We start from the raw sequence: 112,044 nt of genomic DNA, 5'->3' as shown, positions 1-112,044 counted from the left end.
ACGAGTCGGTCGAAGCACTCGTGGCGGCCCGCGCGCACATCGGCGACGGTGGCGGTGGAGTAGTTCGGCGACGTCTTGTCCTGTGAACCCCAGGTGAGTCCGCAGTCGGACGGAGCAGCGGCCGCGGGCAGCGTCGAGAGGCCGACGCAGGCGGTGAGTGTGGCGAACAGGACGAGGAAGCGACGCATGTCGCACCGCCTTTGATCTGGGGCCTTCGGGCTAGCGGAGCAGTACCGATTTATCGAACGGATCAGGCATCGCGTTAGCGTCGGTCCGGTGTCGAGTGCGCGGCGAAACGTAGGATCGCAGGTCACGAGTCAACCGGAGGTGGATGTGTTCCTGTGGGAGCAGCACTGCTGTCTGCCGTTGCGGCACACGGCGCGGGTCGCCGAGCTGGCTCGGTATCCGTTGGGGTCGTATCTTTCGGTGAACGTGGGGTATTCGGCGCAGACCAAGGACGATTCGCTGGCGCTGCTGCACCGGTTCCGCGACGACGCGGCGGCGGATCCGCGGTTGCGGCTGGTGGATCGGGTCGGCGATATCGGCGCGCCGGAGGTGATCTCGCTGGCGTTCGATCTGGAGGATTCCGGGCCGCTCGACGGCGATCTCGACAATGTGGAGCTGTTCTACGACCTCGGCGTGCGTTCGCTGCTGCCCACCTACAACCATGCGAACGCGGCGGGTTGCGGTTGTCTCGACACCGAGGACACCGGGCTCACCGGGTACGGAAAAGACTTGGTGCGCAAGCTCAACGAGGTAGGGATGTTCGCCGACGGCTCGCACTGCTCGCGCCGCACCGGGCTCGACATCGCCACGCACACCAGCGTCCCGATGATCTACAGTCACTCCAATTTCGCCGCGCTGTGGGAGCATCCGCGCAACATCAGCGATGAGCAGGCGCGAGCGTGTGCCGCCACGGGCGGGGTGATCGGCGTGAACGGCGTCGGCATCTTCCTCGGCCGCAACGAGCCTGCCGCCCGTGCCGAGCGGGTCACGGCGGTCGCCGATCACATCAGGTACGGCGTCGATCTGGTCGGGATCGACCACATCGGGATCGGGTCGGACTATTCGTTCGACGGCCAGGAGTTCAACGACGAGATCCGCGACAACCCCGGTGCGTTCTCCGAGTCCTACACGAAATGGGGCCCACTCCAGTGGACTCCGCCCGAGGACCTGTTCGGCGAATCCGAGGTGCCGGGCCTGGACGAGCTCCTCGCCGCGCGCGGGTTCACGCCCACCGAGCGTGCGGCGATCTTCGGCGGCAACTTCGCCCGGGCAGCGAGCCACGTCTGGCGGGCGTGACCTGTGCCGAAGCCGGTTGATCGACCCCGCCGGACCGTGTTCGGTGCGCGGCGGGGCGTTCCGGGTCTCGCTCAGGCGAGGCGGACGAGCATCTTGCCGGTGTTGGCGCCGGTGAGGACGCCGAGGAACGCGGCGGGGGCCTGGTCGAGGTCCTCGTAGACGGTTTCGGTGGTGGTGAGGGTGCCGTCGGCGAGCCAGCCCGCGGCCTTGGCGATGTACTCGCCGAAGATCGGGAAGTAGCTGGTCACCAGCATGCCGCGCAGTGTGGCCTCCTTCGTCGCCGCGAGGTAGAGGTCCGGGGTCTGCTGGGCGGTGGCGCCGTTGTAGCCGCTGATCGCGCCGACCAGGGCGACCCGGCCGTGCTGGTTGAGCGCCTCGATGGCGACCTTCAGGTGTTCGCCGCCGACGCTGTCGAGGTAGACGTCGACGCCATCAGGTGCGGCGGCGGTGAGCTGACCGCCGAGATCACCGGCGCGGTAGTCGATCGCCGCGTCGAAACCGAACTCCTCGAGCAGCTTTCGGGCCTTGACGGGACCACCGGCCGAACCGATCACCCGCTTCGCGCCGAGCGCCTTGGCGATCTGGCCCGCGACGCTGCCCACCGCGCCCGCCGCGGCCGAGATGAACACGGTGTCGCCGGGCTTCACCTGGGCGACATCAGTGAGTGCGGCGTAGGCGGTCAGCCCCGTGGTGCCGAGCACGCTCAGGAAGTGCTGCGGCGCGGCGAGTTCCGGGTCGATCGGGGTGACGGTCGCGGCGTCGACGACGGCGTGTTCGCGCCAGCCCGCGAAGTGCGAGACCGTCGCGCCGACCGCGATATCGGCCGAGCGGGAGGCGATCACCTCGCCGACGGCTGAACCGTCGAGGGCCGCACCGAGTTCGAACGGCGGGATGTAGGAAGCCTTGTCGTCCATCCGGCCGCGCATGTACGGGTCGACCGACATCCAGGTGTTGCGGACCAGGATCTGGCCTTCGCCCAGCTCCGGCAGTTCCCGTTCGACGAGGGCGAAGTCGCCGGCGACCGGTGCGCCGTTCGGGCGGGCGGCGAGGTGGATCTCGCGGGTGCGGGTGGGCAGTGCGCGGGTGGCCGTATTCGACATGATCGAGCCTTCTTTCGAGGTCAGCCGGTGTTTCTTGCCGGTGATGACTACGTTATGGCGGCCGAGTTCACCTTCCCAGGTCCGCGCACGCCACCGCCCGGTCCGTTCACGACAGACCGGGCGGTGGTGGTTACTCCTAGTCGACGACGGGCGTCGGCACCAGCGTGGCCGAGCGCTTGCGCGCCACGAACTTCTCGTAGAGGAAGAAGTACCCCTTCACGTACTGCCCCACGAGGATCGCGTTGACGATCGTGCCCTCGCGAATGAAATGCGGTGCGCCGAGGAACAGCAGGCCGATGCCCGCCGACAGCGCCAGCAGCGTGCAGTCGAACACCGTCTTGATGTTGCCCCACTTCCGTCCGGTCTTCTGCTGGATCGTGTTCACGAACAGATCGATCGGCATCAGGATCAGGTTCGCCCGGATCATCATGAACAGGCCCAAGGCCAGCATCGCGTCGGCGAAGACCAGCAGTACGACGTCGGCCGCGTACGGCTCGAGCTGGATCCACTCGGTGAGCCACAGGTTCACGTCGAGCAGCACCGCCAGGACCAGCGCCGGAATCATCGAGAGCAGGTAGCCGGCCTTGAATGCCTTCGGTCTGACCAGGAAGGTCAGGCCCAGCATGATGACCTCGAGGATGAGGTTGTAGTTGCCCTGGCTCAGCGGCGTGAACACCAGCGTCATCGTGCGGGTGAGGCTGCTCTGCGGGGAGATGCCGATCCCGGCCCTGATGGCGAGGCTGAGGCCGAGCGTGAGGATATAGATTCCGGCGACGTAGGTGATCCAGCGGCGGGCCTTGTTTCCGTTGTCGATGACTGCCGCGTCGTTGTCGTGTTGCATAGCGGTGGATCCCTTGCTCTGGTAGCCGAGGCTATTTCATGAAGCCGAAGCGGTCGAGCGAGATGAACAGGGTGAGTAGCTTGTTGACGACCGGCTCACCTTCGTTGTGGTTGCCCAGCTTCGCCAGTGCGTCGTCGATCGAGCGGGTCGCTTCGACGAGCTCGGCGAGGTCCATATCGGCCATCACTCCGTAGAAGTCGAGCGGCAGAACGGCTTTCACCTGCGCATCCTCGGTCACGACGCAGCCGCCGACCAGACCGTCCAGGTGCCGGAGGTTCTCGCGCATCTCGGTACTGTCGCTGCCGACGACCACGAAGTAGGCCGCCGGAGCCGGCCAGAAGGTCGAGACCGCGCCGCGGTCGAGCGAAACGCCGGTGAACAGCGCGTTGACTATGTGGCGCTGCCCGTCGGCATAGCGCTGCACGACCGAGATCCGGTTGAGGCGAACGCCTTCGAGCTCGGGGACGACGACACCGTCGCGCACCGGGACCCAGACCTCCTGCGCGAACTTGAGATGCCCGCGTCCGTACACGTCGAAAAGCAGTACTTTCGCCCGCGTGCCGTCCTCGGAGATCTCGATCGGGGTGAGCTCGAGCTGCTCGGCGCGCAGGTCGGCGAGGCCGGGCCGGGGCTGCTTGGTCAGGACCGAGTAGTCGATGCCGACCGGTTCGAGCAGGCGACGGTCCTTGGCGACGAGCTTGCCGCCCTTGAACACATAGCGGGGGTTGATCGTGGAGAGGCTGTCGGTGAGCACGATGTCGGCGAATCGTCCCGGGCTCAGCGAACCGAGGTCGCGGTCCTTGTGGAACGAGCGCGCGGTGTACAGCGTGCCCATCTTGATCGCCTGGATCGGCGGCATGCCCATCTCGACGGCCAGCGAGATGACCCAGTCGATATGGCCTTGCCGCAGCACCCGATCCACCGAGATATTGTCGGCGCACAGCTGGAAGTTCTCGGCGGGCCAACGGCGTTTCACGATGGCGCGCAGCATCGTTCGAATGACCTCGGGACTGCCGACACCGAATTTGATCTGGGTATTGAGCCCGTAGCGGATGCTCTTCTCGATATCGTCTTCGTTCCAGACGTCGTGGTTGTTGTCGACGCCGATGGCGGGCATGTAATTCAGCAGCATGTCCGACAGTGAGGTGACGCCCCAGTGGCAGTTCACGAATCCCGCGTTCGCGCGTCCGAGCGCGGACTTGCGGAAATCGTCGGCGTTGCCGGTCATATAGGACAGGTGGGCCAGTTCGCCGAGGCCGATCACCGGATCCATCGCCAGCATCGCCTCGGTGACCTCGGGTGAGGTCTTCTTTCCCGGTGCGAAGGCATAGAGCCGGTACGGCAGCTTCTCGTGGTCGGCGAACAGCGCGCGGGCGGCATCGATCGCATTGTCGCCTGCGGCACTGGCGAAATCGAGCGTTTCCCCGAAAACGGTGGTCGTTCCGCTCGGCACGATCGCCTCACCGAATGCCGCCGGATGCGCGAGCTGGGATTCGAAGTGCAGGTGCGCGTCGATCAGGCCGGGAATCGCGTAAAGGCCCTCGCCGTCGAAGGATTCGCGGTATCGCACGATCGATTCGTCGGGATTCAGCGCGATGATGCGCTCACCGTGGATCAAGAGCGAACCGGGGTAAACGGATTCGGTGTGCACATCGAGGATATGCAGATTGCGCAGCAGCAGGTCGGCTTCTTGCTCCCCCTCCAAGATGCCGAAGATTGTCCGTACGTGGTCGTCTTGGGTGGCGACCTCGGTGGTCGAATTCTGCTGGGCCATGGTGGTCCTCACTTCGAAATTCACTGTTGCTTGCCTGTATTGATTGGACGCGACAAACACCGTTGCCCACAAGCATGCGTTTTCGCACGAGGTGTACTAAATTTTCGTACAGTTCCGAGGAGGAGGTGCGCAATGCTCCATTCGCGTTTGCTGCAGTACATCGACGAGGTGGCGCGTCTGGGGTCCATCCGCGCGGCCGGTGCCCGCCTGCACGTGGCGCCCTCGGCGATCAACCGCCAGATCCTGCTGTTCGAGGCCGAACTCGACCAGCCGCTGTTCGAGCGCCTGCCCCGCGGCATGCGCCTGACCCCGGCGGGTGAGGCGCTGCTCGCGCACATCCGGCAGACGCTGCGGCAATACCGGGAAACCGTGGCCGATATCCGCGATCTGCGTGCCCTCGGCAGCGGTGAGGTCGTGATCGCCACGATGACCGGCCTGGCCAGCAGCGTCGTCGCCACCGCCGCGGCGACGTTTCGTACCCGTCATCCGCAGGTCAGGATATCGATCCGCACCATGTCGACCCTCGATATCGTGCAGGCGGTCGAGAACAGCGAGGCCGACCTCGGTCTCGGTTTCAATATTCCGTCTTCCACGCGGCTCGAGACCTACTGGCGGATCAACACCCGGCTCGGAGTCGTTGTCTCCCCGCGTCATCCGCTGGCGGCCATGGACACGGTCCCGCTCGCGCAGTGCACGCCGTTTCCGCTGATCTTCGCCGATCGCTCGATGGTGATCCACGGCATCGTCGCCGAGGCTTTCGCGAAAGCCGATCTCGATATCCAGCCCGCGTTTCACACCAACTCGATCGAGACCATGAAACGGCTCGCGACGTCCGGTGAGGCCATCGCCTTCCTCAGCGAATTCGACATCGCCGAGGAAATGCGCGACGGTCGTCTGGCCTTCCGGTCGGTCCGCGACGCCTTCAGCGACAACGTCATCTCCCTCGTGCGACGGGAGAAACACGGTCACGGCCTGGCCAGTCTGCTGCTCGCCGACGAGATCGTGGGAGCGCTACGGCCCGGTGAGCGCGACTAGCGGGTCGCGGTGGGCGAGGTGCCGGTCCAGCGGTGGAAGGCCTTGCGCAGTGCCCGGTCGTCGGTGAACGCGAGGCGGCCCGCGACGGTGGCGGTGCTGTGTCCCTGGTCCAGCAGGGTTTTCGCCCGTTCGTGACGGAGCAGGTCGAGTTCGTCGCGCCAGGACGTGCCGTGTTCGGCGAGGTGACGTTGCAGGGTGCGCTGGCTCATGGCGAGGCTTTTCGCGACCCGGGGCAGGGCTGGATCGCCCGCGTCCAGAGCCGCGCCGAGGGCGCTGCGAAAGGCGTCGAGGGGATCGGCGATCGGGCGGGCGGAGGCCAGGACCAGGTCGGCGTGGCTGCGCATCAAGTCGGCCAGCATCGGGTCCGCGCGGGTGTACGGTGCGTTGGCGTCGTCGGCGTGGAAGGTGATCGCGTCCGATTCGGCGTCGAATTCGATATCGGCGGTACCGAATACGGCGACCAGTCCGGAGTGTTCGGCCGGGGCGGCGTGACCGAAGCTCACCCGGGTGGGCACGAGCGGTCGGCCGGTCGCTTCGCGCGCCCGGCGCAAGTAGTAGGCGAGCACGTACTCGTTGACCACCGAGGCCACCGCCGGATCGCTGGCCGACGTCCGGTAGCCGATGGTGAGATCCCCGTCGCCGGACAGGTCGAAACCCTCGGTGGCAGCGGTGACCAGGCGGTGGTACGGCTGGGCCGCGCGCAGCGAATCCACGAGTGTCGCACCGGTTGTCACCAGATAGTCCCAGGTGTTCAGTGCGCCGAGTGGTGCGGCGGCGGCGATCGCGGCCCCTGATCCGGCGCCGGGCCGGGCGTGGGCGATCAATTCCCACAATCGCAGCAGTGAACCCATCGGGATTCGATTGAGCTCGCCGCGCAGAGTCGCCTCGTCGATGCCGGCCACGCGGGCCAGCTGCTCCTCGGCGACCGCCGCCTCCCTGGCCGCCTGAACGAGCAGCCGGACGAGGTGGGTGGACGCGGTGCCATCGAGCCGGCTACCGATGCCTTCCGCCGACGCACCACCGCTCACCGGACCGACAGTACTGGGCGCGGTAGTGAGCGGTGGCGGGCCGACGTTGTGCTCAGGCCGAGGTTTCGATGGTCAGGCCCGCGTCGGACCAGTCCTGGATCCCCTCGCGGTACTTGCGAATGTTGGTGTAGCCCAGTGCTTCCAGCTTCATCGCGACGGCCTCGCTGTTGCCGCACGCCGCGTTCGAGCAGTAGGTCACGATGGCGGCGTCCCGGTCGGGGAGCAGCCCGGCGGCGCGGTTGGCGACCTCGTCGGCGGTCAGGTTCAGCGCACCTGGCAGGTGGGCTTTCGCGTAGTACTCGGGGCCTAGGGCATCGAGCACGATCACGCTGTTCGCCGCTATTTCCGCGGCCAGTTCGTCGCGGGTGATGAGTGCGGTCATGGCGTTCACCTCATGTCGTTCGAAAGAATTTATGTGCGTGCACACGCTACTAGTTGTGTGCGCACGCACGCAAGTGGTTAAGGTGAGGTGGTGCCGAACGAACAGTCGTCCCGTCGTCCCGCGGTAGCCGCGTGGGCCGCGCTGCTGCAAGTGCACGCCGCCCTCGTTCCCGAGCTCGACGCCGAACTGCGCAAAGCCGCCGGACTCCCGCTGACCTGGTACGACGTCCTGCTCGAACTGGACGCCGCCGGACCGATGCGGATGAGCGACCTGGGTGAGAAGGTCGTCCTCAGTCGCACCAGGGTGAGTCGCCTTGTCGCGGAACTGGAGTCGAACGGCCTCCTGCGCCGCGAGCACAACCCCGACGACGGCCGATCCGCGATCGTCGCGATCACCGAGCTCGGCAGGCAGCGGTTCCGCGAGGCCGCACCGCACTACCTCGACGGCATCGAACGCCGGCTCGGCGCCCACGCGGACCCCGGCGAACTCGAGGCCCTCGCCGCCACCTTGCGCAAAGTGCTCGGCGCCACCGATCTGGCCGCGCCGCGTCCGCGTCGACGGTGACCGGCGGCCGGTCGGGGCACATCTCACCTATGTGGGGGACGGGTGGGTGAACTCCTCGAAACAGAGTTAGGCTCGGTGACGTGACTTCCCACTACGATGTCGTCGTTCTCGGCGCTGGTCCCGGCGGATATGTCGCCGCGATCCGTGCCGCTCAACTCGGCCTGCGAACAGCGATTGTCGAGCAGAAATACTGGGGTGGCGTGTGCCTGAACGTGGGCTGCATCCCGTCCAAGGCACTGCTGCGCAACGCCGAGCTGGCCCATATCTTCCAGAAGGAAGCCAAGACCTTCGGTATCTCCGGTGAGGTCAGCTTCGACTTCGGTGCCGCCTTCGATCGCAGCCGCAAGGTGGCCGACGGCCGGGTCAAGGGCGTGCACTTCCTGATGAAGAAGAACAAGATCGACGAGTTCGACGGCCTCGGTACCTTCACCGGCCCGAACTCGATCGACGTGGCCCTCACCAAGGGCGGCGCCGAGACGCTCACGTTCGACAACGTCATCATCGCCACCGGCACCACCACCAAGCTGCTGCCGGGCACCCAGCTCTCCGAGAACGTGGTCACCTACGAGGAGCAGATCCTCACCCGTGATCTACCCGGCTCGATCCTGATCGTCGGGGCGGGCGCGATCGGCATGGAGTTCGCCTACGTCCTCAAGAACTACGGCGTCGACGTGCGGATCGTGGAGTTCCTCGACCGCGCGCTGCCCAACGAGGACGCCGACGTCTCCAAAGAGATCACCAAGCAGTACAAGAAGCTCGGCATCACCATCAGCACCGGTGCGGCAGTGCAGTCGATCGACGACGACGGCTCCAAGGTCACCGTCCAGATCAAGGACAACAAGTCCGGCGCGATCGAGACCGTCACGGTCGACAAGGTGCTGCAGGCCGTCGGCTTCGCGCCGCGGGTGGAGGGCTACGGCCTGGAGACCACCGGCGTCGCGCTCACCGACCGTGGCGCCATCGAGATCGACGACTACATGCGCACCAATGTGGGGCACATCTACGCGATCGGCGACGTCACCGCCAAGCTGCAGCTGGCCCACGTGGCGGAGGCGCAGGGCGTGGTCGCGGCCGAGACCATCGGCGGCGCCGAGACGATGACCCTGGGCGACTACCGGATGATGCCGCGCGCCACCTTCTGCCAGCCGCAGGTCGCCAGCTTCGGTCTCACCGAGCAGCAGGCCCGCGACGAGGGCTACGACGTGAAGGTCGCGAACTTCCCGTTCCAGGCCAACGGCAAGGCCCACGGCCTCGGCGACCCGACCGGCTTCGTGAAGCTGATCGCCGACAGCGCGCACGGCGAGCTCCTCGGCGGCCACCTGATCGGGCCCGACGTGTCCGAGCTGCTGCCGGAACTCACCCTCGCCCAGAAATGGGATCTCACCGTCAACGAGGTGGCCCGCAATGTGCACACCCACCCGACGCTGAGCGAAGCGGTGCAGGAAGCGATCCACGGCCTCGCGGGGCACATGATCAACTTCTGAGATAACAGCTGAAACGGCCGGGTGCGCGATCGCGTGCCCGGCCTTTTGGTTTCTATTCGGTCTTTTTCCGGGCGTTGATTTGGTGAATCGGGGTCTTTACCACGATGATCGACAACACCTCCAGGTATCTGTTCCACGCTCGTGTTCGACATGTTTGCGTTCCATGAGATGGTCCCCTCACCCGGGTTGACTCGCGGTGGCGGGCACGGTTGAGAGGTTACGACTCGATGAGCAAGCGCATTCTCGGTTGGACAGCACGATTCGCGGCGGTCGTCGCGGTCGCTGTGGCCGGACTCGGCACGGTGACACCGGCCGTCGCTGAACCTCTTTTCCCCGGTGGCCCGGACGTTCCCGGTGTTCCCGCCATCGTTCCCACCGCATCGCCGTGCCCGGTCGTCGAAGCCAGGGCATGCATGCGGTTGTCGACGAACGAGGCGTGGCTGGTCGACAACGGCCGGGTGATCTTCGGACCCACGCCGATCTCGCACGGCATGGCCGGGTTCGAAACGCCGCCCGCGGTGACCAAGATTTCCTTCAAGCGGGAATTCCACTGGAGCACGATGCACAATGCGCCGATGCGCTGGGCCACGTTCTTCAACGGCGACATGGCATTCCACGTGGGTCCGGTCGATTCGAAATCACACGGTTGTGTGCGCATGACCGAAGACGGCGCCCACCGTTTCTTCGACTACCTGAACCCCGGCGACATCACCCAGGTCATCGCGTAGGTACCCGGACAACTCACCGGGCTGATCCGGCCCGGTGAGTTACCGTCGGTCCATGCGTCGGTGGTTGGTGGGCGGGGTTGTCGGCATCGTCGTGGTTTCGGCGGTGCCGGCCGGTCTGTATGTGTTGGCGAATTCGCGGACCTATCAGGTGGCGGGGCGGCTGGTCGATCGGGTGGAGACCGACGAGAAGGTCGTCGCGTTGACCTTCGACGACGGACCCACCGCGCGGACGCCGGACGTGTTGCGGACGCTGGGGGAATTACAGGTTCCCGCGACCTTCTACCTGGTCGGCGAGGACCTGGCCGCGCATCCCGAATACGGTGCGGCGATCGTGGGCGCGGGTCACGAGATCGGGAATCACTCCTATTCGCACCGGCGCATGGTGCTGGTTTCCGGCGACACCGTGCGCGAGGAGATCGAGCGGACCGACGCCGAGATCCGTCGTGCCGGGTATCCGGGGCCGATCAGCTTCCGCCCGCCGTACGGCAAGAAACTGTGGACGCTGCCGCACTACCTCGCCGACCACGATCGCACCTCGGTGACCTGGGATGTGGAGCCCGATTCCGCGGGGGGCGCGTCACGGGAGGCCATCGTGGGCGACACCCTCGCCGAGACGCGACCGGGATCGATCATCCTGCTGCATGTCATGTACGGGCCCGAATCTCTTGCCGCGGTGCCGGAGATCGTGCACGGATTGCGCGCGCAGGGCTACCGATTCGTCACGGTCTCGGAGCTGCTCGCGCGCTGAGCCGATCCTTGGTCGATGCCGTCTGCGCGGTGGTAGGTGTCCTGCGCCGCGCGGACGGTGTCCATGTTCGATTCCACGACGACGATCAGCGACTTCAGCTGGTTCGCGACCGCCGTGCCCAGTTCCGTGAGCCTGTATTCGACGCGGGGTGGGATCGCTTCGAGCACCTCGCGATGGACCATGCCGTCGCGTTCCAGCGCCTGCAGGGTTTGCGAGAGCATGCGCTCGCTCACGCCGTCGACCCGGCGGCGCAGGGCGCTGAACCGGACCGGACCGTCGAGCAGCGCGACCAGGGCGAGCACCCCCCACCGTCCGGTGATGTTCTGCAGGACGGGGCGGGAATGGCAATTGCGCGCGAAGACGTCGGCTTCCAGCGTGGGGTCGTGGTCCTCGTGGGTCGTCTCGGGCATGCCTCCATCGTACCCACTTGACGCAAGTGCCCACTGAAGGCATAGTGCTTACTAATAGTTAGTACTTGTACCGATGGAGGCAGCAATGACCGTGGCAGTGACAGCAGCAGGCGGAAAGCTCGGCCGGTTGGTCATGGAGGCTCTGCTCGCCGCAGGGGAGCGACCGGTCGCGATCGTGCGCGATCCGAGCAAGGTGGCCGACCTCGCCGCGCGCGGCGCGCAAGTGCGGCAGGCGTCCTACGACGATCCGGCGGCACTCGACGCCGCCCTGGCCGGTGTGGACCGGGTGCTGCTGATCTCGGGCAACGAGTTCGGCAAGCGAGTAGCCCAGCACACCACTGTGCTTCGCGCCGCCGAGCGCGCCGGGGTCGAACTGCTGGCCTACACCAGCATTCCGCGCGCCGACCGCAATCCGATGCTGCTGGCCGCCGAGCATCGCGGCACCGAAGAGGTGCTGGCGAGCGCCGCCGTGCCGACGGTGCTGCTGCGCAACAGCTGGTACTGGGAGAACTACGCCGGAGCCGTCGCGAACGCGGCCCAGTCCGGTGTCCTGCACGGCGCGATGGCCCAGGGTCGTGTCTCCGGCGCCGCACGCGCCGACTACGCCGAGGCGGCCGCGCGCGTGCTGACCGGCGAGGGCCACGAGGGCCGCGTCTACGAACTGGGCGGTGACGAGGCGCTGACCGGCGCCGACCTGGCGGCCGCGGCCACCGAGGCGAAGGGCTCCCCGATCCGTTACGCGGACCTCGCCAAGGACGACTACGCGGCAGCCCTGCGCGCGGCGGGTCTCGAGGAGCAGTACGCCGCCGTCCTCGCCGACGCCGACGCCGGCATCGGCGAGGGCCTGCTGGAGGTGACCACCGGCGATCTGACCAAGCTCCTCGGCCGCCCGGCGACCTCGGCGTCCACGGTCTTCGCGCAGTAGTCGCCGCCCCGATGGCGACGGCACAGGGGTAGCTCACCGGGCGCGGGCCCGGTGGGCGACCACCGCCCTGGTTCGGCCGGAGTACCCGGCGAAGCGGTACCGTCGGGGTTGTGGCTGATCAAAATCCCCGTCGACGTTCGCACTCCTGGCTGAGTGGATTGCTGTTCGTCATGGGCACCCTGCACTTCGTAGCGCCCAAGCCGTTCGACAAGATCGTGCCGCCGCAGCTGCCCGGCAACCCGCGGACCTATACGTACGGGTCCGGGGTTGCCGAGCTGGGTGTGGCGACCGCGCTTGCGGTGCCGCGCACCCGGCGGCTCGGCGGGTGGCTGGCCGCGGCGCTGTTCATCGGCGTCTTCCCGGCCAATATCCAGATGACGGTGGATGTGGTCGGTAATCCGAAGGCGCCCAAGGCTTTCAAGGCAGGCGTGCTGGCGCGGCTGCCGTTGCAGATCCCGATGATCGTGGCCGCGCTGCGCGTCGCTCGCCGCTGATCACACCCATTGCACGAGCTGGATGACGATCCCGTTGGGGTCGGTCATCTGGAAGTACCGCTCGCCCCACTCCTCGGTTTCGATGGGCGTCTCGATCGGGACGCCCTCGGCCCGCAGGCGGTCGTATTCGCGGTCGATGTCGTCGACGACGAACACGACGAGCAGTCCCTCGCCCGCGCTGCCGGCGATACGGGCGGGCTTGAACGAGCCGAGGCCGGTGCGCAGGTAGATCACGTCCATGCCCGCATCGGCCCGCGTCACATTGACGAACCCGTCGGCGGCCATCTTCTCGGTGAAGCCGAGGTGCTCGATCAGGAACTGGGCAGAGGTCTGGGGGTCGGCGACATTGAGCGAGAGAGCGGAAGCGCTGATCTGCATGGGGTCTCCTCGGTAGCGGTGAACTCCGTACGTTGTACGCCTTTACTGTGGGAGACTCCGCGCCGTCTCGCTATATGACCTGGGTCACACGGTCAGAACGTGTCACGCTCGATCCGCAAGGTCGTGATGGTCGACGCCAGACCCTCGTACTGATTGACCAGCAGCACGATCTCGATCAGCGTCCGCTCGTCGTAGTGCTCGGCCAGCGCGTTCCACGCCGCATCGTCCACGTTCCGGGTGTTCACCAGCTGATCGGCGACATTCAGCAGCGCCCGCTGCCGCGGAGTCCAGCCCTGGGCCTCGGGACCTGCGGCAACCCGCTCGATCTCGACTGGCGACAGCCCCGCCTTGCGGCCCAATCGACGATGATGGTCGGCCTCGTAGTCGCATTCGCGCAGCTGAGCGACGCGCAGGATCACCAGCTCGGCCTCGGCGCGCGCCAACCTGCCACCCGGCATGAGCTTGCCGGAGAAATGCAGCCAGCCGCGAAAGAGCCCGCCGGTGCGCCCGAGGGTGCTGAACAGATGCGCGTCCTCGGTGCCCGACGCGCGGGAAAGTACTTGCCAGACAACCCAGTTGATCGGCCCGAGTTCACCGAACCGTCCCGGCGAAACGCGTGGTAGGGGCGCTGAATCCATCTCTGATCCACCTGTCTTCTCGAACATCGTCGGCCAGGATCGGAGCGTACTCGCCGGTATCCGCTCGAGGGGCCACTCCTGTATTCGTGCCGGTTTTCTTTGGTTTCCAGTGGTTTTCGGAACAGTTGCGCGTCATGATCGGTGGGTACCGCAGCGCGCAGCGGCGGTGTGAGGTCGCAGCACTGGTAGGGGAACATCGCACATGCTGGTTCGGATCAGACCGGGTGCCGAGCTCACCGGCGCCGAGCGTGAGCTCGTGGACTGCCTGCGCGCCTATCCGAGTACGGGGCTCGCACTGGTCGACTGCCGGGTGGGTGACCGGCGGCTCGGCGCGGTGATCGTGACGCCGCGCGGGATCACGGTGCTCGAAGTGAAGGGTTTCCGGCGACGGCAGAGCGGGCTGCTCACCGCCGCCGCCGACGGCACCTGGATGATCAGCGACAGTCCGCTGGATTTAGAAGCCGACACGTCGAACGGTCTCACCGACCGGGTCGAACACGGGGTGCACGCGGTGCGGGTCGCGCTGGAGCAGGCGTTGCAGGACAGCAGACACGTCTCCGGCGCGGTGGTGCTCGTGCCGTATCGGGGCGTGGTGGTGCGGCCGGCGCGCACCGCGCTGCGGCCGGGTCTGGACGTACTGGTCGCGAACAGCGTCGATGCGCACGAGCTGCGGGTGTACCTGGAAGGGTTCTCGGCGGGGCCGCGCGAATGGACGGTCGAGCGCGTGCTCACCACCTGTACGGCGCTCGGTGTGGTCGAGGCGCCATCGCGTGCCGAACTGGTCGAGGAGGGCTTCGACACCCATCGACCCGCGCCGACTCCGGTGGCGCGGCAGGTGCGCGTATTCAGCGAGCCCGCCCCGCCGCCGGATCCGTCGCGGCGGGGAAAGCTCGTCGGCATCGGACTGTTCGCCGCCGCGGTGCTCGGCATCTTCGTGGTCTTCGTGGTCGTCGGCGTGGCGCTGATCCAGGATTCGCCGCATCCGCGCCCGATGTCGGATACGTCGCAGACCTCGACTACCCGTGCGCCCACGTCGGCGACTCCGCGCAAGACCGAGTGCTGGCCGTTCCAGACGGACTGCTGATCAATCCCGCACGGCGCGACCGAGTTTGGTGAAGGCGATCGCCTGCTCGGCGCGCACCCGGACGTGCGCGCGGGAGGAGTCGATGTGGGCGGTGAGGGTGTGCAGGGCCTGTTCGCCGTCCCCGGCGAGCACCTGCTCGGCGATGGTGATGTGATCGGCTGTCATGGCCGCCACCCGCTCGGCGGTCGGCACATCCATCGTGCGCACCGGGCGAACCCGCAGGTAGACGGCGGCCAGTGCCTCGGCGAGGGCGGAATTGCCCGCCGCTCTGAGCAGCTCGGTGTGGAACCGCTCGTCGGCGGCGACCAGGTCGGGCCCGGGTTCCGGTGGGGTGTCGCGGTATTCGAGCCAACGGGCCAGCTCGGCGCGCACGGTGGGTAGGTCGTGCTCGGACGGGATGTGCACCTGGACGGAGCCACCCGCGGCGATACGCTGAAAACCACGGGATTCCAGCACGATTCGCAGTTCGTAGAGCTCGTCGAGTTCGTTCAGGCGTGGCCGGTACAGGTAGAGACCGTCGGGATGTCGCTGCACGAGCCCGTCGGCCTGGAGCCGGGCCAGCGCCTCGCGCACCGGGGTGCGCGAGACGCCGTAGCGCTGGGCCAGCCGTTCGGCGCGCAGCCGTTCGGTCGGCGCCAGTTCCCCGGTGGCGAGGTCGTGGCGGAGTTCGTCGTAGACGCGCGCGGCCAGCGGCACCCGCCGCCCGCCGCCGGCGGGACGCGCGTCCTCGCCCGATCCCCTCCCGGCCATGTGCGCCGCTGCGATCAGATCGCCATCGCCGCGCGGACCGCGGATTCCGCACCTGCCCCGCCTGCCCCGGTCGAACCGAGATGCCCCGAGTGCAGCACGTAGTACTGTTGCGCGGCTTGCAGTGCGAAGCCGATGTGCTGCTCCACCAGCAGCACGCTCAAACCGCCGCGCTGCGTCAATTCGATGATGGTGCGCTCGATTTCGGCGACCACCGACGGCTGGATGCCCTCGGTGGGTTCGTCGAGGATGAGCAGCTTCGGCTCGGTGATCAGTGCCCGGGCGATGGCCAGCTGCTGACGTTGCCCGCCCGAGAGCAGGCCCGCCTTGCGGGTGAGCAGGTCCTTCAACGCGGGGAAAAGATCGAGGGATTCGTCGATCAGCGCCTTGCCGCGTTTGCGCCCGTCCGCGACCACCTGCAGGTTCTCGGCGGTGGTCAGCTGCCCGAAGCTCTGCTGGCCCTGCGGCACATAACCGATGCCGCGCTTGACCCGTTGCGAGGGCGAGAGTTTCGTGATCTTCTCGCCGTCGAAGGTGATGGTGCCCGATTTGGTGGGCAGCAGCCCCACCGCCGCGCGCAGCAGCGTGGTCTTGCCCGCGCCGTTGTGGCCCATGATCGCGACGACGCTGTCGTCGGGCACGGTCATGCTGACACCGTGGATGACCTCGGTGCGCCCGTATCCGGAACGGATGTCGTGTAGTTCAAGCATCGGCCGACTCCTTGTCTGTCGCAACCAGAGTCGCGGTGCCCAGATAGACCTCTTGCACTTTCGGATCGGCCTGCACCTGTTCGACGCTGCCCTCGCTGAGGACCTTGCCGCCCGCGAGCACGGTGACCGAGGTGGCGAAGGACCGCATGAAGTCCATGTCGTGCTCGACGACGATCACCACGCGATCACTGCCGATGCGGCGCAACAGGTTTCCGGTCTCCTCGCGCTCCTCGGCGCTCATGCCCGCGACCGGCTCGTCGAGCAGCAGCACCGAGGCGTTCTGCACCAGCAGCATGCCGATCTCGAGCCACTGCTTCTGTCCGTGCGCGAGCACCCCGGCGGGCTTGTCCCGCAGCGCGGTGAGACCCGTTGTCTCCAGGGCCTGTTCGATGCTCGGCAGCACCGACTTGCGCATGCGCAGCAGCGACAGTGCCGAACGCCCGGCACCCGCCGCGATATCCAGGTTCTGCAACACGGTGAGTTGCTCGAACACACTGGCCGTCTGGAAGGTGCGCCCGATGCCGAGGCGCGCGATCTGGTGCACCTTCTTGCCGAGGAGTTCGGTGCCCGACTTCTGCGCCGAACCGGTCGCCGGGACGAGGCCGGTGATGGCATCGATCAGCGTGGTCTTGCCCGCGCCGTTCGGTCCGATCAGGAATCGCAGGTCGCCTTGCAACACCGTGAGGTCGACATCGGTGACGGCTTTGAAGCCGTCGAAACTGACAGTGAGACCACGGATTTCGAGGTAGTCGCTGTCCATGCCCGCGTTGCCGCCGGCTTTGGGTTCGAGTGTCATCGCGCTTGCACCTTCTCCTCGGTGACGACGGCGGCGGGTTCTTCCGGTGCGGGCGGCAGCTTCTTGCGGCTGTCGAGCCAGCCCTTGAACATCGGCCACAGCCCGGCCAGACCGGCGGGGATGAACCCGACGACCACGATGAACAGCACGCCCTGCATGTAGGTCCAGCCCGACGGGAACGACTCCGACAGCGAGGTCTGCGCCCAGGCGACGCCGATCGCACCGAGGATCGGTCCGAGCAGGGTGGTGCGGCCACCGATGGCGACACCGATGAGGAAGGCGATCGACGGGATGACGCCGATGTCGGCGGGCGAGATGATGCCGACGATCGGAGTGAACAGCGCACCGGCGATACCGGCGAGGAACGCCGCCACCACATAGGCGACGATTTTGATATTGGCCGGGTCGTAGCCGAGGAAACGCACGCGCTCCTCGGCATCGCGCACCGCCACCAGCAGTTCGCCGTAGCGGCTGCGGTTGAGCTGGCGGATCAGCGCCACCACCACCAGCAGCGTGCCCGACGCGATGAAGAACAGCATCTGCCGGTTGGCCGGGTCCGACAGCCGGAACCCGAAGAAGGAGCGGAAGTCCGACAGTCCGGTGAAGCCGCCGATGGCCTGCTGACCGGTGAGCAGGATCGCCAGCGCCGCGGCCAGTGCCTGGCTCAGGATGGCGAAGTAGGCGCCGCGCACCCGGCGCTTGAACACGCCGTACCCGAGCACCGCCGCGACCAGCGCGGGCAGCACCAGGATGCCGAGAATCGCCACCGGCGCGGAACTGAACGGCTGCCAGAATCCCGGCAGTTCGCTGATGCCGGAGATCTCCATGAATTCCGGGACGTCGTTGCCGAGGCGGGCGGCGTCGGCGAGCTGCATGTGCATGGCCATGATGTAGGCGCCGATGCCGAAGAACACGCCCTGGCCCAGGGTGAGCATTCCGCCTCGGCCCCACGCCAATCCGATACCGGCCGCCACGATGGCGAAGCAGAGGAACTTGGCCAGAAGGTTCAGGCGGAAATCGCTCAGAACCGCAGGGGCGACGGCGAACAGCAGGATCGCCGCGACGCCGAAGCCGAGTAGTGGTGTGAGCCGCGGGTATTCGCGGAGACGTTCGGTGAGTGCGGTCATGCCAGGCTCCTCGTCCGCACGGTGAACAGGCCCTGCGGGCGGACCTGCAGGAAGATGACGATCAGCACGAACACGATCACCTTCGCGATGGACGCGGTGGTGGAGTATTCGATGAACGAGTTGAGCAGCCCGAGCGCGAACGCCGCGATCACCGTGCCCTTGATCTGGCCGAGGCCGCCGATCACGACCACCAGGAACGCGTCGATCAGATAGCTCTGGCCGATGGTGGGGCTCGTCGAACCGATCAGGGTGAGCGCCACACCGGCGACGCCGGCCAGTCCGGAACCGATGAAGAACGTGCTGATATCGGTGAATCTGCTGGAGATGCCGCTGGTTTCGGCCAGTCCACGGTTCTGCACGACGGCGCGAATCCGTCGACCCATCGGGGTGGTCTTGAGCACGGCGGCCAGGGTGGTCACCGCGACGATCGCCAGCACCAGGATGAAGATGCGGGTCTTCGGCACGACCGCGCCCGCGATAGTGATGCCGCCACTGAGCCATTCGGGCACCAGCACGTTCTTGGCGGGGGCGCCGAAGATGTCACGCGCGGCCTGCTGGAGCACGAGTCCGACACCGAAGGTGACGAGCAGGGTGTCCAGCGGTCGGTCGTACATGTAGCGGATCAGGCCCATCTCCAGGGCGGCACCGAGCAGGCCGCCGATGAGGAAGCCCATCAGCAGGGACACGACCAGCGACACTCCGGCCGACGAGAAGACTTGCTGCACTACATAAGTGGTGTAGCAACCGGCCATGATGAATTCGCCGTGCGCCATATTGATGACGCCCATCTGACCGAACGTCAGGGAAAGGCCGAGCGCGGCGAGCAGAAGAATGGATCCCAGACTCAGCCCGGTGAAGAGCTGACTGATCAGCACGTCCATTGCAGTGGACTCCTTGGAGATGGGGCGATGTGGGACGCGCGCACTGCGCGTCCCACATCTGTCGGGCTGTTTACTTGAGGCCCTTGGCCCATTCGTAGGACTTCAGGTACGGGTCCGGGGTGATGGCCTTGCCGGAATCCCAGACGGTGTAGATCAGGCCGTCGGGGCGGATCTCGCCGATCCGGGCGGTCTTGGTGATGTGGTGGTTGGAGCCGTCGATGGTGACGGTGCCCTCGGGGGCGTCGAAGCTCACGCCGTCGGCCGCGGCCTGAATGTCGGCCACGGCGAACGACTTCGCCTTCTCGACGGTGTTCTTCCACAGGTACACCGAGGCGTAGGCGGCTTCCATCGGGTCCGAGGTGGGCTTGTCGGCGCCGAAGGCCGCCTTGTAGTCGGCGACGAACTTCTTGTTCGCCGGGGAGTCGACGGTCTGGTAGTAGTTCCAGGCGGTGAGCTGGCCCGCGATGTTCTGCGCGCCGATGCCCGCGACCTCTTCCTCGGCGATCGATACCGAAACCACCGGCATCTCAGCGGCTTTCAGGCCCGCGTTGGTGTACTCGCGGAAGAAGGCGACGTTGGAGTCGCCGTTGAGGGTGTTGAACACCGCGCCCGCCTTGGCGGCGCGCACCTTGTTGACGATGGTGGAGAAGTCGGTGGAGCCCAGCGGGGTGTAGTCCTCGCCCTTGATCTCGATGCCGTTGGCCGCGGCGTAGGCCTTGATCTCGCGGTTGGCGGTCTGCGGGAAGACGTAGTCGGAGCCGACCAGGTAGAGGGACTTGATGCCCTTCTGCTTCAGGTAGTCCAGCGCGGGAATGATCTGCTGGTTGGTGGTGGCGCCGGTGTAGAAGATGTTCTTGGAATCTTCCAGACCCTCGTACTGCACGGGGTAGTAGAGCAGCGAGTTCAGGCTCTCGAACTTGGGCTTCATGGCCTTGCGGCTCGACGAGGTCCAGCCGCCGAACACCGAAGCGACACAGTCGGAGCTGATCAGCTTCTCCGCCTTCTCGGCGAAGGTCTTGGGGTCCGAGGCGCCGTCTTCGAGGACGATCTCGATCTTCTTGCCGAGGACGCCGCCCGCCGCGTTGATCTGGTCGATCGCCAGCTTGGTCGAATTGGCCACGGTGACTTCGGAAATGGCCATCGTGCCCGACAGCGAGTGCAGCGAGCCCACCTTGATGGTGTCCTTGCTGGTGTCGACGCAGGAGGCTGCGGTCGAGCCGGTCGACGCGTCGTCGCGCGCACCACAGCCGGTGAGCAGCAGGCCGGCGACGGCCACCGCGGCAGGCACGACAAGTGCCTTGACCAAACGGGATTCAGACATGGGGCGGTTCTCCTCATCAGGTGTAACGGCGGCGCCACACGCGCCACAACGAATACCGCCGCTGTCTGCCCCGGAGACTGGATGTACACCGAGTTGTATACAGAAGCTGTATTCGTGATTCGAGACAGTAGATGGAACTTGTTGCACCCGAATGTCTCTCGGTCACGTGCCCGTTTCGTCTGTTTCGTCCGTGTGAATTGTTCGTCGGCGACAGCTGGAGAAGGGTCGCCTTGCCTACGGTTGCGTAGGGGCGCGCAGGTGCGGCACGCTTCGATTTGTACAACGTCGAGCCGTCGAGCCACACGGCAATCGGCCGTGTGCGGTCAGTCGAGGAGGGCCCAATGGGGCACTACAAGGCGAACGTGCGTGACATCGAGTTCAATCTGTTCGAGGTCCTGAACCTGGACAAGGTTCTGGACACGGGCGCCTACGGCGACCTGGACTCCGATACGGTGCGCCAGCTCCTCGACGAGGTGAAACACCTGGCCGAAGGTCCGATCGCGGACTCGTTCGCCGAGGCCGACCGGCACCCGGTGGTCTTCCACCCCGATACCCACGACATCACCGTGCCCGATCCGCTGCGCAAGACGGTGGACGTGGTGCACGAAGCGGGCTGGTACCGCCTGGCCATGCCGGCGGGTATGGACGGCACCGCCGCCCCGAACGCGCTGATGTGGGCGATCAACGAGCTCATCATCTGTGCCAATCCGGCGGCCAGCTTCTTCAACATGGGCCCGATGATGGGCTCGGTGCTCTACGAGATCGGCAACGACGAACAGAAGCGCTGGGCACAGGGCGGGTTCGAGCGCGGGTGGCAGGCGACCATGGTGCTCACCGAGCCGGATGCCGGATCCGATGTCGGCGCCGGTCGCACCAGGGCCGTGCCGCAGCCCGACGGGTCATGGCACATCGACGGGGTGAAACGGTTCATTTCCGGCGGTGACGTGGGTGATACGGCCGAGAACATCTTCCACCTGGTGCTCGCCCGGCCGGAGGGCGCAGGCCCCGGCACCAAGGGGCTTTCGCTGTTCTACGTGCCGAAGTTCCTCTTCGATCCGCAGACGCTGGAACCGGGCGACCGCAACGGTGTGTACGTGACCGGGGTCGAGCACAAGATGGGGATCAAGTCCTCGCCGACCTGCGAGGTGACCTTCGGCGGCACCGCGGTGCCCGCCAAGGGCTGGCTGGTCGGCGATGTGCACAACGGCATCGCCCAGATGTTCAAGGTGATCGAGAACGCGCGGATGACGGTCGGTGTGAAGTCGTCCGGGACGTTGTCGACCGGGTATCTGAACGCGCTCGAGTACGCCAAGACGCGGGTGCAGGGCGCGGATCTGACGCAGGTCGCCGACAAGGCGGCGCCGCGCGTCACCATCACCCATCACCCCGATGTGCGCCGGTCGCTGGCCATGCAGAAGGCCTACGCGGAGGGGTTGCGAGCGGTGTATCTGTATACCGCCGCGCATCAGAACGCGGATGTGGCGCAGCTGGTGTCCGGTGCCGATCCGGAGACCGCGCACCGCGTGAACGATCTGCTGCTGCCGATCGTCAAGGGCGTGGGATCCGAGCGCGCGTACCAGCTGCTCGCCGAGTCGCTGCAGACTTTCGGCGGCTCCGGCTATCTGCAGGACTATCCGATCGAGCAGTACATCCGTGACGCCAAGATCGACTCGCTCTACGAGGGCACCACGGCGATCCAGGCCCAGGACTTCTTCTTCCGCAAGATCATTCGCGATCGTGGCGTCGCCCTATCCCACGTGAACGCTCAGATCGGCGGCTACCTGGACAATGACACCGGCCGTTTCGCCACCGAGCGCGCCCTGCTGCGCACCGCCCAGGCCGACGTCGGCGCGATGGCCGCCACCCTCACCGGCTACGCCATGGCGGGCCGGAGCGAGCCCACCGAGCTCTACAAGGTGGGCCTCGGCTCGGTTCGCTTCCTGATGGCGGTCGGCGATCTCCTCATCGCCTGGCGCCTGCTGGTCCAGGCCGACATCGCCGCCGCCGCCCTGGCCTCCGACGCCGCACCGCGGGACCGCCCCTACTACCAGGGCAAAGTCGCCGCGGCGAGTTTCTTCGCCAAAAATGTCCTCCCCGAACTCACCGCTACCAAGAACATCCTGGCCGCCATCGACAACGACATCATGGCGGTCTCGGAGGAAGCCTTCTGAGTAGCTATTTGATGAGGTAGGGCGAGACCGAGCTGCGGTGTTCGCTGATGTCGAGGGCCTTGCCCAGCGGCGGGAAGGCGCGCTGGGGGCAGTTGGAGCGCACGCACACTCGGCAGCCCGCGCCGATGGGGGTGGCGTTGGCTTCGCCCAGGTCGATGCCGTCGGCGTAGACGACGCGGCCCGCGTGGCGCAGCTCGCAGCCGAGGCCGATCGCGAAGGTCTTGCCGGGTTGGCCGTAGCGGGTGGCGCGGCGTTCCACGGTGCGCGCGATCCAGAGGTATTTGCGGCCGTCGGGCATCTGGGCGATCTGGGTCATGATCTTGCCGGGGTAGGCGAAGGTCTCGTAGACGTTCCAGAGCGGGCAGGTACCGCCGCTGGCCGAGAAGTGGAAACCCGTGGCGGACTGGCGCTTCGACATATTGCCCGCGCGGTCGACGCGGACGAAGGAGAACGGGACGCCGCGCAGGGTCGGCCGTTGCAGGGTCGACAGGCGGTGGCAGATGGTTTCGAAACTCTGCGAGAAATGCGCCGACAGGCGTTCGATGTCGTAGCGGAAATTCTCGGCTACTTCGTGAAAGTGCGTGTAGGGCAAGACCATCGCGGCCGCGAAGTAGTTCGCCAGGCCGAGCATCGCGAGTTTGTGCGAGGCATCGGAGGCGAAATTGCCCTCGTCGACCAGTTTTTCGAGGAGCGGGCCGCATTCCAGGTAGGCGAGTTCGGCGGCGAGTTTGAAGGTGCGCTGTCCACCGGACAGGTGTGGGGAGATCTCGAGCTGTTTGGTCTCGGGGTCGAAATGGTGCAGCACGCCCTCGCCGAGGTCGATGCGCTCGCTGATCCGCACGCCGTGCGCACGCAGCAGGCGCACGATCTCGGTGCTCACCTCGCCACCGTGGAACCGGATGCGCGCGGTGAGATCCTCTGCGGCGGTATCCAATTCGTGGATGTAGTTCTGGCGCTGATAGAAGTAGTCGCGCACTTCCTCGTGCGGCTTGCTGATCGCGGCGCTGCCGGAACCGTCGGCGAATCGGTCCTCGGTGGCGGCGGCCAGCTGGGCGCTGGTGTTGCGGTAGCGGTTGTGCAGGGCCACCAGGGCGCGCGCCATCGACGGATGGGCGGAGACCATGTCGGCGATCTGCTGGGTGTCGGCCTCGATGCCGAGCTCGGCGTCCATCACCACTTCGGACAGCTCGGCGATGAGCCGGGTGTCGTCCTGGGCGGAGAAGAAGGTGGGGTCGACGCCGAAGACCTCGTTGATGCGCGTGAGCACCGGCACGGTGAGCGGTCGCACGTCGTGTTCGATCTGGTTCAGATAGCTGGCCGAGATCTCCAGTTTCTGCGCGAGCGAGACCTGGCTCAGCCCACGTTCGGTCCGCAGCTGGCGCAGCCGCGCTCCGACATAGGTCTTGGCCATATGTCCAGTTTAGGGGCGGTTTCGCAGGCTTGCCAATGGATTCTTAACAACGGGGCTCGAGCTCTGTGTCACACCCTCGCGATACTGTCGTTGGGTGCTGTTCAGCGATGTCGTCACGGCCTCCGCGGCCGTGCGGGCGACCCGGTCGCGCAAGGCGAAAACCGCCGCGCTGGCCGAGCTCTTCGGCGCCGCGGACCCGTCCGAGATCGGGACCGTGGTGGCATGGTTGTCCGGCGAGCTGGTGCAGGGCCGGATCGGGGCCGGGTGGCGCACGGTGGCCGGGCTCGAGACCCCGCCGAGTGGCGACGCGAGCCTCACCGTCGGTGCGGTGGACGACATCTTCTCCCAGCTCACCGGCCTGAACGGCAAGGGCTCGACCAACCGGCGCCGCGAATTGCTGACCGCGCTCTTCACCGCCGCGACCGAGGAAGAGCAGTCCTTCCTGGTCCGCCTGCTCACCGGCGAACTCCGGCAGGGCGCGCTCACCGCGATCGTGGTCGAGGCGCTCGCACAGTCCACCGGCATCCCCGTCGACGTGGTGCGCCGAGCCCATATGCTCTCGGGCCGGCTGCCCGTCACCGCGATCGCCGCGCTCGCCGGGGGCGAGCAAGCCCTGGCCGCGTTCCGCCTCGAAGTAGGGCGCCCGGTAGCGCCGATGCTCGCCGCACCCGGCGGTTCGCTGGACGAGGCCCTCGCCGAGCTGGGCTCCGGCATCAGTGTCGAACACAAGCTCGACGGCGCCCGCATCCAGGTGCACCGCGACGGCGACCAGGTCTGGGTCTTCACCAGAACCCTGCGCGACATCACCGCGGGCGTCCCCGAACTCGTCGAGCTGGTCAAGACCCTCGACTGCGCCACCGTGGTCCTGGACGGCGAAACCCTCGCCCTGACCGACGCGGGCCGCCCGCGCCCGTTCCAGGAGACGATGAGCAGGTTCGCGACCATCGGCGATCCACGCCGGTTGCACCCCTATTTCTTCGACTGCCTGCACCTGGACGGCATCGATCTGATCGACGAACCACTGCGCATCCGGCGCACCGCGCTGGAGCGGGTCGCGGGCGATCACAGCATTCCCGCGCTCATCGCGCCGACCCCAGAGGCCGCCGCCGACTACTACGACGACGCACTGGCGGTCGGCAACGAGGGCGTGATGGTCAAGGCGCTGGATGCCCCGTACGCCGCGGGCAGGCGCGGCAAAGCCTGGCAGAAGATCAAACCCGCGCACACCCTCGACCTACTGGTGATCGGCGCCGAATGGGGTTACGGCCGCCGCACCGGGTTCCTGTCCAACCTGCATCTGGCGGCCCGCGATCCGGAGACCGGTGAGCCGGTGATGGTCGGCAAGACGTTCAAGGGCCTCACCGACGAACTGCTGCGCTGGCAGACCGAGGAATTCCCGCGCCACGAAACCCACCGCGACGGTCAGGCCGTGTACCTGCGTTCCGAACTCGTCGTCGAGATCGCGCTCGACGGCGTCCAGACCAGTACCCGATATCCGGGCGGAGTCGCGCTGCGCTTCGCCAGGGTGGTGCGGTACCGGCCGGACAAGGAACCGGCGGAGGCCGACACCATCGAGGCGGTGCGCGCGCTCGGCATGGCCGCCGGCTGAGCTCAGCCGCTGGTCGTGCGACTTACCCGCAACAGTTTGGCAATCCGGCGGCAGCATACGACACACTGTTCCGGTGAGCGCCGAACTAATGGTCCTGTTGATCGTCATCGTCACAGCTCTCGCGTTCGACTTCACCAACGGATTCCACGACACGGCCAACGCCATGGCGACCTCGATCGCCACCGGTGCGCTGAAGCCGAAGACGGCAGTCGCGCTCTCGGGCGTGCTGAACCTGATCGGTGCGTTTCTGTCGGTATCGGTCGCGGCGACGGTGGCGAAGGGGATCGTCCAATTGGACGATGTGGGCGGGCAGGACCTGCTGGTCATCGTCTTCGCCGGCCTGGTCGGCGGCATTCTGTGGAACCTGTTGACCTGGCTGCTCGGCCTGCCGTCGAGTTCCTCGCACGCCCTGTTCGGCGGCCTGATCGGGTCGACGATCGCCGCGCTGGGCTGGAACGGGGTGATCTGGGCATCGGGGTCGGACGGGGTGCTGATCAAGATCGTGCTGCCCGCGCTGCTCGCGCCGGTGATCGCGGCCATCGTGGCGGCCATCGGCACGTTCCTGGTGTACCGGATCACCCACGGCGTCGACCGGGAGAAAACCGAAGAGGGCTTCCGCTGGGGCCAGATCGGTTCGGCCTCCCTGGTCTCGCTGGCGCACGGCACCAACGACGCGCAGAAGACGATGGGCATCATCTTCCTCGCGCTGGTCGCCTACGGCTCGCTGGGCAAAGACGACCACATGCCGCTGTGGGTGATGGCCGCCTGCGCCGTCGCGATCGCCCTCGGCACCTATCTCGGCGGCTGGCGGATCATCAGGACCCTCGGCAAGGGCCTGGTCGAGATCGAGTCGCCGCAGGGCTTGGCCGCCGAGTCGACCTCGGCGGCGATCATTCTCACCTCGGCGCACTTCGGTCTGCCGCTGTCGACCACGCAGACCGCGACCGGTGCGATCCTCGGTACCGGCATCGGCAAGGGCGCCGAGGTGCGCTGGCGGGTGATGGGCCGGATGGCTGTGGCCTGGCTGCTGACCCTGCCGATGGCGGGCATCGTCGGCGCGATCTGCTGGGCGATCGCCAACGTCATCGGTGGACTCCCCGGCGTGCTCGTGGTGTTCGGCCTCCTGATCGCCGGGGCGCTCGGAATCTATCTCCGGTCGCGCCGTGACCCGGTCGGCACTCACAATGTGAACGAATGGCCCGATGGCCATCAGCCACCCACCTCGGCACAGGCGCCGATCGACCAGAACCATGCCGGGTAGAGGGGAGCGATCGTGCACACCGTGATCACCAATCTGAGTTCACTGTGGGAAGTGGTGCTCGCCGCGCTGATCTTCGGCGCGGGTGTGCCCGCGGTCTTCGCCTTCGCGGTGCGGTGGTGGGGCAATGCCGAGACCGTCGACGCCGAGGGCCGAGTCCGGCGCAACTATCCGGCGCTGGCGGGCGCGGTGACCTGTCTGGTCCTCATCGTCGTCGTGGTGATCACCGGAATCCTGTTCACCGCCAAGGCGTTCATCGCCCACCAGTTCGGCATCCACCTGTTCGGCCAATCATGAGTGAGGAAGCCATGACCGATCCGAACCCCACCCCCGCGACCCCGCCGGTCCGTGGCAACCTGCTCTCGCGGGTGCTCGGGTGGCTGCGCGCGGGCTATCCACAGGGCATTCCCCAGTCCGACTATGTCGCCTTGTTCGCCGTGCTGCACCGCCACCTCACCGACTACGAGGTGACGGTGATCGGGGAGAAACTGGTGGAGGCGAATCCGAATCGGGAATCGATCAGCGAGGCCGAAATCGCGGCCGCCATCGCCGATTTCGCGAAGCAGCAGCCCGCGCCCGACGACGTCTCGCGGGTGGCTTCGCATCTGGCCGCCGGTGGCTGGCCGTTGGCCGAACCGCTCGACGACGGCGAACCCACTACCGAACAGAATTGATCATCGCCAGTTCGACAATTCCGATACGCCAGCGGAATTCGCTCGCGGCGACAATGGCGAATCGCCCGGCTGCCCGGCCATCGCGCGCTAGCATGCATCCGTGGTTCGGCGTGCGGATGTAACCGATAGTGGTCGTAGTTACGGTGGATTGTCGCGCCAGCAGCGAGTCGCGCTACGCCGCAACAGGTTGACCGACGCGGCGCTGGAACTATTCGGTACCCAGGGATATTCGTCGACCTCGATCGAGCGGCTGTGTTCGACCGCGAATGTGTCGACCCGCAGTTTCTACGAAGACATCGGTAGCCGTGAGGCATTACTGATCGCACTCGTCGACCGGTTGAACGCGGCCGCGTTACGGCGCCTCGACGAGGCATTGGAGCACACCAGCGAACAGCCGCTGGTGGTCCGCGTGGTGGAGAGTTTCCGTGCGTTCCTCGCGGTGACCTGCCGTGATCGCCGGGCGGCGCGGGTGTTCTATGTCGAGGTCGTCGGGGTGAGTCCGGTGGTGGAGGAATGGCGGCGCGCGCAGCGGCGGTCGATTTCGGCACTGCTCACCCGGGAAGCGCAGCGCGCCGCCGAACGGGGCGAAGCGGAATCGCGCAGCCTGCACCTGTTCGGCCTCGCGGTAATCGGCGCCGTGAATTCCCTCGCCCAGGAGATGGTGCACGCCACCGTTCCCGGCGACGCGATCTCGGTCGACGAGATCTGCGAGGAGATCGCCTATTTCATCCGCTCCGGGCTCACGGTGCGCACCGCGGTCGCGCCCACCACGTAGCTGCCGGCAACGCAGAAACGGGAGGCATCCGAATCCGGATGCCTCCCGTTTTCAGTGGGAAATCAGATACCCATGCCCTGTGCGAGCAGCGGCCACGACTCGTGCAGCGCCTGCTCCCAGTACGGCCAGTAGTGGGTGCCCATCGGGGTGAACTGGTAGGTCGCCGGGATACCCAGCGAGTCCAGCTTGGTCTTCAGGTTCTGGCTGCAAGCGTTGGTCGCCGCTTCGATGCCGATACCGAGACCGAGGTTGATCACGCCCATCGGGCCGGGCGAACCGTTGAGGTAGTAGGCCACGTCGGCGTTGGTCGGCATGCCGCTACCGCTGGAGATGTAGAGGTTGGTGCCGCGCAGCTTCTCCGCGTTGATGACCGGGTCGTTCTCGACCCACGCGGGATCGTTGTCCGGGCCGTACATGTTCGCGGTCTTGCCACCGGCCCAGGTCTCCACGGAGAACTTGACGGCCTGCTTGCCCATCGGGTCGGCGATCTGCGCGCAGCCACTGTAGGCGGCGACGGACTTGAACAGACCCGGGTTGGCCTCGGCCAGCTGCAGCACCGAGGTGCCGGAGGTGGACAGGCCGGCCAGCGAGTTCAGGCCGGTGGAGTTCAGTGCGCCGTCGAGCAGCGGCGGGAGCTCCTGGGTGAAGAAGGTGCTCCACTTGTTCAGGCCCAGCTTCGGGTCTTCGGCTTTCCAGTCGGTGTAGTAGCTGCCGCGGCCACCGATCGGCTGGATCACATTGACCTGCTTGTCGGCCAGGAAGCTGAGCGCCTGGGTCTGCGCAGCCCAGCTGGCGGTGCCCTCACCGCCGTCGAGGCCGTTGAGCATGTAGAAGTTGGGGGCCGGCTTGGACTCGTCGACGGGACGCTGCACGTCGATCGTGATGTCCTTCTTCATCGCCGCCGAGTACACCTTCAGATGCCACACGCGTCCGTCTTTGACGATGGACGACACGGCTGAGGGCTTCTCGGGTTCGGCGGTCGCGGCGCCACCGGCGACAACGGCCACCGACAATGCGGCGGTCAGAGCCACGGCGGTGGTGCGCAGCGCGGCCACGGTACGTAGTGCAGAGAGCTTCATCGAACAGTCGGTTCCAGTCCACGGGCCCTGTCGGGCACGTCATCGCAGTGCTTCCCCCGGTCGCCGAGAGCATATGCGCTCGACGCCTGCAGGGCTGTCAGATCCTCCGACACTCTATGTCCTCTCACAGGACCGAATCGTTACCGGTTCACTTTTATGGTGACCTCGAGCACGGTTTACGGGGGCGCAATCTGGGCTGTGATTCGGAAATGCCGCCGCAACCAGGCGCTCTTATGGTGACGAGCATGGGTAAGGAAATCCCCGGTAGCGCGACCACCGGGATCGAGATCAGTGGGTTGAGCAAGACCTTCACAGTGGGCCGCAACACTGTCGACGCGCTGGACTCGGTCGATTTGCGGACTTCTCACGGCGCATTCCTGTCATTGCTCGGGCCCTCGGGCTGCGGCAAATCGACGGTGTTGCGGATTCTGGCCGGCCTGGACGAGCCGAGTGCGGGTACCGCGCGGATCAACGGTATGTCCCCGGAACAATTGCGCGGTGGCGCCGAGCTCGGTATCGCGTTCCAGGATTCGGCGTTGCTGCCGTGGCGCAGTGTGGAATCGAACATCCGGCTGCCGTTGCAGGTGGCCGGGCTGCCCGCCGAACCGGACCGGATCGCCGAACTGATCGCGCTGGTCGGGCTGGAGGGGTTCGAGAAGGCCAAGCCCGCGCAGTTGTCCGGCGGTATGCGCCAACGGGTTTCGATCGCGCGAGCGCTGGTCGTGCAGCCGTCGGTGCTGTTGCTCGACGAACCGTTCGGCGCGCTCGACGACATGACCCGCCAGCGCTTGAACCTGGAACTGCTGCGCATCTGGACCGAGAAGCCCGCGACCACACTGATGGTCACCCACGGCATCGGCGAGGCGGTGTTCCTGTCCGACGTGGTGGCGGTGATGAGTCCGCGACCGGGCCGGGTGCTGGAACTGGTCGAGATCGACCTGCCGCGTCCGCGCACACCCGAGATGATGCGCACACCCGAATTCCACAAGCTCTGTGACTACCTGTCGGAGCTACTCTTCGGGCGGGGTGGGGTGGCATGAGTGTGGTGACAGCCCGGCGGATCCCGGCCGACCTGGGCCGGGTGGCCGGGGCACTGGGTGTGGTGGTGCTGATCGCCCTGTGGTGGGCGCTGGCCGCCGCCGGAACCGCGGGCGGGACGATTCCCTCACCGGGGCGGGTCCTTTCGACCATGTGGTCGGACGGGTGGGGCCTCTACGGGCCCAACTTCCAGGTCACCGCGATCGGGGCGTTGCAGGGCTTCCTCTGGGGCAACGTGCTCGCGATCGGGGTCGCGGCGCTGATCATGCTGGCGCCGCGGATCGAACCCCTCGCGACCCAGCTGGCCATCCTGAGCTACTGCACGCCGCTGGTGGCGCTGGGCCCGATCATCCTGGTGGTGTTCGGCGGGCGCACGCCCACGGTGTTCCTGGCCGCGATGTACTGCTTCTTCACCACCATGGTCGGCGCGGTGAGTGGATTGCGCTCGGCCGATCCAGCGAGCCTGGATCTGGTGCGCGCCTACGGCGGTGGCCGCTGGCAGCAGCTGTATCGGGTGCAGGCCATCGCCGCGCTGCCGAATACGTTCGCCGCCTTGAAGATCGCCGCGCCGTCGGCGGTGCTCGGGGCGATCATCGGTGAGTATCTGGGTGGCGTCGACAGCGGCATCGGAGTCGCGCTCACCGCGGCCCAGACGGCCTACAACGTGCCACGCACCTGGGGCATGGCGATCGCCGCGGCCGCGCTGGCCGGGCTCGGGTACCTGCTGGTGGCGGGCGCGGCCCGCCTGATCACGCCGTGGACGACGGTGGAGGAGGGGCGATGACCACCACCGTCGCGCGCCGGATCGGCCGCTTCCTGCTGCCGCTGGCGACGTCGCTGATTCTGTTGCTCGTCATCTGGACGCTGTTTCTTCGCCTGTTCCCGCAGATCGGGCCGCGAGTGGGCAAGACGCCGTCGGATGTGTGGGCCTATCTGGTCACTTCGGCGGGTGCGCCTGCGGCGCGGCAGGCGATCTTCGACGACCTCGCGATCACTCTCGGTGACGCGGCTTCGGGGTTCGTCGTCGGGATGCTCGGCGCGATCGGCGTGGCCGCGCTGTTCGTGCTGTATTCGGCTGTGCGGCAGACGTTCATGCCGGTCGCGATGCTGTTGCGGTCGGTGCCGCTGGTCGCCCTGAGTCCGATCGTGGTGCTGATCTTCGGCCGAGGCACGGCGGGGGTGACGGTGCTGACGGCGATCGTCGTGTTCTTCCCCGCCCTGGTGATGATCATGACGGGCCTGCGCGAAGCGCCCAGGCAGGCAATGGAATTGGTGACGGCCTACGGCGGCACACGGTGGACGCGACTACGGATGGTCGCGGTGCCCGCCGCGCTGCCGTCGGTGTTCGCCGCGGCCAGGGTCTCGGTGCCCGGCGCGTTGATCGGCGCCCTGCTGGGTGAATGGCTGGGCAGTGGAACAGGATTGGGCGCGAGCCTGGTACGGGCCATCCCGATGTTCCAGTACAACCGGCTGTGGGCGTCGATCGTGGTGGTCACGGTGGTATCGGTGTTGCTGTACGCGATCGTCGGCGTGATCGAGAACGTGGTGCTCGCGCGCTTCGGCCCGAGCGCCGGAAAGTAAGGAATAGCGGCGGAACGTGGCGGCAAAGAGAACGAAACGCATCGAACCTACATTTTGCGTATGAACAGTATCGACCGTCGTTCCTTTCTCCGCTTTTCCGCATTGACCGGCGCGGCGCTCGGCGGCGCCGGGCTGCTCGCCGCCTGCGGCGGTAGTTCGGCCACTTCCTCGAACGGCTCGACCGACGACGGCTCGAAATTCGGCAAGGTCGCTGTCCAGTTGTCCTGGATCAAGAACATCGAATTCGCGGGTGAGTATTTCGCCGATTCGAAGGGCTATTTCAAGGATGCGGGATTCGGTGCGGTAGATCTCGTCGCGGGTGGCGCGGCGTCGACTTCGGTGGAAGCCGGTCTCGATACCGGCAAGATCTGGCTCGGCCTCTCCGCGCCGCAGACCACCGCGCCCGCCGTGCTGGAAGGACTACCCGCCAAGATCGTCGGCGCGACCTATCAGAAGAACCCGTTCGCGATCGTGAGTTCGGCGGGCAAGCCGATCACATCACCCATGGAGATGAAGGGCCGCAAGATCGGTGTGCAGGACACCAATCAGCTCATCTTCAGCGCCCTGCTGGCGGCCAACGGCATCAGTCCCGGCGATGTCACCGTGGTGCCCGCACAGTTCGATCCGACCCCGCTGGCCAACGGCGAGGTCGACGGCTGGGTGAGTTATGTGACCAACGAGCCGATCACCCTGGCTGCCAAGGGCTTCGCCAACGACCACTTCCTGTTCGCCGACTTCGGTCTGCCGCTGGTCGCGGAGACATTGACGGTGAGCCAGCACACCATCGACAACGAGCGCGACAAGCTCAAGGCCTTCCTGACCGCCCAGATCAAGGGCTGGAAGGACGCTGTCGCCAACCCCGCCGAGTCTGCGCGGTTGGCCGTCGAGGTCTACGGCAAGGACCTGAAACTCGACCTCGCCGAGCAGAGCAAGGAGGCCATCGCGCAGAACGACCTGGTCGTCTCGGCGTCGACCAGGGCCGACGGCCTGTTGACGATGTCGGACGCGCTGATCGAGCAGAACATCGCCGCGCTGCGTACCGCCAAGATCGACATCAAGGCCGGCCAGCTCTTCGACCTGTCCGTCCTGCGTGAGGTGTACGCCGAGAACCCGGGCCTGAAATAAGAACCCGGTCGGCGCCGCGAAGCCGTGGCGCCGACCGGTACATCAAATGGCCATACCCACAGCGGCTGTCGACCCGTAGTCGCGCTGAGCCGCGAGGCGAAGGCCCGCGCGGGAGGCGAGGAAGTCGGCGGTGATGAAGACGGCGGTCTCGGCGGGAGTGCGCGGGCCCGCTTCCAGGCCCGCGGGTACGTGCACGCGCGACAGGGTCGGCTCGTCGAAGCCGCCCGCGCGCAGGTCGTCGAGGCGACGAGCCTGGTCGGCAGGGGTGCCGAGGGCGGCTAGGTAGCCGAGCTCGGGTAGTCGTAACGCGACGGTGAGCAGCGGGATCTCGAAGCGCGGCTCGTTGGCCAGCACGACGATGGCGGTGCTGTTGTCGACCTCGCCCGCGGCCGAGAGGGTGTTGAGGTAGCGATGCGGCCAGTCGACGACCACTTCGGCGCCCGGGAACGAGGCCGGGTCGGCGAACTCGGGACGCGAGTCGCAGATGGTCACCCGGTAGCCGATCATCCGCGCCTGCGCGACGAGCGTGGCCGCGTAGGCGTTGGCGCCGAAGATGATCAGGCGCGGCGGCGGGCAGTACGAGGCGACGAACAGATCCGACTCGGGCAGCGCTACGAGTTCGGTTGCGTGCTTGCGATCGGTGACCAGATGCTGGCCGATGACATCGGGATCCTGATTCCACACCACGGTGAACACGGTGACCCGGCGATGGGCTTGGATATCGGCGGCGATAGTGGGGAATTCGGGAAAATCGCGGCAGGAGAACGGTTCTACGAAGATATCGACGAGCGTTCCGTCGTCGGCGCTCGATTCCAGACCGGTGAGCATGCTGTAGCGACGCAGTTGCCGGACGCCGGTGCGACCCGCTTCCAATGCCGCGTCGTAGACGGTCTCTTCCAGCCGTCCGGAGGCGATCGATCCGAAGACGCCACCGTTGGGGGTGACGAGCATCGAAGAGCCGATGGGCAGGGAATTGGTGCCGATGGTACGGACCACGGTGGCGAGGCCGCCCGTACGGCCCGAATGCCACACTCGCAGAAGGTCATCGACGATATCGCGCATATCTCACAACTCCGATCACCGTGCGCCGACTTCCGGGAAATCGCGATCGGTCCCTGTCGCCAAGTCGTCGCACGTGACGCACACCATATCCTGTCGACCGCCCAAATAGGAACCGGCCCCGATATCGCCTGCGGCTACTTCGGAAATGGCTTCCCAGTGCTTGTTCTCGATCACAACGGGGTGTCCAGGTGTGTTGTGAAACACAGCACGGGCAAGTCCGCTCTTGCTCGCGCGCGCCGCGGCGAGCACTCTGGCGACCACATCGCCCCCGATATCGGGGATGTCGACGGGCAGAAACGCCACGTAACGGGTGTCGGTTTCTGTGGCGGCGCGCAGGCCCTCGCGCACCGTCGCGGAGAGTCCGGTCGCCCAGTCGGCGACCCACCGGCATCGGGTGCCGTCGGGCAGTCCGAGGGCGGCCGGATGGGGTCCGGTCGCGCCGAGCATGACGACCACCGGATCGCAGCCGCCGTCGCGCAGGGCGGTGATCGCCGAACGCAACCAGGCGCCGTCCTCGGCGAGTGCCTTGGGTTTGCCGTATCGCGTGCCCGCACCCGCCGCGAGGACGATGCCCGTGCACGAGGCGTGCGCGGAACGGTCGAGTGGAGGCATGTGAGCGAAGGTAATGACGCAATGTTGCCGGTCGATTACAGCAGGGGAGCGCACCGGCGACGACACGCCGACGTGATGGACTGCACATCGGTGGCGGCGGGCCGGGGATCGCGCGATGCTGGATCGATGACGAGCGAAGGGCTGAGCCTCGCGGGTTTCAACGATCTACCTGCGAAGACTGCCGAAGATGCGCTGCTTGCCTGTTGCTCGGCGCCACGCTGGGCGCGGGCGATCGCGGCCGCGCGTCCCTATGCCACCACCGACGCGCTGTTGGCGGCGGCCGAGGCGGGAACGGCCGCACTCGACGACGCCGAGATCGACGAGGCGCTGGCCGGTCACCCGCGGATCGGTGACCGCCCGACCTCGGCGGCCTCCGCGCGCGAGCAGTCCGGGGTGGCGGGCGAGGACGTGCGCGTGGCGCTGGCCGAGGGCAATCGCGCTTACGAGGCGAAGTTCGGCCATATCTACCTGGTCTGCGCGGCAGGTCGCAGCGGCGAGGAGTTGCTGGCGATCTTGCGCGCGCGGTTGGACAACGATCCGTCTACTGAAAGGCAGGTCATGCGAACAGAACTGACGAAGATCAACCGGCTGCGCCTGGCGGGGCTGGTGACGCCATGACGAGCGTGAGTACCCACGTGCTCGACGCCGTGCGCGGGGTCCCCGCCGCAGGTGTCGCGGTGTTGCTGATGCGCGGGGAGCAGCGGCTCACCGAGGCGCTCACCGACGCCGACGGCCGGGTGAAAGAGCTGGCGGCCGGACTCAATCCGGGCGACTACCGGCTGTTCTTCGATACCGGCAGCTACTTCGCGGCGCAGGGCACCGAGACCTTCTATCCGGAAGTCTGCGTCGCGTTCACGGTGGGTGAGCAGTCGCATCTGCATGTGCCGCTGCTGCTGTCGCCGTTCGCCTTTTCCACCTACCGAGGGAGCTGAGATGGCACTGACCGGTCCGATCGTGTTGACCGACAATCGATATGGCAAAGCCGAGAATCGGGTTGTGCGTTTCTACAAAGAGAACGCGCGCCACGAGATTCGCGACGTGAACGTCTCGACCACCCTGCGCGGTGATTTCGAGGCGGCATACACCGATGGTGACCAGCGTCACGTTCTGCCCACCGACACCCAGAAGCACATGGCCTTCGTGTATTCGAAGAAGCCCGGTCTCGACACCATCGAGGACTACGCGATCGCGCTGGGCAAGCATTTCGTGGACTCGGTCGATCCGGTGTCGAGTGCGCGTATCGACGTGGACTCCTATGGCTGGCAGCGGGTTTCGGTCGACGGTGCCGAACACGATCACACCTGGGTGCGTCAGGGCCCCGAGGTGCGCACGGCCGCGGTGACCGTGGCGGGCAAGGGCGCGCAGCAGCAGCGGTGGGTGATCGGCGGGATCAAGGACCTGGTGTTGCTCAAGTCGACCGGATCGGAGTTCGCCGACTTCCTCACCGACGAGTACACGACGCTCGCGCCGACCCACGATCGCGTGCTGGCCAGTTCGCTGGTGGTCCAGTGGCGGTTCGCCGAGACCAGCGGATTCGACTGGGACGAGGTGTACGCCGGGATCCGCGCCACGCTGCTCGAGCTCTTCGCCACCACGTACTCCAAGGCGTTGCAGCAGACGCTGTACGCGATGGGAACGGCCGCGCTGGAACGCTTTCCGGTGCTGGCCGAGATCCGGTTGTCGGCGCCGAACAAACACCACTTCGACTACGACCTCGCGCGGTTCGAGATCGAGAACAAGGGTGAGGTCTTCTGGGCGGCTGACCGGCCCTACGGCTCGATCCACGCCACCCTGGCGCGAGCGGACGCGCCCGATGCGGGGATCGCGTGGCAGCCGTGAGCGCGCCCGATCTGCTGATTCACGGCTGTGCGGTGATCGCCGTCGACGCGACGGGCACCGAATACCGCGACGGCTGGGTCACGGTGCGCGGCAACAAGATCGACGCTGTGGGCGCGGGTGCACCGCCCGAGTTCGGGCCGGAGGTCGCGCGGATCGACGGGCGCGGCTGCGTGCTCACGCCCGGTCTGGTCAACACCCACCACCACCTGTACCAATGGATCACCCGTGGGCTGGCCGCCGACAACACGCTGTTCGAGTGGCTGACCACGCTGTATCCGGTGTGGGCGCGGATCGATGAGAAGTCGGTGCGGACGGCGGCCACCGGCGCGCTGGTCTCGCTGGCGCGCAGTGGGTGCACGACGTCGTCGGATCACCACTACGTGTTCCCGCGCGGCGGCGGTGACCTACTCGCCGCCGAGATCGGCGCGGCGGTCGAGGTGGGGCTGCGCTTCCACCCGGCGCGTGGGTCGATGGATCTCGGGCAGAGCAAGGGCGGGCTGCCGCCGGACTCCGTGGTGGAGTCGATCGACGACATCCTCGCCGCGAGTGCGGCGGCCATCGAAGACTGGCACGACCCGTCGTTCGACGCGATGGTGCGGATAGCGCTGGCACCCTGCTCGCCGTTCTCGGTGACCGCCGATCTCCTGCGCGAGTCCGCGGCGCTGGCCCGTTCCGCGGGCGTCCGGCTGCACACGCACCTCGCCGAAACCCTCGACGAGCAGGACTTCTGCCAGGAGAAGTTCGGGTGCACGCCCGCCGAGTACATGGAGCAGCTGGGCTGGCTCGGCGACGATGTCTGGTACGCGCACGCCGTGCACCTCGACGATCCGGCGATCGCGGCGATGGCGCGCACCGGGACCGGGATCGCGCACTGCCCGACCTCCAACGGCCGGTTGGGCGCGGGGATCGCACGGACCGCCGACCTGGTGGCGGCCGGTGTGCCCGTCGGCCTCGGAGTCGACGGTGCGGCCAGCAACGAGTCCAGTTCGATGATCGAGGAACCGCGCAACGCGCTGCTGTACGCGCGGGCGGTCGGCGGTCCGCGGGCGATGACGGTGCGCACGGCGCTGGAGCTGGCGACGATGGGTGGTGCGCGGGTACTCGGGCGGGCCGACGAGATCGGATCCATCGAGCCGGGCAAGCTGGCGGATCTGGCGCTGTGGCGGCTGGATACGCCCGCTCACGCCGGTATCGAGGACCCGGTCGTCGCGCTGATCCTCGGCTCGGCGCCGCCGCTGGCCGCACTGCTGGTGAACGGGCGCGAGGTCGTTCGCGACGATGTCGTGCTGACGGTGGACGAGGCGTCGGTGGGTGCCGAGGTGGCCCAGGCCCAGGCCACGCTGCTGGCCGGTGCGTGATCACGCTCGGACCCCGGCGTGTGATCACGCGCGGCGGGGGCGGGCCGTGACGTCATCCGCGCGCCGGTCGGCACGTGAGCTCGGATGTCGGGCCGACAGCCATGCTCGTCGTCGGCGTGCTGATCTGCGGTTTTGCCTGGATCGGCGCACACTGGATGGCGTACACCGGGTTAACCGCGGCGCAATCTGGCGCGGGTTTCGTGCAACATCGTGGCAACTCCCGGCCCCTACTGTGGCCGGTGAGGTTAGCGAGGTGAACGTGGATCTGGACACTGTTTCCGAGATTGTTCTCGCCCGCGAACGCGCCGATCTGGCGCAGGTCGGAGCGGGCAGCGCGGTGCTGGCGGGCGGTACTTTCCTGTTCTCCGAACCGCACGATCATCTCGATACGCTCGTCGACATCACCACCCTGGGCTGGGCGCCGCTGACCGAGTCCGCACCGGGGCTGGAGATCGCCGCGACGTGCACGCTGGCGGAGTTCGCCGGTGCCCGTCCCGGCCGGGAACTCGGCACCTCGACCATGCGACCGGAGTGGCCGGGTACGGCGCTGTTCGCGCAGTCCTGCCGGGCGCTGCTGGCCTCGCACAAGATCTGGCGTACGGCGACGGTCGGCGGGAACGTGTGTCTGTCACTGCCCGCAGGCGCGGTGCTCGGCGCGCTCGTCGCCTTGGACGCGACTGCGGTGATCTGGCCGCGCGGCGGTGGCGAGCGACGAATCTCCCTGCGCGACTTCGTCACCGGACCGGGAGAGAACCTGCTGGGCTCGGGCGCGGTCGTGCGCTCGTTCGTCGTTCCCACCTCGAGCCTGGTGGCGCGCACCAGCTTTCGCAAGGTGGCCTTGGCTCCGCTCGGGCGTTCCGGGTCGGTGGTGATGGGCAGGTGTGCGGCCGACGGCCGGTGCGCGATCACCGTCACCGCGGCGACCGTTCGCCCGATCGTTCTCGACTTCGATTCCGTCCCTTCGCCATCCGAGCTGAACAACGCGCTGGCCGAGATCGATCCCGACGTGTGGTTCGACGATCCACACGGTGCGCCCGACTGGCGCGAGCACGTGACCGGGCTGCTGGCCGCAGAGGTGGCCGCCGAACTGCGGGAGGCGTCGTGAGTTCAGCGCGTGGCGTCGTAGGCGGCGCGGGCGGCGAGCACCCGATCCATGTGCTGCTCGGCCCAGCCCTTGATGGTGCGCATCACCGGCAGCAAGTCCTCGCCGAGCGGAGTGAGCCGGTATTCGACGCGAACCGGCACCTCGGGCAGCACGGTGCGGGTGACCAGGCCGTCGCGTTCGAGATTGCGCAGGGTCTGGGTGAGCATCTTCTGGCTCACCCCCGCCAGCCGCTGGTTCAGTTCGCTGTAGCGCAGCGAACCGTCGGCCAGCGCGTTGATCGCCAGACTCACCCACTTGTCGCCGATCCGGTCCAGCAGCTGCCGCGCCGGGCATTCGGCCACGTAGGCGTTGTAGGCCGCGCCCGCCTCGGCGCGGCGCTCGGCGGCGGTCCGCGTACTCATCGCTCTCCCTCGCGTGCGGTAGGCACTTCGCAGTGCGTACTTCCCGATAGAGAGTAGCTCTCCCTAGGTTCGGTCAGTACCTACGGAAGAGAGAGATCATCATGCGCGCAGTTGTCGTCCATACCTTCGGCGGACCGGAAGCACTCGAACTCGTCGAGGTGCCGGTGCCCGCGCCGGGGCCAGGTCAGGTGCGGATCCGGGTGTCGGCGGCCGCGGTGAACCCGGTCGACGCGGTGACCAGGGCGGGTGCGCTGGTCGAAGCCGGTCTGATGGCGCCGCGACCGGTGACCGGGATCGGCTGGGACGTGGCGGGCGAGATCGACGAGGTCGGCGCCGGGGTGCCCGGTTTCGCGGTGGGACAGCCCGTGATCGGGCTTCGTGATCTGCTCGACCGGTCGCTGGGCAGTTACGCGGACTACCTCGTGCTCGACGCGTCGGCGGTGGCAGCGGCTCCCGTCGGCCGCTCGGCGGCGGAGGCCGCGACGCTCCCGCTGAACGGGCTCACCGCTTTTCAGGCGCTCGATCTGCTCGATCTCGCCGAAGGCGACAATGTGCTGGTGACCGGCGCGGCCGGTGCGGTGGGCGGTTTCGCGGTCGAGATCGCCGCGCGGTGGCGTGGACTCAGGGTGATCGCGCAGGTCGGCGCCGAGGACGCCGGCTTCGTGCGCGGGCTCGGTGCGGAGTGGGTAGTGCCGCGGGAGACGCCGGACCTGGCCGAGGCGGTCCGCGCGCTGGTGCCCGGTGGTGTCGATGCCGTCCTGGACACGGCGGGCCTGAGCGCCGGAGCGCTTGCCGCAGTGCGCAACCGGGGGTCGTTCGTCACCGTCGTCGGTGGCGCCGACCCGGTTCCGTTGCGCGGCATTCGCGTTCACCACGCCTGGATCAGCGCCGACGGCGCAGCCCTGGCCACGCTCGCCGGCTACGACCTCGCCCTGCGCGTGGCCGGCACCCTGCCGCTCGAGCAAGCCGCCGATGCGCACACCCGACTGGCCCGAGGCGGCCTGCGCGGCCGCATCGTGCTGACCACGGAACACGGAGGTGGTTCATGAGGCTCGATATCGACGGCCGCGCGGTCGAAGTGACCGCGCGGCCCGGCCAGTGCCTGCGCACGCTGCTCCGCGAGCACGGCGAGCTCGCGGTCAAGAAGGGCTGTGACTCCGGAGACTGCGGAGCCTGCTCGGTGCTGCTCGACGGCGAACCCGTCCACTCCTGCCTGATCCCGGCCCACCGCGCCGCCGACCGCGCGGTGACGACCGCCGCGGGCCTCGGCGATGTGGATACCCCGAACCCGGTGCAGCGCGGCTTCGTCGAGAACGCCGCTTTCCAATGTGGTTTCTGCACTGCGGGAATGGTGGTGACAGCATCGGGTCTGGCCGCCGCCCGCCCCGACACAGCTGTGGACAACTTGCCTGCTCAGGCAGTCACCGACGCCGAACGCGCCGAGCTGCTGAAGGGAAACCTGTGCCGCTGCACGGGCTATCGCGCCATCGCCGACGCCTTGGCCGCACCCTGTGCATCACTGTGTACAACTGGCGAGGCCGACTCGTCGCCGCACCGCGCGGAGGAATCCGGCCCACTGTGCACGGGGAAGGGGCATCGTGCGGCGAACGCCTCGACGCGGACCCATGTCGCGGAAGAGACGTCCGGGCTCGGTGAGGCGACTGCTGACCGATTCGACGATAGTTCGTCAGGCACGCGCAGCGTTGCCGAAGAAGTCGCGAAGCAGGCGGGCGCGGAATCATCCCCCGCTGAAGCTTCGCCCGACGCGTACCCGGCCCCCGCGGTGCGTAGCGATGACGGTCGGTCCGCTCATTCGATCGGTGGAGGAGATGTTCGGCCGGGAAGCGACGAGGTGGCGCGATCCGGTGAGTCGTTCGATGCGGCGGGCCCTGCTGTCGAGTCGTATGTGACACACGGTCACCCGGGCCGGTTGGCCGGTGAGGTCACCACGGTGTCGGCGGCGGAGGGGCCGCGGGTCGGGGTGTCTGCCGTGGTGGGGGCGCAGGCGCGGGTCGGTGGGGTGATGCGGCGGAAGTATCGGGCGGGGCAGATCGGAGACGGTGTGGGGGCGCCCGCTGGGGCGCGGATCGTGCGGGGTGCGGAGGCGTTCACGATGGATGTGGTGCCGGGGGCGGGGGAGCGGATGCCGCCGGTGGCCCCGTGGCATCTGGCCGTGCTGGCCAGTCCGCACGCGCATGCGCGGATCGTGTCCATCGACGTGGCCGCGGCGCGGGCTGTTGCGGGTGTGCGTGTGGTGTTGACACATGTGGATGGACCGCGAACCGCGTTCTCCACGGCTCGCCACGAACTGCGCGAGGACGATCCGGACGACACCTTCGTGCTCGACAGCACGGTCCGGTTCGTGGGGCAGCGGGTAGCCGCGGTGGTGGGGGAGACCCTGGACGCCGCACGTGCGGGGGTGCGAGCGCTGCACGTGGAGTACGAGGTGCTGCCCGCGGTCTTCGAGCCCGAGGCAGCGTTGGCCGATGGAGCGCCGGTGCTGCATGCCGACAAGCCGGACTCGGCACGGATCGCCGACGCGCGGCGCAATCTGATCGCCGAGATCCACGGTGGTGTCGGTGATTTCGAAGCCGGTATCGAGCAGGCCGCGAAAGTGGTGAGCGGCGTGTGGAATTCGCCGCGCGTGCAGCATGTGCACCTGGAGACCCATGGCGGGATCGGCTGGCTCGACGACACGGGCAGGCTCGTCGTTCGCTCGAGTACCCAGGTGCCGTTCCTGGTCCGCGACGAACTGTGCCACCTGTTCGGGCTGGGTCGAGACCGCGTGCGGGTGTTCGCGACTCGCGTCGGCGGCGGCTTCGGGGCCAAGCAGGAGATGCTGGCCGAGGACCTGATCGCCCTGGCCGTGCTCCGCACCGGGCATCCCGTGCAATACGAGTTCACTCGGACCGACGAATTCACCTCGGCCACGTGCCGTCATCCGATGCGGGTCGCGGTCACCGTGGCCGCCGACGCGGCGGGCATCCTGACCGCGCTCTCGGTGGACGTACTCGCCGACGCGGGCGCGTACGGCAACCACAGCGCCGGCGTGATGTTCCATTCCGTCGGCGAATCGGTCGCCGTCTACCGCTGCCCGAACAAGCGGGTCGACGCACAAGCGGTGTACACCAACAACGTTCCCTCTGGCGCGTTCCGTGGCTACGGACTCGGCCAGGTGATCTTCGGTGTCGAGTCGGCGATCGACGAACTGGCCCGCGAACTCGGCATCGACCCCTTCGAATTCCGCCGTCGCAATGTGGTGATCCCGGGCGATCGGTTCACCGCCGCCGAAATCGACGAGTCCGACCTGACCTTCGGTAGTTACGGCCTCGACCAGTGCCTCGACACCGCCCAGCGGGCGCTCCTGCGCGGCAACGGTGTCGCCGCGCCCGGACCGGATTGGCAGGTGGGGGAGGGCATGGCGGTGGCGATGATCGCGACCGTGCCCCCGCGCGGACATCATGCCGATGCCACGGCGAGCCTGCTGCCCGACGGCCGCTACGAAATCGGGGTCGGCACCGCGGAATTCGGCAACGGCACCACCACCGTCCACGCCCAGCTCGCGGCAACGGCGCTGGCCACCGCCGCCGAGCGAATCGTGATCCGTCAGTCCGACACCGACGTGGTCGGCCACGACACCGGCGCGTTCGGCTCCACCGGCACCATGGTCGCGGGCAAAGCCTCCTACGCGGCGGCGCTCGAACTGCACGCGATGATGTTGGCGAGGGCGGCGAAGGTGAGCGGTCACCCCGAACGCGACTGTCTGCTCGAAGCGAGCGGCGTGCGCTGCGGCGACGAACTGATCACCGCGGCGCAACTGCTCGCCGACGGCGAGCTCGTCGCCCACGGCACCCACGCGGGCACCCCGCGCTCGGTGAGCTTCAATGTCCACGCGTTCCGGGTGGCGGTCCAGCCCTCGACCGGTGCGGTACAGATATTGCAGTCGGTCCAGGTCGCCGACGCTGGCACGGTGCTGAACCCCGTGCAGCTGCGTGGGCAGGTGGAAGGCGGCGTCGCCCAGGCGATCGGGACCGCGCTCTACGAGGACATGCGATCCGAGTCCGGCGTGGTGACCACACGGACGCTGCGCCACTATCACGTTCCGCAGTTCGCCGATCTGCCCCGCACCGAGGTGTATTTCGCCGAAACCAGTGACGAACTGGGCCCGCTGGGTGCCAAATCGATGAGTGAGTCCCCCTACAACCCGGTGGCCCCCGCCCTGGCGAACGCGATCCGCGACGCCGTCGGTGTCCGCCCTTACCGATTACCGATGACCGCCGATCGTGTGTGGCGGGCCGTCAAGGAAGGAACCGCCGGGTGAATACTCGCCTGCCCGAACATATTCGAGCCCGCATCGACTCGGTGCTCGACTCCGTCGACGCCGAACTGCGCGTGCGCTACCCAGGAGCCGGTGACCGGGTCCAACCCGTGCACACCGCCTACGTGCCGGCCGACCGCGCCACCGCGCAGACCCCCGCCGAGTGGGGCGCCACCGCCTTGGAGCTACTGCATCGCCACGCCGACTTCCTCGTCGGTCTCGATGTCACCGGTTCGCTCCCGGCCGTGCGCCGTCGACTCACGGACCGGCCGGTGCAGGACATGCGCATCGACTTCGAGGACGGTTACGGGTTCCGGGCCGATGACGAGGAGGACGCGGCGGCGAAGGCGGCGGGCGAGGCGCTGGCGGCATGGGCCGACAAGCCCGGCGCACCGGTCTCGTTCGGTGTTCGGACGAAAGGTCTGGCCGCGAACGAACGTCGGCGCGCGTTGCGCACTCTCGAACTCGTCCTCGACGGGGCGGGCGGCGCACTGCCCGGATTCGTGTTCACGGTGCCCAAGATCCGCGCCGCGGAACAGGTGTCGGCGATCGTCGATCTGTGCACCGGACTCGAGCGCGGCCACGGCCTGCCCGAACGGTCGCTACGTTTCGAGCTCCAGATCGAGAGCCCGCAGGCGATTGTCGCCCCCGACGGCACCGCGCCCATCGTCAAGATGATCCACCTGGCCGACGGCCGCTGTAGCGCACTGCATTTCGGTACCTACGACTACACCGCCGCCTGCGGCATCGCGGCCACCGATCAGGCCCTCGACCATCCCGCCGCCGACTACGCCAAGTCGGTGATGCAGGTCGCCGCCGCGCAGACGGGGGTGTGGATCTGTGACGGCTCCACCCAGATCGTCCCCGACGTCGATCCCGAAGGTGCCATGGCCAACCACCACCGCCTGGTCGAGCGGGCCTTGCGCCGCGGCTACTACCAGGGCTGGGACATGCACCCCGGCCACCTGATCACCCGCTGGCTCGCCACCTACGACTTCTTCCGCGGCGCGCGCGAGGTGGCGGTGCCGCGCCTGATCGCCTACCTGGACCGGCGTGGCGGGGGTGTGATGGACGAGCCCGCGACCGCCGAAGCCTTGGCGAGCACCGTGCTGCGCGGCCTGCGTGCCGGTGCGTTCGCCGAGGCCGAACTGCTCGCCGATGCGCCGGGTCTGACCGGCGAGGTTCTGCTCGATCTCGCCGCTCGACGGGTGCGCGCGACGTGATGAGCCCGGCACAAATAGCGGTATACCAGTAATATGGCACCCGACCCCAGGAGGCACCCGTGAGCCGATTCACCGGCAGCGACGATTTCACCCTGCTCCCTGATCTGGCCGTCCGCACCCTCGGCGGTTCCGTGATCTGGGCGAACGACGAATTCTTCGCGGAGAAGGAGAACCTGGTCAGCCCGGGTCCGTCGGAGTACCAGCCGGCGACGTTCGGCCACAAGGGCCAGGTCTACGACGGCTGGGAGACCCGCAGGCACCGCGGCAAGCCCGGCGACGATTCGGCCGTCGTGCGCCTCGGCGTGCCCGGCGTGATCCGTGGCGTCGTGGTCGACACCGCCTGGTTCAAGGGCAACTTCCCGCCCGAGGTATCGCTGTCGGCGCTGGCGATCGAGGGCTACCCGCCTGCCGAGCAGATCGCGGCCCGCACCGACTGGGTGACCCTGCTCGACCGCGTGAAGGTCGGTGGTGACAGCCGCAACCCCTTCGCCATCGACAGCGAGAACCGCTGGACCCATGTGAAACTCACCATGCATCCGGACGGCGGCGTCGCCCGCCTGCGCGTGCACGGCGAAGGCCGCCCCGATCCCGCGCTGCTCGGCCTCGGCCCACTCGATCTCGCCGCGCTGGAGAACGGCGCCGTCGTGCTCGACTGCTCCAACCGGTTCTACAGCTCGCCCAACCAGCTGCTCTACCCCGGCCTGGCCAGGGAAATGGGCGACGGCTGGGAGACGGCACGCCGCCGCGACGACGGAAACGACTGGGTACGAATCCAACTCGCGGGCCCGGGGGCGATCCGGCTGGCCGAGATCGACACCTCCTGCTTCCTCGGCAACAGCCCCGGCGCGGCCTCGCTCACCGGATTCATCAGTGACGGAACCGAAGTCGAGCTCTTGTCGCGCACCGATCTGCTGCCCGATACCCGCCACCGGTTCGTGCTACAGCCCGCAGCCGCCTCCGTCGTGGAGGTACGCCTCGACATCTATCCCGACGGCGGCCTCGCGCGGCTGCGGCTCTACGGGGAGCTCGGATGAGCGCAGTATCGCGCGGCGATTCCATGGGCGGTGGTGGCCGGGCGACGGGTGGGCGCGATGTTCGCGATTTCGTCGGGTACGGGCCGAATCCGCCCGACCCGCAATGGCCCGACGACGCGCAGATCGCCGTGCAGTTCGTGCTGAATTATGAAGAGGGCGGGGAGAACAACGTCCTCGACGGTTCGCCGCATTCGGAGACCTTCCTCTCCGAGATGACGCCCGCCGATGCCTTCCCGAACCGGCACATGAGCATGGAATCGCTTTACGAATACGGTTCGCGCGCCGGGTTGTGGCGGGTGCTGCGCGCCTTCGAACGGCGTGACCTGCCACTCACCGTCTTCGCGGTGGCGCGAGCCATGCAGCGCAATCCCGAAGCGGTGGCGGCCTTTTCCGAACTGGGTCACGAAATCGCCTGCCACGGCTTGCAATGGAAGTCCTATCAGCTGATCGATCGCGATATCGAGCGCGCCGATATGGCCGAGGCGATCCGCATCCTCACCGAGCTCACCGGCTCCGCCCCGCTCGGCTGGTACACCGGCCGCGACTCCCCGAACACCCGCGAATTGGTCGTCGAACAGGGCGGTTTCGTCTACGACTCCGACTCCTACGCCGACGACCTGCCCTACTGGACCGAGGTGCGCGGCCAGAGCCACCTGGTGGTTCCGTACACCCTCGACACCAACGACATGCGCTTCGCCTCCCCGGCGGGCTTCGCCAACGGCGAGGAGTTCTACGCCCACCTGCGCGACGCCTTCGACGTCCTCTACCGCGAAGGGGCCGAGGACACCCCGAAGATGCTCTCCGTGGGTCTGCACTGCCGTATCGCTGGCCGTCCCGCCCGCACCGCCGCCCTGGAACGCTTCCTCGACCACGTCCAATCCCACGACCGGGTGTGGATAACCCGCCGCATCGACATCGCCGAGCACTGGCGCAAGGTGTATCCGGCGGGCGTCCGGCTCCTGGGCAACTGACGCGAAACGTCGACCCCTCTAAGGGGCCGACGTCGGCTCGGTGTCTAGGCCAAACCGCAGCGTTCGATATTGCTCAGCGTGATCTGGCGATCGGATTCCTTGGCCTGTGGAACGCGGTTGTAGGCGCCCATGGAGTCCATGTAGTCGACGAACGTGTCCGCGATCTCCTCCGGCGTCGCATCCGGTTTCGCGGCGCGGACGTTGTCGACCAGGGTGCGCGTGGTCTCGCACTGCTCTTCCGGGGTGAAGATCGGCGGCGGGTCGGCGTGCGCGAAAGCCGGTGCGAGCAGCAGCACGAAAGCGGCCAGGGCGGCGGATCGAATCATTCTCACCCGTTCGACTCTACGTATCGAAACAGCAACGGCCCCAAGCTACTCGGCGTAGCGCGGGGCCGTTGTCGTGCTCGTCGTCAGTCGAACAACGCGCTGACGAAGGGGAGGGAATCGACCAGGGAGGCGTTGACGGTGCCGTCGTGGTCGGTGGGATAGGTGTGGAAGGTGACGGGCTGGCCGTTGGCTTGGAGGACCGCGGCGTAGCGGAGGGTTTCGGGGGTGACCACGTCGGTGTCCCGCAGGCCCTGGCCCAGGAAGAGTGGGCGGTCGAAGCCGGATTCGGGCAGGCCCATGTAGCGCGTGAGCAGGCCGTGGACGTCGGGGATCGACGACAGCGGGCGGGCGAACATGCTGCCGACCGAGGGCTTCGCGGCGGCCAGCTCGTCGCCCAGTGGGCCGATGCAGCCGGTTTGGGCGCGGGCGAGCCAGGTCCGGCCGGTGTCGGTGAGCAGGCCGTCGATGTCCAGGTCGGGGTAGGTGGTGCGCAGGCCGCTGAGGATGTAGAGGACGTACGCGGTGAGGTGCGAGCTCAGGGCGATCGGGGGTACGCCGGGGCCGATGAGCCCGATGACGTCCTCGATGTAGGCGGGCACGCCGGTGCCGACCGCGCCGCGGTAGTCCAGGCCGGTGCCGCCGAATTCGGTGGCGTAGCGAGCGGTGAACACCGCGGCGCCGGCGCCCTGGGACTGGCCGACCACGGCCCACTTGTTCGACAGGGACGCGTACTGCTCGGTCGCGGCCTTGACCCCGTCGACCACGTTGTGCGCTTCGGCGATGCCGTTCAGATAGGGATGTTCGCCGGGTCCGCCCAGGCCCGCGTAGTCGGCGGCCACGATCGCGTAGCCCTGTTTCAACCAGGTGCCGAGGTAGGCCCGGTCCCGCTCGACCGCAGCGGGGCCGGCCACGCTGTAGGCGCAGTCGTCGCCGAGTCCGACGGTGCCGTGTGCCCACGCGATCACCGGCCAGCCGCCCTGCGGGGCTTCGCCCGCGGGGAAGTACACGGCCGCGCTGGTGGTGGTCGGCTGGTCGCCCGCGGTGGTCGAGCGGTAGAGCAGGCGCTCGGCGCGGGCCGATCCGGGCAGGGTGGCCGCGGGGGACAGTGACTCGACGCCGACGACGGTGCCTGCCGCCTCGGCCGGTTGCGCGCTCGCCACCGGCGCCAGGCTCAGCGCCGCCGCCAACGCGGTCAGCGTTGCCGCCGCGATCCTCGGAATCCTCATGGGCCCACTCTTTCGCCTCGGCGGATGAGTGTCCACTTCCGGGGGGCGATGGGATCGATACCCGCGTCGTGACCGAATCGAGTGACGACACGCACATCATTCGTGTCCGGCGTGGTGTGTGAAACGACTCACAGACTGCCAGGCTCGGGAGTGTCGGCGCGTGCCCACCTGATGATCGCTAACAGTACGAGCGTTATGCTAAAACTCCAGGTCAGCGCTACTCGCTGGTAGGCGGAGTCCTTGCAATCGGCCCGCTAATTTCGCAAAGTTAGCAAACGCGTCGGCAAAACTAGCTGAGATTCACACAACCAACAGGTAGACGGCTATTTCTGGGTGTGCCATTGTTTGGAAGTACACCCCTTGGGCCCTAGTAAGTCCTAGCAAGCCTGCAAATTGCTCCAGCAGTACGAGATGTGCAACCGAAAGCGTTCAGCCACCGGTTGATTCGCACGCCGACTGCGTGGAGCACCGACCACACGAGGAAGTGGAGTCAAGAGATGTCTCTCCCCGGCACCCCGAAGACCGCAGCGGAAATCCAGCAGGATTGGGACACCAACCCGCGTTGGAAGGGCCTGACCCGCACCTACTCCGCCGAGCAGGTTTCCAAGCTGCAGGGCAACGTCGTCGAGGAGCACACCCTCGCCCGTCGCGGTTCGGAGATCCTGTGGGACCTCGTGAACAACGAGGACTACATCAACTCGCTGGGCGCCCTCACCGGCAACCAGGCCGTGCAGCAGGTTCGCGCCGGCCTGAAGGCCATCTACCTGTCCGGTTGGCAGGTCGCCGGTGACGCCAACCTGTCCGGCCACACCTACCCGGACCAGTCGCTGTACCCGGCGAACTCGGTTCCCGCGGTGGTGCGTCGCATCAACAACGCCCTGTCGCGCGCCGACGAGATCTCCAAGGTCGAGGGCGACGAGTCGGTCAAGAACTGGCTGGCCCCGATCGTGGCCGACGCCGAGGCCGGCTTCGGTGGCGCCCTGAACGCCTACGAGCTGCAGAAGGCCATGATCGTGGCCGGTGCCGCCGGTGTCCACTGGGAAGACCAGCTGGCTTCGGAGAAGAAGTGCGGCCACCTCGGTGGCAAGGTGCTGATCCCCACCCAGCAGCACATCCGCACCCTGACCTCCGCGCGTCTGGCCGCCGACGTCGCCGACGTGCCGTCGGTGATCATCGCCCGCACCGACGCCGAGGCCGCCACCCTCATCACCTCCGATGTGGACGAGCGCGACCGTGAGTTCCTGGACGGCACCCGTACCGCCGAGGGCTTCTTCGGTGTGAAGAACGGCATCGAGCCCTGCATCGCGCGTGCCAAGGCCTACGCCCCGTTCGCCGACCTCATCTGGATGGAGACCGGTATCCCGGATCTCGAGGTCGCGCGCAAGTTCGCCGAGTCGGTTCGCAGCGAGTTCCCGGACCAGCTGCTGGCCTACAACTGCTCGCCTTCGTTCAACTGGAAGGCGCACCTGGACGACGCGACCATCGCGAAGTTCCAGCGTGAGCTCGGCGCGATGGGCTTCAAGTTCCAGTTCATCACCCTGGCGGGCTTCCACTCGCTCAACTACGGCATGTTCGACCTGGCGCACGGCTACGCCCGCGAGGGCATGACCGCGTTCGTCGACCTGCAGGAGCGCGAGTTCAAGGCCGCTGCCGAGCGTGGCTTCACCGCCATCAAGCACCAGCGTGAGGTCGGTGCCGGCTACTTCGACACCATCGCCACCACCGTCGACCCCAACACGTCGACCGCCGCCCTGAAGGGCTCCACCGAAGAGGGTCAGTTCCACTGATCCCCCTCGGAGTTGCTTTGACCGGCAACGCCTTCCCTCTACTCCGGTAGGGGTGTACGCCCTCCCTCGCCGATCAGCCCTCGGTGAGGGAGGGCATCCCTATACTTTGGTCGCTATGACCTCCCCAGCCACCCCACAGCCAGACACACAGCAGGAGCGGGACGTGAGCAGCAGCGAGAAGATTCAGCGCGTTGGCATCATCGGCGCCGGACAGATGGGCGCGGGCATCGCGGAGGTGTGCGCACGCGCGCACGTCGACGTCCTCGTCTACGAGACCACCCGTGAACTCGCCGCCGCGGGCCGTGCCCGGATCCTGCGTTCGCTGGACCGTGGCGTGAGCAGCGGCAAGATCACCGAGCGCGAGCGTGAGCAGGCCGCATGGCGGCTGCGCTTCACCTCCGATCTCAGCGACTTCGCCGACCGTCAGCTGGTGGTCGAGGCCGTTGTCGAGAACGAAGAGGTCAAGACGGCCATCTTCAGCGAGCTGGACAAGGTCGTCACCGACCCCGACGCCGTGCTCGCCTCCAACACCTCCTCGATCCCGATCATGAAGATCGCCGTCGCCACCGCGAACCCCGAGCGCGTGGTCGGTCTGCACTTCTTCAACCCGGTGCCGGTGCTGCCGCTGGTCGAGCTGGTCACCACGCTCAAGACCAGCGAGCCGGTCGCCAAGCGCGCCGAGCAGTTCGCCGCCGAGATCCTCGGCAAGCAGATCGTGCGCTCGGCGGACCGCTCCGGTTTCGTCGTCAACGCGCTGCTGGTGCCGTACCTGCTCTCGGCCATCCGAATGGTCGAGTCGGGCTTCGCCACCAAGGACGACGTCGACAAGGCGATGGTGCTCGGCTGTGCCCACCCGATGGGGCCGCTGGCGCTTACCGACCTCGTCGGCCTCGACACCGTGAAGTCCATCGCGGACTCGATGTACTCGGAGTTCAAGGAGCCGCTGTACTCCGCCCCGCCGCTGCTGATGCGCATGGTGGAGGCCGGCCTGCTCGGTAAGAAGACCGGAGCCGGGTTCTACCAGTACGGCAAATAGGGGACTCGTCCGAACAGCCCGGATTCGGGCTGTTCGGTAGGGACGCATCAGGTTTACCCGCTCGGGGTCGTTTGGTGGCTGTGTTCATTGGAGCGCTGGCGCGCTCGAGCGGGGCCCTTCGGGCCCCTGATCTTCCCTCCCTACGGGTACTCCTTCGTCGCACCCTTCGGTCAGTCCAGATCAGGGCGGGCCCCTAGAGAGACTTACAAAAGGCGCTCAGGTGCTCGGGGTTTGCGGGGGGAGCGGCGCGGGGGCGTTCTTGCGGCTTAAGCTGCTGTTGCCGGACGTGCTTGCTTGCCCGGTGCTATGTCTCGAGCGCAGCGTGTGATCGAAAGGGAGTATCGGCGGTCATGGTCAACGTCACCGATGGATTCGGGTCGAGCGTTCTCGGATACCCGAGGATCGGTCCGCACCGAGAGCTCAAGCGTGCGCTCGAGTCGTATTGGCGCGGATCGCTCGAACGCGAGGAACTGCTCACGGTAGGACGCGATATCCAGGAGCGTCAGTTCAACGAACTGGCCGCGACCGGACTCACGCAGGTGCCGGGCAACACCTTCTCCTTCTACGATCACATCCTCGACAACGCGCTGCTGTTCGGCGCTGTGCCCTCGCGTTTCAAGGAGTTCGAGGCCGGGCTCGACCCGCTCGACTTCTACTTCCTGATGGCGCGCGGCAACCCGGACACCCCGCCGCTCGAGCTGGTGCGTTTCTTCGGCACCAACTACCACTACCGCCAGCCCGAACTCGACGCCGACACCACGTTCTCGCTGCATCCGCAGGCCCTGCTCGACGAGTGGGACCGGGCTGCCGCCCGCGGGATCGAGCTGCGTCCGGTGGTCCTCGGACCGGTGTCGTTGCTGCTGCTGTCGAAGGCCGGGCATGTGCCGGGCGAGGCCGAGTTCGACACGTTGAGCCTGCTCGATCAGCTGCTGCCGTTCTACGAAGAGCTGTTCGAGATCCTCGCCAAGCGCGGGTCGACCTGCGTGCAGCTCGACGAGCCCTGCTTCACCGGCGAGCGCACTCCCGCCGAGCTCGCCGCGTTCGAGAAGGCCTACAACCAGCTGGCGAAGGCGCCGCTGCGTCCGCGCATCCTGGTCACCGGGCAGTACGGCGACTTCGGCGAGGCGCTGCGGATTCTGGCCGCGAGCAATGTCGAGGCCATCGGACTCGATCTGGCCTCCTACCGGATGCAGCCGGAGGAACTGGCGGCGATCCCGGGGATCCGGCGCAAGCGGATCTACGCGGGTGTCATCAGTGGTCAGAACGTGTGGCGGGCCGACCGTTTCGTCACGCTGAGCTACCTCAACGCGATCGCCGAGGTGTGCCCGGATCTGGTGGTGTCGACCGGCACCACGCTGCTGCACGTGCCCTACGACGTGCTCGCCGAGTACGACATCGAGGGCAATGTCGCCGACCGGCTCGCCTTCGCGAAACAGAAGGTGGGCGAGGTCGTCTCACTCGCCAAGGCGCTCACCGAGGGCCCGTCGGAGAACTGGCGCAAGCGGCCGACCGAGGTGCACTTCAAGCAGAAGCACGCGGTGCGCCAGCGGGTGTACGCCGTGACGCCCGAGATGCGTGAACGCGCGCCCTACGACGAGCGCGCGGCCGCGCAGCAGGAGCGGTTGAACCTGCCGTTGGTGCCCGCCACCACGCTCGGTTCGTTCCCGCAGAGCGGCAAGCTGCGCCAGGCCCGCCACGAGGTGGCCTCGGGCCGGCTGTCCGACGACGACTACCGCAAGCAGGTCGAGGCCGAGATCGAGGCCACGATCCGGCTCCAGGAAGACATCGGCCTCGACGTGTTCGTGCACGGTGAGCACGAACGCAACGACATGATCCAGTTCTTCGCCGAGCAGCTCGACGGTTTCGCCACCACCCGCTTCGGCTGGGTGCAGGTGTACGGCTCGCGCTGTGTGCGACCGCCGATCGTCTACGGCGACGTGGCACGGCCGGCACCTATGTCGGTGGAGTGGACCACCTACGCGCAGTCGCTGACCGACAAACCGGTGAAGGGCATGGTCACCGGGCCGGTCACGATGCTGGCGCGTTCGTTCGTCCGCCAGGATCAGCCGCTCTACGAGACGGCCGACCAGGTGGCACTCGCCATCCGCGACGAAGTGGTCGACCTGGAGAAGGCCGGGATCGCGATCATCCAGGTCGACGAACCCGCCATCCGCGAGCTGCTCCCCGCCCGCCCGCACGGCCGTGAGGAGTACCTGCGCTGGGCGGTCGGCGCGTTCAAGCTGGCCACCTCCGGCGTGCGTTCCGACACCCAGATCCACACCCACATCGGCTATTCCGGCCGCACCGAGGTGGTCGACGCGATCGATCAGCTCGACGCCGACGTCACCGCCATCGTGGCGACCCGCTCGATCGAATGGGTCATCGAGGCGCTCACCGAGGACCTGTCCTCGGGCCACGGCCTCACCCACGGCGTCGGCCCCGGCGTGTACGAGAGCCGCTCGGCCCGAATCCCCGATATCGACGAGTTCGACGAGCTGCTCACCCAGGCCGCGAATGCCGTGACCCCGCAACGGTTGTGGGCCAACCCCGACGGCGGCCTCAAGACCCGCCATTACTGGCAGCTGGAGCCGTCGTTGCGCAACATGGTGGCCGCGGCTCGCCGGGTCCGCCGCCGCGCGTTGGCCGCGCAGGAGGCTGCCGCGACCGAGGAGTAAGCGAACAAAGCAAAAAGGGGCGCACCGGGTTTCGGTGCGCCTTTTTTGTTGCCGGATGGTCCCTACGCCCAGCACCGGGTTTTATTACGGTACGTACTGTACCGTTGTGGTATGACTGTGATGACCTGGCCGGATTCCTTACGTGTAGCGCAGGTTCGGATCGCGCGCCCGACGGATCGGCTCGACGAGGTGGTGCGCTTCTATGTCGACGGGCTCGGGCTGCGCGAGCTGTACCGGTTCGAGAACCATGCCGGATACGACGGGGTAATGGTCGGTTTGCCCGGCGCCGATTACCACCTCGAGTTCACCAGTCATGTCGACGGCAGCCCGGGTGCGGCGCCCAGCGCGGAGAACCTGCTGGTGCTCTATTTCGACGGTGCGGCGCCGATGTTCGACGTGGTGGAGCGGCTCGGTGAGTTCGGGGTCGAGCCGGTGCCCGCGCAGAATCCGTACTGGGCGGCCAACGGCGGTATGGCATTTCCCGATCCGGATGGGTGGATCGTCATGCTCGTGCCACGGCCGGTCTTCTGATGCCCGGACGCGCGCGCGAGGACCGGATCGATGTCGCGGTGCTGGCCGCCACCCGGCAGCTGCTCGACGACAACGGCTACGCCGAACTGTCGATCGGTGCGGTGGCGACCAGGTCGGGCATCCATCGCCCGGCGATCTACCGGCGCTGGCCGTCCAAGCGGCATCTGGTCGTCGCGGTGGTCGCCGATCTGCTCGGTGTCCGGCCGACGGACGACACCGGCGATCTGCGCGCAGATCTCACCGCGGCCCTGCGCGGCCTCGTCGCCGCGCTGCGCGACACCCCGCTCGATCGGGTGCTGCCCGCGCTGGTGGCGGACCTGACGAACGACCCTGAACTGCGCGCGCACTTCCTGTCCACGGTCTTCGAGCCACGCAGGGAAACCACCGCGAACGCCCTGCGCTCGGCGATGAGGCGCGGCGAGGTCGATCCGGACATAGATCTCGACTTCATCCTCGACACGGTCGCGGCGACGATCTACTTCCGCGCACTCTTCGGTCATCTGCCGTTGGACGACGCACTCGTCGATGCCTCGGTGAACGCCGTCCTGCGCCTGGTGCGCCCGCTCGATAGCTGAGGGCGCCAGCACCTCGCCTGATACTCGAACCCTTCGATGAGGTCGGGCTGTGCCTGGGGTCAGGTTCTGGTGATCGGGGGGAGGACGTAGGTCTGGTCGAGGACCGGCGGCTGGGGCTCGTACATGCGCAGGCAGGGGCGGAAGTCGCCTTCCGGGGCGGGGAGCCAGTTGGCGCGGGCCTTGGGGTCGGTGGGCTCGGCGTGGCTGATGGTGATCGTGAGGGCGCCGTTGTCGTCGTAGACGAGGCCGGGGGTGCGGTCGCCGATCGAGTAGCGGTCGATCGGGTTGGCGCAGAGGTAGAAGTCCGGGGTCGAGTACATGGTGACCGACCAGAAGGCGCTCACCGGCGGGGTGGGGTCCAGGCGCAGGGTGTAGGTGTTCGCGCCGGTCAGCTGCCCGCCGGTGCTGTCGGTGTAGATCATCGCGTAGGCGGCCTCGTAGGCGTGGTTGCCCCAGAGTCCGGCCTTGGCGGCTACGGCGCGCGCGATGATGCGCTGTTCGGGGTCGGTGATCTTGAAGTTCTCGTTGTCGAGCGTGCCGACCTCGAAGAAGTCGATGTTGTAGTCGAAGAGGTGCAGTGTCGACTGCCAGCCGTTCTCCCCGGCGCCCGCCCCGCCCTTCGTCGCGTTGCTCAGCTCTTCCTGGCCCTCACCCAATCCGGCGCGCAGCGCGGATGCTCGATCAGGGTCGAGGGACGGGTAGGGCGAGGCGCCCGCTGTCGTCAGGCCGATCGGCGCGAACGATTCCTGGAGTGCGAGATCGCGCTTCGCGGGAGGAAAGGCCTGCGACCAGACACGGACCTTCTCGAGGAACATCAGGTCCGGGGCGACCGTCGGATCCGGTGACGGAAGTCCCGTCGGCTGTGCGCCGCGGTCGGCGGGTGTCAAGGTCAGCGCGTCCTGCAGGGCGTGCACGGCGGGGAGGTCGTCCGCGCCGGCGCAGGCCCATCGACCGGCGATCACGCCGACAACGGTGGGGAAATGGATGACCGTCGTGTCGTCAGGGGCAGTACCGGTCCATCCCGGTGGTACGAGGAGGTAGTCACCCGCGCGGTTTCCGGTGGCCCGGGTGCCGACGTAGGCGAAGTTGTCGGTCCAGGCGTCGATGAACTGCATGACGTAGTACCGATCGCCGGCATCAGGCACGTGGAAGGTTATCGGGCCGACTGAAAGGTCGATCAGGGCGATCGAATACACGGTGTCGTTGTTGACCGAGACGAAGGTCGCCGAGGCGTCGGCGAGGGTGCGGGCATGGGAGAAGTCGTTGAACGGCGTCGCGGGGATGCCGCCGATGCCCTCGCGGAGCAATCGCTCGATCGAATCGAGGTTGAAGACCAGGGGGAATCCGTACAGATAGGCCTGTGCGGTCAATGCGGGGACGTTCTGATCCGGCATGTGCGCTCCTCGTCCTGGCGTCCACGTCGCGCGACCGTCGTCGGACCGCGCGACACCAGCATCCGCTGATGCGCGACCGGCGCACATCGCCCGGACCGGGTGAGATCGTCGCGTGCCGGTCGGTGGTGGAGCGCGTCAGGCGCGGATCATGGCGCGGGCACCCGCCGTGAGCTCGGCCGCGGAGGGGGCGTTGTCCGGGTCGATCAGCCATTGCAGGAGCAGGCCGCCGATCATCGTCTGCAGGATCGCGCCGACATTGCTGTCGCCGTCGCCGAAGGCATCGGTCAGGCCGCGGCGGGCTCGTCCCTGCGCGTCGGCGAGTTCGGCGCGCAGTTCGGGGGAGTGCAGTGCCTGGTTCAGGCTTTCGGCGTTGGCGTGCCACAGTGGCGCGTTCTCGACGAACGAGGTGATCAGGCTGTGCCAGAACGCTTCGAGGCGGGCGGTGGGATCGGTCGGGTCGTCGGCGGGTAGCGCGTCGAGGATCTGCGTCACCGCGGTCGCGCTGGATTCCAGCATCGCCTGTTGGAGCAGCTTGTCGCGGGTGCCGAAGTGGTAGTTGATGGCCGCGAGGTTGGTGCCGGAGGCGGCGACGATGTCGCGCACGGTGGTGCGGGCATAGCCGCGTTCGGCCAGGCATTGCTTGGCGGCTTCCAGGAGATCTTCGCGCGTTCCCACTCGCGCACGATAGCAAGTCGCGCATACATCTGTTTGTGACATCAGTTTCAAACAAACGTCAGTGACAAGTGTATGAAACAGATGTATGTTCTCGACCATGACCTCTCGGCGACGTATCTCCCCGTTCGAATCCAGCTACTTCGGCACCGGCACGACCATCGGCAGCGTCCCGACCGGCGGGATGCCGCTGTTCCTCGGCACCACCGTGCACGGCGAGCTGGACCCCGCGATCCTGCGCACGGTGCTCGACGAACTCGCCGCGGCGCATCCGCTACTGCGCAGCCGGGTGGTGACTGAGGACGGTGTGGGCTATTTCGTCCGCGACGACGCGTTCCGGCCTCAGCTGGACCTTGTCGAAGGTGGGGAGGCCGAATATCTGGCGCTGGTCAACGGCCCGCGGGACTGGAGCGACGGGCTGTTCCGTGCATACCTGCTGCGTGCGGGCCTGCGTCAACAGATCGTGTTGGTCGTCCATCACGGAATCTCCGATGGCAGATCAGGATTCGCGCTGCTCGGACAGCTGTGGCGGCACTACACGGCGCACGTGACGGATAAGGCTGTGCCGGAAGTGGATTCGGATCAGTCGATGCCCGAGGCCATGGATACCCGCTTGGCCGACGTGGTTTCGTTCGCGGCGGCTGAAGCGTGGTTGGCCGAGGTCAGGGCGGGCGCGGCGACGATGAACCCCGAGGACGCGCCTCGAACACTGCCCCGCGACGGCACCGACACCGACCGGCTCGGCCGATTCGCGATGCAGCGCATCGAACTGACCGCCGAGGAGACCGCCGAACTGGTGGCAGCGGCGCGCTCCCACGGTCTTTCGGTGAACAGCGTGCTCACCGGTGCGGTGCTGGCGGCCGTCAGAACCCGGTTGCCCGAATCGGGTAGCGTGCCGCTGTTCTGTGGCTACGCGGCCGACGTCCGCGCGGAATTCGACCCGCCGGTGCCCGTCGACACGATCGTCAACTACGCCTCGGGCGGCGGCACGCTGGTCTTGGCGACCGGCGAGACCACTCAGCTCGAACTCGCTCGTTCGGTCGACACCGGCCTGCGCGCCGGCCTGGACCGTCGCGAACCCGCGCTCTTCCCGCTCGCCACCCAGCTCGTGAACGACGACGTCACCGCCGCCCTCCTCACCGCGCCGCCGACCTTCGCGCTCTCCAACATCGGCCGCGTCCGACCCCATACGATCCCCGGCCACATCGCGTTCGTCCGCGACGACATCTACGCCATGGGTCCCGCCATGCCCCCGAAACTCACCGCCTTCACCATCGGGGGCCGCCTCACCCTCCAACTCGAATACGACACCAACCTCTACAGCCGCCCCCAGATGGAAAAGCTCCGCCTCACCCTCATCGAACTGCTGCACACGCTCGAGTGACGTCGTTCTCAGCGGCCACGGGTCAGTTGGGTGTTCCGTAGGCCAGGACTACGTCGACGATTCGGGTGGTGCCGTGGGGGGAGGTCACCTCGAGCCGGATGGAGTCAGCGGGCTTGCGGGTGTTGATGGCCGCGCTCAGTGCCTTGGCGGTGGTGATCGAGGTGCCGTCGACCGCGGTGATCACGTCGCCGATGTTGATCCCGGCTTCGCGAGCGGGTTGGCCGTAGAAGGCCCAGCTTACCTGGGCACCTGCCGGTCTGGCATCGATCACCTGCACGCCGAGGGTGGCGGTCGGGCCGATGTGGACGGTGTCGGTGGGCGTGCCCGAACGGATCTGCGCCACGATCCGCAGGGCGGTGTCGATGGGGACCGCGTAGCCGTTGGCGGGTTTGCCCTTGGCTCGGGAATCCTCGCCCGACGCCGCCGTGATCACCCCGACCACCGCACCGGACGCGTCGGCCAGCGCCCCGCCGGACTGCCCGCCCATCACCGGTGCGGCGACCTCCACCATCCCGTTCAATGCCTTGCGAGTGAGGTCGGCGGAGTTCATGGCGACGATCGTGGCGTCCAGATCGGTGATCGGACCGGCGACCGCCGTCGGCTCGCCGCCGTCGCCACCCGCATCACCGATCGCCAGCACGTCCTGGCTGATCCGCAGATCAGCAGAGGTGCCGAGGCGCGCGGTCGGCAGGTCCGTGGCCCCGCCCAACGACAGCAGCGCGATATCGGCGCCGGAGTCGTAGCCCAGGACGGTGGCCTCATAGACGAGACCGTTGGCGATATCGGTGACGGTCAGCGCCTCGGCGCCTTTGATCACGTGATGGCTGGTGAGGATCTGCCCGTCGGGGGTGAGCACGATCCCCGACCCGGCCGCTCCGATCCCCAAACCGGCCGCGTCGACATCGATATTGACCAGCGCCGATCCCACCTGCCCGGCGACCAGCGCGGGATCCAGCGGCACCAGCACGGGCGCCTGTGCCTGCGCCACGAACTCCGGCTCGACCACGGCGATCTCCCCGCGATACCCGAGGAACGCGCACACCCCGAGCAGCGCCGCCATCATCGTCACCAGCACTCGTCCGACACGCTTCACAGCACATGTCCTCTCTCGCGAGCCGACCAGTCCATTGTGACCCGTTTTCGGCGTCCGCTGGTCTCGATACGGACGCGGTGGGTTGGCAAAGACACGCATGCGGCTGTAGGCATGTAGCCATGAGCACCGCTGCCGCCTACGCCAAGCCCTCTCCCGACGGGGCCTTCGAGAAGGTCACGATCGAACGTCGCGAAGTCGGTCCCGACGATGTGCTGATCGATATCAAATACGCCGGTATCTGCCATTCCGATATCCACACCGCGCGTGACGAGTGGGGTGGCGCGCAGTATCCGTGCGTGCCCGGTCACGAGATCGCGGGCATCGTCGCCGCCGTCGGCTCGTCGGTGCACAAGTACCAGGTGGGCGATCGGGTCGGCGTCGGCTGCCTGGTGAACTCGTGCGGCAAGTGCGTGCCGTGCCTGGCGGGTGAGGAGCAGTACTGCACCAACGGCCCCACCTGGACCTACAACTCGAGGGTGCCCGAGTCCGCGCAGCCCGGCGGCTACACGATGGGCGGCTACTCCACTCAGATCGTGGTCGACGAGAGCTTCGTCGTCGCGATTCCCGAGGGCATCGGCCTCGATGTCGCCGCGCCGCTGCTGTGCGCGGGCATCACGCTGTTCTCACCGCTGAAGCACTGGAACGCGGGACCGGGTAAGAAGGTCGCGATCATCGGGATGGGCGGGCTCGGGCACGTCGGCGTGAAGATCGCCGCGGCGCTGGGCGCGGAGGTGACGGTGCTCAGCCAGTCGCTGCGCAAGCGTGACGACGGCCTGCGTATGGGCGCTCACCACTACTACGCCACCAGCGACAAGGAAACCTTCCGTCAGCTGCGCGGCCAGTTCGACCTGATCATCAACACGGTGTCGGCCGACCTGCCCATCGACAGCTACCTGCGCCTGCTCGCCCTCGACGGCACGCTCGTCATCCTCGGCCTGCCGGAGCACCCGATGAGTGTCACCGGACGCAACCTCGCCGGTTTCCGCCGGTCGCTGGCCGGTTCGATGATCGGTGGCGTCGCGCAGACCCAGGAGATGCTGAATTTCTGTGCCTCGCACGGCATCGGCGCGGAGATCGAACTGATCTCCGCCGACGAGATCGACTCCGCGTACGACCGCGTGGTCGCCAGCGACGTGCAGTACCGGTTCGTGATCGACACAGCCACCGTGTGAGGCGAGCGCGCCGACAGGCTGTCGGCGCACGTCCTGGGTACCGTGACATTCGTGGTTGCCCAGGACGAATCCGCTGAACCCGCCGCGCAGTCCGTCGACGTGAGCGCCCTGCCCGCCTTCTGGTCGGTGCGTACGCCGCCGCGCTGGCTGCCGCGGGCACTGCTGTACGCCGTGCTCGCGGTCGCCGGGTTGATCGCGGCGTTCTGGGTGCTCGGCAAGATGCAGGGCCTGCTCACGGTGCTGCTGGTGTCGATCTTCCTGGCGTTCGCGATCGAACCCGCGGTGAATTGGCTTGCCGCGCGCGGTGTTCGGCGCGGGGCGGGCACCGGCGCGGTGTTCCTGGTGGTGCTGGTGGTGATCGTCGCGTTCGTGTGGACGCTGGGCGCGCTGCTGGTCAACCAGGTGACCATGCTGGTGACCAACGCCCCGGACTACGTCCAGGATCTGGTCGACTGGGTCAATTCGACCTTCCATCAAGATATTTCGGGCGACGATCTGACCAAGTACGCCTCGGAGTGGAGTTCCACGATCGAGAAGTACCTGGTCGGTCTGGCCGGAAACGTCTGGGGCATCGGCACTGTCGCGATCGGCGCGCTGTTCCAGCTGCTCGGCGTGCTGCTGTTCACGTTCTACTTCGCCGCCGACGGACCGCGTTTCCGCACCTGGGTGTGTTCGCTGCTGCCGCCGAAACAGCAGAAGCATGTGCTGCGGGCCTGGGACATCGCGGTCGAGAAGACCGGGGGCTACATCTATTCGCGCGCACTGCTGGCCCTGTGCTCGGCGATCGCGCACTACGTCGCGTTGCGGGTGCTCGATGTGCCGTCGGCGTTCGCCCTGGCATTGTGGGTCGGCGTTGTCTCCCAGTTCATTCCGACCGTCGGCACCTATATGGCCGGCGCGCTACCGGTACTGGTGGCGTTGGTACACGACCCGATCACGGCGCTGTGGATTCTGCTGTTCATCATCGCCTATCAGCAGTTCGAGAACTATGTTCTGCAGCCGCGCATCACCGCGACCACCCTGGACATGCATCCGGCGGTGGCCTTCGGGGCGGTGATCGCGGGCGCCGCGCTGCTCGGTCCGACCGGTGCCCTGCTCGCCATCCCCGTCACCGCCACGCTGCAAGGTTTCGCGGGTGCCTACGTGCGGCGCTACGAAGTCACCGAAGAGGCCGACGCGCCACCGGCCAAGAAGAAGAAGCGCAAGAAAGCCGACACCGAAGCCGCATCCACCGACGAATAGGCAGCTCATGGCGATCCTGTTGTCCCTGGTGTCGATGTTGTCGACGCTGCTCGGCGGCTTCGTCGCCATGCGGATCGGCGACCGCAAGCACCTGGTTCTCGGGCTGGCCGCCGGGGTGATGTTCGGTGTGGTCGCGTTCGACCTGATCCCCGAGGCGCTCGAACAGTCCGACGGCATGTTCCGGGGCATTCCGTATGTGTTGATCGCCGCGGTCCTCGGCTTCCTCAGCCTGCACGTGATCGAGCGCGCGGTCGCCGTCCACCGTGGCCACGAGCAGGAATTCGGTACGCACAAGCACGGTTTCGAGTCGGTCGGCCTGCTCGCGGCGGGCGGCTTGATCTTCCACAGCACCCTGGACGGTTTCGGTATCGGCCTCGGCTACCAGGCAGGCGCGGCGGTCGGCCTGTCCGTGGCGATCGCCGTCATCTGCCACGACTTCGCCGACGGTTTCAACACTTTCACCATCCCCACCGTCTACGGCAACGCCCGCAAACGCGCCCTCACCCTGCTGGCCCTCGACGCCATCGCACCCGTCGTGGGCGCCGTCCTGGGCACCCTGATCCACGTCCCCGAGAACTGGATCGGCCTCTACATGGGCTACTTCGCCGGTTTCCTCCTCTACCTCGCCACCGCCGACATCCTTCCCGAGGCCCACGCGGGCCACCCCTCCCGGCTGACCCTGCTGTGCACCCTGTTCGGCGTAGGCGCCATGTTCGCCGTCGCCGCCTTCAGCCACTGAGCAACATGAGCGCGGCCTGATCGGTCGTGGGGTGTGGCGGCGGTAGCGTTCGGCGGATGGACACGCTGAACTCGGTGATCGTCGACGTCAATGATGTGTTCTGGAACTGGCTGCTGATTCCGCTGGTCGTGGCGGCGGGGGTGTACTTCACCGTGCGCAGTGGGGTGGTACAGCTGCGGATGCTGCCGGAGATGTTCCGGGTGGTGGCCGAGAAGGGGCCGACGGCGGCGGATGGGAAGAAGGCGGTGTCGGCCTTCGGGGCGTTCAGTATTTCGGCGGCGGCTCGGGTGGGCACGGGCAACATCGCGGGGGTCGCGACCGCGATCAGTGTCGGTGGGCCGGGGGCGGTGTTCTGGATGTGGGCGATGGCTACGGTCGGGGCCGCGTCGGCGTTCGTGGAATCGACCCTCGCCCAGCTCTATAAGCGGCGGGAGAGCGAGCCGGGCACCTTCCGCGGCGGTCCGGCGTACTACATGGAGTACGGGCTGCGCCGTCGGTGGCAGGGGCTGACCTTCGCGGTGATCATCACCGTGACCTTCGGGTTCGTGTTCAACGCGGTGCAGTCCAACACCATCGTGGCCACCGGGCGGGCGTCGCTGTCGGCGCTGGACGGTGACTGGTTCGCGCCGCTGGTCGGGCTCTGCCTGATCACGTTGCTCGGGGTGGTGATCTTCGGCGGGGTGCGCCGGATCAGCCACATCACCGAGGTGCTGGTTCCGGTGATGGCGGTGGTGTATCTGCTGCTCGGCATCGCGGTGGTGGCGCTGAACATCACCGACCTGCCGCGGGTGCTCGCCGATATCGTCGGCGGGGCGTTCGGGCTGCGTGAGGTGGTCGGCGGCGGAATCGGGACCGCGCTCGCGCAGGGCATCCGGCGCGGCATGTTCTCCAACGAGGCCGGACTCGGGTCCTCGCCCAATGCCGCTGCGGCGGCCGATGTCTCGCATCCGGTGAAGCAGGGATTGGTCCAGTCGCTCGGCGTCTACTTCGACACCCTGCTGATCTGCTCGATCACCGCGTTCATCATCCTGACCAGCGACCCTGATCTGTCCGAGCGGCGCAGCGCCGACCTGACCCAGAGCGCGCTGCAGGCGTCGCTGGGCACCTGGGCCGGGCACGTGCTCACCGCGGTGGTGTTCCTGCTCGCGTTCAGCTCGATGATCGGCAACTTCTACTACGGTCGCGCCAATATCGAATTCATCACCACCCGTCCCCAGGTGCTCACCGCGTTCCGAATCCTGGTGCTGGTGGCGGTCTTCGGCGGCGCGCTCGGTTCGGTGAGCCTGATCTGGAACCTGGCCGATGTGTTCATGGGCGTGATGGCGCTGGTCAACCTGGCCGCGATCATCCCGCTCGGCGTCGTCGCGTTCCGCCTGCTCGCCGACTATCGCGCTCAGCGCGGTGCGGGTGCGGACCCCGTATATGTGCACCGTGCCGACATCGCCGACCCGGCGGGCGTGCAGTGCTGGCAGGCAACGATTGCGTCGAGCTTGCCCGGTAAACCCGCCCATTAGTGGTAGGCATGGGAAATGGCGAAACAGTGGACCGAAACGGCCGATATCGCGCTGCGCGCCGACGGTCAGCGCGTCGCTGATCTGGACACCTCGAGCACGCCGGGCTTCACCGGCGGCAAGCGCCTCGGCAAGGAACTGCTCGCCGAACGGGCGACGGTGCTCTCGGTCTTGCAGGAGAAGCTGTTCGCGCACGGTCGCACCGGTGGACAGCGCAGCGTGCTGCTGATCTTGCAGGGCATGGACACCGCGGGTAAGGGCGGCATCGTGCGCCACGTCATCGGGTCGGTCGACCCGCAGGGCGTCGACCACGCGTCGTTCGGCGTGCCCACCGAGCTGGAGAAGCAGCACGATTTCCTGTGGCGCATCCGCAACAAGCTGCCCGCCCACGGCCAGATCGGCGTCTTCGACCGCTCCCACTACGAGGACGTGCTGGTGGTGCGGGTACACGATCTCGTGCCGCAGGCGGAGTGGGAACAGCGCTACGACCAGATCAACGCGTTCGAGAAGGAGATCGCCGACGCGGGCACCACCATCGTGAAGGTCGCGATGTTCGTCTCCCTCGACGAGCAGAAGAGCCGGCTGCGCGAACGGCTGGAACGCCCGGACAAATACTGGAAGTTCAACCCCTCCGACATCACCGAACGCGCCTACTGGCCCGAATATCAGAAGGCGTACCAGGCCGTTCTCGACCGCACCAACACCGATTACGCGCCCTGGCACGTGCTGCCGTCGGACCACAAGTGGTACGCCCGCCTCGCGGTCACCGAATTGCTGATCGCCGCGTTGGCGCAGATGGAACTCGACTGGCCGCCCGCCGACTTCGATATCGCCGAGCAGTTGCGTCGACTCGACGAGTCCTGAATACGGGCAAGACGCGCATTGCGGAAACTCTCAGGTTCGGCCCGCATGATGTTCCCGGTGGGGAGCCAACGAGCGAAAGGCGTGTGACGACGGTGAGCACGGGCAAGAGTCCCTCGGGCAGGAATCCGCTGGCGGCGGCCGAGGCGGCCGACAAGAAGCGCAAGATCGCGATCCAGGCCGGCGTCGCCGCCGTCCTGGTCGCGCTGGTCGCGGCCATCGGCATCGGCATCGCGGTGAACAAGTCCGATTCCGACAAGGAATCGTCGACGACCTCGGCGGCGCAGCTGCCCGCGACGGGCGGGGCGGTCACCGAGACCGGCACGGTCGTGATCGGCAATCCCGATGCCAAGGTCAAGGTGCGCGTGGTCGCCGACCTCCAGTGCCCGGCCTGCAAGCAATTCGAGGCAGCCAACGGTGCGACACTCGCCAAGGCCGCCGCCGACGGCACCGCCTCCGTCGAATACCAGATCATCTCGTTCCTCGACAAGGCCTCGACCAACCAGTACTCCTCGCGTGCGGCCAACGCGTCGTTCTGCGTGGCGAAGTCGGACACCACCAAGTACCAGGCCTGGTTGCAGACGATGTTCGAGAAGCAGCCCGCCGAGGGTGGTGCGGGCCTGAGCAACGACGAGCTCATCAAGATCGCCGCCGACGCGGGGTACACCGATCCGGCCGTGGCGACCTGCATCAACGACAAGCCGTACAACGACTACATCCAGCAGGTCACCCAGACCACGCTGCAGAGTGGCGTGAAGTCCACGCCGTCGGTGTACATCAACGGCCAGCTGAACCAGACCGACGCGATCTTCACCGAGAACGGCCTGGCCCCCGTGATCGCTGACGCGGCGAAGTGATCACCGCCCCCGCCCGCTCGGCCTGGCTGCTGCTGATCGCCGGGCTGGCGGGCTGGCTGGCGTCGTTCACGCTCACCGTCGAACGGTTCAAGCTGTTCGTCGACCCGAATTACGTGACCTCGTGCAGCATCAACTCGGTGCTGTCGTGCGGGTCGATCATGAAGACCGACCAGGCCGCGGTCTTCGGTTTCCCCAACCCGCTCATCGGCGTCGTCGGGTTCTCGGTGGTGGTGACCCTCGCCGTGCTGTCGGTGGTCGGCGTGGGCTTCCCGCGCTGGATCTGGGGCGGGCTGTGGCTCGGCACCGTGCTCGGCATCGCCGGACTGTGCTGGCTGATCTTCCAGAGCCTGTACCGGATCAACGCGCTGTGCCCGTACTGCATGGTGGTGTGGGTGGCGGTGCCGGTGCTGTTCGCGGTGACCACGCAGGAACTGTGGGGCCGGTCGCGCGGTGCGATGGGAATCCTCGCCGAATGGCGCTGGACCCTGGTTGTGGTGTTCTACGCGGTGGTGCTGCTGCTGGTGTTCCTGAAGTTCCAGGACTACTGGCTAAGCCTGGTCTGACACCGGCTTGGTGGCGTCCACGTATTGCATGAAACGGTGGACGCGCTGGTCGATTTCGGTCAGGCCCGCGCGGGCGAACAGCTTCGGGAAGGTATCGCGGTCGAACAGGCGAAGGCCGCTCAGGCTCGCGGCCAGGCTGCTCGCCGAGCCGAAGAGGTTGTCCTCGGCATAGCTGGTGCTGATCGCGATACGGCCGCCCGGGGCGAGGACACGGATCATCTCGCGGGTGGCGACCAGCGGATCGGGGATCAGGTAGAGGGCGCCGAAACAGCAGACGGCGTCGAAGGTCCCGTCGGCGAACGGCAGCATGCGCGCGTCGCCGCGGACATAACCGACGCGCGGGCTGGCGTTGTCGGTGGCGGCCTTGGCCAGCATCGGCGCCGAGTAGTCCAGGCCGGTGACGAAACCGCCCTTGGTCAGGTACTCGCTGAGGTAGCCGGTGAAATTACCTGGGCCGCACGCCACATCGAGCACCTTCATGGGGCCGCTCAGCCGCAGGGCACCGACCGCTTCGTGGCGGTCGGTGCCGGTGGTCCGGCCGCTGGCGAGGTAGAACAGCGTGGGTCGCCACGCGTGCTCGTACACCGCGGCCAGCGCCGGGGCGTTCATGGTCCTGCGCGCGAGATTCACCGGCGCGCGACCTCGATGGTCATCCCGGCCTCGCGCAGCCGCGTGGTGAGCGCCTCGCCCATCGCCGACGCGGGAGTGAGCACGCCCGCGCGCTCGGGCAGGGTGTCGAAGGCCAGGCTCAGGCCGCTCTGGCCGAGCAGTACGGCGGTGGCCTGGTAACCGGGATCGCCCGTGCCGGAGAAGGTGGCCTGATACTTGGCGCCGGAGCTGGTGCGGGCGAAGGTCTTCATGGTGAACCACCCACTGCGGCGGGCCTTTTCGCTGGGGCCGGTGCCGGGCTTGGGCAGGATCCGGTCGAGCAGCTTACGGCCGAGCGAAACTCTCGACAGGACCGCGCCCGAGGCCATCCCCGCCACGATGCCGCCCGCGATACCCGCGGCGACCAGCGGCGCGGCGGCCGAGGTGCCCGCGTTCATCACCTCGCGGTAGCGGAACTGCTTGCCGTAGACCCAGCCGAGCAGGCCGTTGGTGCGGCGCACGACCTTGGTGTTGTGCGAGGCCATCACGAACGTGGTGACCCAGCCGTCCAGGCCGGGGTCGATGCTGTCGGCGCGGGCCAGCGCCAGATCGGACTGGCGGCCGACATCGGGTTCCATGCTGCGATCCGGGCTCAGCGAATACGGGTGGGCCAGGATCTTGCCGCGCGCGGAGTCGGCCGCCACGTCCTCCCACATGGCACGCCCGGAATCGATGGTGCCGCCGCTCGCGCCGCCCTTGAGATAGGCGACCAGGGTGGTGTCCTCGAGCTCGCCGGTGTCGTCGGCGATCGTAGCCCGGTAGATCTCGTACACGCTCAGGTCGGACGGAATCGAGTCGTAGCCACAGGAATTCACGATCTTGGCGCCCGAGTCGACCGCGGTCTGCTCGTACTTCTCGATGGCGTCGTGGATGAACAGCGGCTCACCGGTGAGGTCGGCGTAGTGGGTGCCCGCCACGGCACACGCGCCCAGCAGGGGCATGCCGTAGCGCAGGTACGGTCCGACAGTGGTGACCACGACCTTGGTGCGCTCGGCCATCGAGGCCAGCGACGCGGGGTCGCTGGAATCGGCGACGACGAGTTCCCATGTCGCGGCGGCGGGCCCGAGCTCGTCGCGAGTGGCGGCGAGCTTGCTCGCCGAACGGCCGGCCAGGGCGATCCTGGCGTCGGCCGGGGCCGCGGTGAGCAGGTATTCGGCGGTGAGTTTGCCTACGAAACCTGTTGCGCCGAACAGGATCAGGTCGTACTCACGGTGCTGCGGCATGACGCGCCTTTCGAAAGATGATTCAGGGCTTGGTGGCCGGTGCGCTCGCCTTGCGGGGGGCACGAGTCTTCTTCACCGGTTTCGGTGGATGAGTGGCGAGCCAATCACGATGGGCCAGACCGAGTTCGGTGACCGGCTGATCGCCGTAGAGCCATTCCCTGGCGACCAGATGCCAGTTGTTGGTGCTGTCGAGCTGGCCGAGCATGCCGAAGGTGAGGAAGTCGGCGCGGCGCGAGAACAGGTGTTCGGGCGGCAGATTCTGCTGCTTCATACCGGTGAACTCGCTGGCCCTCGGGTCGACGGCGAGCAGGAACGCGCCACTGGCCAGTTCCGGGGTGATGGTGAGTTCCTCGTCCACCAGACACCATTCCGAGGCGGCGAGCACATATTCGAGGCATTCCTCGGCGCCGATCTCCTCGGGCGAATCGATCACGCCGCGATCGATCATCAGCTGGCGCAGGTCTTCCGCGCGATCCTCGGCGGCCGCGCGCAGGCACTGGATCTCGAATCCGACCAGCTTGGGGTCCATCCGGTTGAACAACCCGAAATCGAGGAAGGCGACCCGGCCGTCCCTGGCGAGCAGCACATTGCCCGGGTGCGGATCGCCACAGAACTCGTTGAAGCTGAACAGCGAGCCGACGTAGAAGCGGTAGATGATCTCGCCGACCCGGTTACGTACCGCGGCGGGCATTTTCCGCACCTCGTCGAATCCGTCGCCGTCGATGAACTCGCTGACCAGCACGCGGGTGGTCGACAGCTCCGGCACCGAGGACGGCACCACGATGAACGGGTGGTCGCGGTACAGGTGCGCGATCTCGGCCTGCGTGGCGGCTTCGGCCTGGTAGTCGAGCTCGCTCTCCATGTTCAGTTTCAGCTCGTCGAGCACCGCCGGGGTGATCCACGGCATCGCCGAGGCGAGCACCCGGCGGAACATGGTGAGGTTCTTCAGGTCCGCGCGCACGGCGGCGTCGACCCCGGGGTACTGGACCTTCACCGCGACAGCGCGGCCGTCGTTCAGCGTGGCCCGGTACACCTGGCCGATCGAGGCGGCGGCGATCGGCTCCGGATCGAATTCGGCGAAGATCTCCGCCAGCGGGGCACCGAAATCCTGCTCGATCACCGTGCGCATGGACTCGAACGACACCGTGGGTGCGGCGTTGCGCAGTACGGCCAGGCGCTGCTGGAACCGCTCGCGATGGTTCTCCGGCACCAGATCCAGGTCGAGCACCGACATCATCTGGCCCAGCTTCATGGCGACGCCCTTCATGGTGCCCAGCACCATGACCACCTGTTCGGTGGTGCGGATCATCGACTCCTCGGCCATCCGCGCGCGCACGGCCTCCGAGCGGCCGCGCATCGATAATCTGGTCTTCTTCGAGCGGATGACCGACCCCGCCGCGACTGCCCCCAGCTTCGTCCCGCGGGCAAGCCGGGAAGTCGGCACGTTCTTCGCCATCGAGATACCTCCGTTGGTGCCGACGCGCACGGCGGTGACACAAGCCACAGCGTCCCGCCCGGTTCAGCGTAGCCAACCGTGCGCCGTTGTCGAGCCCGGCTCCCTCGAACGCGGGAAATCCCAGCTCAGGGCGACTGTTGCGGCATTTCGGGCAGCGGATGCGGCTGCGCGGTGAAGATCTCGGGTGAGCCACCCGCGCGGGCCATGCCCTCGATCGCACTCCAGGCCATCATCGTGAGGTAGTCGATGACGTCCTGACGCGGCATGGCCTTGTCGGTGGTGGTCCACCAGTGGGTGGCCAGCTGGATGCCGCCGACCAGCACGTACGACCACAGCATCGCGCCCTCGGTGCGGATGCCCTTGGCGCCCGCCCGGTCGACCAGCACCGTGGTGACCACATCGGCGAAGAGGCGCTCGAACTCCGCGAGCGAGGACTTGTCGCCCGCGGCATTGCTCATGATGAACCGGTAGACCTCGGGGTCGTCGTCGACGGTGCCGACGTATTCGGTCATCGCGGCGCGCACGAGTTGGTATTCGTCGGCGTCGAGACTGATCGCGCCGTACACCCGGGGTAGCAGCGTGGTTTCGATGAACCGCTGCATGGTGGCGTGGACCAGGTCGTTCTTGTCCGCGAAGTAGCGGTACAGCACGGTCTTGGACACGCCGATCTCGGTGGCGATCTCGTCCATGCCCGCCTGGCTGCCCCGCGCGCGGATGGCGTTGAGCGTGCCGTCGACCAGTTCCTCGCGGCGGTCGATCTTGTGCTGTCGCCACCGACGTTTGCGGCCGTCAGCCTGGCCGCCGCCGCGCACTCCTGCTCGGCTCGACTGCTCGCCGATCTCGACAAGGTCTTCGGTGGACAGAACAGCCCCCTCGTATCGATGTTGGCGTCTTTAGTCAACAGCTTAGGCGCGCCGGTGTGGGGTGGCGCTCCTTTGGCCCACGTTGCGGCATTTACCACACTCGAGTGCTTACGCGCGCGTACGACAAACCGCGCGGTTCGCCGTGTCGTGGGCGACGCCACGCGGGGTTGGCGGCGGCGCACTCGCCGTGCGCACAGCAGAATGGGGGCTATGGAGAAATCTCCCGGCAACACGGCGGTTCTCACGCCGCGCACCGAGCCCGCCGCACAGCCCGCCGGCTTCGCGGTGATGACCGACGAGGCGGGCAAAAAACGTGACCTGTTCAAGATGAAGGCACTGGCGACCAGCTTCCTGCTGGTGGCCAGTGTGATCTACCTGCTGTGCCGCTGGCTCGAATCGCGTGGCGGCGGTGGCGAGTGGGTGGGCTATGTCCGCGCGGCCTCGGAGGCGGGCATGGTCGGCGCGCTGGCCGACTGGTTCGCGGTCACCGCGCTGTTCAAGCACCCGCTGGGTCTGCCGATCCCGCACACCGCGATCATCCGTAAGAAGAAGGACCAGCTCGGCGAGAGCCTGGGCGCCTTCGTCGGCACCAACTTCCTCGCCCCCGACGTGGTCTCGGCGCGCCTGGACTCGGCGCAGATCTCGCTGCGCGTGGGCCGGTGGATGGCCGATCCGGCGCACGCGGCGCGGGTGGCGCAGGAGAGCGCGACGATCCTGACCGCGGTGGTCAACACCCTGCGCGACGAGGACGTCGAGCAGATCATCGACAACACCATCGTCAAGCGGATCGCCGAACCGCTGTGGGGGCCGCCGCTGGGCCGGGTGCTCTCGGAGATGATCGCCGACAACCGGCAGCGGCCGCTGATCGACCTGCTGGCCGAGCGCGCGCATCAGTGGGCGCTGGGTTCCCAGGACACGATCGACCGGATCGTGGTGCGCGATGCGCCGCAATGGGCGCCGAAATTTGTCAATACATTGCTGTCGGAGCGAATTTATCGGGAACTCGTCGAGTTCACCTGGAAGGTGCGCTCCGATCCTGAACACGAATTGCGGCGGGCCGCCGATCGCTTTCTCCAGGATTTCGCCGAGGACCTGCAACACGACGACGCGATGATCGCCAAGGCGGAGAAGGTCAAGGCCGAGATCATGGGCCGCGAGCAGATCACCGGAATGGCCGAGGCCACCTGGCGGGCGGCGAAACGGTTGATCTTGGAATCGGCCGAAGACCCGGATTCCACCCTTCGCCGCAAGGTGGCCGAGAATGTGCAGCAGCTCGGCGAGCGCCTCCGCGACGACCCGGAGATGCGTGGCAAAGTGGACGGGTGGATCGATCGCGGTGCTCGCTATCTGGTCGGTAACTACTCCGCGGAGATCACGACATTGGTGACCGATACGGTCGCGCGCTGGGACGCCGACGAGGCGAGCAGGAAGATCGAATTGCAGGTCGGTCGGGATCTGCAATTCATCCGGATCAACGGCACGGTCGTCGGCTCGCTCGCCGGCCTGGCCATCTACACGATCTCGCAGCTGCTGTTCCACTGAACGACCTGGTAACCGGGGCTGCGTACGCGTTAGCCGACCGGGTGCTAACTGTAGTGCTTGCAATAGCTAGCACCCTGTTCTACTATTGGCCTTACAACGCCAGAAGGTGAGCGATGACAGACCAACCCGAGAGTCGTGTAGCGCACGCGGCTCAAGACATCGGAGGTTTCATCAGGGCACAGCGCGAAGGTGCGCAGGTGTCCCTGCGTCAGCTCGCCGCTCTGGCGGGGGTAAGTAATCCGTACCTGAGCCAAATCGAACGCGGATTACGTAATCCCTCCGCCGAAGTACTCGCGCAGATCGCCAAGGCACTGCGGGTTTCCTCGGAGGTGTTGTATGTGCGGGCAGGATTTCTGGAACAGCGTCCGCACAGCCCGGTCCGTGACGCCCTGCTGGCCGACACTTCGGTGTCCGAGCGGCAGAAACAGGTGTTGCTGGAAATCTATGAGTCGTTTCGCCGGGAAAACGGGGAAGAAGCCGGCTCAGGGGGGAACGAACGAGACACTGACGTTTCGTTCACGACAACTGACACTCCGCCACACCAGGAGACTGAAGACTGATGACCGAGAAGACCGCCACTGTGACCAAGCCGCTGTTCGCCACCGTCGGCGCCGGTGACGCCATCTACGCCGCCGTGAACGACGTCGTCGCCGACGTGCGTGGCCGCGTTGCCACCGCCGACCCGAAGGCCCGCGTCGAAGAGGCCCGCGAGCGCATCGCGAACGTGCCCGCCGACGTGCAGGCCCAGTTCGACACCCTGCGTGACCGTATCTCCGGCCTGCCGTCGGAGCTGCCGGAGGACCTCGCCGAGCTGCGCGAGAAGTTCACCCCCGAAGAGCTGCGCAAGCTGGCCGAGCAGTACTACCGCCAGGCGCTCGACATCTACGCCGATCTCGCCGTTCGCGGCGAGGAGACCGTCGACCGGCTGCGTGCCAACCAGGCCGTCGACGAGCAGATCGGGCGCGTCGAGAACCTCTACAAGGATGCCTCCGCTCGCGCCGAGGATGCCCTGACCAAGGTCAACGACCTGCTGGGTCGCACCAAGGCCGAGGCCGAGGCCGTGGCCGACAAGGTCGACGCCGTGGTCGAGGCCGAGGTCGTCGCCGTCACCACCGAGCCGGCTCCGGCCAAGGCTCCCGTCGCCAAGAAGGCTCCGGCCAAGAAGGCCGCTCCGGCGAAGAAGGCCGCCGCGCCCAAGAAGGTCTAGCCTTCGCGCAGCACCGCTGACAGCGGCCCCGTACACCAGGTGTGTGCGGGGCCGCTGTTCGTATGATGGGGGTGTGAACATGGTGAATGGGATGACCTCGCTGATTTTGCTGATCCTGTGGATCGGCGCCTTCGGCGCGACGGTGTTCGCGCTCATTCACGCTGTGCGCCAGCGTTCGGATGCCTTCACCGCCGTCGACAAGATGACCAAGCCGATCTGGCTGGCCATTCTCGGTGGTGCGCTGGTGTTTCTGCTGATCGGCATCGGGGGGCTGGGGATGCTGTCGTTCATCGCGATCATCGCGACCGGGGTGTACCTGGCCGATGTGCGCCCGAAGGTGGACGAGGTGCAGCGCGGCCCGCGCTGGTAAACAGCCCCTCGAAGGGCTCGCGGGTGAGTGGTACGCGGTGTTACTGTATCTATCAGTAACACAAAGGAGTGTGCCGATGCGCGCAAAGTTGCCGACGGCTCTGGTGAACCTGGTCGACCGGGTGTCCACCGTGGTCGAGACCACCCTCGCGGCCCACCGGGCGGACCTGCGGACACGGACGCACGGGATCGCGGCCTTCGATCCGCCGCGGATACCGCACGACGTGATCCCCGTGGTCACCGCCGACGGCGCCCGCCTGCGGGTGCACGCCTACGGCCCCGTCGACGCGCCCGTCATCGTGTTCGCCCACGGCTGGACGTGTTCGATCGAATACTGGAACGCCCAGATCAACGCCTTCGCCGGCGAGTACCGCGTGGTCGCCTACGACCAGCGCGGCCACGGTGAGAGCACCAACGGCTACGCCCGCCCCAGCACCGATCTGCTCGCCGACGACCTGTGCGACGTGCTCGACGCCGTACTGCTGCCGGGTCAGCGCGCGGTACTGGCCGGGCACAGCATGGGCGGGATGACGCTCATCGCCTGGGCGGGCCGGTACCCCGAGCGGGTCGCCGAACAGGCCGCCGCGGTGATCCTCACCAACACCGGCGCGCACTCACTGGTCGAGGTGTCGACCATGGTTCCCGGCCTGAACATCCCGCTGCGGATGCTCGGCGGCCGTTCGATGCCGACGCCGGACTGGCTCGGCAAGCTCATCCTCGGCACCCCGGTGGTGTTCCCGCCGATCAAGCCGGTGCGCTGGATCTTCGCCCGGCAGGTGATGACCCTCGATACCTCGCGCGAGAAGCTGAATTACGCGCTCTCGGTGGTGCGTGGCTGCCCGATGATGACGCGTTCGCGCTACGGCTTCCTGCTCACCGAGCTGCACCTCGGCGATGACGCGAAGAACTTCTCGGTCCCGACCACCGTGCTCGCGGGCGATCGTGACGACATGACCCCCGCGATCCACGCCGAGCGCCTGGCCGCGCTGCTCCAGGAAGCAGGCACGCTCGCCGGGTTCAAGGTGCTGCCGACCGGACACCTCGGCAATGTCGAACGCTACGACCTGTTCAATGCCGAGGTGGCCCGAGTGCTGGCCGCCGTCAGCGAGCCCGTGCGCGCCCTGGCCTGACCGCCTGCGAGAATCGGCGGATGAGCTCTACCGCTGTGACCTCGGACGACCGTCGGTTCGTGCTGACCCTCGGGTGCCCGGACCGGCCGGGCGTCATCGCCCGGATCTCCTCGTTCATCGCCGAATTCGGCGGCTCGATCGTGGAGGCCGGGTATCACTCCGACGGTGACATCGGCTGGTTCTTCACCCGCCAGGCCGTGAAGGCCTCGACGGTGCCGTTCTCCATCGACGAGCTGCGGGTGCGCTTCGCCGAGGTGGCCGCCGAGTTCGGTCCCGAGACCGACTGGCAGCTGCACGATTCCGGTGCGCCGCGGCGCGCGGTGCTGCTGGTCAGCAAGGACGGGCACTGCCTGCACGACCTGCTCGGCCGCGCACAGGCCGGTGAGCTGCCCGCGACCATCGAGGCCGTGATCGGCAACCACCCCGACCTCGCGGGCATGACCGAGGCCCACGGGGTGAAGTTCCACCACGTGCCGTTCCCGAAGGACCCGGCCGAGCGCGGTCCGGCCTTCGAGCAGGTGCGCGACCTCGTTGACTCCCACGATCCGCATGCCGTGGTGCTCGCCCGTTTCATGCAGGTGCTGCCCGCCGAGCTGTGCGAGCACTGGGCCGGGCGCGCGCTCAATATCCACCACAGCTTCCTGCCCTCGTTCGTCGGCGCGCGGCCCTATCACCAGGCGTACGCGCGCGGGGTGAAGCTGATCGGGGCGACCTGCCACTACGTCACCGCCGAGCTGGACGCGGGGCCCATCATCGAGCAGGACGTGATCCGCGTCGATCACGCCGACGACGCGCGTGACATGGTCAGGCAGGGACGCGACATCGAGCGGGTCGTGCTCGCGCGTGGACTGCGCTGGCACCTGGAGGGCCGGGTGCTCGTGCACGGTCGGCGTACGGTCGTCTTCGAGTGACCTACAGATCGTAAAACGGTGCCGGATAACGGAATTCGCCGGTGACGGCGGAATCGTAGGCCGTGAGCGGGCGGACCTGGAAATACGGCGCCCATTCGGCTTCGTCGGGCACGACGCCCAGGCGCGCGCCGGGGACGAAGCCGAAGCGGGCGTAGTAGTCGGGATCGCCGACCAGGCCGACAACCGATTCGTCGAGAGCGTCGGCGGCGCCGAGGGCGGCGTGGACCAATGCCGAGCCGACGCCGGACTTCTGATGCTCCGGATCGACGCCGAGTGGACCCAGCGCGAGTACCGGGAACGGGCCGATTCCGGCTCTGGTGAGACAGATGTGCCCCACGACGGTGTCGTATTCGAGGGCGACCAGCGACAGCGTGGGCATCCACGACTCGTCGGTCCGTAGCGTCTCGACGAGGGCGGGTTCGGGTGGTTCGGTGACGGCCGGATCGCCCGCGTAGTGCGGGGCGAAAGCGGCGCGGTGGATCGCGGCGATCGCCGGGGCGTCCGCTGGGGTCTCGCGACGGATCAGCACAGGCTTAAGTCTCCAGGATTTGGGTACGGGAGCGCAATGATGTGCCGTGCCCGATGTTCCGGACTCGGCCGCGCGTGTGCGATGCTCGGGAAATGACTTCCGCGCCGCTGACCCGGGCCGCCGTGGCCGACATGATCGACCACACCCTGCTCGCGCCGGAAGCCACTCCGGCCGAGGTCGACTCGCTGGTCGTCGAGGCGCGCAAGCTGGGGGTGTACGCGATCTGCCTGTCGCCCTCGATGCTGCCGGTGCGTGCGCCGGGGCTGGTGGTGGCCACCGTGGCGGGTTTCCCGTCCGGCAAACACCATTCGCTGGTGAAGGGTGCCGAGGCGCGGCTGGCCGTGGATCAGGGCGCTGCCGAGGTGGACATGGTGATCGACGTGGGCGCCGCGCTGGCCGGTGATTTCAACGCCGTGCTCGCCGACATCATCACCGTGCGCGAGGCGACCAGGGATCGGGCCGTGCTCAAGGTGATCATCGAATCGGCGGCGCTCACCGATGCGGCGATCGTCGGCGCGTGCCGGGCGGCCGAACAGGCGGGCGCCGATTTCGTGAAGACCTCCACCGGTTTTCATCCCGCGGGCGGTGCGAGCGTGCACGCGGTGCGGTTGATGGCCGAGACCGTCGGCGGACGACTCGGGGTGAAGGCCAGCGGCGGCATCCGCACCGCCGCGGATGCCGCCGCGATGATCGAGGCCGGTGCTACGCGGCTCGGGTTGTCGAAATCGGCTGCGGTCCTCGACGGATTTCCCGACTAGCCGAGGTTTTCCCGCGTCGTCACCGCCGCGCGCGATCAGCAGGTGAACCCGGACTGCTGAGCGGCCGGGTCGCTCTCGAGTGCGGTCTTGCCACCCGAAAGGTGCACGCTCACACCGTCATCGGTGACCTTGACCTCCTGCGCGCGCAGGCCGAGCGGATAGCTCTGCAAGCTCTGGGTGAAGGTCTCGACGATGTCCTGCACGAGGTCGGTGGGCAGGCCGATGCCGAGTATCTGCGCCGACTTCGTCTCCACCGTGACGTTGCCGTCGCGGACCATCGGCTGCACCTCCAGCTGGGCGAGGCCGCCGAGCACATCGAGAGTGATCACTCCGGTGCTCGCCGAGGAGCTCACGCCGCTGACCATGGTGCCGAGGGTCTCGCGGATGCCGTCGTTGTTCCAGGTCACGTCGGCGGTCGAGCTGTCGATGGTGCCGCCGCCTCGGCCGCGGTCGACGAGTTCGATGTCGTTGAATTTCGCGTGCACCACCATCCCGACAGCGGGGCCGAACTTGTTGTCCTCGCTGTCGACGGTGATCGTGCCGACCTTGCCGTCCACATAGGACAGCAGGATCGGGCGCGGGCCGAAGCCCACGTCGATGCTCGAGCCCATCTGTTGCTCGAACGCGCCGCTGATGCAGCTCGAGATCTTGTGCCTGGCATAGGCTTCGGTTCCGCCGATGGCCGCGACGAGCAGGGCTGCGACCACGGCCAACGCGATCACCAGCGAGCGCCGACCGATCCTGGGGCGAGGGGGCTTTTGTGTGGTCATGGCATCGGATTCTTCCCGATCTTTCTGTGTCCGCTCTGAGGACGTAGTGAAAGCCTTCACAGCAAAATGTGACCTGGCGCACGCAACCGGGCGTAATCTGGGTTGCATGACTGGCGAGGGCGCGCGCCGGGTGGCGGGGACAGCGGATCATCGATGGCGGGTGCTGCGGCGCCTCGCCGGGCGGCACGCGGGCTTCTTCACCACGCGTCAGGTGTTGCGTACCGGCTGCGAATCGCAGGTCAGAGCCGCCCTGGGGGACGGGTCGGTGACCAGGGCCGGGGTCGGGATGATGCGGCTGGGCCAGTGGCGGGTGGGGCCGCTCGACGAGTACGCGATGTGGGCGGCGTGGTTCGACGGCGCGGCGGCGGTGTCGTATCAGAGTGCGGCGGAACTGCACGGGATCGGCAGGTTACAGCCGCGGTTTCTGCACCTGTCGGTGTCGGCGGGTCGCCCGCCGGTGACCCCACGGTTGGTGCTGACCCGACGCAAGCTCTGCGCGGCGGATGTCGAGTCGGCTGGGCCGTTTCTGGTGACCACGCCGGTGCGGACGGTCCTGGATCTGGCCGAGACCGAGATCTCGCAGTCGGCGCTGGACGAGGTGGTGGCCGACGCGGTGGCGATCCACCGATGCGATACCGACGAGATCTGGTGGGGTGGGCAGCAATTGGCGCCGCGAGCGTCGGCGCGGGTGCGACGGGCGTTAAGCCGGGTCTGACGGGGCGACCACGTCCCAGGGCACCGACAGCACGCAGTCGCGCATTCGCCGGTTGTAGGTGTGGACCGGGAAACCGTTGGCGCGCAGCATCTCCGCCGCTGCACGCCAGCGGATGCGGGGGCCGTACGGCGCCATGGCCGCGGTACGCTCCCAGGCCCGGTCGGCGGCGGTGAGCAGCGTGTGGACGCGTTCGCCGGGAATGTTGCGGTGGATCAACGCTTTCGGCAGGCGCTCGGCGATGTCGGAGGGCCGGTCCACGGTGAACGGATCCCAGGCCAGCGTCAGGGAGAGGGGGCGGTGCCGGTCGAGCAGCACCCAGGCGCAGCGGCGGCCGAGTTCATCGCAGGTGCCGTCGACGAGCAGGCCGTCGGGTGCCAGATTCGACTGGATGCGTGACCACGCGTCGGGCACGGCGTCCTCGGGATATTGGCGCAGGACGTTGAACGCGCGGACCAGGGTCGGTCGCAGGCCCGCCAGTTCGAAGCCGCCGCGGGCGAAGCGGACGCCGTCGCGGGGTGCCACGACGCGGGCCGGGTCGATTTCCAGGCCCACCACCTCGAGGTCGGGGCGCACGGTGCGCAGCCGGGCGGCCAGTTCGAAGGTGGTCCACGGTGCGGCGCCGTAGCCGAGGTCGACGACCAGGGGATCGGGCGATTCACGCAGTGTCGCGCTGACGAGTTCGTCGTTGACGAGCCAGCGGTCACTGCGGCGCAAACGGTTGACGCCGGTGGTGCCACGGGTGATCGTGCCGACCGGGGGGAGGGCCTTGCGGCTGGGGGCCACGGGCGTCGAAGTTCTCCGGTGCGTCAGACCGACTTGTCGGCGGTCTGATTGTCCAGGTAGCGCAGGGTTTCTTCCTGCTCGGCGCGGAACAGGTCGACCAGGTTCACCAGCATCAACTGCTCCAGGCGCGGGCCGACCATGGGAATGAAGACCTTGGCGGTGGGGGAGAAGCGCATGGTGGCGCCGGTCTCGGTGGGAAACAGGCGGATGGTGCCGGTCAGGCTGCCGGGGCCGGCCGGAATCGAGGCGGAGAACTTGCCCTCGGTCTCGTCGTGGTCGAACGGGCCCCAGCTCTCCTTGCGGGTGATCACCATGTCTTTGCGCATCACGGTCTGGGCGATCTCGGGGAGCATCTCGCGGGGCAGGGTGTGGTGCAGGACCACGTCGATGCCGTCGTCGGTGACGTCGAGGCTCACCACTTCGTTGTTGGGCGCGTACTTGCGCATTTCGGCGACGCGGGCTTCCCAGTAGTCCCTGCTCTGGAGGGCTGCGTACAGCTCTTCGGTGGTGTGCAGGGGGTAGCGAGCCGAGTAGTCCAGTCTGCGTGCCATGGCAGCACACGTTACGTGGTTGGGGTGCGGGCGGAGGGAAGAGGTGGGTTGTCTGTGCTCGGTCCTATAAATCGATGCCGACGGTTACCGGTTCCGGCTCCAGCGCCACGCCGAACCTTTCCTGGACGCCCGCGCGGACGGTGCGGGCCAGGGCGACGATGTCGGACGCGGTCGCGGTGCCACGGTTGGTCAGGGCCAGGGTGTGCTTGGTCGACAGGCGCGCGGCGGCGCTGTCGCCGGGGAAGCCCTTCGCGAAACCGGCGCGTTCGATGAGCCAGCCCGCCGAGAGTTTGGTGCCGTCGGGTGCGGGATAGGTGGGCACCTTGACGTCGTCGCCGACGTGCGCGGCGATCGCGGCCAGTACCCGTGGCAACTGCTCCTCGGTGACGACCGGGTTGGTGAAGAACGAACCGGCGCTCCATGTGTCGTGGTCGGCCGGGTCGAGGACCATGCCCTTGCCCGCCCGCAGGCGAAGCACTTCGGCGCGCACCTGCTCGACCGGGCGGGTCTCGCCGTCGCCCGCTCCGAGCACCTTCGCCAGCTCGCCGTAGCGCAGCGGCGCGCTCATCCCGCTCGGATCGAGGGCGAACTCCACCGCGAGGACCACCGCGTCGTCGCTGTGCTTGAGCACGCTGGTCCGGTAACCGAAGCCGAGTTCGGCGGGTTCGGTCCAGCGCACGTCCCCGGTCTTGCGATCGAGCAGGCGTACCCGGCGCAGCAGCGACGCCACCTCCACGCCGTACGCGCCGACGTTCTGCACCGGTGTCGCACCGGCCGAACCCGGAATGCCGGACAGACACTCCAGCCCACCCAACCCGGCCGCGACGGTCGCCGCGACGACCTCGTCCCAGTTCGCGCCCGCCTCGGCCACCACGCCGTCGGTGCCCAGCTCGACGCCGGTGGTGCCGACCAGCACGACCACGCCGTCGAAGCCCGCGTCGTCGATGAGCAGGTTCGACCCGCCCGCCACCAGCAGCACCGCGATACCGGCCGCGTCCAGGGTCTTCACCGTGGCCACCAGGGCCTCGGTGCTCGCGCATTCGGCGAGCAGCGCGGGCCCGCCGACCCGCAAGGTCGTCAGTTCGGACAAACGCACCGAATCGCGGACCGTCGCGCCGGTATCGGCAAGCAGGTCACGCAGCTGATCGGAGGACACCACCCGTGTTGTACGCACGTCCGCAGACGGTACCGTGTCGAGCATGGCTACACCTCTGGCGTTCACTGCCGGCTACACGCATTCCGTCGATGCGGTGCGCGCCGCGTACTCCGACGAGCAGTACTGGAAGGCCCGGATCGCCGAGGTCGGCGGGCCCGGTGCCCGGCTCGACGCCTTCGCCGTCGACGGCGACCAGGTCCGCGTCCAGATGGTGCAGTCCATCCCCGCCGACCAGCTCCCGCCCGCCATCACCGCGGTGCGCCCCGGCGACCTGATCATTCCGCGCACCGAGACCTACACCGGCACCGGCGGTATCTTCGAGGCCCACGTCGACGGTGCCCCCGCGGTGGTCCGCGGCACGGTGACCATGGCACCCGACGGCGGCACCGGCTCCACCACCGCCATCAACGGCACCATCGAGGTGAAGATCCCGCTGTTCGGCGGCAAGATCGAGGCGGCCATCTCCGAGCGCCTGATCGAACTCCTCGGCAACGAGGCCACCTTCACCGAGGAATGGCTCAACCGGTCGTAGCGGTCTCGGTGAGACCGCGCTCACGGGGTATGGGTCGGTAGCTCGGCGTACATTCGATGCGTGAGCAAACATTCGGTAACCGAACTGTTGCGCGCGCGGGCCACCGCGCGGCGTGATTCGTCGGCGCACAGGCGTGAAGTGGGCGTTCGGGGCGGGCGATCCGTGGTTGCGGTGATGGTGCTGGCGGTGCTCGTCGTGCTCACCGGGTGCACCATCGACCGGCAGGGCGAGGCTGCCGAGGCGGCGCCGGTGGCGCAGGTCACCATCGCGCCCACGCCCGGAGCCACCGAGGTGGATCCGGTCGCGCCCGTGTCGGTGACGGTCGCGCACGGCACGATCGACCAGATCGCCCTCACCAACGCCGGCGGCAAGCAGATCACCGGTCAGCTCAGCCCCGACCGCACCACCTACAAGGTCTCCGAACCGCTCGGCTACGGCGTCGAGTACACCTGGGCCGGTACGGCCATCGGCGCCGACGCGAAACCGATCCCGATCGACGCCACCTTCACCACGATCAGCCCCCAGTCGACCATCCCGGCCACGATCAACATCGGCGACGGCCAGGAGGTCGGGATCGCGGCGCCGATCATCCTGAAGTTCGCGGGGCCGGTCACGAACAAAGCAGCCGTGGAGAAGGCCCTCACCGTCACCACCGACCAGGGCACCGAAGGCTCGTGGGCCTGGCTGCCCGACGACGGCGGCTCGCGGGTGCACTGGCGTCCGAAGGACTATTGGACCCCTGGCACCACCGTGCACGTCGCCGCGAAGCTCTACGGCGTCGACCTCGGCGGCGGCGCCTACGGCGACTCCGATGTCACCTCCGATTTCACCATCGGCCGCAGTCAGATCGTCATCGCGAACGCGCCGAGTCACCGCATGCGGGTGGTGCGCGACGGCGCCACGATCTTCGACTTCGCGGTGTCCTACGGCGAAGGCAACGAGCCGCGCAACGTGACCCGCTCGGGCGTGCACATCGTCACCGAGAAGTACGAGGACTTCATGATGTCGAATCCGCCGTACTACACCAACGTCCGTGAACGCTGGGCCGTCCGTATCTCCAACAATGGCGAATTCATCCACGCCAACCCCGAATCCCTCTCGGCGCAGGGTTCCTCGAACGTCACCAACGGCTGCATCAACCTCTCACCCGCCGACGCCCAGGCCTACTTCCCGACCGCCCTCTACGGCGATCCGGTGGAGGTGACCGGCACCTCGATCGAGTTGTCCCAGGCCGACGGCGACGTCTACGACTGGGCCCTCGATTGGCCGACATGGAAGTCGATGTCCGCCTTGCCCGCCGAATAGCGCGCACCTGTGCCGTCGTGCCGCGGTGGTTCGATACCACGGCACGACGGCTCGGCCGTCCCTAACGTCGGGGCAGGAACAGCGCCGGGACGAGCGCCAGCGCGATCATGACGGGCGCGATCAGATAGGTGTGCTGGAACGCGTCGGCCAGGGCGGGAGCGAGTTCGGCCCGCTGGTCCGCCGTCATGGCGTGCAGCGCCTGGAGGCCACCCGTCACCGGGAGCAGTGCGCCCAATGTCACCGAGGCCACCGCGGTCCCGATCGCCATCGACGTGGTGCTGATCATGTTCAGCACCGTCGAACCGGCGGGCTGCTGCTCGCGGCTCAGCGGCCGGGTCGCCGTGGTCATCACCGGCATCAGGGTCCCGCCGCCACCCGCGCCCATCAGTACCATCGTCAGGCACAGTGCCCAGTACGGCGCGTCCGCGTCGAGCTGGATCACGAACAGCACGAAACCGGTGAGCGCCACCGTGATCGACGCGAGCAGGTACCGGCCGGGCGGAATCCGGTCGATCAGCCTGCCCGCCACCTGCATGGTCGCACCCGATGCCAGGGCGAACGGAATCCCCAAAGCGCCTGCCACCAGCGCTGACTCACCGCGCACCACCTGGAAGTACAACGGCAGCAGCAGCATCGAACCGAAGTAGCCGCCGGCGAACACCGCCAGCAGCACCGCGGAGGCGCCGGTGATCCGGTTGCCGAGCACGCGCAGATCCAGCAGTGGCACCGAGGTGGTCAGCGATCGGCGCACGAACGCGGCGATCAGGCCGACCCCCACCAGCAGCGGCACCAGTACCGCGGGCGTGGCGAATCCGGCACTCTCGCCCGCGGCGGTGACGCCATAGATGACCAGCGCCAACCCGGGCGACATCAGCAGCAGCCCACGGATATCGAGCGCCCGCGGCGGTTCCGGGGCGTCGTCGGGCACCACCCGCACCGCCAGCAGCAGCACCAGCGCGCCCAGCGGCAGATTGATGAAGAACATCCACCGCCACGACACCTCGTCGATCAGGTATCCGCCGATCACCGGGCCCAGCAGCGGGCCGACCAGAATGGCCAACCCGAGCGTGCTCATCAACTGTCCCAGGCGCTCCGGCCCGGCCGCGCGCAGCAGGATCGTCATGCCGACCGGCATCAGCAGTCCGCCGCTGGCACCCTGAACCAATCGAAAAGCGATGAGTGACTCGATGTTCCACGACAGTCCGGCCAGTACCGAGCCGACCGCGAAGGCCGTGATCGCCGTCAGATACAGCCGCTTGGCGCCGAATCGGCCGACCAGCCAGGCCGAGGTCGGCACCACGGCGCCGAGGGCCAGCGAGTAGCCGGTGGCGACCCACTGGATGGTGCTCAGGCCGGCGTGGAACTCCATCGACAGCTTGTTGATGGCGACGTTCACGATGGTCTGATCGAGCGTCGCCATGATCATGCCGACCACCAGGACCAGGGCGATCCGCATCGGAGTGCGACTGGTGGCCGGTTCGACGGTGGTGATCACGGCGGTCACTTCCCGTACGGCTGGGCCAGGCGGGCGGCGCGCAGCGCTTCGCCCCACCAGGTGAGCTGATCGAGCATGGTCGCCGCGGCGGCGTCGGCATCGTTGGGCGCGGACAGCTCGCCCGCGTCGTCGAAGCGGCCCCACGGATTCGGGAAGCAGACCGAGTCGCGCACGGTGACGGCGTGGAGTTCGGCGAAGACCGGGCGCAGATGTTCCACGGCGCGCAGTCCGCCGGAGATGCCGCCGTAGGAGACGAAACCGACCGGCTTGGCCTGCCATTCGGCGTGGTGGGTGTCGATCAGATTCTTCAGCGTGCCCGGGTAGCTGTGGTTGTACTCGGGTGTCACCACGACGAACGCGTCGGCGCGCGAGAGCTTTTCGGTGGCTTCGGCGACGGAGGGGTGGTCGGTGGCGGCGCCGAACGCGTGCGGCAGTTCGATACTCGCGGTGTCGACGATGTCGACGGTGACGGTGTCGCGCAGGGCCGCTTGCCGGACGAACCAGCTCGCGATCGTCGGACCGAAGCGCCCCTCCCTGGTACTGCCGATGACGACCGTGAGCCGCAGCGGGCTGATGGCGGTTCGGACGTGGTCAACCGTGGCGCTCATGACGTTCCTCTTCGTCGGTGACGGCCCCTCGGCCGCCGCTGCGCTCTACCGTCCTACCTCAACGGTCGTTGAGGTCAAGTCGACAAAGATTTGGGTGGTCCGGGAATACTTCTCGGCTTATGCTGCTTATTGCGTTCATACGCAGATAAGCAGTTTCGAAAGGGCAGGCATCATGAGCACCTCACTGTTCGCGCACCGCGACTACCGACTGCTGTTCACCGCCCAGGTCGCGGCCCTGTTCGGGACCGGGCTCACCACCGTCGCCCTCGGTCTGCTCGCCTACGAACTGGCAGGCGGCAACGCGGCCATCGTGCTCAGTACCGCGCTGACGCTGAAGATGGTCGCCTACGTCACCGTCGCGCCGATCGCGGGCGCCTACGCGGGCAGGCTGCCGCGCAGGCAATTCCTGATGGCGCTCAACGGTGTGCGCGGCGCGATCGTGCTCGCCCTGCCCTTCGTCGACCAGATCTGGCAGATCTACGTGCTCATCACGCTGCTGCAGATCGCCTCGGCCGCCTACACCCCCACCTACCAGGCGGTTCTGCCCGACATCCTGCCCGACGAACGCGACTACACGAAGGCGCTGTCGGCCGCCCAGCTCGCGGCGACCATGGAAACGCTGCTCAGCCCGATGCTGGCGGCGCTGGCCCTGAGCCTGATCAGCTTCCACTGGCTGTTCGTCGGCACCGGCCTCGGTTTCGCGGTGTCGGTCGTCCTGGTGACGGCCGCCCGTATCCCGAACGCGGCGGTCGGTGACGGCGCGATCACCGAACGGCTCGCCGCCGGGCTGCGGCTGTTCGCGGCGACGCCGCGACTGCGTGGACTGCTCGGATTGAACCTGGTGGTCGCCGCGGCGGGCTCGGTGGTGATGGTCAACACCGTGAACTACGCGCGGGATGTGCTGGGCGGCAACCAGTCCGGCGTCGCGCTGCTGCTCGCGGCGAACGGTCTCGGCACGATGTTCATCGCGCTCACCCTGCCCAAGATCCTGGACCGCCGCGGCGAACGCCCGGTCATGCTCACCGGGGCGGCGGTGCTGCTCACCGGCCTGACCGCGGCGCTCGTTCTCTCCACCCTGCCGACGGGCGAGTGGCACTGGCCCGTCGCCCTCACCACCTGGGCCACCATCGGTGCCGGCACCGCCCTGATCCTCACCCCTACGGGCCGAGTCCTACGCCGCTCCGCCCGACCGGAAGACCGTCCCGCCCTCTTCGCCGGCCAGTTCTCCCTGTCCCACCTCGCCTGGCTGATCACCTACCCGATCACCGGCTGGCTGGCCACCACTGCCGGCTTCACGACTACCTGGGCGACCCTGGCCGTCATCGCCGGCATCGGCACCGTCGCGGCGATCCGGCTGTGGCCCCGCCACGACCCGGCCGAGATCACCCATATCCACGAACTCGGCGCGGTCGACCCGGCGATCCTGGCCGACGCGATCCAGGTCGGCCCCCGGCACTTCCAGCACACCCATCCCTACGTGATCGACTCCGACCACCCGCGCTGGCCTGCCAAGACCCTGGCTTACGCCTGAACCCGACCCGGAAAGCGAACGACCCCCCGACTCGACGGTCGGGGGGTCGTTCGCGTCCGGTGGGCCGGACGGGGGAATCGGAAGCGACTACGCCTCGACGGACTCGCTGGCGCGTTCCTTGCTCAGCGCGACGGCCTGGTCGGTGCTCAGGCCCTGCTGCTTGGCGAGCAGATCGCGGATCTCGATGAGCAGTTCGGTCTCGGTGGGCTCGGCGTCCTTGGTGGTGCCGAACTTGTTCTTCAGCGACTTCATCGGGAGCATCAGCACGAAGTACAGGACCGCGGCGACCATGAAGAAGTCGATGAACGCGGTGATGATCGGGCCGAGCGCGATGAACGTCGCCGGCTTGTCGGCGATCAGCTGGACGCCGAGGCCCAGTTCGTTGGTCGAGCCGAACACCGCGAGCAGCGGATTGATGAGTCCCTTGCTGAACGAGGTGACCACCGCGGTGAACGCGGTACCCATCACGACCGCGACCGCGAGGTCGATGACGTTCCCGCGCATCAGGAAATCTTTGAACCCACTGAAAACAGACTTCATACCGAGCATCGAACTTCTACTCCTAGGGCTGGCTAACGGCAAACGGCGATGTTAATGCCAGTTCGAGTATCGCGGCGAATTCGCAGCAACGATCGAACCGCCCGCCCCCAGTATCAATTCCCACGCCCGCTCTCGCCACTCGAACGGCTGCCGCGCCGGATTCGCCTGTCCCGCGCGCGGATTGACCGCCCGGCTCGTCGCGTCGTGCGATGGGCCGGGCGGCGGACCCGGCGAGGCCAGGTGTCGAGTCTCACGTTTGAGGGGAGTAAGTGGTGCGGGACTGGGGAAACGCACTCAGGTGCGGCGGGCGAAGGAGCCGGGGCCCGCCTGGTCTCGGGGTTTGACGACGATGGTGTCGAGGTTGACGTGGGGAGGGCGGGTGGCCACGAAGCCGACGATTTCGGCGATGTCCTGGGCGTGCAGAGGATCGATGCCCTCGTAGACCTTGGCGGCGCGGTCGGCATCGCCGTCGAAGCGGACCAGGGAGAACTCGGTTTCCACGGCGCCGGGGGCGATCTCGGTGAGGCGGACCGGCTTGCCGAGCAGCTCACCGCGCAGGGTGCGGTGGGCGACGGCCTGGGCGTGCTTGGCGGAGGTGTAACCGGAGCCGTTGTCGTAGGTGTGCAGGGCGGCGATGGAGGTGATGGTGACGATCAGGCCGTCGCCGGAGGCGATCAGCTTGGGGAGCAGCGCCTTGGTGACGCGCAGGGTGCCCACGACGTTGGTCTCCCACATCCAGCGCCAGTCGTCGAGGTCGGCGTCGATGACCGCGGCCATGCCTTTCGCGCCGCCCGCGTTGTTGACCAGCACGTCGACGTGGTCGATGGCGTCGGTGAACGCGCGCACCGATTCCTCGGAGGTGACGTCGAGTTCGATGGCGGTGCCGCCGATCTCCTCGGCGAGGCGCTGCACGCGGTCGAACCGGCGGGCACCGACGTAGACGTGATAACCCTGCTTCGCCAGTTCCCGGGCGGTGGCTTCACCGATTCCCGAGCTGGCCCCGGTGACGACAGCGGTGCGAATGCTCATGTTTGCCGATCTTATTCGCCCGCGATTCCCGGCCGCCATGGCTCCGATCACGGTGATGTCAGGCGTTCGCCGCGGCCGTGCGCAGCTGGGGAATCCTTCGTGACTGCGCCGATTAACCTGTCGGTATGGCTATTCGCGATGCTGTCAGTGCCGATGGAACGAGGATCGTCTACCGGGTGATCGGTACCGGTAGGCCGCTGGTGCTGTTGCACGGGTGGGCCGGGAATCTGCGGTGCTGGGGGGCGGCCGCGGACGAGCTGGCCGAGCGCTATCGAGTGATCGCGGTCGACCTGCGCGGACACGGGTACTCCGACGACCCCGGCGCCGGTTACGACGACCCCAAGGCGTGGGCGGGCGATGTGGCCGCGGTGCTGGCCGCCGAGGGTGTCGACGCCGGTGCGGTGCTGCTGGGCTGGTCCTACGGTGGGATCGTCGCCACCGACTACCTCGCCACCTACGGCACCTCGGCTGTCGCCGGTGTCGTCTACTGCGGGGCGCCCGCCCATATCGGACGCGATGTGCCCGGTGCGGCACCGGGGCCGTCGATGGAGAAGGCGATTCCGGGCGTGTTCGACGAGGCCGCCGGGCGGGCGGTGCGGGCGTTCTCGGTGTTCGGCAACGCCAATACCGGGCCCGGCGCGGACAAGGGCGTCGACGCGCAGCGGCTGTTCGGCGGCAGTCTCGCGACCCCGCCCTCGGTGCGCAAGGCGTTGTTCTACCGCACGATCGACAACACCGAAACTCTGCGCGCCCTGGATGTTCCGGTTCTGGTGCTGCACGGCACCGATGACCCGGTGGTCCCGGCGGCCAATGGTCAGTACATCCTCGACAATGCCCCTGACGCTCGCGGTTCCTTCTGGGAAGGGGCTCTGCACGGGCTGTTCATCGAGGACCGGCCACGCTTCCTCGCCGAGGTCAGCGCGTTTGTCGACGCGCTGGAATGAGCACGGCGGGCCACATCTGCTCTGAATCGATAATGTTTCAGAAACATGTCCGGGGCAGGTGAGGCCGACCTACTCTGAGCTCGACGGCCATTTCTGGCGGCCGGGCATGGAGGTGGCGCATGAGCGTCTTGACGCGATGTGTGCTGGCCCTCGTGGCAGGCCTGGTGTGCGCCGCCCCGGTCGCCGGAGCGAGTCCGGCCACCGACGCCGCGCGGCTGATTTCCGTCGAGCCCGGTCCCGGCCGCGTCGTCGAGCTCGTGGTGCACTCCGCCGCCATGGCGAAACCGGTGACCGTCGCGGTGCTACCCGCGGCCGACCGTTCGGCGACCGCGCCCGTCCTGTATCTGCTCAACGGCGTCGACGGCGGCGTCGGCCCGGCCGGTGACTGGCGCGACGGCGGCAACTGGCTCACCCGCACCGACGCCGGCACCTTCTTCGCCGACAAACAGGTCACTGTCGTGATGCCGATCGGCGGCGCGGGCAGTTACTACGCCGACTGGCAGGCCGACGACCCCGTTCTCGGCCGTCAGCGCTGGACCACCTTCCTCACCCGTGAGTTACCCCGCGTCATCGACCGTGAGTTCCGCGGAACCGGGGCCAATGCCGTTGCGGGCGTGTCGATGGCGGGCACCGCCGCCTTCCAGCTGGCGCTCGCCGCGCCCGCGCTGTACAAGGCGGTCGGTTCCTACAGCGGCTGCGTCTCCACCAGCGGTCCGCAGGGTCATGCCATCGTCAACACCGTCGTCTCCGGCCAGAACGGTGACCCTGTGAACATGTGGGGACAACCCGGCGACCCGCTCTGGGCCGCCAACGATCCCTTCCTGCACGCCGAGCGCCTGCGCGGCCTGGCGATCTACGTCTCCTCCGGGACCGGTCTTCCCGGTGTACTCGACACCGTCGACGGGCCAGGGCTACACGGTGATTCGATCAAGCTCGTCGACCAGCTGATCATCGGCGGCGCGCTCGACGCGGTCACCGCGCTGTGCACCCAGCAGCTCGCCACCCGCTTCCACGACCTGGCCATCCCCGCCACGGTCGACCTGCGCCCCAATGGAACTCACTCCTGGGGCTACTGGCGCGAGGATCTCCGTCACTCCTGGCCGCTGTTCGCCGCGGCCCTGCGCGTCGGCTGAACGTTCCCGCAGGTCGCGCCGACGGCCGGTACCGACGTGACCTGCCTGCGGTTTTCGGTGCGGACTTCACCGCCGATTCCGGTGATGCGAATAAGTTCGCAGACATGTTGCGTCATGTTTCGCAATTCGCGGTATCCGATGAAAAGGTCCGGTCGGTCTATTCGCGGAGACGATATCTGTCGGCGGGTGCGCGGGCCGTGACGAGCAGACCAGGTGTCTGCGCAGGTAGGGTGATCGGTGTGATTGGTCTGCCGCGCTGATGTGATCGGCCTGTGATTGTTCTCGCTAACCAATCGGATCGAACGTCCAGAGTTCAGGAAAATCTTCTGGGAATCGTCACAGACTTCCGGTGAATTCGTGTGTAGCGTTCTGGAATGTCGTTGGATCGTATGTGGAGAAGAGGATTCGGCGTCGAGAACGGAGTTCGATGATGTTTGGTCGGGCAGTGGGCGTACGGGTCGCAGTGGCCGTGCTGGGCTTGTTGGCCGGTGTCGTGGCCGGGGTGCCCGCAGCCGCTGAACCGGGGGCAGCGCACATCGAGGATCAGCGGGTCGAACCGGATCGCACCATCGATGTGGGCGTGTACTCACCGGCGATGGACATCGTCACCCGGGTGCGGGTGTTGCGGGCCGCCGATCCGAAAGCGCCCGCGCCGACGCTGTATCTGCTCAACGGGGTCGGCGGAGGTGCCGACGGCAACTGGCTCGATCGCACCGATGTCGTCGAGTTCTTCAAGGACAAACAGGTCAATGTGGTGATCCCGTTCGGCGGGGCCGGAAGCTATTTCGCCGACTGGCGAACCGACGACCCGGTGCTGGGCAAGCAGCGCTGGACCACCTTTCTCACCAGGGAACTACCGCCCGTGATCGACGCGGAGTTCGGCGGCACCGGCGCCAATGCCATCGCGGGACTGTCGATGGCGGGCACCTCGGTGTTCCAGCTCGCGCTCGCCGAGCCGGGCCTGTACCGGGCGATCGGGTCCTACAGCGGGTGCGTGCGCACGAGTGATCCACGCGGACAGGCGATCGTGCGGACGGTGGTGGGCAGCAGGCTCGGCAACGCGGCCAATATGTGGGGCCCACCCACCGATCCCGCGTGGTCGGCCAACGACCCCTACCTGCACGCGGAAGCGTTGCGCGGCACCGACGTCTACATCTCCTCGGGCACCGGCATTCCCGGGCCGTACGACACCATCACCGCCGCCCAGGGCGACCCGGCGCAGCTGACCATGCAGTTGCTGTTCGGCGCCGGGCTCGAAGCCGTCACGAATGTGTGCACCCAGCAGCTGCGCGATCGACTGCAAACACTCGGCATCCCCGCGACCGTGGACATGCGCCCCAACGGCACTCACTCGTGGGGCTACTGGGAGCAGGACATGCACAAATCGTGGCCCGTGTTCGAGGCGGCGCTGCACCGCGCGTGACGGCCGAACGCGAGGGCCGAAATCCGCTCGCGCGCGGACCGCGGATCGGGCAGGCTCGACCACGACGAGGACGTGAACTCACTCACGAACACGCTGTGACAGCCGTCACCGAACCCGGTAGGGGCAACGGTGGCGGCGTCGCGGCGTGCACACTGGAGGGTGTGAGCCAGCGTCGTCCCGATCTTTTGCCCCATCGCATCGCGGTGCTATCGGTGCATACCTCGCCGCTGGCGCAGCCCGGTACGGGGGACGCGGGCGGGATGAATGTCTACGTGCTGCAAACCGCGCTCGAGCTGGCCAAACGGGGCACCGAGGTGGAGATCTTCACCCGGGCGACCTCCTCGGAGCTGCCGCCGGTGGCCGAAGCCGCACCCGGCGTGATCGTGCGCCACGTGGTCGCGGGCCCGTTCGAGGGACTCGACAAGCACGAGCTGCCCACCCAGCTGTGTCCGTTCACCGCCGAGGTGCTGCGCCAGGAAGCGCGGCATCTGCCCGGCCACTACGACCTCGTGCATTCGCACTACTGGCTGTCGGGCCAGGTCGGGTGGCTGGCACGCGACCGCTGGCGGGTGCCGCTGGTGCACACCGCGCACACCCTGGCCGCGGTGAAGAACGCCGCGCTGGCCGAGGGCGATACCCCCGAACCCGAGACCAGGGTGATCGGCGAGAAGCAGGTGATCGCCGAGTCCGACCGGCTGGTGGCCAACACCGGTGACGAAGCCCGTCAGCTCGTCGAGCTCTACGGCGCCTCGCCCGACCGCATCGACGTGGTACCGCCCGGCGCCGACCTGACCCGTTACCGGCCCGGTGACAAGCTCGCCGCGCGCACCGAGCTCGGGTTGCGCGCCGACGAGCAGATCGTCGCGTTCATCGGCCGGATCCAGCCGCTCAAGGCCCCCGATGTCCTCGTGCGCGCGGCCGCCGAGCTCCTCGGCCGTGATCCGAGCCGCAAGCTGCGCGTGCTGATCGTGGGCGGACCGTCCGGCACCGGACTGGCCAGACCCGACGCGCTGATCGAACTGGCCGCCGACCTCGGCATCGCCGAACGGGTCACGTTCCTGCCGCCGCAGCCCGCCGACAAGCTCGTGCAGGTGTATCGCGCGGCCGATGTGGTGGCCGTGCCCAGCTACAACGAATCCTTCGGCCTGGTCGCCATCGAGGCACAGGCCAGCGGTACCCCCGTCCTCGCCGCCGACGTCGGCGGTCTCGGCACCGCGGTCCGCAACCACGAGTCCGGGTTGCTCGTGCCGGGGCATCGCACCCCCGACTGGGCCGACGCGCTGGCCGCCCTGCTCGACGATCCCGACCGGCTCACCCGCATGGGCGCCACCGCCGTGGAGCACGCCAGCCGGTTCTCCTGGGCGCACACCGCCGACGGCCTGCTCGACAGCTACGCTGCCGCGATGGTCGGATTCCGCACCGAACGCGGTCCCATCGCTCTGCACGCGGGCGAGACCAGGCAGGCCAGATCGCGGGCGCTGTTGCGGCGCCGGACGGGAGTGCGCAGGTGAGCGCCGTTTCGCAGGTAGTGGACGACACGCTGCGCGATCGCGAGATCGAGTACACCCGCCACGATGACGACACCTTCATCGTGGTGCTGCCCGGCGAGCGCAAGCTGAAGACCACGGTGATGCTGACCGTCGGCAAGCACGGTGTCCGCATCGAATCGTTCGTGTGCCGCAAGCCGGACGAGAACTTCGAAGGCGTCTACAAATACCTGCTGCGCCGCAACCGCCGCCTCTACGGCGTGGCCTACACCCTCGACAATGTCGGCGACATCTACCTGGTGGGCCGGATGTCCGCCGAGTCGGTCACCGCCGACGAACTCGACCGCATCTTCGGTCAGATCCTCGAAGCGGTCGACAACGACTTCAACATCCTGCTCGAGCTCGGGTTCGCCGAATCCATTCGCAAGGAATGGAAGTGGCGGGTCTCGCGCGGTGAGTCACTGAAGAACCTGCGCGCCTTCGAGCACCTCATCGACGACGCCGACAAGGTCTGAGAACACCACGATGCCGGACAGGAAAGTTCCTGTCCGGCATCGTTTTTCAGCTCAGCAGTTCGTCGGGACCGGTTCGTTGCGGAAGCGGGCCTCGACGTAGTTCCACGCGTCCGGGAAACCTGCCACGGCGGCGGTCATGTGCTCGGAGATCTCGACCGTGTTCAGCTGGACCGGGGCACCCTGACCACACCAGCGGGCGATGGTCTCGGCGACCGGAGCGTACGGGGTGAGGATGTCGTACTTGCCCTGCCAGATGTAGGTGGGTGCGGTCGGCGCGCCCTGGAAGTGCACGAGGCTGTTCTCGCGCAGCACCCCACGAGCCACCTGGCTGCCCATCAGCTCCTTGGACGCCGCCATCTGCTCGGCGTTGCGCAGGGCACCGTGGAACAGCAGGAAGCGACGGCACGCGTCCTTGGTGAATTCACGGAACCACAGGCCGTTCTCGTTGAGCTGGTCCGACACCGGCACCTGCTCGGGGTACTCGCGCTCGATGCCCATCGCGGCGGCGAAGGCGAGGCCGAAGCCGGGGTGCGGCGCGAAACCCAGTGCGTCGGCCATCAATTCGAGGTCGGCGGGGATGCCGCCGGACACCACGGCCGCGAGCTTCAGTTCCGGTGCGTAGGTGGGCTGCAGCGCACCCGCCCACGCGGTGGCCATGCCGCCCCCGGAGTAGCCGGCGATCGCCACCGGCGAGTTGCCGACGCCGAGCTCGGCGACCTTCTGCACCGCGCGCACGCTGTCGAGGGTGACCATGCCGCTGAGCTTGGCCGCACCATAGGCCACCGTCGGGCCGAGGTAATCGGGCACCGAGATCGCCCAGCCGCGCGCCAGCGGCAGCATGGCGCCCGGCGCGTCCTGCAGCTCGCCGTTGAACAGCGACTGCGACGGATTGCAGCGGGTGCCGATGGAGTTGATCAGCGCCTGGTACGACACCAGGGGCGGGTTCTTCACGCCGATCGGCATGAGCACGGTGGTGATGCCCATGATCGCGTTGCCCGCCGAATTGGTGGAGCGGAACGCGACCTGGTGGCCTTCGGTGCCCGGGTACATCCAGGTGTCGATGTGGCGGGTCCGCACAACGTCGCCGGGTGCCAGCGCGGCGATGTCGGCGGGTGCGGTGAAGAACGGATCCGGATCAGGCGTCGGATACAGCGGGTTCGCGCCCGCGGGCGCGGCGAACAAGCCCACAGATAGCAGACTCAACACCAGTACAGCGATTTTCGACACAGCTTTCCTTCATCAACAGTAGTGCTGCCCAACGAGACGACCCGACCCGTGTCGAAGTATCTAACGAAAACCTGTGATTTGTACCGACCAGTAGTCAAAGTGTCGCGTGCCACATGTTGTGATGACTCACATCAGGTGCGGGCGAGGTGTGCGGCGACGCGGCCAGGCACGGGAGGTAGGAGTGGTGATGGCGGTGCTTGCGCTCGATATCGGGGCAACGAAATTCGCTGCGGGACTTGTGGACCCGCACTACCGGCTGCACGGGGTGCGCCGGGCACCCGCCGCCTCGGACGATCCGTGGGCGGCGTGTCGAGACCTTCTGGTCGCTGTGGCAGGTGACAACGAGGTGAGCGCGGTCGGGATCGGAGCGGCGGGGCCGGTCGATGTGCCCGCGGGAACGATCAGGCCGTTGAACCTGGCGGCGTGGCGCGGCGGGTTCGCGATCGTCGACCACGTGCGCGCGCTGTTCCCGAACGCGGTGGTGCGGTTGGCCATCGACGGCGCCTGTCTGGTGCTGGCCGAGCATCGGGTGGGCGGCTTGCGCGGAGTGGACAACGGCCTGGCCATGACGGTGTCCTCGGGAGTCGGTGGGGGGATCGTCGCCGACGGTCGGGTTGTGGTGGGGCGCACGGGAAACGCCGGTCACATCGGGCACATCGTGGTGCCCGGGGATGACACCGCCTGTCCCTGTGGGGGATTCGGGTGCGTCGAAGCGGTGGCGAGCGGGATGTCGTCGGTGCGCTGGGCGCGGGCGCGTGGCTGGGCCGGGGCGAGCGGGATGGAGCTCGCCGAGGCCGCGCATCGTGGCGATCCGATCGCGCTCGCCGCCATGGCGCGTGCGGGAACCGGCCTCGGTGCGGGAATCTCGTCGGCCGCCGCGCTACTGGATGTGGATCGGGTGGTGATCAGCGGCGGGTTCGCGCATTCGGGGGAGCCGCTGTGGGGACCGTTGCGCGCCGCCGTCGCCCGGCATGCGCGGCTCGAGTTCGTCGAGGAACTGTCGGTGGAACTGTCGACGTTGAGCGAAGGCGCCACACTGGTCGGTGCGGGGGTGCTAGCGGTCGAGGCCGCCGCGGATTGAGGCGATGTGAGGACTCTTCGGTCCGGCCGGCAGTGTGCTCGGCGCGTTCGTTCGGCCTGGTCACCGGCGGGCGTAGCCTCCATGAGGTGGCTGCCGACTACGTGCCGGGCGATGTCGTCCATATACCGGAGGGTCCGTTCCAAGGAGTGTGCGCCGTAGTGCGCGAAGTCGACTCGGTGGCGTCACGATTACAGGTCGACGCGCTGGTCAAGGGCGGGCCGTACGAGATCGTCATCGGCTTCGACGAGGTGGAGTGGGCCTGACATCACCGCAATGTCAGAATGACCCCTATGACCTACACCCTCGTGCTGCTGCGCCACGGCGAGAGCGAATGGAATGCCCTCAACCTCTTCACCGGCTGGGTGGACGTCCAACTCACCGACAAGGGCATCGCCGAGGGCAAGCGGGCCGGAGAGCTGCTCAAAGAAGCAGGCATCCTGCCCGATGTCGTCTACACCTCGCTGCTGCGCCGCGCGATCAGCACCGCGGACAACGCGCTCGGCACCGCCGACCGGCTGTGGATCCCGGTTGTGCGCGACTGGCGCCTCAACGAGCGCCACTACGGCGATCTGCAGGGCAAGAACAAGGAGCAGGTCCGCGAGCAGTACGGCCAGGAGCAGTTCATGCTGTGGCGCCGCAGCTACGACACCCCGCCGCCGCCGATCCAGCCCGACAACGAGTACAGCCAGGAAGGCGACCCGCGCTACGCGGGCATCGAGGTCCCCGAGACCGAGTGCCTGCTCGATGTCGTCAAGCGGATGGTCCCGTACTGGGAAGACACCATCTCCAAGGAGCTGCTGACCGGCAAGACCGTGCTGGTCGCCGCACACGGCAACTCGCTGCGCGCGCTGGTCAAGCACCTCGACGGCATCTCCGATGAGGACATCTCCGGCTTGAACATCCCCACCGGCATTCCGCTGGTCTACGAACTGGACGAGAACATGCGCCCGGTGAAGGCCGCCGAATACCTGGACCCGGCCGCTGCCGCCGCCGGTGCCGCCGCTGTCGCCAACCAGGGCGGCAAGTAACTCCCAGCGCTTCGGCCCCACACCGTCCAACGGTGTGGGGCCGTCGTGTTTTCCGGGCGATGTCACACTCGCGGGGGCTGTGTCGTCACCTCGGTATATACCGCGAAACACGCGGCTGCCGAAGGAGTTACGCCATGTACACCGCCTACGTCATCGTCACTGTCGTCGCCGCACTGTGGGTGGGGTTCTCGGCGTTCTCCCTGCTGCGCAAGGCGCCGTTCGTGGTGGATCCGCTGGTGGAATACGGTGTGCCGCAGACCTGGTGGACACCGCTGGGCATCGCCAAGGCCCTCGGGTCGATCGGGCTGCTGGTCGGCCTGTTCGTGCCGGTGATCGGGGTTCTCGCCGCGATCGGGCTGATCCTGTACTTCGCGGGTGCGGTGGTGACGGTATTGCGGGCGCGGTCGTACAAGACGGTCGCGTTCCCGGTGCTGTACCTGGCGCCGGTCGCCGTGGCGCTGGGTTTGGGGATCGCCGCCTGAACGTCGCGGCACGGCCGAGGCCGGCGTGATCGTGTGGATGACGACGCATCCCACGATTGCGCCGGCCCGACCGTATGTCAGACGTCGGCGACCGCGAAGGCCGCCGACAGTGGAGGCAATATCGCGCGGGCATCGAGGCCGGCGAACCAGAGGCCGACGGTGAAGACCGAGGTCGCCTCCAGATATCGGGCGCGGTGCAGACCGCCTGCGGTAAACGGTTGCAGGGCAAGTTCTTCGGCGAGCCGGGCCACCGTCTGTACCGCCGCCGCGTCGTCGCCGCAGATCGGGACGGCCAACCGCACACCGTCGAAGACTCGGTCGGCGCCCGCCCACACCTCGGCGGCGAGGAGGTTGAAGGCCTTGACCACGTGGGCTTTCGGTGCGGCCGCGGCGATACGTTCGGCCACCGCGTCCTCGCTCAGGACGAACCCGGTGACGCCGTCGGGTGCTGATTCGTCGGGCAGGAACGCGTTGGTGCAGTCGATGACGATCTTTCCGGCCAGCTGAGCGCCGTGTGCGGTGAGCAGTTCGGTGAGCGCGCTCACGGGTACCGCGCACAGCACTACCTCGGCGAAGGCGATCGCCGCGCTGATCGTCGCCGGTCGCACGTCGACGGGAGATCTGCTCGCCCGGTCGGCAGCCGGTCCGCTGATCGCGCTGATCTCGGACGCGAGTACCTGCGCCGAGTCGGCCGAACGGGCCCCGATCCGCACCTCGTGACCCGCCGCGGCCCAGCCGCCACCCAAAGCGGACGCCATCGCGCCCGCGCCGATGATTCCGATACGCATGAGAACTCCCGTGATTCGTGCCGAGCCCGGTGGCATCGGCCACATCGACGCTAGAAAGGCCGAAAGGCACCCGCGGGTGCCTTTCGGCGGTGGCACGCTGGTACCCATGACCGCCGCCGAACCGGTGCAATACCCGCCCTACGGTGACTACGAGGCCGACTGCCCCGCGCGAATGGCGGTGGACCTGTTCGCGAACTCGTGGCTGCCGGTGGTGGTGTACCTGTTGCGCGATGGTCCGCAACGTCACAGCGAACTTCTGACGGGGGCCGGTGGGATCAGTCAGAAGATGTTGACCCAGACGTTGCGGCGGATGGAGCGGATGACGCTCGTACGCAGGCGGCGGTATGCCGAAGCGCCGCCGCGAGTGGAGTACGAACTCACCGAAGCGGGCCGCGATCTGCTGGTTCCGATTTATGCGCTCGGCGCATGGGTCGACCGACACGGGCCCGCGGTGACCACCGCGATGTACGGCGAACCGCCCGGCTGACACGCCCGGCGAAGGTCCAGGTGCCCGCTGGGTGAACGGCAAAAGAACGCCATGCCAAGTGCCTGTGACCTGCGCGAAACTTCGTCGACCCGCCGACGTTATGTCGGTCCGCACTCGTACGATCAATCTTGTGAGTGTTCCGCAGGCCGTGCTGTTGGCAGTCCTCGCGGCTGTCGTCGGGCTGGCAGTCGGTGGCCTGCTGATCCCGTTCGTCAATGCCAGGCAGGCCGCCCGTACCCAGGAAGACACCGGGCTGACGATGTCGCAGGTGCTCGACCTGATCGTGCTCGCCTCCGAGTCCGGCATCGCGGTGGTCGACGAATACCGCGATGTGGTGCTGGTGAATCCGCGCGCCGAGGAACTCGGGCTGGTCCGTAACCGGTTGCTCGACGAACGCGCGTGGGCCGCCGTGGAGAAGGTCCTCGCGACCGGCGAATCCGCCGAATACGACCTCACCGCCAAGAACCCGCTACCCGGCCGCGGCCGGATCGCTGTGCGTGGTGTGGCCCGCAAACTCTCCCGCGAGGAAACCAGCTTCGTCGTGCTGTTCGCCGACGACGATTCCGAGCAGGCCCGCATGGAGGCGACGCGGCGCGATTTCGTCGCCAACGTCAGCCACGAACTCAAGACCCCCGTCGGCGCGATGAGCCTGCTGGCCGAGGCCATGCTGGAATCGGCCGACGACCCCGAGGCCGTGCGCCACTTCGGTTCGCGCGTGCTGGGCGAATCGCGGCGCCTGGGCAAGATGGTGACCGAGCTGATCGCCCTGTCGCGATTGCAGGGCGCCGAGAAACTGCCCGACCTGGCCGTGGTCGACGTCGACACGGTGGTGCAGCAGGCGGTCGACCGCTCGCGCACCGCCGCCGAGGCCGCGGGCATCACCGTCAGCACCGACCGGCCCAGCGGGCTGGAAGTGCTCGGCGACGAAACGTTGCTGGTGACCGCGCTGTCGAATCTGGTGGAGAATGCGATCGCGTATTCACCACAGGGTTCGCATGTGTCGGTGAGCCGGTCGCTGCGCGGCGATCATGTCGCGATGGCGGTCACCGATCGTGGTATCGGGATCGCCAAGGAAGACCAGGAACGGGTGTTCGAGCGGTTCTTCCGCTCCGACAAGGCCCGCTCCCGCTCGACCGGCGGCACCGGGCTCGGCTTGGCCATCGTGAAACACGTGGCGGCCAACCACAACGGCGAAATCACCCTGTGGAGCAAACTGGGCACCGGCTCGACGTTCACGCTGCGCATCCCCGCCCATCTGGAAACCGATGGGGACGAGGACGCGGAACAGACGCCGGAGTCCACCACGAGAGAAACCACCGTCCCGCGCACTCTCGCGGGACGAACGAACGGTGTGGAGGCACGCAGATGACGAGTGTGTTGATCGTCGAAGACGAGGATTCGCTGGCGGAGCCGCTGGCGTTCCTGCTTCGCAAGGAAGGCTTCGACGTCACCGTCGTCGGCGACGGCCCGTCCGCGCTGGCCGAATTCGACCGCTCCGGCGCCGATATCGTGCTACTGGACCTGATGCTGCCCGGCATGAGCGGCACCGACGTGTGCAAGCAGTTGCGCACGCGCAGCGGCGTGCCGGTGATCATGGTGACCGCCCGCGACAGCGAGATCGACAAGGTCGTCGGGCTGGAACTGGGCGCCGACGACTACGTCACCAAGCCGTACTCGGCGCGCGAGCTGATCGCGCGGATCCGGGCCGTGCTGCGCCGCGGCGCCGGTGACGAGCTGGATTCCGGTAGCGAGAACGGCGTCCTCGAGGCCGGACCGGTGCGGATGGATGTGGACCGCCACACCGTGCACGTCAACGGTGGTCAGGTCACCCTGCCGCTCAAGGAGTTCGACCTCCTCGAGTACCTGCTCCGCAACTCCGGCCGCGTGCTGACCCGCGGCCAGCTGATCGACCGGGTCTGGGGCGCCGACTACGTGGGCGACACCAAGACCCTCGACGTGCACGTCAAGCGCCTGCGCTCGAAGATCGAGGCAGACCCGGCCAAGCCGGAACACCTGGTGACTGTGCGAGGACTCGGCTACAAGCTCGAGGCTTGACACCACCCCGAGAACGAAAGGATCCCGTCGGCACACCGACGGGATCCTTTTCGTTCATAGACGGAATGACTGATCTAGCGAGAACATGGGTAACTCACCGGGCACGAGCCAACGAACTAGATGCCTTGCCGCCGGCCGCGTACATAGGTCACCCGCACCTAGATCTGGCCAAGAGTCGCGGAGAGGCGGTCAGAGCACGCTCCAGGCGGTGCCGAGGGGGGTGTCGATCTTCTTCAGGGCGACCACTTCCACGCCGTCGAACTGCTTGCAGTCGTAGATCGGCACGTCGGCGCCGTTGCCGCGGCAGCCGATGGGCGAGGAGGTGCCCTTCGTGCTGATGATGATGTATTTGCCGTTCTTGGCGGCGTCGATCGCGGCCGGGTCGTTGTAGTTCACGAAGTCGGCCGTGAAGTCCGCGTACGCGGCCGGATCACCGTTCGGTTCGGCATTGGCCAGGCCGGTCATGGAGAGGGTCGCGCCGATCGCGAGGGTCGCTGCGTAGATCGCTTTCTTGGACATGAACAGCTATCCAACCCGAGTTCGGTGACGGATGCACGACCTACAGATGAACCGAATGGTTACGAGGCTTTCACTCCGCGTGATTCGATCTGTGAGGTTCGGGGTTCATCCGCTCGGCTTCGACCGTCGCCGGATGCACCGCGACCAGGCCGAGGCCCTCGCGCCGGCGGCAGTGCTTGGCGAGTTCGTCGTAGGCGGGCGCACCGAGCAGCTCACGCAGTTCCGGGCCGTAGGACTGCCAGACCGGCTTCGCGCCGACGTGGGCGTCGGGAGAGCCCGTGCAGTACCAATCCAGATCCAGGCCGCCGGGTCCCCAGCCGCGCCGGTCGTATTCGGTGACCACGGTGCGCAGGATCTGCTCGCCATCCGGGCGTTCCACCCAGTCCTGGGTGCGCCGGATCGGCAGCTGCCAGCACACGTCCGGCTTCACTTCCAGGGGTTCGATGCCCTTGCGCACGGCCATGATGTGCAGCGCGCAGCCGGGGCCCGCCGCGAATCCGGGACGGTTGAGGAAGATGCACGCGCCGTCGAAGCGACGGGTGCGCAGGGCCGGTTCGTCCTCGAGTTCGTCGAGTTCGAGGTAACCCTTCTTGACGACCTTGCCGTTCTCGGTGGCCTCGCCCATCAGCTGCCAGTCGTCGGGTGTGAGCATCTTCACAGCACCGTTGAGGCGCTTGCGGTCGTCCTTGTCGGCCAGGAAAGCGCCGTGTGAGCAGCAGCCGTCGTCGGGGCGTTCGGCGATGATGCCCTGGCAGGCGGGCGTGCCGAACACGCACGTCCAGCGCGACAGCAGCCACGTCAGATCGGCGACGATCTGGTGCTCGTCGTTTGCTGGATCGGTGAACTCGATCCACTCCCGTGGGAAATCGAGCTCGACTTCCGGGGTTGGGTCGATCTTTCGCCCAGGTCGGAGCCCGGTCTCCGCGGTGCCAGATGCGCCTTCGGTCACAACTCGTGACGCTAACAGTTCAGTCGCCTGGCCTGCTGTACCGGATCACCAAGTACCGTATTCGTGTGCGGCTTGGTGTTCTCGATGTCGGAAGCAATACCGTCCACCTGCTCGTGGTGGACGCGCATCGTGGTGGCCACCCGATGCCGATGAGCTCGACGAAGTCGGCGTTGCGCCTGTCCGAGAGCATGGATTCGGTGGGCCGGATCACCGAGGAGGGCGAGGCGCGGCTGATCGCGACCATCCTCGAATTCGCTGATCTGGCACGCAATTCCAAGTGCGTGGAGCTGATGCCCTTCGCCACCTCGGCCCTGCGCGAGGCAACCAATTCCGAGGAAGTGCTCGCCCGCGTCCGCGCGATGACCGGAGTCGATCTGCAAGTGCTCTCGGGCGACGACGAGGCCAGGCTGACGTTTCTCGCGGTGCGCCGCTGGTTCGGCTGGAGCGCGGGCCGGATCATCAATCTCGACATCGGCGGCGGCTCGCTGGAGCTGTCCAACGGCGGCGACGAGGAACCCGACGTGGCGCTGTCGCTGCAACTCGGCGCGGGCAGGCTCACCAGGGAGTGGCTGCGCGACGACCCGCCGGGCAAGCGCAAGATCGCGGTCCTGCGCGACTGGCTCGACGCCGAACTGGTCGTCCCGTCCAAGACGATGATCGACGCGGGCAGGCCCGACCTGGCCGTGGGCACCTCGAAGACATTCCGTTCGCTGGCCCGGCTGACCGGCGCGGCACCCTCGGCGGCCGGTCCGCGGGTGCGACGTACACTGACCAGCTCCGGTCTGCGCCAGCTGATCGCGTTCATCTCCCGGATGACCGCGTCGGACCGCGCGGAACTGGAAGGCGTGAGTTCGGATCGGTCCCAGCAATTGGTGGCCGGCGCATTGGTCGCGGAGGCGAGTATGCGGGCGTTGTCGCTCGACAGCATCGAAATCTGCCCATGGGCGCTGCGCGAAGGCCTCATCTTGCGCAAACTGGACTCCGAGCCCAACGGAGGTGGACCGGCCGCGGTGCCGCCGGTCACGCCGGTCGCGGAAGTGGAGTCGGCATGAGTAGCGAGGATTCTAAACAGCTATCGGTGGCTGAGCTGCTGGCGCGCAACGCCGCGCAAGGGGCCGCGCCCGCGACCTCCGGTGGCGGTGGACGACGACGGCGCAGCGGGCGCGGACTCTCGGTCAACGATCTGACCGGTGAGAACGCGGCGGTCAAGCCGAACTCGCACGCCGCGCCCGCGCCGGAACCCCCGCCCGCGTATGTCCCGCCGCCGACCTACGCCCCCGAGCCCGCGCCTAGTTACGAACCGCCCGCGAGTTACCAGCCCGCGCCCTACCCGCCGCCCGGTCCGGCCGAACCGGCCTTCTCGCCGATGTCGGGCCCGATCACCCGATTCGACCCCGATGCGGGGTACTCCGCGCCCGATCCGCGCGACCCACTCGGACTTGCCGAACAGCGACCGTCGTCCGATCCGTTCGGGCCGTTCCGTGCCGAAGCGCGCGATGCCGGTTCTCGTGGGGGAGGACGCGGTCCGGGTCGCCTCGGTGTTCCCGGCGGTCCCACGCAGCCGGTCGATCCCGGTATCGCCGAGATGTTCGGTTCCGGTGCGCTGCCCGCGGTCGGCGGGGGCAGACGGCATCGACCGGATGAGCCCGAGGTCGCCCCGTACGCCGAGCCGCCGAAACCGCCGCCGGTCACCGGTGGCCGGGCCGCGCGCAGGCGAGCCGCCGAAGCCGCGGAAGAAGCCATCGAGGCGAGCCCGGCGCCGGGCCGCCCGTCGTTCGACGCGCCGCTCTACGAGGCGGGCATCGACGCGCCACAGGCCTTCATGGGCAGGCCGGGGCAGTCGCGTGGATTGGACGCGCTCCCCGATATCGGGCCCGGTTTCGACAATCAGGCCGGATCGGGCTTCGACGAGCATCGGGGCACCGGGTCCTTCGACAGCCGGCCAGGGCAGGGCTTCAACGGCCGACCGGGAGAGTCTTTCGACGGCAGGCCCGCGTCGGGCTTCAACGGGCGGCCGGGCGAGTCTTTCGATGGTCAGCCTGGCAACGGGCGGCCGGGCGCCGAGCCCGCGCGAGGTTTCAACGGGGCGGGGCGTAACGGCGCCCCCGGCCTGAACGGGCAGCCCGCGCCGGGTCGTGTCGACGCGGCGCAAGCCTTCAACGGATATCCGCCGCCGGGCGCCGAAGCCACCCAGGCCTACAACCTCGCGCCGGGCACCGACGCCCCGCCTGCCCGCGGCGCGGATCAGCGCCCCTCGCTGGATCGCCGGCGGGGCGAGCCGAAGTCCGGCGGGCTGCCGTCGTGGTCGGCGCGCAGGCATCGTCCGGACAAGAACGCACCCGCGCCGGAGAGCGGTGGTTTCCCGACGGCCGCGTGGTCGCCGGTCAGCCAGGAGCAGCCGCTGGTATCCGGGCAGTCGGTGGCCGGGGACCTGCTGCGCCAGCGCGCCGAACGCGGCCCCGACGCCGACGCGCACACCGAGGTCGTCTACCGAGTCGGCGCCGACCAGGCCGACGACGAGGACACCGACGACTACGCCGAGTCCGATTACGTCGACCGCGATTACGTCGACAACGACTACTCCGACGCCGACTACGCCGAATCCGAGTACGACGACGCGGCATTCGACGACGATGACGACTACGACGACGACTACGAACCCAAGCCGACCAGGGCGAGCAGGCGTGCCGCGACCAAGGCCGCCGCCGTGACCCTGGCCGACCGGGCGAGGGCGAAGGTGGCGAGCCGGGCCAAGTCGAAGACCGGCAGCGTCGCCGAGTCGCGAGCCGCGAGCAGATTGTCGGGTAACCGAGCGGGCGGGTCGGTGGCCGGCCGTGCCGCGCGCGTATCGAGCATGGCGCGCGGCGGCGACGACAACGCCAACCGCCGCCAGTGGATGATCCTGGGCGCGCAGAGCGCGGGCGCGGCGGTCGCCGGAATGTTGCTGTTCAAGGGTTTCGAGACGTTGTGGGAGTCGATGGCGTTGGTGGCGCTGGCGCTGGCGACGGTCGTGATCCTCGGTCTGGTGGCGCTGGTTCGCATCCTGCGCCGCACCGACGACATCTACAGCACTGTGATCGCCGTCGTCGTGGGCGTCTTCGTGACGCTGGGACCGCTAGCCTTTCTCCTCAGTACCAGCTGAATACAGGGAGTGGGCTGTGGGGAACGCACGGGCGGACATCGCGATCGGGCTGTCGACGGCCTCGGTGTATCCGGAGAACACGCAGGCGGCGTTCCGCTATGCCGCCGAATTGGGTTACGACGGTGTGGAATTGATGGTCTGGGCCGAGCCGGCCAGCCAGGACATCGCGACGGTGCAGTCCTACGCGAAGCGCTACGGCATCCCGGTGCTGGCGGTGCACGCGCCGTGTCTGCTGATCTCCCAGCGGGTCTGGGGCGCCGACCCGGTGGCCAAGCTGGAACGCAGCGTGCGGACCGCGGAGGCGCTCGGCGCCGACACCGTGGTGGTGCACCCGCCGTTTCGCTGGCAGCGCCGCTACGCGCGAGGTTTCGCCGATCAGGTCGGTGAGCTCGAGGCGCATCACCCGGTCAAGGTGGCCGTGGAGAACATGTTCCCGATGCGGGCCGACACCCTGTTCCGCGACGGCGCGGTGCGCAGACTGGAACGGCGCGCGGGCCCCGGCCGCGCGGTGAGCGCGTTCAGCCCGTCCTTCGATCCGACCGACACCGGCTTCGATCACTACACCCTCGACCTCTCGCACACCGCGACCGCGGGCGCCGACGCGCTCGAGCTGGCGCGCCGGATGGGCGAGGGCCTGGTCCACCTGCACCTGGCCGACGGTCGCGGCGCCGCGCACGACGAGCACCTGGTGCCCGGCGACGGCACCCAGCCCTGCGCGCAACTGTGTGAACACCTGATACACACCGGTTTTCGCGGCCACGCGGTCGCCGAGATCAACACCCAGAACGCGCGAACCACCGCCGAACGCTCCACCCAGCTGGCGCGCACCCTCGATTTCGCACGCCGCCACCTCACCGGCGCCACCCCCGACCCCCAACCGCGCCACGCCGACCTGCCATAACGGAACGCGAGTCGGAGTCAGCCGGATCCATCACCACCAACGACCACCACCAACGACCACCACCAACGACCACCACCAACGACCACCACCAACGACCACCACCAACGACCACCACCAACGACCACCACCAACGGCCACCACCAACGGCCACCACCACCCTGGCCGGGTAGTCCTGATGTGTCTCTACCCCAAGGGGCCCGCCCCGATCTGGACTGACCGGAGGGTGCGACGAAGGAGTACCCGGAGGGAGGGAAGATCGGGGCCTCCAGGGCCCCGCTCGAGCGCGCCAGCGCTCCAAAAACACAGCCCCCAACTAACCCGGACTCGGTAACCCCGATGTGTCACTTGCTCGCATCGCGATGTGTCACTTGCTCGCATCGCGATGTGTCACTTGCTCGCATCGCGATGTGTCACTTGCTCGCATCGCGATGTGTCACCTGCCCGCATCCCGATACGTCACCACCTGCTCGAACCCCGATGTGTCACCACCTGCTCGAACCCCGCCCCCTGCCCAGCGCGGAATACACCGGCCATCACCAAGCTTGTACGCTGTACGAACTGCTGTGCCCCCCGACCAGGAGTGACGATGACGCGAGAACTCGCGACCGACGCGCCGTTCAGTCAGGTCCTCGACCTGACCGAGCTCACCACCACCGATGCCGAGACCGGCCGCTACGCCGGCGTCATCGCGCCCACCTGGACCATCGGCCCCAAAGTCCACGGCGGCACTATGGTCGCGGCCACCGCCGCCGCGGCGACCCGCTGGCTCACCGAGGCCGACGAATCGCTCGCCCAGATGGCGCCCATCGCGGCCAGCACCGACTTCCTCGGCGCCCCCGACCCCGGTGAGGTCGAATACGCGGTGCACATCCGCAAGAAGGGCCGCCAGATCTGCCTGGCCGACGTGGACCTGATCCAGAACGGCCGCACCCTCGTCCGGACCGCGTTCACCTTCGGCCACCTCGACTCCACCGAGACGCGCTGGAGCGGCCCCGACACCGACATGCCCGCCGAGCCGGTCGACGAGGCGTTCCGCTACTCCGCCGATTCGCCCATGGGCAAGATCGTGCACGTCAGCCAGGGCGCCCACATGGTGATCGACCCGACCTGGGGTGAATTCCTGCGCGGTGAGACCGGCCCGCCCCGGCTGCGGCTGTGGATCCGCCCGTTCGACGGCGACGAAGCCGATCCGCGGGCCCGCGCCGCCTTCGCGATGATGGCCGCCGACATCAGCCCGCCGGTGCCGATGAACCTCGGCCACTTCGGTTGGTCGCCGACCGTGCAGATGACCACTTATCTGCGCCGCGTCCCCGCGCCCGGCTGGCTGCGCGTCATCGCGACCGCCCGTGAGGTCGGTGAGCGGATGTTCGACGAGGACCACCTGGTCATCGACTCGACCGGTGCGGTCGTCGCCCAGAGTCGCCAGCTGGCCCTGATCCCGGCGGCACGCTGACGCCACCGGGCCAACTAACCTTGTCCTCATGACGAGAATTGCGGTGGTCGGTGGCGGTCGGATCGGTGAGGCGCTGGTGGCCGGATTGCTGGAATCCGGTCGGGCGACCAAAGATCTGGTCGTGGTCGAGCCGATCGCCGCGCGCGCCGCGCAGCTGGCCGAGCGCTTCAAGGTGCGGGTGAGCGGTTCGGTCGCCGACGCCGTCGAGGGCGCCGACATCGTGGTGATCGCGGTGAAGCCCGGCGTGGTCGACTCGGTGCTCACCGATCTGTCCAAGGCCGACCTCGACAACGGTCGCGATCAGGTGCTCGTCTCGCTGGCCGCCGGTGTCTCCACCGCCCGGCTGGAGTCGAAACTGCCCGCCGGTTTCCCGGTGGTGCGGGTGATGCCGAACACGCCGATGCTGGTCGGGCAGGGTATGAGTGTGCAATCGCCCGGTCGCTACGCCAAGCCGGAGCAGCTCGAGCAGGTCGGCGAGATGCTCGAAGCCGTCGGCAAGGTGGTGACGGTGCCCGAGGCGCAGATGGACGCGGTCACCGCGGTTTCCGGTTCGGGACCGGCGTATTTCTTCCTTGTCGTCGAGGCGATGATCGATGCGGGCGTCGGCCTGGGCCTGACCCGCGAGGCGGCCAGCGAACTGGTCGTGCAGACCATGATCGGTTCGGCGGCGCTGCTGGACGAGACCGGGCAGAGCGCGGCGGAGCTCCGTGCCGCGGTCACCTCGCCCGGTGGTACCACCGCCGCGGCACTGCGTGAACTCGAACGTGGTGCGCTGCGCTCGACGTTCACCGAGGCGCTACACGCGGCCAAGCAGCGGTCCGCCGAACAGGGCGCAACGAACGAGTGACAAACGGGTACCCGGTTTGAAAACCGATTTCTCACACCCGTCGCAGTAATCCCACTGGTCCCGCTAAGCTCGTAGAAGCACGTGCGTGTCTGTTCCGCTGGTGGGGAAGCCGGCGGCGCGGGCGTGCCGGAGGTCAATGGTGCCATGATGTCTGCGAACAGAATGTCAAGTAATCCATCGGCGTCGGGCGGTGGTTCGGGTTCGCCCGCTCCACGGGTCGGCGCCACCCCGCAAACGGTGATCGGCGGTGGCACTCAGTTTCTCACCGTCGCCGAAGTCGCCGATCTCATGCGGGTGTCGAAAATGACGGTGTACCGGCTCGTGCACTCGGGTGAACTGCCCGCGGTGCGTGTCGGACGCTCGTTCCGAGTGCACGCGAAGGCGGTGCACGACTACCTGGAGACGTCGTACTTCGACGCCGGATGACGTAGTTCGGCCAGGTACAAGGGCGGTTTCGTTGCTGCTCGGGTGCCCCGGTAGCATGGACAACTGGTTCGTGTCCGCCTGCCGGTGGCACCGTTCGTGGTGTCCGGTTGCCCCGGCGGCGCGGACGCCAAACGACGCACGTGAACACCGCGTGTGTATGCCGAGTAGAGAGAACGCGAGGAAACCCTATGGGTTCTGTGATCAAGAAGCGCCGCAAGCGTATGTCGAAGAAGAAGCACCGCAAGCTGCTTCGCCGCACGCGTGTTCAGCGGCGCAAACTCGGCAAGTAAGCCTGCGTACCGCGACGAGCCCGTCACCTTCGAGGTGGCGGGCTCGCGCTGTGAAATACGCGGGTTTGTGAAGCTCATCGGTCGAGGACGGGTCGCCGATGTTAAAAGCTTGTAGATCGTGACGGCGAGTGGCGCGAATGCGGCTACTCTGGTACGCGAAACACGATGAGCAGGGGGCTTTGAGTGGGGTCAGGTTCGAGTTCCGATACACGGGAACGACACGCACCGAGAGTTGTGCTGGTCACGGGTGCCAGCCGCTTCTTCGGTGGCAATGTCGCGGCACGTTTGGCTGCCGAACCCGGCGTCGAACGTGTCATCGCGGTGGATACCGTCACTCCCAGCCGTGAGCTCCGGCGAAAAATGGGTAGTGCCGAGTTCGTGCGTGCCGATATCCGGAATCCACTGATTCGCAAAGTCGTCGAGGGCAACGACGTCGATACCGTCGTGCACGCGGCTGTGCTCACCCGTCCGCCCGCCGGTGGCGGTCGCGCGGTGATGAAGGATCTCAATGTCCTGGGCGCGATGCAATTGCTCGCCGTGTGTCAGAAAGCGCCGACGGTGCGCCGCGTGGTGGTGCGATCGTCGTCGGCGGTGTACGGCTGCAGTGCCAAGGATCCGGCGAAATTCACCGAGGAAATGGGCGCGCGCACTCCGCCCGCGGGGTGGTTCGCACGCGACATGATCGATATCGAGGCGCTGGTGCGTGGAATGGCGCGGCGCAGGCCCGATATTTCCGCATCGATTCTGCGTTTCGCGCCGATCGTCGGTCCTCGCCTGGCCGATCGGGGCGTGCAATATCTGCGTTCGCCGATCACCCCGACCGTTCTCGGTCGCGAAGCCCGACTGCAATTGCTGCACGAGGAAGACGCGGTCGCGGTGCTGGTGCACGCGGCGCAGCGTGCACACGGTGGCACGGTCAATATCGCCGGTGACGGCGCGCTGGCCATGTCGCAGGCGATCCGCCGTGCCGGGCGCATCGTCGCGCCGGTTCCCTTTTTCGTCTTCCGCACGGTCGGTCGCTCGCTGATGGGCCCGATCATGCGCGGATTCAGTGGCGAACAACCCGACTATTTCTACTTCGGCTGCGGGCTCGACACCACCCGTATGCGAACCGAACTCGGCTTCACCCCACGCTGGACCACGGTCCAGGCATTCGATGACTTCATCGCGGGCGCAGCGTTGCGGCCCGTCTTCGATCCGGCTTGGATCGACGCCGCGGAACACAAACTGCTCGGCCTCATCGGGGCCGGTACAGGAGCGCGTACATGAACGAGGGAGCGAAAGTCATTCGTCTCGACGTGAATGTCGAGACCCGGCAGCGACCGCAGACCCGGCGATGGCCGGACCAGCCGACGCAGGCGATGCCGGTCACCTCCCTCAGCGAGCGTCGACCGGGAATGCCCGCCCGCCCGCCGAAGTCACTGACCGACATCGTGCGCGATGCCGTCGGCGAGCAGATCGAACGGACCGCCGAGTTTGCGCGCCGCAGGCTCACCGGGGACTACCAGGTCGACGAGTTCGGCTACGACCGGCACCTGCTCGAATCGGTGATCCTGCCCGCGCTCCGGCCGCTGTCGGACTACTGGTTCCGGGTCGAGGTCGCGGGGATCGAGAACATCCCCGCCGTGGGTGGCGCGCTGCTGGTCGCCAATCACGCGGGCACCGTGCCGATCGACGGGCTGATGCTGCAGCTGGCCGTGCACGACAAGCATCCGCATCAGCGGGCGCTGCGGCTGCTGGCCGCCGACCTCATCTTCGAGATGCCGTTGCTCGGCGCGCTGGCACGCAAGGCCGGGCACACGCTGGCCTGCCATCCCGATGCCGAGCGGCTGCTGCGCGCCGGGCACATCGCCGGCGTGTTCCCGGAAGGGTTCAAGGGCGTCGGAAAGAACTACGCCGACCGGTACAAGCTGCAACGGTTCGGGCGCGGCGGATTCGTGTCGGCGGCGGTGCGGGCCGGGGTGCCGATCATTCCGGTCTCGATCGTCGGTTCCGAGGAGATCTACCCCAAACTCGCCGATATCAAGCCGCTGGCACGCCTGCTCGGGCTGCCGTACTTCCCGGTGACGCCGCTGTTCCCGCATCTGGGGCCGCTGGGCGCGGTGCCGATGCCGTCGAAGTGGTACATCGAATTCGGGGAGCCGATCGCGACCACGGCGTTCGAGCCGGAAGAGGCCGACGACCCGATGACGATGTTCGAGGTCACCGACCAGGTCCGCGAGACCATCCAGCAGACGCTCTACAAGCTGCTGGCCAAGCGCCGGAACGTGGTTCTGGGGTAGATCCGTTCGGGATCACTTGTTCGGTAGTCCCAGGCAGGGTTGAGGCTGTGTTTGTTGGAGCGCTGGCGCGCTCGAGTCGCGGCCCTGAGGGGCCGCCGGTTAGCCACCGGGGCTTGCTCCTTCGTCGCCTACGCCCCGGCGGCTAACCG

116 protein-coding genes (1 of these 116 only partly in view) are annotated in these 112,044 nt (G+C 67.6%); 74 read left to right on the top strand and 42 right to left on the bottom strand.

Going from position 1 to position 112,044, the window contains the following annotated elements:
- On the bottom strand, positions 1-188 hold the start of the coding sequence (locus tag ACWDXS_RS20255; protein ID WP_449967695.1) for an AMIN-like domain-containing (lipo)protein. The gene continues 343 nt to the left of window position 1, outside the view; the window shows 188 of its 531 coding nt (coding positions 1-188); its start codon is at positions 186-188; its stop codon lies off the left edge, out of view.
- A gap of 139 nt (positions 189-327) precedes the next feature.
- Between ACWDXS_RS20255 and ACWDXS_RS20250 the strand changes: the two genes are divergently transcribed.
- Positions 328-1,302: a dipeptidase gene (locus tag ACWDXS_RS20250; protein ID WP_449967692.1), complete on the top strand. Its 975-nt coding sequence runs from the start codon at positions 328-330 to the stop codon at positions 1,300-1,302.
- A gap of 71 nt (positions 1,303-1,373) precedes the next feature.
- On the opposite strand, the gene ACWDXS_RS20245 is transcribed toward ACWDXS_RS20250, so the two are convergent.
- The 3 genes from ACWDXS_RS20245 to ACWDXS_RS20235 form a co-directional block, all read right to left on the bottom strand.
- A complete protein-coding gene (locus ACWDXS_RS20245) occupies positions 1,374-2,402 on the bottom strand; it encodes an NADP-dependent oxidoreductase (protein WP_449967689.1) in 1,029 nt (342 codons plus the stop codon).
- Between the two features lie 136 nt (positions 2,403-2,538).
- Positions 2,539-3,243 carry a YczE/YyaS/YitT family protein gene (locus ACWDXS_RS20240; protein WP_449967686.1) on the bottom strand — a complete coding sequence of 235 codons (705 nt, stop codon included), beginning with the start codon at positions 3,241-3,243 and terminating at the stop codon, positions 2,539-2,541.
- Positions 3,244-3,274: 31 nt separating this feature from the next.
- Positions 3,275-5,029, bottom strand: coding sequence for an adenine deaminase C-terminal domain-containing protein (locus tag ACWDXS_RS20235; protein WP_449967683.1), 1,755 nt, complete (start codon positions 5,027-5,029; stop codon positions 3,275-3,277).
- A 120-nt stretch (positions 5,030-5,149) separates the two neighbouring features.
- On the opposite strand from ACWDXS_RS20235, the gene ACWDXS_RS20230 reads away from it, so the two are divergent.
- On the top strand, positions 5,150-6,052 hold the full coding sequence (locus ACWDXS_RS20230) for a LysR family transcriptional regulator (RefSeq protein ID WP_449967680.1): 903 nt from the start codon (positions 5,150-5,152) through the stop codon (positions 6,050-6,052).
- Here the strand turns inward: ACWDXS_RS20230 and ACWDXS_RS20225 are convergent.
- Together ACWDXS_RS20225 and ACWDXS_RS20220 are read right to left on the bottom strand one after the other, a co-directional pair.
- On the bottom strand, positions 6,049-7,080 hold the full coding sequence (locus tag ACWDXS_RS20225; protein ID WP_449967677.1) for an AraC family transcriptional regulator ligand-binding domain-containing protein: 1,032 nt from the start codon (positions 7,078-7,080) through the stop codon (positions 6,049-6,051). The genes ACWDXS_RS20230 and ACWDXS_RS20225 overlap by 4 nt on opposite strands.
- Positions 7,081-7,132: 52 nt before the next feature.
- Positions 7,133-7,462: a rhodanese-like domain-containing protein gene (locus tag ACWDXS_RS20220; RefSeq protein ID WP_379315331.1), complete on the bottom strand. Its 330-nt coding sequence runs from the start codon at positions 7,460-7,462 to the stop codon at positions 7,133-7,135.
- A 90-nt stretch (positions 7,463-7,552) separates the two neighbouring features.
- On the opposite strand from ACWDXS_RS20220, the gene ACWDXS_RS20215 reads away from it, so the two are divergent.
- The 4 genes from ACWDXS_RS20215 (at position 7,553) to ACWDXS_RS20200 (ending at position 10,986) form a co-directional block, all read left to right on the top strand.
- Complete coding sequence (locus ACWDXS_RS20215) at positions 7,553-8,026, top strand: MarR family winged helix-turn-helix transcriptional regulator (RefSeq protein ID WP_378991156.1); 474 nt, start codon at positions 7,553-7,555, stop codon at positions 8,024-8,026.
- Between the two features lie 80 nt (positions 8,027-8,106).
- Positions 8,107-9,510 carry a dihydrolipoyl dehydrogenase gene (lpdA, locus tag ACWDXS_RS20210; RefSeq protein WP_378991155.1) on the top strand — a complete coding sequence of 468 codons (1,404 nt, stop codon included), beginning with the start codon at positions 8,107-8,109 and terminating at the stop codon, positions 9,508-9,510.
- Between the two features lie 227 nt (positions 9,511-9,737).
- Entirely contained in the window at positions 9,738-10,238 is a 501-nt protein-coding gene (locus tag ACWDXS_RS20205) for a L,D-transpeptidase (RefSeq protein ID WP_378991153.1), read from the top strand.
- A 52-nt stretch (positions 10,239-10,290) separates the two neighbouring features.
- The gene (locus ACWDXS_RS20200) at positions 10,291-10,986 is read left to right on the top strand and encodes a polysaccharide deacetylase family protein (RefSeq protein ID WP_449967671.1); all 696 of its coding nucleotides are present in this window, start codon (positions 10,291-10,293) and stop codon (positions 10,984-10,986) included.
- Here ACWDXS_RS20200 and ACWDXS_RS20195 read toward each other — a convergent pair.
- Positions 10,947-11,396: a winged helix-turn-helix transcriptional regulator gene (locus ACWDXS_RS20195; protein WP_378991150.1), complete on the bottom strand. Its 450-nt coding sequence runs from the start codon at positions 11,394-11,396 to the stop codon at positions 10,947-10,949. The two genes, ACWDXS_RS20200 and ACWDXS_RS20195, sit on opposite strands and share 40 nt — an antisense overlap.
- A gap of 85 nt (positions 11,397-11,481) precedes the next feature.
- Between ACWDXS_RS20195 and ACWDXS_RS20190 the strand changes: the two genes are divergently transcribed.
- Together ACWDXS_RS20190 and ACWDXS_RS20185 are read left to right on the top strand one after the other, a co-directional pair.
- On the top strand, positions 11,482-12,321 hold the full coding sequence (locus tag ACWDXS_RS20190; protein WP_449967668.1) for an NmrA family NAD(P)-binding protein: 840 nt from the start codon (positions 11,482-11,484) through the stop codon (positions 12,319-12,321).
- Positions 12,322-12,491: 170 nt separating this feature from the next.
- On the top strand, positions 12,492-12,815 hold the full coding sequence (locus ACWDXS_RS20185) for a DoxX family protein (RefSeq protein ID WP_378991245.1): 324 nt from the start codon (positions 12,492-12,494) through the stop codon (positions 12,813-12,815).
- Here the strand turns inward: ACWDXS_RS20185 and ACWDXS_RS20180 are convergent, their stop codons facing one another.
- Both ACWDXS_RS20180 and ACWDXS_RS20175 read right to left on the bottom strand, forming a co-directional pair.
- Positions 12,816-13,193 (bottom strand): VOC family protein, encoded by a 378-nt coding sequence (locus ACWDXS_RS20180; protein WP_378991148.1) that lies wholly within the window; start codon positions 13,191-13,193, stop codon positions 12,816-12,818.
- Between the two features lie 92 nt (positions 13,194-13,285).
- Positions 13,286-13,831 carry a carboxymuconolactone decarboxylase family protein gene (locus ACWDXS_RS20175; protein ID WP_387445601.1) on the bottom strand — a complete coding sequence of 182 codons (546 nt, stop codon included), beginning with the start codon at positions 13,829-13,831 and terminating at the stop codon, positions 13,286-13,288.
- 202 nt (positions 13,832-14,033) lie between these two features.
- Here ACWDXS_RS20175 and ACWDXS_RS20170 point away from each other — a divergent pair, with 202 nt between their 5' ends.
- Entirely contained in the window at positions 14,034-14,915 is an 882-nt protein-coding gene (locus ACWDXS_RS20170) for an NERD domain-containing protein (RefSeq protein WP_449967664.1), read from the top strand.
- On the opposite strand, the gene ACWDXS_RS20165 is transcribed toward ACWDXS_RS20170, so the two are convergent.
- From ACWDXS_RS20165 to urtA, 6 genes are all read right to left on the bottom strand, one after another.
- Positions 14,916-15,665, bottom strand: coding sequence for a GntR family transcriptional regulator (locus ACWDXS_RS20165; protein ID WP_449967661.1), 750 nt, complete (start codon positions 15,663-15,665; stop codon positions 14,916-14,918).
- A 14-nt stretch (positions 15,666-15,679) separates the two neighbouring features.
- Positions 15,680-16,372: an urea ABC transporter ATP-binding subunit UrtE gene (urtE, locus tag ACWDXS_RS20160; RefSeq protein ID WP_056814706.1), complete on the bottom strand. Its 693-nt coding sequence runs from the start codon at positions 16,370-16,372 to the stop codon at positions 15,680-15,682.
- Entirely contained in the window at positions 16,365-17,168 is an 804-nt protein-coding gene (gene urtD, locus ACWDXS_RS20155) for an urea ABC transporter ATP-binding protein UrtD (protein ID WP_387445604.1), read from the bottom strand. Before urtD ends, urtE begins: the two co-directional genes overlap by 8 nt.
- The gene (gene urtC, locus ACWDXS_RS20150; RefSeq protein ID WP_378991140.1) at positions 17,165-18,295 is read right to left on the bottom strand and encodes an urea ABC transporter permease subunit UrtC; all 1,131 of its coding nucleotides are present in this window, start codon (positions 18,293-18,295) and stop codon (positions 17,165-17,167) included. The genes urtD and urtC overlap by 4 nt, the downstream gene beginning before the upstream one ends.
- Positions 18,292-19,176 carry an urea ABC transporter permease subunit UrtB gene (urtB, locus tag ACWDXS_RS20145; protein ID WP_266293973.1) on the bottom strand — a complete coding sequence of 295 codons (885 nt, stop codon included), beginning with the start codon at positions 19,174-19,176 and terminating at the stop codon, positions 18,292-18,294. Before urtB ends, urtC begins: the two co-directional genes overlap by 4 nt.
- A gap of 70 nt (positions 19,177-19,246) precedes the next feature.
- Positions 19,247-20,497: an urea ABC transporter substrate-binding protein gene (gene urtA / locus ACWDXS_RS20140; RefSeq protein ID WP_056814694.1), complete on the bottom strand. Its 1,251-nt coding sequence runs from the start codon at positions 20,495-20,497 to the stop codon at positions 19,247-19,249.
- 341 nt (positions 20,498-20,838) lie between these two features.
- Here urtA and ACWDXS_RS20135 point away from each other — a divergent pair, with 341 nt between their 5' ends.
- The gene (locus ACWDXS_RS20135) at positions 20,839-22,668 is read left to right on the top strand and encodes an acyl-CoA dehydrogenase (RefSeq protein ID WP_449967656.1); all 1,830 of its coding nucleotides are present in this window, start codon (positions 20,839-20,841) and stop codon (positions 22,666-22,668) included.
- A gap of 4 nt (positions 22,669-22,672) precedes the next feature.
- On the opposite strand, the gene ramB is transcribed toward ACWDXS_RS20135, so the two are convergent.
- The gene (gene ramB / locus ACWDXS_RS20130) at positions 22,673-24,079 is read right to left on the bottom strand and encodes an acetate metabolism transcriptional regulator RamB (RefSeq protein WP_378991138.1); all 1,407 of its coding nucleotides are present in this window, start codon (positions 24,077-24,079) and stop codon (positions 22,673-22,675) included.
- A gap of 94 nt (positions 24,080-24,173) precedes the next feature.
- On the opposite strand from ramB, the gene ACWDXS_RS20125 reads away from it, so the two are divergent.
- The 5 genes from ACWDXS_RS20125 to ACWDXS_RS20105 all read left to right on the top strand — a co-directional run bounded on the left by ACWDXS_RS20125 (position 24,174) and on the right by ACWDXS_RS20105 (position 28,395).
- Positions 24,174-25,688 (top strand): ATP-dependent DNA ligase, encoded by a 1,515-nt coding sequence (locus ACWDXS_RS20125; RefSeq protein ID WP_449967652.1) that lies wholly within the window; start codon positions 24,174-24,176, stop codon positions 25,686-25,688.
- 73 nt (positions 25,689-25,761) lie between these two features.
- Entirely contained in the window at positions 25,762-26,949 is a 1,188-nt protein-coding gene (locus tag ACWDXS_RS20120) for an inorganic phosphate transporter (protein WP_378991135.1), read from the top strand.
- 12 nt (positions 26,950-26,961) lie between these two features.
- Positions 26,962-27,243, top strand: a complete 282-nt coding sequence (locus ACWDXS_RS20115; protein WP_378991133.1) for a hypothetical protein — start codon at positions 26,962-26,964, stop codon at positions 27,241-27,243.
- An 11-nt stretch (positions 27,244-27,254) separates the two neighbouring features.
- Positions 27,255-27,620 carry a DUF3349 domain-containing protein gene (locus ACWDXS_RS20110; RefSeq protein WP_378633940.1) on the top strand — a complete coding sequence of 122 codons (366 nt, stop codon included), beginning with the start codon at positions 27,255-27,257 and terminating at the stop codon, positions 27,618-27,620.
- 100 nt (positions 27,621-27,720) lie between these two features.
- Positions 27,721-28,395 carry a TetR/AcrR family transcriptional regulator gene (locus tag ACWDXS_RS20105; protein WP_379298752.1) on the top strand — a complete coding sequence of 225 codons (675 nt, stop codon included), beginning with the start codon at positions 27,721-27,723 and terminating at the stop codon, positions 28,393-28,395.
- 62 nt (positions 28,396-28,457) lie between these two features.
- Here ACWDXS_RS20105 and ACWDXS_RS20100 read toward each other — a convergent pair whose 3' ends face one another.
- Positions 28,458-29,474 (bottom strand): alpha/beta hydrolase, encoded by a 1,017-nt coding sequence (locus ACWDXS_RS20100; protein WP_378991131.1) that lies wholly within the window; start codon positions 29,472-29,474, stop codon positions 28,458-28,460.
- 245 nt (positions 29,475-29,719) lie between these two features.
- Here ACWDXS_RS20100 and ACWDXS_RS20095 point away from each other — a divergent pair, with 245 nt between their 5' ends.
- The 4 genes from ACWDXS_RS20095 to ACWDXS_RS20080 are packed head-to-tail and all read left to right on the top strand — an operon-like array spanning position 29,720 to position 33,218.
- Entirely contained in the window at positions 29,720-30,514 is a 795-nt protein-coding gene (locus tag ACWDXS_RS20095) for an ABC transporter ATP-binding protein (RefSeq protein WP_378991129.1), read from the top strand.
- Positions 30,511-31,296: an ABC transporter permease gene (locus tag ACWDXS_RS20090; RefSeq protein ID WP_449967645.1), complete on the top strand. Its 786-nt coding sequence runs from the start codon at positions 30,511-30,513 to the stop codon at positions 31,294-31,296. Before ACWDXS_RS20095 ends, ACWDXS_RS20090 begins: the two co-directional genes overlap by 4 nt.
- The gene (locus ACWDXS_RS20085; protein ID WP_378633951.1) at positions 31,293-32,093 is read left to right on the top strand and encodes an ABC transporter permease; all 801 of its coding nucleotides are present in this window, start codon (positions 31,293-31,295) and stop codon (positions 32,091-32,093) included. The genes ACWDXS_RS20090 and ACWDXS_RS20085 overlap by 4 nt, the downstream gene beginning before the upstream one ends.
- Positions 32,094-32,153: 60 nt before the next feature.
- The gene (locus tag ACWDXS_RS20080) at positions 32,154-33,218 is read left to right on the top strand and encodes an ABC transporter substrate-binding protein (protein WP_449967640.1); all 1,065 of its coding nucleotides are present in this window, start codon (positions 32,154-32,156) and stop codon (positions 33,216-33,218) included.
- 42 nt (positions 33,219-33,260) lie between these two features.
- Here the strand turns inward: ACWDXS_RS20080 and ACWDXS_RS20075 are convergent, their stop codons facing one another.
- Together ACWDXS_RS20075 and ACWDXS_RS20070 are read right to left on the bottom strand one after the other, a co-directional pair.
- A complete protein-coding gene (locus tag ACWDXS_RS20075) occupies positions 33,261-34,280 on the bottom strand; it encodes an XdhC family protein (protein ID WP_378991121.1) in 1,020 nt (339 codons plus the stop codon).
- A 15-nt stretch (positions 34,281-34,295) separates the two neighbouring features.
- Positions 34,296-34,892, bottom strand: coding sequence for a nucleotidyltransferase family protein (locus tag ACWDXS_RS20070; RefSeq protein WP_449967637.1), 597 nt, complete (start codon positions 34,890-34,892; stop codon positions 34,296-34,298).
- Between ACWDXS_RS20070 and uraD the strand changes: the two genes are divergently transcribed.
- From uraD to ACWDXS_RS20045, 5 genes are all read left to right on the top strand, one after another.
- Positions 34,893-35,510 (top strand): 2-oxo-4-hydroxy-4-carboxy-5-ureidoimidazoline decarboxylase, encoded by a 618-nt coding sequence (gene uraD, locus ACWDXS_RS20065; RefSeq protein ID WP_449967634.1) that lies wholly within the window; start codon positions 34,893-34,895, stop codon positions 35,508-35,510.
- The gene (gene uraH / locus ACWDXS_RS20060) at positions 35,507-35,824 is read left to right on the top strand and encodes a hydroxyisourate hydrolase (RefSeq protein WP_378991115.1); all 318 of its coding nucleotides are present in this window, start codon (positions 35,507-35,509) and stop codon (positions 35,822-35,824) included. The genes uraD and uraH overlap by 4 nt, the downstream gene beginning before the upstream one ends.
- Before the next feature lies 1 nt (position 35,825).
- Positions 35,826-36,731: a factor-independent urate hydroxylase gene (pucL, locus tag ACWDXS_RS20055; RefSeq protein ID WP_387445620.1), complete on the top strand. Its 906-nt coding sequence runs from the start codon at positions 35,826-35,828 to the stop codon at positions 36,729-36,731.
- Entirely contained in the window at positions 36,719-38,089 is a 1,371-nt protein-coding gene (locus ACWDXS_RS20050; RefSeq protein ID WP_378991113.1) for an 8-oxoguanine deaminase, read from the top strand. Before pucL ends, ACWDXS_RS20050 begins: the two co-directional genes overlap by 13 nt.
- A gap of 253 nt (positions 38,090-38,342) precedes the next feature.
- Positions 38,343-39,194, top strand: coding sequence for an FAD binding domain-containing protein (locus ACWDXS_RS20045; protein WP_449967629.1), 852 nt, complete (start codon positions 38,343-38,345; stop codon positions 39,192-39,194).
- A 2-nt stretch (positions 39,195-39,196) separates the two neighbouring features.
- Here the strand turns inward: ACWDXS_RS20045 and ACWDXS_RS20040 are convergent, their stop codons facing one another.
- On the bottom strand, positions 39,197-39,595 hold the full coding sequence (locus ACWDXS_RS20040; RefSeq protein WP_378633974.1) for a winged helix-turn-helix transcriptional regulator: 399 nt from the start codon (positions 39,593-39,595) through the stop codon (positions 39,197-39,199).
- Positions 39,596-39,696: 101 nt separating this feature from the next.
- Between ACWDXS_RS20040 and ACWDXS_RS20035 the strand changes: the two genes are divergently transcribed.
- Genes ACWDXS_RS20035 through puuE form a run of 5 tightly spaced genes read left to right on the top strand, consistent with a single transcriptional unit; the run spans position 39,697 to position 47,141 of the window.
- Positions 39,697-40,644 carry an NADP-dependent oxidoreductase gene (locus tag ACWDXS_RS20035; protein WP_449967625.1) on the top strand — a complete coding sequence of 316 codons (948 nt, stop codon included), beginning with the start codon at positions 39,697-39,699 and terminating at the stop codon, positions 40,642-40,644.
- Positions 40,641-43,916, top strand: coding sequence for a molybdopterin-dependent oxidoreductase (locus ACWDXS_RS20030; protein ID WP_449967622.1), 3,276 nt, complete (start codon positions 40,641-40,643; stop codon positions 43,914-43,916). Before ACWDXS_RS20035 ends, ACWDXS_RS20030 begins: the two co-directional genes overlap by 4 nt.
- On the top strand, positions 43,913-45,136 hold the full coding sequence (locus tag ACWDXS_RS20025; RefSeq protein WP_449967620.1) for a DUF6986 family protein: 1,224 nt from the start codon (positions 43,913-43,915) through the stop codon (positions 45,134-45,136). The genes ACWDXS_RS20030 and ACWDXS_RS20025 overlap by 4 nt, the downstream gene beginning before the upstream one ends.
- Positions 45,137-45,195: 59 nt before the next feature.
- Positions 45,196-46,170, top strand: coding sequence for an allantoicase (gene alc, locus ACWDXS_RS20020; protein WP_449967617.1), 975 nt, complete (start codon positions 45,196-45,198; stop codon positions 46,168-46,170).
- Between the two features lie 23 nt (positions 46,171-46,193).
- The gene (puuE, locus tag ACWDXS_RS20015) at positions 46,194-47,141 is read left to right on the top strand and encodes an allantoinase PuuE (RefSeq protein ID WP_387445884.1); all 948 of its coding nucleotides are present in this window, start codon (positions 46,194-46,196) and stop codon (positions 47,139-47,141) included.
- A gap of 44 nt (positions 47,142-47,185) precedes the next feature.
- Here the strand turns inward: puuE and ACWDXS_RS20010 are convergent, their stop codons facing one another.
- Together ACWDXS_RS20010 and ACWDXS_RS20005 are read right to left on the bottom strand one after the other, a co-directional pair.
- Complete coding sequence (locus ACWDXS_RS20010) at positions 47,186-47,473, bottom strand: hypothetical protein (RefSeq protein ID WP_449967614.1); 288 nt, start codon at positions 47,471-47,473, stop codon at positions 47,186-47,188.
- Between the two features lie 77 nt (positions 47,474-47,550).
- Complete coding sequence (locus tag ACWDXS_RS20005) at positions 47,551-48,693, bottom strand: alpha/beta hydrolase (protein WP_449967611.1); 1,143 nt, start codon at positions 48,691-48,693, stop codon at positions 47,551-47,553.
- 497 nt (positions 48,694-49,190) lie between these two features.
- Between ACWDXS_RS20005 and aceA the strand changes: the two genes are divergently transcribed.
- The 5 genes from aceA to ACWDXS_RS19980 all read left to right on the top strand — a co-directional run bounded on the left by aceA (position 49,191) and on the right by ACWDXS_RS19980 (position 55,297).
- A complete protein-coding gene (gene aceA / locus ACWDXS_RS20000; RefSeq protein WP_067450000.1) occupies positions 49,191-50,480 on the top strand; it encodes an isocitrate lyase in 1,290 nt (429 codons plus the stop codon).
- 163 nt (positions 50,481-50,643) lie between these two features.
- Positions 50,644-51,516 (top strand): 3-hydroxybutyryl-CoA dehydrogenase, encoded by an 873-nt coding sequence (locus ACWDXS_RS19995; RefSeq protein ID WP_358186489.1) that lies wholly within the window; start codon positions 50,644-50,646, stop codon positions 51,514-51,516.
- 350 nt (positions 51,517-51,866) lie between these two features.
- Positions 51,867-54,191, top strand: a complete 2,325-nt coding sequence (metE, locus tag ACWDXS_RS19990) for a 5-methyltetrahydropteroyltriglutamate--homocysteine S-methyltransferase (protein WP_378991100.1) — start codon at positions 51,867-51,869, stop codon at positions 54,189-54,191.
- 111 nt (positions 54,192-54,302) lie between these two features.
- Positions 54,303-54,722: a VOC family protein gene (locus ACWDXS_RS19985; protein ID WP_379316328.1), complete on the top strand. Its 420-nt coding sequence runs from the start codon at positions 54,303-54,305 to the stop codon at positions 54,720-54,722.
- The gene (locus tag ACWDXS_RS19980) at positions 54,722-55,297 is read left to right on the top strand and encodes a TetR/AcrR family transcriptional regulator (protein ID WP_449967605.1); all 576 of its coding nucleotides are present in this window, start codon (positions 54,722-54,724) and stop codon (positions 55,295-55,297) included. The genes ACWDXS_RS19985 and ACWDXS_RS19980 overlap by 1 nt, the downstream gene beginning before the upstream one ends.
- A 59-nt stretch (positions 55,298-55,356) precedes the next feature.
- Here ACWDXS_RS19980 and ACWDXS_RS19975 read toward each other — a convergent pair whose 3' ends face one another.
- Together ACWDXS_RS19975 and ACWDXS_RS19970 are read right to left on the bottom strand one after the other, a co-directional pair.
- Positions 55,357-56,691, bottom strand: coding sequence for a DUF1254 domain-containing protein (locus ACWDXS_RS19975; protein ID WP_449967602.1), 1,335 nt, complete (start codon positions 56,689-56,691; stop codon positions 55,357-55,359).
- A gap of 135 nt (positions 56,692-56,826) precedes the next feature.
- On the bottom strand, positions 56,827-57,366 hold the full coding sequence (locus ACWDXS_RS19970; protein WP_378991093.1) for a TetR/AcrR family transcriptional regulator: 540 nt from the start codon (positions 57,364-57,366) through the stop codon (positions 56,827-56,829).
- A gap of 97 nt (positions 57,367-57,463) precedes the next feature.
- On the opposite strand from ACWDXS_RS19970, the gene ACWDXS_RS19965 reads away from it, so the two are divergent.
- Complete coding sequence (locus ACWDXS_RS19965) at positions 57,464-58,747, top strand: phthiocerol/phthiodiolone dimycocerosyl transferase family protein (RefSeq protein WP_449967599.1); 1,284 nt, start codon at positions 57,464-57,466, stop codon at positions 58,745-58,747.
- Between the two features lie 22 nt (positions 58,748-58,769).
- Here ACWDXS_RS19965 and ACWDXS_RS19960 read toward each other — a convergent pair whose 3' ends face one another.
- Positions 58,770-59,840, bottom strand: coding sequence for a S1C family serine protease (locus ACWDXS_RS19960; RefSeq protein ID WP_378991089.1), 1,071 nt, complete (start codon positions 59,838-59,840; stop codon positions 58,770-58,772).
- A gap of 119 nt (positions 59,841-59,959) precedes the next feature.
- Here ACWDXS_RS19960 and ACWDXS_RS19955 point away from each other — a divergent pair, with 119 nt between their 5' ends.
- The 7 genes from ACWDXS_RS19955 to ACWDXS_RS19925 all read left to right on the top strand — a co-directional run bounded on the left by ACWDXS_RS19955 (position 59,960) and on the right by ACWDXS_RS19925 (position 66,785).
- Positions 59,960-61,012, top strand: coding sequence for an NAD(P)-dependent alcohol dehydrogenase (locus ACWDXS_RS19955; RefSeq protein ID WP_378991088.1), 1,053 nt, complete (start codon positions 59,960-59,962; stop codon positions 61,010-61,012).
- 51 nt (positions 61,013-61,063) lie between these two features.
- Entirely contained in the window at positions 61,064-62,254 is a 1,191-nt protein-coding gene (locus ACWDXS_RS19950; protein ID WP_378991086.1) for an AI-2E family transporter, read from the top strand.
- A gap of 7 nt (positions 62,255-62,261) precedes the next feature.
- Entirely contained in the window at positions 62,262-62,993 is a 732-nt protein-coding gene (locus tag ACWDXS_RS19945; protein ID WP_449967594.1) for a ZIP family metal transporter, read from the top strand.
- Positions 62,994-63,049: 56 nt separating this feature from the next.
- Entirely contained in the window at positions 63,050-64,507 is a 1,458-nt protein-coding gene (locus ACWDXS_RS19940) for an alanine/glycine:cation symporter family protein (protein ID WP_378991081.1), read from the top strand.
- Positions 64,508-64,522: 15 nt separating this feature from the next.
- Positions 64,523-65,368, top strand: a complete 846-nt coding sequence (locus ACWDXS_RS19935; RefSeq protein WP_378991080.1) for a polyphosphate kinase 2 family protein — start codon at positions 64,523-64,525, stop codon at positions 65,366-65,368.
- A 92-nt stretch (positions 65,369-65,460) separates the two neighbouring features.
- A complete protein-coding gene (locus ACWDXS_RS19930; RefSeq protein WP_449967590.1) occupies positions 65,461-66,222 on the top strand; it encodes a DsbA family protein in 762 nt (253 codons plus the stop codon).
- On the top strand, positions 66,222-66,785 hold the full coding sequence (locus ACWDXS_RS19925) for a vitamin K epoxide reductase family protein (protein ID WP_378655957.1): 564 nt from the start codon (positions 66,222-66,224) through the stop codon (positions 66,783-66,785). The genes ACWDXS_RS19930 and ACWDXS_RS19925 overlap by 1 nt, the downstream gene beginning before the upstream one ends.
- Here the strand turns inward: ACWDXS_RS19925 and ACWDXS_RS19920 are convergent.
- The 4 genes from ACWDXS_RS19920 to ACWDXS_RS19905 form a co-directional block, all read right to left on the bottom strand.
- Positions 66,771-67,394 carry a class I SAM-dependent methyltransferase gene (locus ACWDXS_RS19920; protein WP_449967587.1) on the bottom strand — a complete coding sequence of 208 codons (624 nt, stop codon included), beginning with the start codon at positions 67,392-67,394 and terminating at the stop codon, positions 66,771-66,773. The genes ACWDXS_RS19925 and ACWDXS_RS19920 overlap by 15 nt on opposite strands.
- A 17-nt stretch (positions 67,395-67,411) precedes the next feature.
- Positions 67,412-68,656 (bottom strand): saccharopine dehydrogenase family protein, encoded by a 1,245-nt coding sequence (locus ACWDXS_RS19915; protein WP_449967584.1) that lies wholly within the window; start codon positions 68,654-68,656, stop codon positions 67,412-67,414.
- Between the two features lie 22 nt (positions 68,657-68,678).
- The gene (locus ACWDXS_RS19910; RefSeq protein WP_379312787.1) at positions 68,679-70,112 is read right to left on the bottom strand and encodes an ABC1 kinase family protein; all 1,434 of its coding nucleotides are present in this window, start codon (positions 70,110-70,112) and stop codon (positions 68,679-68,681) included.
- 125 nt (positions 70,113-70,237) lie between these two features.
- Positions 70,238-70,924 carry a TetR/AcrR family transcriptional regulator gene (locus ACWDXS_RS19905; RefSeq protein ID WP_378991072.1) on the bottom strand — a complete coding sequence of 229 codons (687 nt, stop codon included), beginning with the start codon at positions 70,922-70,924 and terminating at the stop codon, positions 70,238-70,240.
- Between the two features lie 261 nt (positions 70,925-71,185).
- On the opposite strand from ACWDXS_RS19905, the gene ACWDXS_RS19900 reads away from it, so the two are divergent.
- The 6 genes from ACWDXS_RS19900 to purU all read left to right on the top strand — a co-directional run bounded on the left by ACWDXS_RS19900 (position 71,186) and on the right by purU (position 76,134).
- Positions 71,186-72,517, top strand: a complete 1,332-nt coding sequence (locus ACWDXS_RS19900) for a DUF445 domain-containing protein (protein WP_378991070.1) — start codon at positions 71,186-71,188, stop codon at positions 72,515-72,517.
- A gap of 113 nt (positions 72,518-72,630) precedes the next feature.
- The gene (locus ACWDXS_RS19895) at positions 72,631-73,077 is read left to right on the top strand and encodes a helix-turn-helix domain-containing protein (RefSeq protein WP_101465494.1); all 447 of its coding nucleotides are present in this window, start codon (positions 72,631-72,633) and stop codon (positions 73,075-73,077) included.
- A complete protein-coding gene (locus ACWDXS_RS19890; RefSeq protein WP_378991069.1) occupies positions 73,077-73,724 on the top strand; it encodes a heparin-binding hemagglutinin in 648 nt (215 codons plus the stop codon). Before ACWDXS_RS19895 ends, ACWDXS_RS19890 begins: the two co-directional genes overlap by 1 nt.
- A gap of 91 nt (positions 73,725-73,815) precedes the next feature.
- Entirely contained in the window at positions 73,816-74,094 is a 279-nt protein-coding gene (locus tag ACWDXS_RS19885; protein ID WP_235569396.1) for a DUF2516 family protein, read from the top strand.
- Between the two features lie 76 nt (positions 74,095-74,170).
- Positions 74,171-75,223, top strand: coding sequence for an alpha/beta fold hydrolase (locus ACWDXS_RS19880; protein WP_378991068.1), 1,053 nt, complete (start codon positions 74,171-74,173; stop codon positions 75,221-75,223).
- Between the two features lie 20 nt (positions 75,224-75,243).
- Positions 75,244-76,134 (top strand): formyltetrahydrofolate deformylase, encoded by an 891-nt coding sequence (gene purU, locus ACWDXS_RS19875; protein ID WP_378991066.1) that lies wholly within the window; start codon positions 75,244-75,246, stop codon positions 76,132-76,134.
- A 1-nt stretch (position 76,135) separates the two neighbouring features.
- On the opposite strand, the gene ACWDXS_RS19870 is transcribed toward purU, so the two are convergent.
- A complete protein-coding gene (locus ACWDXS_RS19870) occupies positions 76,136-76,663 on the bottom strand; it encodes a GNAT family N-acetyltransferase (protein WP_378991064.1) in 528 nt (175 codons plus the stop codon).
- Positions 76,664-76,755: 92 nt separating this feature from the next.
- Here ACWDXS_RS19870 and deoC point away from each other — a divergent pair, with 92 nt between their 5' ends.
- The gene (deoC, locus tag ACWDXS_RS19865; protein ID WP_378634061.1) at positions 76,756-77,421 is read left to right on the top strand and encodes a deoxyribose-phosphate aldolase; all 666 of its coding nucleotides are present in this window, start codon (positions 76,756-76,758) and stop codon (positions 77,419-77,421) included.
- A gap of 35 nt (positions 77,422-77,456) precedes the next feature.
- On the opposite strand, the gene ACWDXS_RS19860 is transcribed toward deoC, so the two are convergent.
- Positions 77,457-78,191, bottom strand: a complete 735-nt coding sequence (locus tag ACWDXS_RS19860; protein ID WP_378991062.1) for an LmeA family phospholipid-binding protein — start codon at positions 78,189-78,191, stop codon at positions 77,457-77,459.
- Positions 78,192-78,297: 106 nt separating this feature from the next.
- Here ACWDXS_RS19860 and ACWDXS_RS19855 point away from each other — a divergent pair, with 106 nt between their 5' ends.
- Complete coding sequence (locus tag ACWDXS_RS19855) at positions 78,298-78,906, top strand: hypothetical protein (RefSeq protein WP_358186434.1); 609 nt, start codon at positions 78,298-78,300, stop codon at positions 78,904-78,906.
- Here the strand turns inward: ACWDXS_RS19855 and ACWDXS_RS19850 are convergent.
- From ACWDXS_RS19850 to ACWDXS_RS19840, 3 genes are all read right to left on the bottom strand, one after another.
- Positions 78,892-79,689 (bottom strand): class I SAM-dependent methyltransferase, encoded by a 798-nt coding sequence (locus ACWDXS_RS19850; RefSeq protein WP_449967574.1) that lies wholly within the window; start codon positions 79,687-79,689, stop codon positions 78,892-78,894. The two genes, ACWDXS_RS19855 and ACWDXS_RS19850, sit on opposite strands and share 15 nt — an antisense overlap.
- A 23-nt stretch (positions 79,690-79,712) precedes the next feature.
- Positions 79,713-80,240: a DUF2505 domain-containing protein gene (locus ACWDXS_RS19845; RefSeq protein ID WP_378991059.1), complete on the bottom strand. Its 528-nt coding sequence runs from the start codon at positions 80,238-80,240 to the stop codon at positions 79,713-79,715.
- A gap of 64 nt (positions 80,241-80,304) precedes the next feature.
- Positions 80,305-81,441, bottom strand: coding sequence for a UDP-N-acetylmuramate dehydrogenase (locus ACWDXS_RS19840; protein ID WP_449967570.1), 1,137 nt, complete (start codon positions 81,439-81,441; stop codon positions 80,305-80,307).
- On the opposite strand from ACWDXS_RS19840, the gene ACWDXS_RS19835 reads away from it, so the two are divergent.
- Both ACWDXS_RS19835 and ACWDXS_RS19830 read left to right on the top strand, forming a co-directional pair.
- Positions 81,440-81,928: a DUF2505 domain-containing protein gene (locus ACWDXS_RS19835; protein WP_387445661.1), complete on the top strand. Its 489-nt coding sequence runs from the start codon at positions 81,440-81,442 to the stop codon at positions 81,926-81,928. The genes ACWDXS_RS19840 and ACWDXS_RS19835 overlap by 2 nt on opposite strands.
- A gap of 174 nt (positions 81,929-82,102) precedes the next feature.
- Positions 82,103-83,233 carry a L,D-transpeptidase gene (locus tag ACWDXS_RS19830; protein ID WP_378991238.1) on the top strand — a complete coding sequence of 377 codons (1,131 nt, stop codon included), beginning with the start codon at positions 82,103-82,105 and terminating at the stop codon, positions 83,231-83,233.
- 61 nt (positions 83,234-83,294) lie between these two features.
- On the opposite strand, the gene ACWDXS_RS19825 is transcribed toward ACWDXS_RS19830, so the two are convergent.
- A complete protein-coding gene (locus tag ACWDXS_RS19825) occupies positions 83,295-84,737 on the bottom strand; it encodes a DHA2 family efflux MFS transporter permease subunit (protein ID WP_449967566.1) in 1,443 nt (480 codons plus the stop codon).
- Positions 84,734-85,336, bottom strand: coding sequence for an NADPH-dependent FMN reductase (locus ACWDXS_RS19820; protein WP_449967563.1), 603 nt, complete (start codon positions 85,334-85,336; stop codon positions 84,734-84,736). Before ACWDXS_RS19820 ends, ACWDXS_RS19825 begins: the two co-directional genes overlap by 4 nt.
- Before the next feature lie 172 nt (positions 85,337-85,508).
- On the opposite strand from ACWDXS_RS19820, the gene ACWDXS_RS19815 reads away from it, so the two are divergent.
- On the top strand, positions 85,509-86,867 hold the full coding sequence (locus ACWDXS_RS19815) for an MFS transporter (protein WP_449967560.1): 1,359 nt from the start codon (positions 85,509-85,511) through the stop codon (positions 86,865-86,867).
- 87 nt (positions 86,868-86,954) lie between these two features.
- On the opposite strand, the gene mscL is transcribed toward ACWDXS_RS19815, so the two are convergent.
- Complete coding sequence (gene mscL, locus ACWDXS_RS19810; protein WP_378634088.1) at positions 86,955-87,407, bottom strand: large conductance mechanosensitive channel protein MscL; 453 nt, start codon at positions 87,405-87,407, stop codon at positions 86,955-86,957.
- 294 nt (positions 87,408-87,701) lie between these two features.
- Entirely contained in the window at positions 87,702-88,436 is a 735-nt protein-coding gene (locus ACWDXS_RS19805) for an SDR family NAD(P)-dependent oxidoreductase (RefSeq protein WP_387445665.1), read from the bottom strand.
- Between the two features lie 125 nt (positions 88,437-88,561).
- Here ACWDXS_RS19805 and ACWDXS_RS19800 point away from each other — a divergent pair, with 125 nt between their 5' ends.
- The 5 genes from ACWDXS_RS19800 to ACWDXS_RS19780 all read left to right on the top strand — a co-directional run bounded on the left by ACWDXS_RS19800 (position 88,562) and on the right by ACWDXS_RS19780 (position 93,938).
- A complete protein-coding gene (locus ACWDXS_RS19800) occupies positions 88,562-89,380 on the top strand; it encodes an alpha/beta fold hydrolase (protein WP_378634094.1) in 819 nt (272 codons plus the stop codon).
- A gap of 119 nt (positions 89,381-89,499) precedes the next feature.
- Complete coding sequence (locus ACWDXS_RS19795) at positions 89,500-90,513, top strand: alpha/beta hydrolase (RefSeq protein ID WP_387445666.1); 1,014 nt, start codon at positions 89,500-89,502, stop codon at positions 90,511-90,513.
- Positions 90,514-90,943: 430 nt separating this feature from the next.
- Positions 90,944-91,936: an alpha/beta hydrolase gene (locus ACWDXS_RS19790; protein ID WP_379316123.1), complete on the top strand. Its 993-nt coding sequence runs from the start codon at positions 90,944-90,946 to the stop codon at positions 91,934-91,936.
- 152 nt (positions 91,937-92,088) lie between these two features.
- Positions 92,089-93,447 carry a D-inositol-3-phosphate glycosyltransferase gene (gene mshA / locus ACWDXS_RS19785; RefSeq protein ID WP_449967955.1) on the top strand — a complete coding sequence of 453 codons (1,359 nt, stop codon included), beginning with the start codon at positions 92,089-92,091 and terminating at the stop codon, positions 93,445-93,447.
- On the top strand, positions 93,444-93,938 hold the full coding sequence (locus tag ACWDXS_RS19780; RefSeq protein ID WP_378991050.1) for a type III secretion system chaperone family protein: 495 nt from the start codon (positions 93,444-93,446) through the stop codon (positions 93,936-93,938). The genes mshA and ACWDXS_RS19780 overlap by 4 nt, the downstream gene beginning before the upstream one ends.
- Positions 93,939-93,989: 51 nt before the next feature.
- Here the strand turns inward: ACWDXS_RS19780 and ACWDXS_RS19775 are convergent, their stop codons facing one another.
- Positions 93,990-95,165, bottom strand: coding sequence for a lipase family protein (locus ACWDXS_RS19775; RefSeq protein WP_378991049.1), 1,176 nt, complete (start codon positions 95,163-95,165; stop codon positions 93,990-93,992).
- Between the two features lie 187 nt (positions 95,166-95,352).
- On the opposite strand from ACWDXS_RS19775, the gene ACWDXS_RS19770 reads away from it, so the two are divergent.
- The 4 genes from ACWDXS_RS19770 to ACWDXS_RS19755 all read left to right on the top strand — a co-directional run bounded on the left by ACWDXS_RS19770 (position 95,353) and on the right by ACWDXS_RS19755 (position 97,756).
- On the top strand, positions 95,353-96,246 hold the full coding sequence (locus ACWDXS_RS19770; RefSeq protein ID WP_449967553.1) for an ROK family protein: 894 nt from the start codon (positions 95,353-95,355) through the stop codon (positions 96,244-96,246).
- 86 nt (positions 96,247-96,332) lie between these two features.
- On the top strand, positions 96,333-96,509 hold the full coding sequence (locus tag ACWDXS_RS19765; RefSeq protein ID WP_170112119.1) for a KOW domain-containing RNA-binding protein: 177 nt from the start codon (positions 96,333-96,335) through the stop codon (positions 96,507-96,509).
- A 27-nt stretch (positions 96,510-96,536) separates the two neighbouring features.
- Positions 96,537-97,274 carry a phosphoglyceromutase gene (locus tag ACWDXS_RS19760; protein ID WP_378634111.1) on the top strand — a complete coding sequence of 246 codons (738 nt, stop codon included), beginning with the start codon at positions 96,537-96,539 and terminating at the stop codon, positions 97,272-97,274.
- 134 nt (positions 97,275-97,408) lie between these two features.
- Positions 97,409-97,756 carry a DoxX family protein gene (locus tag ACWDXS_RS19755; protein ID WP_449967548.1) on the top strand — a complete coding sequence of 116 codons (348 nt, stop codon included), beginning with the start codon at positions 97,409-97,411 and terminating at the stop codon, positions 97,754-97,756.
- 77 nt (positions 97,757-97,833) lie between these two features.
- On the opposite strand, the gene ACWDXS_RS19750 is transcribed toward ACWDXS_RS19755, so the two are convergent.
- Positions 97,834-98,544 carry an NADPH-dependent F420 reductase gene (locus ACWDXS_RS19750; protein WP_449967545.1) on the bottom strand — a complete coding sequence of 237 codons (711 nt, stop codon included), beginning with the start codon at positions 98,542-98,544 and terminating at the stop codon, positions 97,834-97,836.
- Here ACWDXS_RS19750 and ACWDXS_RS19745 point away from each other — a divergent pair.
- From ACWDXS_RS19745 to ACWDXS_RS19735, 3 genes are all read left to right on the top strand, one after another.
- A complete protein-coding gene (locus tag ACWDXS_RS19745; protein WP_449967542.1) occupies positions 98,543-99,031 on the top strand; it encodes a winged helix-turn-helix transcriptional regulator in 489 nt (162 codons plus the stop codon). The two genes, ACWDXS_RS19750 and ACWDXS_RS19745, sit on opposite strands and share 2 nt — an antisense overlap.
- 130 nt (positions 99,032-99,161) lie before the next feature.
- The gene (locus ACWDXS_RS19740) at positions 99,162-100,400 is read left to right on the top strand and encodes a sensor histidine kinase (RefSeq protein ID WP_056816211.1); all 1,239 of its coding nucleotides are present in this window, start codon (positions 99,162-99,164) and stop codon (positions 100,398-100,400) included.
- Positions 100,397-101,086, top strand: a complete 690-nt coding sequence (locus tag ACWDXS_RS19735) for a response regulator transcription factor (protein ID WP_056814516.1) — start codon at positions 100,397-100,399, stop codon at positions 101,084-101,086. Before ACWDXS_RS19740 ends, ACWDXS_RS19735 begins: the two co-directional genes overlap by 4 nt.
- 189 nt (positions 101,087-101,275) lie before the next feature.
- On the opposite strand, the gene ACWDXS_RS19730 is transcribed toward ACWDXS_RS19735, so the two are convergent.
- Together ACWDXS_RS19730 and ACWDXS_RS19725 are read right to left on the bottom strand one after the other, a co-directional pair.
- On the bottom strand, positions 101,276-101,605 hold the full coding sequence (locus tag ACWDXS_RS19730) for a hypothetical protein (RefSeq protein WP_378634123.1): 330 nt from the start codon (positions 101,603-101,605) through the stop codon (positions 101,276-101,278).
- A 70-nt stretch (positions 101,606-101,675) separates the two neighbouring features.
- A complete protein-coding gene (locus ACWDXS_RS19725) occupies positions 101,676-102,554 on the bottom strand; it encodes a hypothetical protein (RefSeq protein ID WP_379223123.1) in 879 nt (292 codons plus the stop codon).
- 65 nt (positions 102,555-102,619) lie between these two features.
- Here ACWDXS_RS19725 and ACWDXS_RS19720 point away from each other — a divergent pair, with 65 nt between their 5' ends.
- From ACWDXS_RS19720 to ACWDXS_RS19680, 9 genes are all read left to right on the top strand, one after another.
- Complete coding sequence (locus tag ACWDXS_RS19720; protein WP_378634128.1) at positions 102,620-103,606, top strand: Ppx/GppA phosphatase family protein; 987 nt, start codon at positions 102,620-102,622, stop codon at positions 103,604-103,606.
- Positions 103,607-103,632: 26 nt separating this feature from the next.
- Positions 103,633-105,696, top strand: a complete 2,064-nt coding sequence (locus ACWDXS_RS19715) for a hypothetical protein (protein ID WP_449967533.1) — start codon at positions 103,633-103,635, stop codon at positions 105,694-105,696.
- 16 nt (positions 105,697-105,712) lie between these two features.
- Positions 105,713-106,597, top strand: coding sequence for a sugar phosphate isomerase/epimerase family protein (locus tag ACWDXS_RS19710; RefSeq protein WP_378991040.1), 885 nt, complete (start codon positions 105,713-105,715; stop codon positions 106,595-106,597).
- A 586-nt stretch (positions 106,598-107,183) separates the two neighbouring features.
- Positions 107,184-108,050 (top strand): thioesterase family protein, encoded by an 867-nt coding sequence (locus ACWDXS_RS19705; RefSeq protein ID WP_379316156.1) that lies wholly within the window; start codon positions 107,184-107,186, stop codon positions 108,048-108,050.
- A 28-nt stretch (positions 108,051-108,078) separates the two neighbouring features.
- Complete coding sequence (gene proC / locus ACWDXS_RS19700; protein WP_449967528.1) at positions 108,079-108,897, top strand: pyrroline-5-carboxylate reductase; 819 nt, start codon at positions 108,079-108,081, stop codon at positions 108,895-108,897.
- Positions 108,898-109,041: 144 nt separating this feature from the next.
- Positions 109,042-109,323: a helix-turn-helix domain-containing protein gene (locus ACWDXS_RS19695; protein ID WP_228537168.1), complete on the top strand. Its 282-nt coding sequence runs from the start codon at positions 109,042-109,044 to the stop codon at positions 109,321-109,323.
- Between the two features lie 188 nt (positions 109,324-109,511).
- Positions 109,512-109,613 (top strand): 30S ribosomal protein bS22, encoded by a 102-nt coding sequence (locus ACWDXS_RS19690; RefSeq protein WP_003402602.1) that lies wholly within the window; start codon positions 109,512-109,514, stop codon positions 109,611-109,613.
- A 234-nt stretch (positions 109,614-109,847) separates the two neighbouring features.
- Entirely contained in the window at positions 109,848-110,882 is a 1,035-nt protein-coding gene (locus ACWDXS_RS19685) for an NAD-dependent epimerase/dehydratase family protein (protein WP_378991038.1), read from the top strand.
- Positions 110,879-111,895 (top strand): lysophospholipid acyltransferase family protein, encoded by a 1,017-nt coding sequence (locus ACWDXS_RS19680; protein ID WP_378991037.1) that lies wholly within the window; start codon positions 110,879-110,881, stop codon positions 111,893-111,895. Before ACWDXS_RS19685 ends, ACWDXS_RS19680 begins: the two co-directional genes overlap by 4 nt.
- The last annotated feature ends 149 nt before the right edge of the window (positions 111,896-112,044 follow it).

The sequence above is a fragment of the Nocardia sp. NPDC003183 genome, from assembly GCF_053590715.1.
The sequence above is the reverse complement of the archived record's forward strand: the minus strand, read 5'-3'. Positions and strand labels throughout refer to the sequence as shown.

Coding starts and splice junctions, on each gene's coding strand:
- ACWDXS_RS19885 (WP_235569396.1), top strand. CDS start 73,816: ATGACCTCGCTGATTTTGCTGATCCTGTGGATCGGCGCCTTCGGCGCG.
- ACWDXS_RS20040 (WP_378633974.1), bottom strand. CDS start 39,595: ATGAGTACGCGGACCGCCGCCGAGCGCCGCGCCGAGGCGGGCGCGGCC.
- ACWDXS_RS19695 (WP_228537168.1), top strand. CDS start 109,042: ATGATGTCTGCGAACAGAATGTCAAGTAATCCATCGGCGTCGGGCGGT.
- ACWDXS_RS19745 (WP_449967542.1), top strand. CDS start 98,543: ATGAGAACTCCCGTGATTCGTGCCGAGCCCGGTGGCATCGGCCACATC.
- ACWDXS_RS20230 (WP_449967680.1), top strand. CDS start 5,150: ATGCTCCATTCGCGTTTGCTGCAGTACATCGACGAGGTGGCGCGTCTG.
- ramB (WP_378991138.1), bottom strand. CDS start 24,079: ATGGCCAAGACCTATGTCGGAGCGCGGCTGCGCCAGCTGCGGACCGAA.
- ACWDXS_RS20100 (WP_378991131.1), bottom strand. CDS start 29,474: ATGAAGCTCTCTGCACTACGTACCGTGGCCGCGCTGCGCACCACCGCC.
- urtD (WP_387445604.1), bottom strand. CDS start 17,168: ATGACACTCGAACCCAAAGCCGGCGGCAACGCGGGCATGGACAGCGAC.
- ACWDXS_RS19985 (WP_379316328.1), top strand. CDS start 54,303: ATGACTGTGATGACCTGGCCGGATTCCTTACGTGTAGCGCAGGTTCGG.
- ACWDXS_RS19920 (WP_449967587.1), bottom strand. CDS start 67,394: ATGAACGCCCCGGCGCTGGCCGCGGTGTACGAGCACGCGTGGCGACCC.
- ACWDXS_RS20090 (WP_449967645.1), top strand. CDS start 30,511: ATGAGTGTGGTGACAGCCCGGCGGATCCCGGCCGACCTGGGCCGGGTG.
- aceA (WP_067450000.1), top strand. CDS start 49,191: ATGTCTCTCCCCGGCACCCCGAAGACCGCAGCGGAAATCCAGCAGGAT.
- ACWDXS_RS20070 (WP_449967637.1), bottom strand. CDS start 34,892: ATGCCTCCACTCGACCGTTCCGCGCACGCCTCGTGCACGGGCATCGTC.
- ACWDXS_RS19910 (WP_379312787.1), bottom strand. CDS start 70,112: ATGGCGAAGAACGTGCCGACTTCCCGGCTTGCCCGCGGGACGAAGCTG.
- ACWDXS_RS19805 (WP_387445665.1), bottom strand. CDS start 88,436: ATGAGCATTCGCACCGCTGTCGTCACCGGGGCCAGCTCGGGAATCGGT.
- ACWDXS_RS19945 (WP_449967594.1), top strand. CDS start 62,262: ATGGCGATCCTGTTGTCCCTGGTGTCGATGTTGTCGACGCTGCTCGGC.
- ACWDXS_RS20195 (WP_378991150.1), bottom strand. CDS start 11,396: ATGCCCGAGACGACCCACGAGGACCACGACCCCACGCTGGAAGCCGAC.
- ACWDXS_RS20135 (WP_449967656.1), top strand. CDS start 20,839: ATGGGGCACTACAAGGCGAACGTGCGTGACATCGAGTTCAATCTGTTC.
- ACWDXS_RS20185 (WP_378991245.1), top strand. CDS start 12,492: ATGGGCACCCTGCACTTCGTAGCGCCCAAGCCGTTCGACAAGATCGTG.
- ACWDXS_RS19845 (WP_378991059.1), bottom strand. CDS start 80,240: ATGGCACGCAGACTGGACTACTCGGCTCGCTACCCCCTGCACACCACC.
- ACWDXS_RS19895 (WP_101465494.1), top strand. CDS start 72,631: ATGACAGACCAACCCGAGAGTCGTGTAGCGCACGCGGCTCAAGACATC.
- ACWDXS_RS19690 (WP_003402602.1), top strand. CDS start 109,512: ATGGGTTCTGTGATCAAGAAGCGCCGCAAGCGTATGTCGAAGAAGAAG.
- urtB (WP_266293973.1), bottom strand. CDS start 19,176: ATGGACGTGCTGATCAGTCAGCTCTTCACCGGGCTGAGTCTGGGATCC.
- ACWDXS_RS20085 (WP_378633951.1), top strand. CDS start 31,293: ATGACCACCACCGTCGCGCGCCGGATCGGCCGCTTCCTGCTGCCGCTG.
- urtC (WP_378991140.1), bottom strand. CDS start 18,295: ATGACCGCACTCACCGAACGTCTCCGCGAATACCCGCGGCTCACACCA.
- ACWDXS_RS19815 (WP_449967560.1), top strand. CDS start 85,509: ATGAGCACCTCACTGTTCGCGCACCGCGACTACCGACTGCTGTTCACC.
- puuE (WP_387445884.1), top strand. CDS start 46,194: ATGGGCGGTGGTGGCCGGGCGACGGGTGGGCGCGATGTTCGCGATTTC.
- ACWDXS_RS20165 (WP_449967661.1), bottom strand. CDS start 15,665: ATGGCCGGGAGGGGATCGGGCGAGGACGCGCGTCCCGCCGGCGGCGGG.
- ACWDXS_RS19835 (WP_387445661.1), top strand. CDS start 81,440: ATGGCTACACCTCTGGCGTTCACTGCCGGCTACACGCATTCCGTCGAT.
- ACWDXS_RS20030 (WP_449967622.1), top strand. CDS start 40,641: ATGAGGCTCGATATCGACGGCCGCGCGGTCGAAGTGACCGCGCGGCCC.
- ACWDXS_RS19730 (WP_378634123.1), bottom strand. CDS start 101,605: ATGTCCAAGAAAGCGATCTACGCAGCGACCCTCGCGATCGGCGCGACC.
- ACWDXS_RS19860 (WP_378991062.1), bottom strand. CDS start 78,191: ATGACCACACAAAAGCCCCCTCGCCCCAGGATCGGTCGGCGCTCGCTG.
- ACWDXS_RS19965 (WP_449967599.1), top strand. CDS start 57,464: ATGACCTCTCGGCGACGTATCTCCCCGTTCGAATCCAGCTACTTCGGC.
- deoC (WP_378634061.1), top strand. CDS start 76,756: ATGACTTCCGCGCCGCTGACCCGGGCCGCCGTGGCCGACATGATCGAC.
- ACWDXS_RS20245 (WP_449967689.1), bottom strand. CDS start 2,402: ATGTCGAATACGGCCACCCGCGCACTGCCCACCCGCACCCGCGAGATC.
- metE (WP_378991100.1), top strand. CDS start 51,867: ATGGTCAACGTCACCGATGGATTCGGGTCGAGCGTTCTCGGATACCCG.
- ACWDXS_RS19890 (WP_378991069.1), top strand. CDS start 73,077: ATGACCGAGAAGACCGCCACTGTGACCAAGCCGCTGTTCGCCACCGTC.
- ACWDXS_RS19935 (WP_378991080.1), top strand. CDS start 64,523: ATGGCGAAACAGTGGACCGAAACGGCCGATATCGCGCTGCGCGCCGAC.
- ACWDXS_RS20200 (WP_449967671.1), top strand. CDS start 10,291: ATGCGTCGGTGGTTGGTGGGCGGGGTTGTCGGCATCGTCGTGGTTTCG.
- ACWDXS_RS20075 (WP_378991121.1), bottom strand. CDS start 34,280: ATGCGCGATATCGTCGATGACCTTCTGCGAGTGTGGCATTCGGGCCGT.
- ACWDXS_RS20170 (WP_449967664.1), top strand. CDS start 14,034: ATGCTGGTTCGGATCAGACCGGGTGCCGAGCTCACCGGCGCCGAGCGT.
- ACWDXS_RS20220 (WP_379315331.1), bottom strand. CDS start 7,462: ATGACCGCACTCATCACCCGCGACGAACTGGCCGCGGAAATAGCGGCG.
- urtE (WP_056814706.1), bottom strand. CDS start 16,372: ATGCTTGAACTACACGACATCCGTTCCGGATACGGGCGCACCGAGGTC.
- uraH (WP_378991115.1), top strand. CDS start 35,507: ATGACGAGCGTGAGTACCCACGTGCTCGACGCCGTGCGCGGGGTCCCC.
- ACWDXS_RS19900 (WP_378991070.1), top strand. CDS start 71,186: ATGGAGAAATCTCCCGGCAACACGGCGGTTCTCACGCCGCGCACCGAG.
- proC (WP_449967528.1), top strand. CDS start 108,079: ATGACGAGAATTGCGGTGGTCGGTGGCGGTCGGATCGGTGAGGCGCTG.
- ACWDXS_RS20180 (WP_378991148.1), bottom strand. CDS start 13,193: ATGCAGATCAGCGCTTCCGCTCTCTCGCTCAATGTCGCCGACCCCCAG.
- mscL (WP_378634088.1), bottom strand. CDS start 87,407: ATGAAGTCTGTTTTCAGTGGGTTCAAAGATTTCCTGATGCGCGGGAAC.
- ACWDXS_RS19975 (WP_449967602.1), bottom strand. CDS start 56,691: ATGCCGGATCAGAACGTCCCCGCATTGACCGCACAGGCCTATCTGTAC.
- ACWDXS_RS19800 (WP_378634094.1), top strand. CDS start 88,562: ATGGCTATTCGCGATGCTGTCAGTGCCGATGGAACGAGGATCGTCTAC.
- ACWDXS_RS19680 (WP_378991037.1), top strand. CDS start 110,879: ATGAACGAGGGAGCGAAAGTCATTCGTCTCGACGTGAATGTCGAGACC.
- ACWDXS_RS19705 (WP_379316156.1), top strand. CDS start 107,184: ATGACGCGAGAACTCGCGACCGACGCGCCGTTCAGTCAGGTCCTCGAC.
- ACWDXS_RS19855 (WP_358186434.1), top strand. CDS start 78,298: ATGACTGGCGAGGGCGCGCGCCGGGTGGCGGGGACAGCGGATCATCGA.
- ACWDXS_RS19980 (WP_449967605.1), top strand. CDS start 54,722: ATGCCCGGACGCGCGCGCGAGGACCGGATCGATGTCGCGGTGCTGGCC.
- ACWDXS_RS19770 (WP_449967553.1), top strand. CDS start 95,353: ATGGCGGTGCTTGCGCTCGATATCGGGGCAACGAAATTCGCTGCGGGA.
- ACWDXS_RS20190 (WP_449967668.1), top strand. CDS start 11,482: ATGACCGTGGCAGTGACAGCAGCAGGCGGAAAGCTCGGCCGGTTGGTC.
- ACWDXS_RS20080 (WP_449967640.1), top strand. CDS start 32,154: ATGAACAGTATCGACCGTCGTTCCTTTCTCCGCTTTTCCGCATTGACC.
- ACWDXS_RS19735 (WP_056814516.1), top strand. CDS start 100,397: ATGACGAGTGTGTTGATCGTCGAAGACGAGGATTCGCTGGCGGAGCCG.
- ACWDXS_RS19750 (WP_449967545.1), bottom strand. CDS start 98,544: ATGCGTATCGGAATCATCGGCGCGGGCGCGATGGCGTCCGCTTTGGGT.
- ACWDXS_RS19755 (WP_449967548.1), top strand. CDS start 97,409: ATGTACACCGCCTACGTCATCGTCACTGTCGTCGCCGCACTGTGGGTG.
- ACWDXS_RS19795 (WP_387445666.1), top strand. CDS start 89,500: ATGAGCGTCTTGACGCGATGTGTGCTGGCCCTCGTGGCAGGCCTGGTG.
- purU (WP_378991066.1), top strand. CDS start 75,244: ATGAGCTCTACCGCTGTGACCTCGGACGACCGTCGGTTCGTGCTGACC.
- ACWDXS_RS20095 (WP_378991129.1), top strand. CDS start 29,720: ATGGGTAAGGAAATCCCCGGTAGCGCGACCACCGGGATCGAGATCAGT.
- ACWDXS_RS20005 (WP_449967611.1), bottom strand. CDS start 48,693: ATGAGGATTCCGAGGATCGCGGCGGCAACGCTGACCGCGTTGGCGGCG.
- ACWDXS_RS19830 (WP_378991238.1), top strand. CDS start 82,103: ATGGTGCTGGCGGTGCTCGTCGTGCTCACCGGGTGCACCATCGACCGG.
- ACWDXS_RS19915 (WP_449967584.1), bottom strand. CDS start 68,656: ATGCCGCAGCACCGTGAGTACGACCTGATCCTGTTCGGCGCAACAGGT.
- ACWDXS_RS19880 (WP_378991068.1), top strand. CDS start 74,171: ATGCGCGCAAAGTTGCCGACGGCTCTGGTGAACCTGGTCGACCGGGTG.
- ACWDXS_RS20175 (WP_387445601.1), bottom strand. CDS start 13,831: ATGGATTCAGCGCCCCTACCACGCGTTTCGCCGGGACGGTTCGGTGAA.
- ACWDXS_RS19760 (WP_378634111.1), top strand. CDS start 96,537: ATGACCTACACCCTCGTGCTGCTGCGCCACGGCGAGAGCGAATGGAAT.
- ACWDXS_RS19840 (WP_449967570.1), bottom strand. CDS start 81,441: ATGCTCGACACGGTACCGTCTGCGGACGTGCGTACAACACGGGTGGTG.
- ACWDXS_RS19820 (WP_449967563.1), bottom strand. CDS start 85,336: ATGAGCGCCACGGTTGACCACGTCCGAACCGCCATCAGCCCGCTGCGG.
- ACWDXS_RS20205 (WP_378991153.1), top strand. CDS start 9,738: ATGAGCAAGCGCATTCTCGGTTGGACAGCACGATTCGCGGCGGTCGTC.
- ACWDXS_RS20110 (WP_378633940.1), top strand. CDS start 27,255: ATGACCGATCCGAACCCCACCCCCGCGACCCCGCCGGTCCGTGGCAAC.
- ACWDXS_RS19940 (WP_378991081.1), top strand. CDS start 63,050: ATGGACACGCTGAACTCGGTGATCGTCGACGTCAATGATGTGTTCTGG.
- pucL (WP_387445620.1), top strand. CDS start 35,826: ATGGCACTGACCGGTCCGATCGTGTTGACCGACAATCGATATGGCAAA.
- urtA (WP_056814694.1), bottom strand. CDS start 20,497: ATGTCTGAATCCCGTTTGGTCAAGGCACTTGTCGTGCCTGCCGCGGTG.
- ACWDXS_RS19790 (WP_379316123.1), top strand. CDS start 90,944: ATGTTTGGTCGGGCAGTGGGCGTACGGGTCGCAGTGGCCGTGCTGGGC.
- ACWDXS_RS19955 (WP_378991088.1), top strand. CDS start 59,960: ATGAGCACCGCTGCCGCCTACGCCAAGCCCTCTCCCGACGGGGCCTTC.
- ACWDXS_RS20035 (WP_449967625.1), top strand. CDS start 39,697: ATGCGCGCAGTTGTCGTCCATACCTTCGGCGGACCGGAAGCACTCGAA.
- ACWDXS_RS20240 (WP_449967686.1), bottom strand. CDS start 3,243: ATGCAACACGACAACGACGCGGCAGTCATCGACAACGGAAACAAGGCC.